This window comes from Methanosarcina acetivorans C2A, from assembly GCF_000007345.1.
In the GTDB taxonomy this organism is placed as follows: Archaea; Halobacteriota; Methanosarcinia; order Methanosarcinales; family Methanosarcinaceae; genus Methanosarcina; species Methanosarcina acetivorans.
The window spans coordinates 3,229,604-3,344,946 of record NC_003552.1 but is presented as its reverse complement, the minus strand read 5'-3'; the positions used below and the strand labels follow the sequence as shown (position 1 = coordinate 3,344,946).

Annotated in this window: 115 protein-coding genes and 3 pseudogenes (1 of these 118 cut by a window edge); 60 read left to right on the top strand and 58 right to left on the bottom strand. The window is 42.0% G+C overall.

Annotation, left to right across the window (positions count from 1 at the left end):
- Positions 1-1,257 carry the 5' portion of a phosphoenolpyruvate carboxylase gene (gene ppcA, locus MA_RS14060; RefSeq protein ID WP_011022649.1) on the bottom strand. The gene continues 324 nt to the left of window position 1, outside the view, so the window shows 1,257 of its 1,581 coding nt (coding positions 1-1,257); the start codon lies at positions 1,255-1,257; its stop codon lies off the left edge, out of view.
- A gap of 323 nt (positions 1,258-1,580) precedes the next feature.
- Between ppcA and MA_RS27140 the strand changes: the two genes are divergently transcribed.
- The 15 genes from MA_RS27140 (at position 1,581) to MA_RS13985 (ending at position 14,820) form a co-directional block, all read left to right on the top strand.
- On the top strand, positions 1,581-1,754 hold the full coding sequence (locus MA_RS27140) for a hypothetical protein (RefSeq protein WP_157860249.1): 174 nt from the start codon (positions 1,581-1,583) through the stop codon (positions 1,752-1,754).
- 638 nt (positions 1,755-2,392) lie between these two features.
- A complete protein-coding gene (locus MA_RS14050) occupies positions 2,393-3,379 on the top strand; it encodes an ATP-binding cassette domain-containing protein (protein ID WP_085984847.1) in 987 nt (328 codons plus the stop codon).
- A gap of 3 nt (positions 3,380-3,382) precedes the next feature.
- Complete coding sequence (locus tag MA_RS14045; protein WP_011022647.1) at positions 3,383-4,219, top strand: ABC transporter permease; 837 nt, start codon at positions 3,383-3,385, stop codon at positions 4,217-4,219.
- Between the two features lie 199 nt (positions 4,220-4,418).
- Entirely contained in the window at positions 4,419-5,249 is an 831-nt protein-coding gene (locus MA_RS14040; RefSeq protein WP_052279173.1) for a DUF1670 domain-containing protein, read from the top strand.
- Positions 5,237-5,986, top strand: a complete 750-nt coding sequence (locus MA_RS14035; RefSeq protein ID WP_011020881.1) for a DUF1670 domain-containing protein — start codon at positions 5,237-5,239, stop codon at positions 5,984-5,986. The genes MA_RS14040 and MA_RS14035 overlap by 13 nt, the downstream gene beginning before the upstream one ends.
- A gap of 3 nt (positions 5,987-5,989) precedes the next feature.
- Positions 5,990-6,163, top strand: a complete 174-nt coding sequence (locus MA_RS27135) for a hypothetical protein (RefSeq protein WP_157860248.1) — start codon at positions 5,990-5,992, stop codon at positions 6,161-6,163.
- The gene (locus tag MA_RS14030; RefSeq protein ID WP_011022645.1) at positions 6,136-6,396 is read left to right on the top strand and encodes a UBP-type zinc finger domain-containing protein; all 261 of its coding nucleotides are present in this window, start codon (positions 6,136-6,138) and stop codon (positions 6,394-6,396) included. The genes MA_RS27135 and MA_RS14030 overlap by 28 nt, the downstream gene beginning before the upstream one ends.
- A gap of 255 nt (positions 6,397-6,651) precedes the next feature.
- On the top strand, positions 6,652-7,362 hold the full coding sequence (locus MA_RS14025) for an SDR family oxidoreductase (protein WP_048065490.1): 711 nt from the start codon (positions 6,652-6,654) through the stop codon (positions 7,360-7,362).
- Between the two features lie 444 nt (positions 7,363-7,806).
- Positions 7,807-8,517, top strand: coding sequence for an SDR family NAD(P)-dependent oxidoreductase (locus tag MA_RS14020; protein ID WP_048065489.1), 711 nt, complete (start codon positions 7,807-7,809; stop codon positions 8,515-8,517).
- Positions 8,518-8,648: 131 nt separating this feature from the next.
- Positions 8,649-9,323, top strand: coding sequence for a phosphoribosyltransferase (locus MA_RS14015; RefSeq protein WP_011022642.1), 675 nt, complete (start codon positions 8,649-8,651; stop codon positions 9,321-9,323).
- A gap of 773 nt (positions 9,324-10,096) precedes the next feature.
- Complete coding sequence (locus MA_RS14010; protein WP_157860247.1) at positions 10,097-10,453, top strand: hypothetical protein; 357 nt, start codon at positions 10,097-10,099, stop codon at positions 10,451-10,453.
- Between the two features lie 8 nt (positions 10,454-10,461).
- Positions 10,462-10,902: a UbiA family prenyltransferase gene (locus tag MA_RS24635; protein ID WP_011022641.1), complete on the top strand. Its 441-nt coding sequence runs from the start codon at positions 10,462-10,464 to the stop codon at positions 10,900-10,902.
- Positions 10,903-11,701: 799 nt separating this feature from the next.
- A complete protein-coding gene (locus tag MA_RS14000) occupies positions 11,702-12,223 on the top strand; it encodes a hypothetical protein (RefSeq protein WP_048065487.1) in 522 nt (173 codons plus the stop codon).
- Positions 12,147-12,920: a tyrosine-type recombinase/integrase gene (locus MA_RS13995; protein WP_083755938.1), complete on the top strand. Its 774-nt coding sequence runs from the start codon at positions 12,147-12,149 to the stop codon at positions 12,918-12,920. Before MA_RS14000 ends, MA_RS13995 begins: the two co-directional genes overlap by 77 nt.
- A 1,465-nt stretch (positions 12,921-14,385) precedes the next feature.
- Positions 14,386-14,820 carry a hypothetical protein gene (locus MA_RS13985; protein ID WP_011022640.1) on the top strand — a complete coding sequence of 145 codons (435 nt, stop codon included), beginning with the start codon at positions 14,386-14,388 and terminating at the stop codon, positions 14,818-14,820.
- A gap of 382 nt (positions 14,821-15,202) precedes the next feature.
- Here the strand turns inward: MA_RS13985 and MA_RS25620 are convergent.
- Both MA_RS25620 and MA_RS13975 read right to left on the bottom strand, forming a co-directional pair.
- Positions 15,203-15,990, bottom strand: a pseudogene (locus MA_RS25620) (ISH3 family transposase); the annotation flags it as partial.
- A 135-nt stretch (positions 15,991-16,125) separates the two neighbouring features.
- A complete protein-coding gene (locus MA_RS13975) occupies positions 16,126-16,926 on the bottom strand; it encodes a group II intron maturase-specific domain-containing protein (RefSeq protein ID WP_011022639.1) in 801 nt (266 codons plus the stop codon).
- A gap of 286 nt (positions 16,927-17,212) precedes the next feature.
- On the opposite strand from MA_RS13975, the gene MA_RS13970 reads away from it, so the two are divergent.
- A complete protein-coding gene (locus MA_RS13970) occupies positions 17,213-18,697 on the top strand; it encodes an IS1182-like element ISMac1 family transposase (protein ID WP_048066386.1) in 1,485 nt (494 codons plus the stop codon).
- Positions 18,698-18,802: 105 nt separating this feature from the next.
- Positions 18,803-19,978: pseudogene (locus tag MA_RS13965) on the top strand (IS4 family transposase); the annotation flags it as partial.
- Positions 19,979-20,338: 360 nt separating this feature from the next.
- Here the strand turns inward: MA_RS13965 and MA_RS13960 are convergent.
- The 3 genes from MA_RS13960 to MA_RS13950 form a co-directional block, all read right to left on the bottom strand.
- On the bottom strand, positions 20,339-20,635 hold the full coding sequence (locus tag MA_RS13960) for a hypothetical protein (protein ID WP_011022636.1): 297 nt from the start codon (positions 20,633-20,635) through the stop codon (positions 20,339-20,341).
- A gap of 1,345 nt (positions 20,636-21,980) precedes the next feature.
- Positions 21,981-23,378, bottom strand: a complete 1,398-nt coding sequence (locus tag MA_RS13955; protein ID WP_048066384.1) for an NAD(P)/FAD-dependent oxidoreductase — start codon at positions 23,376-23,378, stop codon at positions 21,981-21,983.
- A gap of 1,230 nt (positions 23,379-24,608) precedes the next feature.
- Complete coding sequence (locus MA_RS13950; RefSeq protein WP_011022634.1) at positions 24,609-25,106, bottom strand: inorganic diphosphatase; 498 nt, start codon at positions 25,104-25,106, stop codon at positions 24,609-24,611.
- Positions 25,107-25,911: 805 nt separating this feature from the next.
- On the opposite strand from MA_RS13950, the gene MA_RS28740 reads away from it, so the two are divergent.
- From MA_RS28740 to MA_RS28730, 3 genes are all read left to right on the top strand, one after another.
- Entirely contained in the window at positions 25,912-26,550 is a 639-nt protein-coding gene (locus tag MA_RS28740) for a NosD domain-containing protein (RefSeq protein WP_052279171.1), read from the top strand.
- Positions 26,442-27,392, top strand: a complete 951-nt coding sequence (locus tag MA_RS28735) for a NosD domain-containing protein (RefSeq protein ID WP_226990600.1) — start codon at positions 26,442-26,444, stop codon at positions 27,390-27,392. Before MA_RS28740 ends, MA_RS28735 begins: the two co-directional genes overlap by 109 nt.
- Before the next feature lie 120 nt (positions 27,393-27,512).
- The gene (locus MA_RS28730; RefSeq protein WP_052279169.1) at positions 27,513-27,971 is read left to right on the top strand and encodes a PKD domain-containing protein; all 459 of its coding nucleotides are present in this window, start codon (positions 27,513-27,515) and stop codon (positions 27,969-27,971) included.
- 197 nt (positions 27,972-28,168) lie between these two features.
- Here MA_RS28730 and MA_RS13940 read toward each other — a convergent pair whose 3' ends face one another.
- Both MA_RS13940 and MA_RS27125 read right to left on the bottom strand, forming a co-directional pair.
- Positions 28,169-30,907, bottom strand: coding sequence for a DEAD/DEAH box helicase (locus tag MA_RS13940; RefSeq protein ID WP_011022632.1), 2,739 nt, complete (start codon positions 30,905-30,907; stop codon positions 28,169-28,171).
- Positions 30,904-31,074: a hypothetical protein gene (locus MA_RS27125; RefSeq protein WP_157860246.1), complete on the bottom strand. Its 171-nt coding sequence runs from the start codon at positions 31,072-31,074 to the stop codon at positions 30,904-30,906. The genes MA_RS13940 and MA_RS27125 overlap by 4 nt, the downstream gene beginning before the upstream one ends.
- Positions 31,075-31,252: 178 nt before the next feature.
- Here MA_RS27125 and MA_RS13935 point away from each other — a divergent pair, with 178 nt between their 5' ends.
- Positions 31,253-31,639 carry a hypothetical protein gene (locus tag MA_RS13935; RefSeq protein WP_048065484.1) on the top strand — a complete coding sequence of 129 codons (387 nt, stop codon included), beginning with the start codon at positions 31,253-31,255 and terminating at the stop codon, positions 31,637-31,639.
- Positions 31,640-31,956: 317 nt separating this feature from the next.
- On the opposite strand, the gene gpmI is transcribed toward MA_RS13935, so the two are convergent.
- On the bottom strand, positions 31,957-33,504 hold the full coding sequence (gene gpmI / locus MA_RS13930) for a 2,3-bisphosphoglycerate-independent phosphoglycerate mutase (protein ID WP_011022631.1): 1,548 nt from the start codon (positions 33,502-33,504) through the stop codon (positions 31,957-31,959).
- Positions 33,505-34,647: 1,143 nt separating this feature from the next.
- Between gpmI and MA_RS13925 the strand changes: the two genes are divergently transcribed.
- The gene (locus tag MA_RS13925; RefSeq protein WP_048065483.1) at positions 34,648-36,255 is read left to right on the top strand and encodes an IS1634 family transposase; all 1,608 of its coding nucleotides are present in this window, start codon (positions 34,648-34,650) and stop codon (positions 36,253-36,255) included.
- A 140-nt stretch (positions 36,256-36,395) separates the two neighbouring features.
- Here the strand turns inward: MA_RS13925 and MA_RS13920 are convergent, their stop codons facing one another.
- From MA_RS13920 to ppsA, 4 genes are all read right to left on the bottom strand, one after another.
- Positions 36,396-37,634: a phosphoglycerate kinase gene (locus MA_RS13920; RefSeq protein WP_011022629.1), complete on the bottom strand. Its 1,239-nt coding sequence runs from the start codon at positions 37,632-37,634 to the stop codon at positions 36,396-36,398.
- Between the two features lie 670 nt (positions 37,635-38,304).
- Complete coding sequence (locus tag MA_RS27120; RefSeq protein ID WP_157860245.1) at positions 38,305-38,463, bottom strand: hypothetical protein; 159 nt, start codon at positions 38,461-38,463, stop codon at positions 38,305-38,307.
- Positions 38,464-39,302: 839 nt separating this feature from the next.
- A complete protein-coding gene (locus MA_RS28725; RefSeq protein WP_156157341.1) occupies positions 39,303-39,485 on the bottom strand; it encodes a hypothetical protein in 183 nt (60 codons plus the stop codon).
- Positions 39,486-40,024: 539 nt separating this feature from the next.
- Positions 40,025-42,439 (bottom strand): phosphoenolpyruvate synthase, encoded by a 2,415-nt coding sequence (gene ppsA, locus MA_RS13905; RefSeq protein ID WP_011022627.1) that lies wholly within the window; start codon positions 42,437-42,439, stop codon positions 40,025-40,027.
- Positions 42,440-42,780: 341 nt separating this feature from the next.
- Here ppsA and MA_RS13900 point away from each other — a divergent pair, with 341 nt between their 5' ends.
- Positions 42,781-43,698: an aldolase gene (locus MA_RS13900; protein ID WP_048065481.1), complete on the top strand. Its 918-nt coding sequence runs from the start codon at positions 42,781-42,783 to the stop codon at positions 43,696-43,698.
- Positions 43,699-43,771: 73 nt separating this feature from the next.
- Here MA_RS13900 and glmM read toward each other — a convergent pair whose 3' ends face one another.
- From glmM to MA_RS28715, 5 genes are all read right to left on the bottom strand, one after another.
- Positions 43,772-45,130: a phosphoglucosamine mutase gene (gene glmM, locus MA_RS13895; protein WP_048065480.1), complete on the bottom strand. Its 1,359-nt coding sequence runs from the start codon at positions 45,128-45,130 to the stop codon at positions 43,772-43,774.
- 559 nt (positions 45,131-45,689) lie between these two features.
- Entirely contained in the window at positions 45,690-46,238 is a 549-nt protein-coding gene (locus MA_RS13890; protein ID WP_011022624.1) for a LemA family protein, read from the bottom strand.
- Positions 46,239-46,290: 52 nt separating this feature from the next.
- A complete protein-coding gene (locus MA_RS13885; RefSeq protein WP_011022623.1) occupies positions 46,291-48,090 on the bottom strand; it encodes a DUF2207 domain-containing protein in 1,800 nt (599 codons plus the stop codon).
- A 231-nt stretch (positions 48,091-48,321) separates the two neighbouring features.
- Complete coding sequence (locus MA_RS28720) at positions 48,322-48,708, bottom strand: hypothetical protein (RefSeq protein ID WP_011022622.1); 387 nt, start codon at positions 48,706-48,708, stop codon at positions 48,322-48,324.
- Between the two features lie 67 nt (positions 48,709-48,775).
- Positions 48,776-49,483 (bottom strand): acyltransferase family protein, encoded by a 708-nt coding sequence (locus MA_RS28715; protein WP_011022621.1) that lies wholly within the window; start codon positions 49,481-49,483, stop codon positions 48,776-48,778.
- Between the two features lie 395 nt (positions 49,484-49,878).
- Here MA_RS28715 and MA_RS13875 point away from each other — a divergent pair, with 395 nt between their 5' ends.
- On the top strand, positions 49,879-50,295 hold the full coding sequence (locus MA_RS13875) for an MEDS domain-containing protein (RefSeq protein WP_011022620.1): 417 nt from the start codon (positions 49,879-49,881) through the stop codon (positions 50,293-50,295).
- Here MA_RS13875 and MA_RS25610 read toward each other — a convergent pair.
- The 4 genes and pseudogenes from MA_RS25610 to MA_RS13850 all read right to left on the bottom strand — a co-directional run bounded on the left by MA_RS25610 (position 50,276) and on the right by MA_RS13850 (position 52,113).
- Positions 50,276-51,370, bottom strand: a pseudogene (locus MA_RS25610) (IS1 family transposase). The gene MA_RS13875 and the pseudogene MA_RS25610 sit on opposite strands and share 20 nt — an antisense overlap.
- A gap of 18 nt (positions 51,371-51,388) precedes the next feature.
- Entirely contained in the window at positions 51,389-51,583 is a 195-nt protein-coding gene (locus MA_RS13860; RefSeq protein ID WP_048065477.1) for a type II toxin-antitoxin system RelE family toxin, read from the bottom strand.
- A 21-nt stretch (positions 51,584-51,604) separates the two neighbouring features.
- Entirely contained in the window at positions 51,605-51,787 is a 183-nt protein-coding gene (locus MA_RS13855; protein ID WP_048065476.1) for a hypothetical protein, read from the bottom strand.
- A 65-nt stretch (positions 51,788-51,852) separates the two neighbouring features.
- On the bottom strand, positions 51,853-52,113 hold the full coding sequence (locus tag MA_RS13850; RefSeq protein WP_011022618.1) for a hypothetical protein: 261 nt from the start codon (positions 52,111-52,113) through the stop codon (positions 51,853-51,855).
- Positions 52,114-52,243: 130 nt separating this feature from the next.
- On the opposite strand from MA_RS13850, the gene MA_RS13845 reads away from it, so the two are divergent.
- Positions 52,244-52,435: a hypothetical protein gene (locus MA_RS13845; RefSeq protein ID WP_048065475.1), complete on the top strand. Its 192-nt coding sequence runs from the start codon at positions 52,244-52,246 to the stop codon at positions 52,433-52,435.
- A 76-nt stretch (positions 52,436-52,511) separates the two neighbouring features.
- Here the strand turns inward: MA_RS13845 and MA_RS13840 are convergent, their stop codons facing one another.
- Positions 52,512-53,636, bottom strand: a complete 1,125-nt coding sequence (locus MA_RS13840) for a hypothetical protein (RefSeq protein ID WP_048065474.1) — start codon at positions 53,634-53,636, stop codon at positions 52,512-52,514.
- A gap of 1,237 nt (positions 53,637-54,873) precedes the next feature.
- Here MA_RS13840 and MA_RS25605 point away from each other — a divergent pair.
- From MA_RS25605 to MA_RS13815, 4 genes are all read left to right on the top strand, one after another.
- Positions 54,874-55,902, top strand: coding sequence for a UPF0228 family protein (locus MA_RS25605; protein WP_083755937.1), 1,029 nt, complete (start codon positions 54,874-54,876; stop codon positions 55,900-55,902).
- A 341-nt stretch (positions 55,903-56,243) separates the two neighbouring features.
- Positions 56,244-56,630, top strand: a complete 387-nt coding sequence (locus MA_RS13825; protein WP_011022615.1) for an NUDIX domain-containing protein — start codon at positions 56,244-56,246, stop codon at positions 56,628-56,630.
- 120 nt (positions 56,631-56,750) lie between these two features.
- On the top strand, positions 56,751-57,134 hold the full coding sequence (locus MA_RS13820; RefSeq protein WP_011022614.1) for a hypothetical protein: 384 nt from the start codon (positions 56,751-56,753) through the stop codon (positions 57,132-57,134).
- Between the two features lie 275 nt (positions 57,135-57,409).
- Complete coding sequence (locus tag MA_RS13815; protein ID WP_011022613.1) at positions 57,410-58,930, top strand: aminoacyl-histidine dipeptidase; 1,521 nt, start codon at positions 57,410-57,412, stop codon at positions 58,928-58,930.
- A 7-nt stretch (positions 58,931-58,937) separates the two neighbouring features.
- On the opposite strand, the gene MA_RS13810 is transcribed toward MA_RS13815, so the two are convergent.
- The 18 genes from MA_RS13810 to MA_RS13730 form a co-directional block, all read right to left on the bottom strand.
- Positions 58,938-59,684, bottom strand: coding sequence for a CPBP family intramembrane glutamic endopeptidase (locus MA_RS13810; protein WP_011022612.1), 747 nt, complete (start codon positions 59,682-59,684; stop codon positions 58,938-58,940).
- A gap of 122 nt (positions 59,685-59,806) precedes the next feature.
- A complete protein-coding gene (locus MA_RS13805; protein ID WP_011022611.1) occupies positions 59,807-60,361 on the bottom strand; it encodes a YqhA family protein in 555 nt (184 codons plus the stop codon).
- 129 nt (positions 60,362-60,490) lie between these two features.
- Positions 60,491-62,848, bottom strand: a complete 2,358-nt coding sequence (locus tag MA_RS13800) for an arylsulfatase (RefSeq protein WP_011022610.1) — start codon at positions 62,846-62,848, stop codon at positions 60,491-60,493.
- 212 nt (positions 62,849-63,060) lie between these two features.
- A complete protein-coding gene (locus MA_RS13795) occupies positions 63,061-63,978 on the bottom strand; it encodes an HAD family hydrolase (RefSeq protein WP_048065472.1) in 918 nt (305 codons plus the stop codon).
- Between the two features lie 331 nt (positions 63,979-64,309).
- Positions 64,310-64,438 carry a hypothetical protein gene (locus MA_RS29445; RefSeq protein WP_281085456.1) on the bottom strand — a complete coding sequence of 43 codons (129 nt, stop codon included), beginning with the start codon at positions 64,436-64,438 and terminating at the stop codon, positions 64,310-64,312.
- A 51-nt stretch (positions 64,439-64,489) separates the two neighbouring features.
- The gene (locus MA_RS13785; protein ID WP_048065470.1) at positions 64,490-65,980 is read right to left on the bottom strand and encodes an arylsulfatase; all 1,491 of its coding nucleotides are present in this window, start codon (positions 65,978-65,980) and stop codon (positions 64,490-64,492) included.
- Positions 65,981-66,102: 122 nt separating this feature from the next.
- A complete protein-coding gene (locus MA_RS13780) occupies positions 66,103-67,443 on the bottom strand; it encodes an anaerobic sulfatase maturase (RefSeq protein WP_011022607.1) in 1,341 nt (446 codons plus the stop codon).
- 152 nt (positions 67,444-67,595) lie between these two features.
- Positions 67,596-68,576, bottom strand: coding sequence for an AI-2E family transporter (locus MA_RS13775; protein ID WP_157860244.1), 981 nt, complete (start codon positions 68,574-68,576; stop codon positions 67,596-67,598).
- Between the two features lie 204 nt (positions 68,577-68,780).
- Positions 68,781-71,135 carry an arylsulfatase gene (locus MA_RS13770; RefSeq protein WP_011022605.1) on the bottom strand — a complete coding sequence of 785 codons (2,355 nt, stop codon included), beginning with the start codon at positions 71,133-71,135 and terminating at the stop codon, positions 68,781-68,783.
- Positions 71,136-71,345: 210 nt separating this feature from the next.
- Positions 71,346-71,861 carry a DUF1269 domain-containing protein gene (locus tag MA_RS13765; protein WP_011022604.1) on the bottom strand — a complete coding sequence of 172 codons (516 nt, stop codon included), beginning with the start codon at positions 71,859-71,861 and terminating at the stop codon, positions 71,346-71,348.
- Between the two features lie 1,112 nt (positions 71,862-72,973).
- On the bottom strand, positions 72,974-73,396 hold the full coding sequence (locus tag MA_RS13755; protein ID WP_011022602.1) for a mechanosensitive ion channel family protein: 423 nt from the start codon (positions 73,394-73,396) through the stop codon (positions 72,974-72,976).
- Positions 73,397-73,546: 150 nt separating this feature from the next.
- A complete protein-coding gene (locus tag MA_RS13750; RefSeq protein WP_157860243.1) occupies positions 73,547-73,789 on the bottom strand; it encodes a hypothetical protein in 243 nt (80 codons plus the stop codon).
- 275 nt (positions 73,790-74,064) lie between these two features.
- On the bottom strand, positions 74,065-74,625 hold the full coding sequence (locus MA_RS13745) for a DUF1269 domain-containing protein (RefSeq protein ID WP_048065467.1): 561 nt from the start codon (positions 74,623-74,625) through the stop codon (positions 74,065-74,067).
- 607 nt (positions 74,626-75,232) lie between these two features.
- On the bottom strand, positions 75,233-75,793 hold the full coding sequence (locus MA_RS13740; protein WP_226990599.1) for a DUF1269 domain-containing protein: 561 nt from the start codon (positions 75,791-75,793) through the stop codon (positions 75,233-75,235).
- Positions 75,794-76,135: 342 nt separating this feature from the next.
- A complete protein-coding gene (locus MA_RS28705) occupies positions 76,136-76,528 on the bottom strand; it encodes a hypothetical protein (protein ID WP_011022598.1) in 393 nt (130 codons plus the stop codon).
- 130 nt (positions 76,529-76,658) lie between these two features.
- Entirely contained in the window at positions 76,659-76,817 is a 159-nt protein-coding gene (locus MA_RS28700) for a hypothetical protein (protein ID WP_226990598.1), read from the bottom strand.
- A 160-nt stretch (positions 76,818-76,977) separates the two neighbouring features.
- Positions 76,978-77,133, bottom strand: coding sequence for a hypothetical protein (locus MA_RS27110; RefSeq protein WP_157860242.1), 156 nt, complete (start codon positions 77,131-77,133; stop codon positions 76,978-76,980).
- A 78-nt stretch (positions 77,134-77,211) separates the two neighbouring features.
- On the bottom strand, positions 77,212-77,745 hold the full coding sequence (locus MA_RS13730) for a DUF1269 domain-containing protein (protein WP_048065466.1): 534 nt from the start codon (positions 77,743-77,745) through the stop codon (positions 77,212-77,214).
- 108 nt (positions 77,746-77,853) lie between these two features.
- Here MA_RS13730 and MA_RS27105 point away from each other — a divergent pair, with 108 nt between their 5' ends.
- Complete coding sequence (locus MA_RS27105; protein WP_157860241.1) at positions 77,854-77,997, top strand: hypothetical protein; 144 nt, start codon at positions 77,854-77,856, stop codon at positions 77,995-77,997.
- Positions 77,998-78,042: 45 nt separating this feature from the next.
- Here MA_RS27105 and MA_RS13725 read toward each other — a convergent pair whose 3' ends face one another.
- From MA_RS13725 to MA_RS27100, 3 genes are all read right to left on the bottom strand, one after another.
- A complete protein-coding gene (locus tag MA_RS13725) occupies positions 78,043-79,026 on the bottom strand; it encodes an AI-2E family transporter (RefSeq protein ID WP_248698106.1) in 984 nt (327 codons plus the stop codon).
- A gap of 77 nt (positions 79,027-79,103) precedes the next feature.
- Positions 79,104-79,253: a hypothetical protein gene (locus tag MA_RS25595; RefSeq protein WP_083755934.1), complete on the bottom strand. Its 150-nt coding sequence runs from the start codon at positions 79,251-79,253 to the stop codon at positions 79,104-79,106.
- Positions 79,254-79,612: 359 nt separating this feature from the next.
- Positions 79,613-79,792 carry a hypothetical protein gene (locus MA_RS27100; RefSeq protein WP_157860240.1) on the bottom strand — a complete coding sequence of 60 codons (180 nt, stop codon included), beginning with the start codon at positions 79,790-79,792 and terminating at the stop codon, positions 79,613-79,615.
- A gap of 95 nt (positions 79,793-79,887) precedes the next feature.
- On the opposite strand from MA_RS27100, the gene MA_RS13720 reads away from it, so the two are divergent.
- Positions 79,888-81,174 carry a transposase gene (locus MA_RS13720; protein ID WP_011020086.1) on the top strand — a complete coding sequence of 429 codons (1,287 nt, stop codon included), beginning with the start codon at positions 79,888-79,890 and terminating at the stop codon, positions 81,172-81,174.
- 151 nt (positions 81,175-81,325) lie between these two features.
- Here the strand turns inward: MA_RS13720 and MA_RS13715 are convergent, their stop codons facing one another.
- From MA_RS13715 to MA_RS13700, 5 genes are all read right to left on the bottom strand, one after another.
- Positions 81,326-82,267, bottom strand: a complete 942-nt coding sequence (locus MA_RS13715; RefSeq protein ID WP_011022594.1) for a cation:proton antiporter — start codon at positions 82,265-82,267, stop codon at positions 81,326-81,328.
- Between the two features lie 201 nt (positions 82,268-82,468).
- Positions 82,469-83,335 carry a bile acid:sodium symporter family protein gene (locus tag MA_RS13710; RefSeq protein ID WP_011022593.1) on the bottom strand — a complete coding sequence of 289 codons (867 nt, stop codon included), beginning with the start codon at positions 83,333-83,335 and terminating at the stop codon, positions 82,469-82,471.
- Positions 83,336-83,383: 48 nt separating this feature from the next.
- Complete coding sequence (locus MA_RS13705; RefSeq protein ID WP_011022592.1) at positions 83,384-83,938, bottom strand: LURP-one-related/scramblase family protein; 555 nt, start codon at positions 83,936-83,938, stop codon at positions 83,384-83,386.
- Between the two features lie 6 nt (positions 83,939-83,944).
- Positions 83,945-84,079, bottom strand: coding sequence for a hypothetical protein (locus MA_RS29440; RefSeq protein ID WP_281085466.1), 135 nt, complete (start codon positions 84,077-84,079; stop codon positions 83,945-83,947).
- Positions 84,080-84,224: 145 nt separating this feature from the next.
- Positions 84,225-85,373 carry an iron-containing alcohol dehydrogenase gene (locus MA_RS13700; RefSeq protein WP_048065465.1) on the bottom strand — a complete coding sequence of 383 codons (1,149 nt, stop codon included), beginning with the start codon at positions 85,371-85,373 and terminating at the stop codon, positions 84,225-84,227.
- Positions 85,374-85,937: 564 nt separating this feature from the next.
- Here MA_RS13700 and MA_RS13695 point away from each other — a divergent pair.
- Positions 85,938-86,903, top strand: coding sequence for an alpha/beta hydrolase (locus MA_RS13695; protein WP_011022590.1), 966 nt, complete (start codon positions 85,938-85,940; stop codon positions 86,901-86,903).
- 184 nt (positions 86,904-87,087) lie between these two features.
- Positions 87,088-89,067 (top strand): amylo-alpha-1,6-glucosidase, encoded by a 1,980-nt coding sequence (locus tag MA_RS13690; protein WP_011022589.1) that lies wholly within the window; start codon positions 87,088-87,090, stop codon positions 89,065-89,067.
- Between the two features lie 306 nt (positions 89,068-89,373).
- Here the strand turns inward: MA_RS13690 and MA_RS13685 are convergent, their stop codons facing one another.
- Entirely contained in the window at positions 89,374-89,862 is a 489-nt protein-coding gene (locus MA_RS13685) for a DUF1269 domain-containing protein (RefSeq protein WP_048065464.1), read from the bottom strand.
- Positions 89,863-90,315: 453 nt separating this feature from the next.
- Positions 90,316-90,876, bottom strand: a complete 561-nt coding sequence (locus tag MA_RS13680; RefSeq protein ID WP_226990597.1) for a ferredoxin--NADP reductase — start codon at positions 90,874-90,876, stop codon at positions 90,316-90,318.
- Positions 90,877-91,180: 304 nt separating this feature from the next.
- On the opposite strand from MA_RS13680, the gene MA_RS13675 reads away from it, so the two are divergent.
- From MA_RS13675 to MA_RS13665, 4 genes are all read left to right on the top strand, one after another.
- Positions 91,181-92,485, top strand: a complete 1,305-nt coding sequence (locus MA_RS13675) for an ISNCY-like element ISMac19 family transposase (RefSeq protein ID WP_011022587.1) — start codon at positions 91,181-91,183, stop codon at positions 92,483-92,485.
- Positions 92,486-92,897: 412 nt separating this feature from the next.
- Entirely contained in the window at positions 92,898-93,488 is a 591-nt protein-coding gene (locus MA_RS28210) for a hypothetical protein (RefSeq protein ID WP_193589504.1), read from the top strand.
- Between the two features lie 117 nt (positions 93,489-93,605).
- Positions 93,606-94,064: a hypothetical protein gene (locus tag MA_RS28205; protein WP_193589503.1), complete on the top strand. Its 459-nt coding sequence runs from the start codon at positions 93,606-93,608 to the stop codon at positions 94,062-94,064.
- A 12-nt stretch (positions 94,065-94,076) separates the two neighbouring features.
- Positions 94,077-94,334, top strand: coding sequence for a hypothetical protein (locus MA_RS13665; RefSeq protein WP_048065463.1), 258 nt, complete (start codon positions 94,077-94,079; stop codon positions 94,332-94,334).
- 46 nt (positions 94,335-94,380) lie between these two features.
- Here MA_RS13665 and MA_RS13660 read toward each other — a convergent pair whose 3' ends face one another.
- A complete protein-coding gene (locus tag MA_RS13660; protein ID WP_048065462.1) occupies positions 94,381-94,707 on the bottom strand; it encodes a phasin family protein in 327 nt (108 codons plus the stop codon).
- 293 nt (positions 94,708-95,000) lie between these two features.
- On the bottom strand, positions 95,001-95,516 hold the full coding sequence (locus tag MA_RS13655; protein ID WP_011022585.1) for an insecticidal delta-endotoxin Cry8Ea1 family protein: 516 nt from the start codon (positions 95,514-95,516) through the stop codon (positions 95,001-95,003).
- Positions 95,517-95,522: 6 nt separating this feature from the next.
- Here MA_RS13655 and MA_RS27095 point away from each other — a divergent pair, with 6 nt between their 5' ends.
- Positions 95,523-95,666, top strand: coding sequence for a hypothetical protein (locus MA_RS27095; RefSeq protein WP_157860238.1), 144 nt, complete (start codon positions 95,523-95,525; stop codon positions 95,664-95,666).
- 65 nt (positions 95,667-95,731) lie between these two features.
- Here the strand turns inward: MA_RS27095 and MA_RS13650 are convergent, their stop codons facing one another.
- Entirely contained in the window at positions 95,732-95,980 is a 249-nt protein-coding gene (locus tag MA_RS13650; protein WP_011022584.1) for a hypothetical protein, read from the bottom strand.
- Positions 95,981-96,487: 507 nt separating this feature from the next.
- Between MA_RS13650 and MA_RS13645 the strand changes: the two genes are divergently transcribed.
- The 7 genes from MA_RS13645 (at position 96,488) to MA_RS29435 (ending at position 101,802) form a co-directional block, all read left to right on the top strand.
- Positions 96,488-97,156, top strand: coding sequence for a hypothetical protein (locus tag MA_RS13645; RefSeq protein ID WP_048065461.1), 669 nt, complete (start codon positions 96,488-96,490; stop codon positions 97,154-97,156).
- Between the two features lie 529 nt (positions 97,157-97,685).
- Positions 97,686-98,231 carry a nucleotidyltransferase domain-containing protein gene (locus MA_RS13640; RefSeq protein WP_011022582.1) on the top strand — a complete coding sequence of 182 codons (546 nt, stop codon included), beginning with the start codon at positions 97,686-97,688 and terminating at the stop codon, positions 98,229-98,231.
- Positions 98,228-98,653, top strand: coding sequence for a HEPN domain-containing protein (locus tag MA_RS13635; RefSeq protein ID WP_011022581.1), 426 nt, complete (start codon positions 98,228-98,230; stop codon positions 98,651-98,653). Before MA_RS13640 ends, MA_RS13635 begins: the two co-directional genes overlap by 4 nt.
- Before the next feature lie 21 nt (positions 98,654-98,674).
- Positions 98,675-98,935: a hypothetical protein gene (locus tag MA_RS13630; RefSeq protein ID WP_011022580.1), complete on the top strand. Its 261-nt coding sequence runs from the start codon at positions 98,675-98,677 to the stop codon at positions 98,933-98,935.
- A 422-nt stretch (positions 98,936-99,357) separates the two neighbouring features.
- Positions 99,358-100,188, top strand: coding sequence for an AIM24 family protein (locus tag MA_RS13625; protein ID WP_011022579.1), 831 nt, complete (start codon positions 99,358-99,360; stop codon positions 100,186-100,188).
- Positions 100,189-100,528: 340 nt separating this feature from the next.
- Entirely contained in the window at positions 100,529-101,554 is a 1,026-nt protein-coding gene (locus MA_RS13615) for a serpin family protein (RefSeq protein WP_011022577.1), read from the top strand.
- A gap of 8 nt (positions 101,555-101,562) precedes the next feature.
- Positions 101,563-101,802, top strand: a complete 240-nt coding sequence (locus MA_RS29435; protein ID WP_011022576.1) for a serpin family protein — start codon at positions 101,563-101,565, stop codon at positions 101,800-101,802.
- Positions 101,803-102,058: 256 nt separating this feature from the next.
- On the opposite strand, the gene MA_RS27090 is transcribed toward MA_RS29435, so the two are convergent.
- Positions 102,059-102,262 (bottom strand): hypothetical protein, encoded by a 204-nt coding sequence (locus tag MA_RS27090; protein ID WP_157860237.1) that lies wholly within the window; start codon positions 102,260-102,262, stop codon positions 102,059-102,061.
- Positions 102,263-102,620: 358 nt separating this feature from the next.
- A complete protein-coding gene (locus tag MA_RS13605) occupies positions 102,621-102,956 on the bottom strand; it encodes a hypothetical protein (RefSeq protein WP_048065460.1) in 336 nt (111 codons plus the stop codon).
- A 250-nt stretch (positions 102,957-103,206) separates the two neighbouring features.
- Here MA_RS13605 and MA_RS13600 point away from each other — a divergent pair, with 250 nt between their 5' ends.
- Positions 103,207-103,713, top strand: a complete 507-nt coding sequence (locus MA_RS13600) for a hypothetical protein (protein WP_048065459.1) — start codon at positions 103,207-103,209, stop codon at positions 103,711-103,713.
- Positions 103,714-103,803: 90 nt separating this feature from the next.
- Here the strand turns inward: MA_RS13600 and MA_RS13595 are convergent, their stop codons facing one another.
- Entirely contained in the window at positions 103,804-104,217 is a 414-nt protein-coding gene (locus MA_RS13595) for a tetratricopeptide repeat protein (RefSeq protein ID WP_011022573.1), read from the bottom strand.
- Positions 104,218-104,334: 117 nt separating this feature from the next.
- Here MA_RS13595 and MA_RS13590 point away from each other — a divergent pair, with 117 nt between their 5' ends.
- The 14 genes from MA_RS13590 (at position 104,335) to MA_RS13545 (ending at position 113,114) form a co-directional block, all read left to right on the top strand.
- On the top strand, positions 104,335-104,535 hold the full coding sequence (locus MA_RS13590) for a ribbon-helix-helix domain-containing protein (RefSeq protein ID WP_048065458.1): 201 nt from the start codon (positions 104,335-104,337) through the stop codon (positions 104,533-104,535).
- A gap of 156 nt (positions 104,536-104,691) precedes the next feature.
- Positions 104,692-104,829, top strand: a complete 138-nt coding sequence (locus MA_RS27085) for a hypothetical protein (RefSeq protein WP_157860236.1) — start codon at positions 104,692-104,694, stop codon at positions 104,827-104,829.
- Positions 104,826-104,978 carry a hypothetical protein gene (locus MA_RS27080; RefSeq protein ID WP_157860235.1) on the top strand — a complete coding sequence of 51 codons (153 nt, stop codon included), beginning with the start codon at positions 104,826-104,828 and terminating at the stop codon, positions 104,976-104,978. Before MA_RS27085 ends, MA_RS27080 begins: the two co-directional genes overlap by 4 nt.
- A complete protein-coding gene (locus tag MA_RS27075; protein ID WP_157860234.1) occupies positions 104,975-105,115 on the top strand; it encodes a hypothetical protein in 141 nt (46 codons plus the stop codon). Before MA_RS27080 ends, MA_RS27075 begins: the two co-directional genes overlap by 4 nt.
- Positions 105,112-105,303: a hypothetical protein gene (locus MA_RS13585; protein ID WP_048065457.1), complete on the top strand. Its 192-nt coding sequence runs from the start codon at positions 105,112-105,114 to the stop codon at positions 105,301-105,303. The genes MA_RS27075 and MA_RS13585 overlap by 4 nt, the downstream gene beginning before the upstream one ends.
- Positions 105,300-105,476, top strand: coding sequence for a hypothetical protein (locus MA_RS27070; protein ID WP_157860233.1), 177 nt, complete (start codon positions 105,300-105,302; stop codon positions 105,474-105,476). Before MA_RS13585 ends, MA_RS27070 begins: the two co-directional genes overlap by 4 nt.
- Positions 105,477-105,581: 105 nt before the next feature.
- On the top strand, positions 105,582-105,974 hold the full coding sequence (locus tag MA_RS13580; RefSeq protein ID WP_048065456.1) for a hypothetical protein: 393 nt from the start codon (positions 105,582-105,584) through the stop codon (positions 105,972-105,974).
- On the top strand, positions 105,975-106,160 hold the full coding sequence (locus MA_RS13575; protein ID WP_048065455.1) for a hypothetical protein: 186 nt from the start codon (positions 105,975-105,977) through the stop codon (positions 106,158-106,160).
- A gap of 235 nt (positions 106,161-106,395) precedes the next feature.
- Positions 106,396-106,881: a hypothetical protein gene (locus tag MA_RS13570; protein WP_011022570.1), complete on the top strand. Its 486-nt coding sequence runs from the start codon at positions 106,396-106,398 to the stop codon at positions 106,879-106,881.
- The gene (locus MA_RS13565; RefSeq protein ID WP_011022569.1) at positions 106,878-107,327 is read left to right on the top strand and encodes a DUF6011 domain-containing protein; all 450 of its coding nucleotides are present in this window, start codon (positions 106,878-106,880) and stop codon (positions 107,325-107,327) included. The genes MA_RS13570 and MA_RS13565 overlap by 4 nt, the downstream gene beginning before the upstream one ends.
- A 538-nt stretch (positions 107,328-107,865) precedes the next feature.
- A complete protein-coding gene (locus MA_RS13560) occupies positions 107,866-108,999 on the top strand; it encodes a rolling circle replication-associated protein (protein ID WP_157860231.1) in 1,134 nt (377 codons plus the stop codon).
- Between the two features lie 203 nt (positions 109,000-109,202).
- A complete protein-coding gene (locus MA_RS13555; RefSeq protein WP_011022567.1) occupies positions 109,203-109,742 on the top strand; it encodes a hypothetical protein in 540 nt (179 codons plus the stop codon).
- Between the two features lie 496 nt (positions 109,743-110,238).
- The gene (locus MA_RS13550; protein ID WP_048065453.1) at positions 110,239-112,260 is read left to right on the top strand and encodes a hypothetical protein; all 2,022 of its coding nucleotides are present in this window, start codon (positions 110,239-110,241) and stop codon (positions 112,258-112,260) included.
- A gap of 368 nt (positions 112,261-112,628) precedes the next feature.
- On the top strand, positions 112,629-113,114 hold the full coding sequence (locus MA_RS13545; protein WP_048065452.1) for a hypothetical protein: 486 nt from the start codon (positions 112,629-112,631) through the stop codon (positions 113,112-113,114).
- Positions 113,115-113,821: 707 nt separating this feature from the next.
- On the opposite strand, the gene MA_RS13540 is transcribed toward MA_RS13545, so the two are convergent.
- The gene (locus MA_RS13540) at positions 113,822-115,318 is read right to left on the bottom strand and encodes a hypothetical protein (RefSeq protein ID WP_011022565.1); all 1,497 of its coding nucleotides are present in this window, start codon (positions 115,316-115,318) and stop codon (positions 113,822-113,824) included.
- Positions 115,319-115,343: the final 25 nt, after the last annotated feature.

Below are 115,343 nucleotides of genomic sequence, written 5' to 3'. Positions count from 1 at the left end.
ATCGCCAAGCTTTTCCCGGGCTTCGTTGAGAGCTGCCCCGGTACCTATGAATTCGGGAGGAAGACCTATGGAGTAGAGAGCCCCGGTAAATTTGATGGCCCTAGGGAGGTGCAGGTCTTCTGCAGGCATGCTTGCCAATAGTTCTTTTCCGATGTCGGTACGGCAGAGGCTTACTATGCCTGAAATATCGGGAGCGCTCCGTGAATAACCGCCGCTTCCCCTGTGCATCAGGCGGTCCCGCTGCTGGGGGAGGAGGTCGGAAAGCCGGTTTATGGTAGAGGCCAGTTCCCGGATGATGAGGCTGTATCTTGTCCCGAAAATCCCTATAAGGTTTACGAGTTCTTCTTTTTCTTCAGCGGAAAAGAGCTCGGGGATTTCGGGAAGTTTCTCCTTTGCAAGGTCTACCAGGGCTTCAGCATCCCCTTTTTCATGGCTGTACCTGAGAGCGGACTGCAGGGTGATTGTTCCTATGCCCCTGTATTCCCTGAAGAAATTTTCCGCATTTTTCAGGTCCAGGTGCCCTCTGAAAGGCAGGGTCCCGGCTCCGAAGACGATGCCTGTTTCGGTTTCGAGTTCGAAGTTAAGTTCGGAAAGTCCGTTTATGGCGTATTTGCAAGAAAGGGTGCTTGCCACATGCCCGAAAGAAAGAGCGGAGTCGGACTTGCCCAGGAAGACCCTGAATTTTTCGGGGACTGTCCCGAAACGCTCTTTCCAGGCAAGAAGCGTGTTTTCGGTAAGTTCCTTTGCGTGCAGAAGGGCGGGAGCGTCTTCTATAAGAGGAATTATACGCGGGACCTCCATTGCAAACCCGAATTCTTTTTTTGCAAGCTCACTAACGTCTACCATATGCTGCTGGGCATCAAGGATTTCCCTTACCGTGCCTGTCATGGGATGCACGAATTCATTGATTGCCTGGACGTCCGAGTATTCAAGGGCTCCGTGGTTGGCTTCGGCGATAGACATCATGACCATAAGCTGTCTGAACCTGTTTTCCTGGACTGCACTCGGAGCCCTCGGCGTGATAAAAACATCTTTTCCGGGCACCAGGTCTGTTTCTTCTATTAATCTGGATACGATCTGGACATTCTGATGATAGGGAGTTGCCTTTCCCTCATAATCCGGCATATACTCGTCACAGCCGAATACCACCGCAGCCTCAATGGCTTCCCCGGGCTCTTCCTGCGTGGAAATATACCTTGACGCAGAGTCCGGGTGCTGCGTGCACATAACTTTCGGATAAGTTGATTTCCTGCTCATGAAATTGAATCCTCACTGTTTGATAGGGTAAATTTTTAGATTTTATTTTTTCTCGCCGGACAGTGTCTCAATTGGCTTGCCGACTTTATTGTCAACCACAATATTAATTCAAAATGGTAGCGGAAAAGAATGTTTACTTAGAGATAAATGTTTTCGTTGACAAAAAGTTAACATCAAGGTATCGGCTTTGAAACTATCTGCTATAAATGCACTAAAGCACAGCATAGACACAGTATCTAAAAGATATCAATATTAAAAGGATACTCAACTTTCATTGAAACTTAATCCAAAAAAATCTGAGATAATAAGTTAGAGGTAACAAAATGTATTGCGACCAGCGCCCTGAAGTTTTGAGTGGAAAAGGCTGTACAAAAAACGAACCCTGCAAAAGGCAGAGAGTCGAACTCCCAAAAACCGAAAGTCGTGGCAGGGAATACGACTTGAGCCTGGCAGCCCTATTAAAAGGCATGGTTGGCGCTTTTATGAAAAACCATTAATAAAGCATTGAAGAACAAATAAATCATCAAATAATCTTCAGCTGCTCTTTTGTGGACCAACTTTTTCATTTCAGAATATCTCAAGCCCTCTCAGGATTTTTCAGGCTCTTTTCGGACCCTTTAAAACGCTGTTCTACCTCTACTGAGACTCTGTGAGATATCGGCTTTTTTTCGGTTTCGGCTTCTTCGAATTCTTACTTCCTGTTTTTTTCTTTTTTGCAGGAATACCGCTCTCTTACGTTAAGTAACTGATAACCTTTAGATTATTCTTTTTGAACGCAGCTCACTACTATAACCCAAAATTAGTCCGCTTGAGCTCAGATCACTTCTTAACCCATAGATAGTACGCTGCTCAGATCACTTCTTAGCCCATAGATAGTCTGCTTGAGCGAAGCTCCCGATTTTCATCTGCAAATTAGTCTGCTTGAGCAAAGGAAAACAGACTGCAGCTTACGACTCGCAACTAGAGAATTCAGGATTTTGAGCCAGAAATTGTTTTTTCAAAAAAGTCAACCATGTAAAGATGAATAATCCAATTTTTGGATTCTCATTATTCTGTTTTTCGGCCTGTGGCAAAATACCTATTTATCATTGAAAGTTCAATCCTTTTAAGGTAAAGAGGAAGCGAGGTACCTGTTCTGGAAGACAATATTATAGAGGTAAATGACCTTGAGTATTTTTTCGGCGAGGTAAAGGCAGTCGATAAGATCAGTTTTACGGTCAAAGAAGGGGAGATCTTTTCATTTCTCGGACCAAACGGAGCGGGAAAAAGTACCGTAATTAATGTCCTTACCACTCTCCTGCCTGTTCAGAAAGGAAGAGCAAGGGTTGCAGGCTTTGATTTGAAAACAGAGCCTGAAAAGGTAAGGGAATCCATAGGAATTGTTTTTCAGGAACTTACCCTTGACCGGGATATGACGGTGAGGGAGATTCTGGAGTATCACGGAAGGCTCTATTCCATGCCGAAAGTTGCAAGGCAGGAAAGGATTGAGGAGTTGATCAAACTGGTCGAGCTCGAAGGAAAGCGAGACACTCTCACAAGGCACTTCAGCGGGGGGATGAAACGCAGGCTTGAGATTGCGAGAGGGCTTATGACCCGTCCGAAAGTGCTTTTCATGGACGAGCCAACCATCGGGCTTGACCCTCAGACGAGGATAAGGATCTGGGAATATGTGAAGGATATAAACCGAGAGGGCACAACCATTTTCCTGACAACCCATTATATGGACGAAGCCGATCAGCTCAGCGACAGGATAAGCATCATAGACCACGGGAAAATTATCGTCACAGGCAAATCCTGGGAATTAAAAAATGCTCTTGGGGAAGACCTTATTTACCTGGAAACCAGCGACAATATGGGAGCTACAGAGTCTCTCAGGCAATTCGACAGTGTGAAAGGAATCAGGGAAAAAGCAAAAGGAATAGTTGTCATGATCAATACGGACGGGACATACTTGCTGCCCGAGATCATGGACAGGCTTCGAAGCGGGGGGATAAGGATAAGGGCAGTAAACCTCAAAAAGCCTTCAATGGATGATGTTTTTGTCCACTATACAGGAAGAGAATTAAGGGACAGCGGAGCAGAAAAGGGTTCGGTGGTAGTCCTGAGGGCAGGGGGGCGCTAAGAGATGCGCACAGGGTTTCTTACCATCTACTGGCGGGACATGCTGAGGTTTGTCCGGTTCAGGACCCTCCTCTTTGCCTCTCTTGTCCAGCCCGCTCTCTGGCTTGCCTTTTTCGGGATTGCAATGTCAAACAACTTTGAAAGGCTGACCTCAACCCTGCCGGTTGACCCCAATGTCAGGACTGTAGGTTACCTGACCTTCATAGGTGCAGGCGTTATCGCAATGACCACACTTTTTACGAGCCTGTTCGGAGGGACCGTGCTTCTCTTTGACAAGAACTGGGGGCTCATGCGCGAAACCCTTTCAAGTCCTATTCCGAGAATCCATGTGATCATAGGGATAGGGCTTTCCGGTATGACAAAATCCTTTATCCAGGCAGCCGTGATCATGGGGTTCGGGCTTTTGCTCGGAGTCCAGTTTTTTGAAGGATATACTCCGATGCAGATAGCTTACTCCCTTATTGGGATTATGGTTTTTGTGGGCACGTTTTCTCTCGGATTTCTTTTCCTTTCGGCTGCAATCGCAATAACAATGGAAAGCCCCGAAGGGATGCAGGCAGTAATAACCCTGCTTACCATGCCTTTCTTTTTCACAAGCAATGCCCTGTATCCCGTGAACTCTTTCCCGCCTTTGCTACGTGCCCTGTCTATAATCAACCCGCTCACGCATCTTGTCAGCGGGATCAGGTATTTTGCAATTGGGAGCGACTTTTCCGCAATCGGAATCCGTTATACCTACACGCCGGAACAGATTTTTATTTCCTATCTTGCCCTGCTGGCTTTTGCAGGAATTATGTTTTTGATTGCAAGGTGGAGATTTAGCAAGGTCACAGTTACGTAACTGCTACGTGGTCCGCGTATCAGAACAGAAAAGGTATTCGAAAAAGAGAAAGTATTCAGAACAGAGGAATTGTTCAAAATAGAGAGAGTATTCGGAAGAAAGTATTCAGGAAAAAGAAAAATTATCGGAAAAAAGAAAATACCCCCTTCTGACCGATTGTTTATCTACTCTTGTCACCAAAACATTGTTGGTGGCACTAATGGTCTTGAAAATCCCAAAAGAATATCTCTCAACTTTTAATCGCCAATTACAGACTCAACTTTACAATGAACTGATGCAGGATTATTCCTTTCCTCGTGCTGTTTGCAGATCTCTGTCTGAGCTCTTCATTTCTTACATTGACCTATATTTCAGCAGTCAGCGCAAAGAAGGCCAGATTATCTTCCATGGAGTTTCCAAAGACGTTCCTCCTGGCGTACCAGTTAATGAGATGAATCTGGTTTCTGTCATTATCACTATCTACGACCCTGAAGACTGCAAAGTTAAGAACCAGCGAGAGCTGCTGGATAAACGGATCATGCGCATAAGTAATGAAGCACACACTCAGGGCGCTTTGCTCACCCAGGCTGACATCGCAATTCTTCTGGGAGAGAGTACAAAGACAATTTCACGACATATAGAAGCGCTGGAAGAGAATGGAGAACTGGTTCCAACCAGAGGAAAATGGAAGGATATAGGTCCCGGAGTAAGCCACAAAAAACGGATTCTGGAGCTATATCTTAAAGGGTACGAATATACTGAGATCGAGAGAAAGACCCAACATAGTGGCGAAGCCATAATGCGTTATGTAAAGGATTTTGCAAGAATACTGGTGCTGACTGAAGAGGGATTCGAAGATGAAGAACTCAGGATCATAACAGGGCTTTCTGAAAAAACAATTCAGGAATACAAAGAGCTGATTGAGACTTATTCTACCGAGGAATATCAGGAACGTTTAGACCAGCTTCATAGCATTTTTGGAAAAAAAGAGATCAGCAGAATGAACACGGAAACAGGTCCAAAAAACAGTTCGGGGAGATGGAGAAGATGAAAGTACCTTCAATGATTGAAACAAAGGTAACAAGCTCCCTGAAAGGTTCAGTTCTGGATCTGATACAAAATGATTACCAGTTTATTGCAGGTGACAAAATTCAGGAAATGTTTGCCAATGATCTCGTGGAAGTGGTGAGGAAATCTTATAGAGAGCCATGGAAACTAGAAGTTGGACAGATTTTGTGGTATGGAGCAAAGGCTTCAGAGAAGCCGAATTATGGTAAAAACAGTAAGAAAACACCATTAACACCAATTGTTTTGACCTTGATTTCCAAAGATGACCTGGAGATGAAGAAGGAAGGGTATTCAGATAGAGAAATAATGGAAACAAAAGTGGTTAGGATATTTAAAGAGGCATATGAACAGGAAGCACTGCTAACACATTCTGATATGGCATATCTGCTAAATGTTTCCACGGGTACGGTAAGCAAACAGGCAAAGGAGTATATGCAAAGAACAGGCGAGATATTGCCAACAAGAGGAATCATACATGATATTGGTAGAGCAGTCACTCACAAGAGGATTATACTAAACTTGTACATAAAAGGATATCAAACACCGGATATTGCAAGAATGACAAATCACACGCAGGAAGCGTGTGATAGGTACATTAAAGCATACAAGAAGGTAGAAAAGCTTAGCAAAACGATGAAAAGTGAGGAAATTGCACAAATTCTGGGAATGGGAAAATCCCTAGTAGAAGAATACATAAGAATTTTAAATGAGGAGGAATGAGTGATGGGCGAAACAAACTACGGCAAGTGTGAGTGCCTATCGGTCAAATGGGGGTTTAGAAAAATTATCGGAAAAAAGAAAAATTATCGGAAAAAAGAAAAATTATCGGAAAAAAGAAAGAAATACTCAGAGGGAGAAGGAGAAATTCTATGGTATGCACACACAGAGACACAATAAAAGTAGAGAATTTTGAACCCGGTGAAAAGGGCTGTGAAGAATGCCTGAAAAGTGGGGATAGCTGGGTGCACCTCAGGATATGCTTGACCTGCGGGCATGTAGGTTGCTGTAACCAGTCAAAAAACAAACATGCAACAAAGCATTTTGAAGAAACCGGACATCCTGTAATTCAATCTTACCAGCCTGGTGAGAACTGGAAGTATTGTTATATCGACCGGGAGTACCTAAAATGAAGGAGTCGAAATAAGAAATATCTCTCCGATGCCCGCAAGTACCGTCCTGTGAATTCCTAGAATGATAGGGATAAAATAAAAAGTGCCTGCAGTAAGAATTTGAGAACCAAAAACGAAAAAAACAGCTCAAAAGCCTGGTTCTCACAAAAAACGAATCTTTTTTCAGAAACTTAGTTTCCAAAAATATATCCCTCTTTTTAGCATTGTTTTAATAAAAAAGAAATAGATAAAAATAACTTGATAAAAGGGATAGTAATGAGTCTAGTAGGTCAAACAGCCCTTGTAACAGGAGGGAACAAAGGGATAGGAAGAGCCATTTGTTTCGCTCTGGCAAAAGAGGGTGTGAATATCATAATTGCTGCAAGGAATGAGAGTGAATCCAAGGAAACTCAGGATCAATTAAAAGACATGGGAAGTAAAGCATTTGAGATTCCTGTTGACGTGCGCAATGAAGAAGATGTAAGACGCCTTATCTCAAGAACTATTGACAAATGCGGCAGGCTTGATATTCTTATTAATAATGCAGGGGTGGCGTTAAAAAAGCGGCTGGAAGAAACCACCGTGGAAGAGTACGATAAAATTATAGATACGAATCTGAAAGGAGTCTTCCTCTGCACAAAGTATGCGATTCCATATCTGAGAAGAAGCAAGAACGGGAAGATCATCAATATCTCCTCAATAGGAGGGCTTCACGGGATTCCTGAATTTTCCGTGTATTGCGCCTCAAAATTCGGGGTAAACGGCGTAACCGAGGCAATCGCTGCCGAACTGGAAGGGCAGATAAAGGTTTATTCAATCTGCCCGGGTGCTGTGGACACGGATATGTACCGGTCAATCTATAAAAGCAGACCTGAACTTAAACCTGAGAATGTTGCACAAAAAGTTCTGGAGATAGCCTCACCTGAATCAAGAGTTGCGTCCGGAAAAATAATAGAAATAAGTGCTCTACCTATCCCTCAAATTTGAAAATTAAATAAGTAAAAGACAAAAACCCGGAGTTCTGCAGAACTTACCGGACTCTGTAATGACTCTGTACTCTGTAATGACTCTGTGAATACCTTATCTACCGGAAAATTCCCTTTTCTTTTTTAGGGATATTGAAGAGAGTTATTTCAAGTTTTTTCAATCCTCTACTTTATCGATTATAGAAGAAATTAAGAAAAAGCAATTAGATACTGGATTTGATTCATCTATGGGACCGATTCGATTTCAAATATTTGATTCGAATGTCTGACTCCAATACCTATTCAAAGATATGATTCGAATGCCTGACCCCAATACCTATTCAAAAATATGATTCGAACGCCTGATTCATATCTCTGATTCGAATGATTAATTAGAACTTGATTTTAGAAATACTGCTTCCAAAAACATATCCTTTATTCTGATAACTTAAATAAAGTGATTTTTATGAAATTGAGAGGTCGGATAGCTGTTATAACCGGTGGGGGAAGAGGGATTGGAAGGGCGATATGCCTGGCACTCGCAAGAGAGGGAGCAGATATTGTAATTGCTGCAAGGACAGAAAAAGAGATTCGAAAAACTGCCCGGATGGTAGAAAGGGTGGGTGGAAAAGCGCTTGCGGTAGGGACAGATATCCGAAAAGAAGAAGAAGTCAGAAAAATGATTTCAGAGGCAGTAAAAACCTTTGGGAAGATTGATATCCTCATAAACAACGCAGGGGTAGCATACGGAAAGTATCTTGTGGACACTTCAACAGAAGAATATGAAACTATTATGGACACGAATGTAAAAGGTATGTTTTTTTGCACAAAGTACGCCCTTCCCCATTTGCTTAAGAGGGGAGAAGGAAGGATCATAAATATATCCTCAGGTGCAGGAAAGCATGGGATACCCAAACTCTCGATATACTGTGCCTCAAAATTTGCAGTAATAGGTTTTACCGAGTCTGTCGCTTATGAAATCGCAGGAGGTCTTCAGGTATATGCTGTCTGCCCTGCCAGCGTGGATACGGATATGTATCACTCACTTCACTCGGATAAACCCGTCCTGAAACCCGAAGACGTGGCAAGGAAAGTTCTTGAGCTCTGTTTGCCGGAAACGACTCTTCCTTCCGGCTCTTCAATTGAGATTTACAGGCCTCCTATAAGGGTGGTTTAATTCAGGTTTTGCTCTGTTTGAAAGAGCGATAAAGAAAGACAAAGAGAGATAACTGCGACAAAAAAAGACAAAGGAGAGACAAAAAAGAGACAATCTCTGAAAGATGACAAATTCTGAAACAGGGTGGAAGCATGTTCAAAAACCGTAAAGATGCTGGAGAGAAACTGGCCCAGGTACTTGAAAAGTACAGGGATAAAAACCCTATTGTCCTTGCTATTCCACGCGGAGGAGTGGAAGTGGGATTGCAGGTTTCAAGGAAGCTGGGTACTGAATTCTCCCTTATAATTGTAAGGAAACTGCCTTTTCCTGACAACCCGGAAGCCGGATTCGGAGCAGTAGCCGAGGACGGGAGCACCTTTATTTTTGAAAATGCCAGTTATTGGCTTGCCAGGGAAACCATTGAAAGGATCAAACAGGATCAGATTGCTGAGGTCGAAAGACGCATAAATGCTTTAAGAAGGGGAAATCCTCTGCCTGAGCTTTCAGGAAGAACTGTGATCCTTGTCGATGACGGGATTGCCATGGGCTCTACCATGCGGGCAGCCATCGAACTCTGCAGAGCCCGGAAAGCAGGAAAAATTGTAGTTGCTGTGCCTGTAACAGGAAGAATGGCAGCAAAAGTGATTGAAAAAGAAGCCGACGAACTTGTTGTACTCGATATACCTATCAATTTCAGGGCCGTTGCTCAGGCTTACGAAAACTGGTATGACGTTTCGGATGAAGAAGTGCTTGACCTGCTCAGGGAGAGGATAAATGAAAAAGAAATTAAAGCCCATGAGTTTGACCAATCTGCACTATCAACTTGAACGAAATTCAGGTCAGAAACTTTTCAAGCATCTTTTCCGAGACTGTTTTTATATATTTTCCTGTGTGGTTTCCACATATTCTTCCAGTATTACTTTCATATATTTTCCTGTGTGATTTCCATATCATTTGTCTAACTTTTGTTACAATTTTTTCTCTTTAAAACCCCCTACATATCAACATATCATTATTCTTCAACACATCATTATTCTTCAACACATCATTATTCTTCAACATATCATTATTCGGTCGTGGGGGTGAGTTACTGAAAAACAGAAGCCTCCAAGTCTCTCCATATTTATTTTAAACATGGAGTATGTGCTCGTTTTTCAGATTTGATCAATGACTCGCCCCCACTACCCATTATTCTTTGAGCTTTTTTGACGCCTTCAAAGAGCTCTGACCCTGAGAATGATGGGTATTGATGTTGTCTTTCCATAGGACGATAGTTACGAATTTTTGATTCTCTGGTTTTGATTTACTTTTCTTATAATTATAAAATTGATCCTAAAACCAACTTTGTTCTCAATTCAATGAAGTTTCAGAAATAATTTCTGCGATAAGCAACCCGGTTGATGTTCTGAATCTGAGATTCTGAGAATTAATTTTGAGTTGTAGTATCGGCTCGCAAAGGAGCGCACAGTAAAAAAGAACCGAAGTTTCATCCGAATTTTTTCAGGATGTGCAGAATACAGGAACAAAATTTTGAAAGGTGAAAAAGATGAATAGATTTTTGGCTTTAGTCTTTTCTTCAGGAACAATTGTCGGCCTTTCCATGGCTGGCCTAGCACTGATTACGAATATTTTGCTGTCAGAACCGGTTTCGCTAAATCCGATACTGGTCTGGTTTTCAATTACAACAGGACTGTATACAGCGAACAGGTTAATCGAAGGCAATAAAGATGCAGCAGTTGACAATATCATTTCTTCTACAGTAACTGCCTGCAAACCGTTTTTGCTGGCCTTTTCCGTTAGCATGACCTTACTCGGGATATTTCTTGCTTTTCACGAAAAATTTGAACTGGGGCTCTTAATTGTTTTAACAATCTTTTATTTTGCCCTTTATACAACCGACATCAAGAAAACCTTATTCAAAAAAAGGGGAGACGTGCAAAGGATTACCTCGGTGTAAAAAGCCTGATGGTCGGAATCGGGTTGAGTTTTGTTGTCCTTTATACAGGAATATATTTCCAGACAGGCAACTTTATAGCTCTGCCCCTTCTCTGTTTCCGTACCGTTCTCAATGAAGCGATGAATTCGATTATCTATGATATGAAGGATATTGAAGCCGACCGCATCAATGGTGTTAATACCTTCCCTATTGTTCTGGGCATCCGGAAAACGAAATATTTCCTCCATTTCATAAACGGGGTAGTAGCAATTCTCACACTTGCCGGGTTTTTCCTTGGGGCTTTTCCTCCCGCCTGTCTGGGATTGCTTGTTTCATTGCCTTATTTTGCATTTCTCATCGAATACCTCGTTCATGAACCTTACAGGAGAGGTCATTTGCTTTTACAGTATACCCTTCTGGACGGCACTTATGTGGTGATGGCTCCTATCATAATGCTTCTTGCAAATTAAGTTCAATTTTTAAATTTTTAAATTGTTTATTTTTAAATTGTTTATTTTTAAATTATTTATATTTAAATTGTTTATTTTTTTAATAAGGTTTTCCAAAATTTTTTCGCCACCTCCACATTCCGTACTAAATATTATCTGAAAATCATCATACAGATCTACGAGCTGATTTGTTTTTCAACCACGTTTCTCTCTAAATTTAATTTTGAAAAATGCAAGTTGGATAAAATTAAGAGAAAAATTAAGAGAACAGTAAGAGAACAGTAAGAGAACAGTAAGAGAAAAATTAAGAGAACAGTAAGAGAAAAATTAAGAGAGAATAAAAATTTAGATGGAATTCTCCAATAAGGATTCAAAACGGTTGGAGAACAAACTGAAAAGAAACGTTTTTTCAATTATTCTAAGATTTTTTGGCTCTTCGCTGTTTCGAGTGGGTAACTTAAATCCACCTCCTAAATATTGAAAGAACATCTATAAAATTTAGATACATTTGCCGTTGAAAATCATATTCAAGCTCAATATTTCTCTTTTTGGTTTGGCTACTTTATAACTATGCAAATATTTCTAACCCACAGGAAATAGCGAAGAGCCGATTTTTTTGTTTTCATATATGTTTAAAGTGTCATTACTTAAGAGCATTGATTGTCCAAATTCTCAGATATATTTTGCTTTTCCGTCATTATAGGCATTATAGTAATCGCTCATTTACAGTAATAGGTAAATATTAGTAAAATAGACTATAATGCATTGGAGGCAACAAACGTTGAAAAGGGCAGACTTGCAGGAAGATCCCAAGGTCTAATTGTGGCTAGCGGGTCATAGGGATCAGAGGAACACCATAAGCGCGTACCTGTCAGCATTACAGGATTACACCGAGTTTACCGGGAAAACACCAACAGAATTAATAGAGGAAGCGAAGGCAGACATTAAAGCCGGAAAACTCATGGATGAGCGCAGGATTTTCGAGGATTATAATCTGTTTTACCGTCATCTGGTGGATGCCGGACTTGCGCCTAAAACGATTTCAATAAGACTGACCGGTGTGAAGAGTTTTTTCACGAAGTTTTACATTGAATTACCTAAGGTTGGGACAAAAACAAAGATCAAGCCACTAAAGAGACACGAGGATATACCAGAAAAAGAAGATATCCAGGAAGCCCTGAAAGTGTGTAATCCCCTGCAGGCCGCAATCATGTTAACCGGCATTTCGAGTGGATTAGCTGCAGAAGACATTACAGAAATAACGATTGAAGGTTTTAACAAAGGATACGATAAAGAAACTGAAATATGCACGCTCAAAGCGGAGACAAAAAAGCGAAACTGATTTTGTAACGTTCCTGTCACCGGAATGCACGCGGGCCATAAAACTTTATCTTGAATATAGAGCCAGGACGCCGAAAGCAAGAGACCCTAAACGGGAAAGGCAACTGGAAAAGCAAAGAGTGACGCCGGGTTCTTATCTTTTTATAACTGAAAAGGTCCCGGAAAAATACCATGAAAGCCATGACGAAGAACTTAGGAAACTCACCACAAACGCCATTTTTAAGATGTATCGTGAAATCTCTTCAAAAACCCATAAGAGCACCCCAAAGGGGCACTGGAATTTAGTTAGAAGTCATAACATGAGAAAATATTTAAACAGTGCTTTACTAAATATGGGAGCAGATAGCTTTTTTGTTGACTTTCTAATGGGACATGAAATTGGAGAGGCCCAAGCAGCATATTTCCGAGCCCAACCAGAAAAGCTAAGGAATATCTACCAAAAATTCATCCCGTATCTCACAATTGAAAAAGAGCTGGACCCTACACAACATCCAGACTTCATTCGGATGAAAACCAAATCAGAGGCGTTTGCCAGGGCCGCAGCTACGGCAGCCGTGGAGCGAACCGAATTCATCCGAATGCAGGAAGAGCTGGAAGAACTCAAAAAATTAGAACAAAATATTCCGGCATTGATTCAGGTTCTCATGCACAATCCGGAAGCCATGGAAATTATGAAGAATTTAAAGACGAAACAATGATTTCTTATAGATATTCAGTTATGTTTTAACTCATTTTCAAGACGGATTTCTTTATATATTTTAATGATTTTATCAGATTTCGGAGTTCCTCCTCTTTTTTTGAATTCGAGTAAATTATGACATTCCTTGCAAAAAGTTAATGTATCGTCTTCATAAGTCAATTGACATCTATTACAGTATTTTACCATTTAAACACCTCTTACCACTCAATCCAGCCAAACCACTGGAATTTTTACCGATTACTTTGGAAGTTAAATAAACTCACTATGCCTATTGCTAGAAATGCGGTTAGTGTGTAATTTGTTGCATCCGACGAGGAAATTGTTTTAGGATTAGTAATTGTATAGTTAAGGATGTTCTGGAAAGCTAATGGCCCTGCCAATGCTGCAAATAAAACAACGATAGGCGAAAATAAAACATACGAAATTATATCACAGTTTCTTTTGTAATTAGGATAACGTTCTCCTGCTTTATCCAGTAGCATGATGGGAATGGATAGTATGAGAATGAATATCAAAAAATTTAAAACAGAACTTTGAATCATCGTCTTAACCTCTTATCCGTAAAAGCGCCAAAATGCCTACCTTTTCTTGATAATCATTACTTCCTTGAGGGATCGTATAAAAAAGAGACTTTTACCAAAACATCTTTTAGCACTTTGAAACTCAGATAAGCCTAATTCTTAATCATTTATAAAGATTTCACAAATGAAATATATAGAAAACATAAAAATTATGTATATCTATCAAACTAAGTTGATTTTTCCTGTTTATTATTAAATCAGGTCAAATGAAAGAAGTAAATGCGGTTAAGGTAGAAGAGATATGTAAAATATATGCTCACTTTTCTGAAATTAAAAAACCCAGTACCAGCTAATGTTTGTTTAAAATAAATTAGAGAAAGGGTAGGATTGAAAGGAAGGGAGTTTTCCACTAAATTTAAGGTATTGTAGTTGTGAATGTAAGGTGGGTTTTTGGAGAAATTGTGTTTTTTTAGAAAAACTTTCCTATATAAAAAGATATAAGTACTTAAAAAATTAATACTGTATTTGGAGAGAACTGGAAAATGCAACTGAAATCCCGAGCCTTTGTTTCTCCTGTACGAAGCCGAGAATACTTAGAATTCAGTTCTCTCTTAACTCCCCAAAAAAACCCATCATTGTAATTTAATACAAAAATCATTCTATTTGATGGAATTCTATACTTTTTTATTGTTACTCGTTTTATTTATAGAAAAACTTGAATAAGCGGTTACCTGATAGCAGGCGCTTTAAGGCGCCTTCTTAATTGTGGCTCTTGTTATTGTTTATGGTTTTTTATAAATGTGAAGGCACCTTAAGGCGTCTGATATTAAAAGAAGAAGCTTAGATAAATGCATATAAAGTTTCCATATAGTCCTATAGAAATCCTTTGCAAAAGGTTAAAGAACTTTTGACAAACCTATTAGATTAGATAGAGGAACTCATATGGAAGAAACTTCTATAAATTATTATCTAAAAAAAAGACGAAAAACTGAACGAATTCTACTTTTCGCTTATACAATTTTACTAATAGGTTTATATTTACTCAATGAAAACTATAATCAAAGCTATTACATTTACATATTGGATGTTATAGTTTATTTCTGCTCTTTATTTTATATCCTATATTCGGCAGGTCGACATTATATATTATATGTTGTTTTTATTGAAAAAAATGTGGCAAAATACGATTCATTATTGATGTTTGTATTTATGCAGTTGTTCATTACATCGCTTATATTCAAATATTTCAATCAATATCCTTTAAGCGATTTAATAGGTTACATAACAGCAACTATAATTATTTGCGGATGTATTATTGTTGCCATGCTTTATATTAAATATATATTTGAATCGTTGGTTCAAAATGAAAAAACATAACTATTTCTTGTTTTCCTTTTTGTGACTTTTTCTTCGAAGGCCAGCTTGTCACCCTTTCCTTTTCGTACCAACTTCCCTGAAGTGACAGCTCAATTTTGAGCCGTCCTCTTACACGAACGAAGTGCTTCGAGCTTCAATTTTGAGTTGTCCTCTTATATGAATAAGAATTAGCAGAAAAAGATACATTTGTTATCGAAAGATCGGAACTAAATGAACTAAGAAAAGATTTTGAAGAACTTAAAAAATTAGAACAAAATATTCCGGCATTGGTTCAGGTTCTTATGCAGAATCCGGAAGCCATGGAAATTATGAAGAACTTGAAGACGAAACAATGATTTTTTTCTAACTTCAGTACTTCGCTAAAAATCTCTCCTCGACTTTTTTACCTTAGACACTCCACCATTATCCTAACCCTTAACTTCCGTCTAAGCCATTCTTCGATGAGTAATATAAACATTTCAAATCTGAACTTATCCTCATCTATAACTTGCGGCCCTCTTTTTAAGATTGTAAAATATTTTTTCTGAAGGTATAACCATACATTTTTTAGCAGAAAAGATATCAGTGTATATATCAGTGTATAGAAGTACCTAATATTAGCATTTTTAGTTGATGTCTTTGGCTTAACTATATTCCTCATTCTGTATGACGATTCAATTGCAAATCTTCTTCTGTAAACAGTACTAATCTTTCTTGGAGTCCAATTAACGCCAAAAACCACAAAGTCAAGATTTTCACATCCTTTTTTCTCTCTTACCTTTTAAATACTTGACATCAACAACAATATCCAAATGAATTCTTTTCTTTGCGTTTTTCATAACATATTGTTCACACCTTGCTTTGTTTCCCTTTAGGATCTGTTTTTCTTCTTTCATTTCTTAACAACTGGAACTTGTGTGGAATATTGTTTTTTTGAAGGAATTCAAACACGTCTGTGCAATAAAACTCTCTATCCAAGCAAAGAACCTTAATTTTGAAGTTCAGCCCTTTGATAAGGTTGATAAAATAGAGGTATTCAACCTTTGTTTTTTTCTTTTCTACGGGAAGAACAGATAAAGTAAATCTTTCGTTCTTATTAGTGATGTAGAGGGAGATGTATGAGTAAAAAGAGTTTGTTGACTTTTTAGCTTGGCCACGTATCACGTATTTCTCATTAGACGAATCTATTTGTCGAATAGGAAGGAAGGATTACTCCTGTCCTCCCCTTCCAGGAACAAACCGTGCGACTTTCACCGCAGTTCGCTCGCGCATTTCACAACCCCTTCGGGCGGCTTTCTCCAAAAAAAAATGGGTCTTGGTTAGAATTTAAGGTGTCTGCTTTTGGATACGTTCCTTTCTTTTCAGGAAATATTTCCTGTCCTTATAAGGGTTGGTATCAAGTTTAGGCATTGTGTGTCGACGGATTTGGATATCCGAGAACTTTATTAGCTTTGTATTCATTGTCTGAAATATCCAATTTCTGTTTCTTTCTGAATGCCAATATTTGCTTGCAACCCATTTGTGCCCTTTATTAGGATGTCTCCTTTTTCCCCACTGCCAAGTAACTCTCCACAGGTAGTGGTCGAGTTTTTTAAACGCATTCTTAGCTACTATGTGACGATGATAATTTGCCCATCCTCTAATTATCGGATTAAGAGTTTTGATGAGTTCTTCTTGTGTCCACGCTTTAGCTTTACTGACAATATTCTTGATTTTCTGAGTGATGGATTCAATTGACTTTTGGGATGGCTTAATCAGAAGTGTTCCCTTATATTTGCGGAAGTTCCATCCAAGAAAGTCAAACCCTTCATCAATGTGAGTAACTATAGTTTTCTCAACAGAAAGTTCAAGGCCTCTGATTGCCAGAAAATCACGGATGACTTTGCGTACTTCATCTGCTATTTCCTTTGATGGAACGGTGACCAGGAAGTCGTCGCAATAACGGATGAAATGTACTTTCATTTTACGGAAATGCTCATTGAGGAGTTTTTCGATCCCATCCAAAGTCATATTGGCTAGGATCGGAGAGATTATCCCTCCCTGAGGCGTACCTTTATCCGTATTGAAGAATGTGCCATCAAAAATGAAACCCGCTTTCAGGAATTGGGACAGAATTGACTTGTCCATTGGAATGTTGTTTTTAGAGACTTTTTATTATTTTATTGTTTTGCACGATATAGAGGGAAAACGAAAAACCAGAAAATAATAAAAAGTCTCACGAAGAGTCTTGAAATGCTAAAGTACTCTGTTCTTCTATTGATGAAACACAGAAATAAAGAGTTATCTATATTTAGTTAACAATACCAAATAAAAATACATTGTACAGGTTGTCTCAAAACTATACTCTATCATACATTTGGGTCAGAAACCCGTAATCTTTATCTTTTTTACAAAACAAATTCCAGTGTTTCCCATGTTTCGAAAGTACGATCAAAAGCAGCAGTTTTTACTTCCGTTAGCCCTGGAAGATTTTGTTCCTGAAAACCATATCGCCAGAGTACTAAACGACATCGTAGATGTCGTTGATATCACTGCTATTGAATCCACTTACTCTAAGGAAGGCTGCCCAGCCTATCATCCAAAACCTCTTTTAAAAATATTACTTTATGGTTACCTTATAGGCATTAGAAGTTCACGTAAACTGCAACAAATGACTCAAACTGATACTGCATTTATGTATCTGGCAGCCATGCAAAAACCTGATTTTCATACGATTTGTCGATTCCGTTCAACTCATCTTGGCCCTATAAAAGAAATCTTTTCCCATGTTGTTACATTTTGTAAAGAAATGGATATGATTGGTTCCAGTATCTCAATTGACGGAACAAAGGTTAAGGCAAATGCTTCATCAAGACAGAGCAAGAGTTCGGATGCTCTCGAAAAAGAAATAGATAAGATACTCAAAGAGAGTATTGAGACAGATAAACATGAAGATGAAATTTATGGTGACTCGACACCATATCAGATTCCAGAAGAGCTTGTTGACAAGAAGAAAAGACTGGAAAAAATAAAAGCTGCTAAGAAGAAGCTTGATGAAGAAAAGCTGAAAAAAATAAACATCACAGATAACGATGCTCGAATTATGAAGCATAAAGATGGAAGCAAGAAACCTTCCTACAATTGTCAGGTTGCTGTTGATGAAAAAGAGCAAATAATCGTTGCAGCAGACGTTGTCAACGAAGAAAACGACCTTCATCAAATAGAACCAATGATACAGAATGTAAAAAACACACTGGGATATAAACCAACAATAGTGCTTGCAGATGCAGGTTATTTCTCATATGGGAATCTGGAATTTTTACAGGAAGAAGGCATTGATGCTTATATTCCTGACAATTTCTATAAAGCTGAAAAAGAAGGAAAAACCAGGAGGTTCAGGAAGTCTCTTTTTACATACGATGAACAAAAAGACTGCTATTATTGTCCTGCTGCATTTGAAATCCCCTTTACAAGAATACAAAAGAGGAAAGGTGAACCTGATTTAAGGTATTATGTATGTAGCTATTGTTCTCAGTGTGTGCTGAAAAATGCATGTACTAAGAGCGGAAAAAGGACAATAACAAGAGATCCTAGGGAACATTTGATGGAGGATATGAGGGATAAACTGAACACAGAGAAGGGGACGGAAAAGTATCAGAAAAGAATGTCTACCGTAGAACCTGTGTTTGGTCAGATGAAACAGGATAGAGGGTTCAGAGAATTCTTATTGAGAGGAAAAAGGAAGACAGGAATTGAATTTGTTATGATGTGTACTGTACATAATATAAAGAAAATAGCAGACTTTATAAAAAGAGAAGGGAAAAACCTGAAAAGTATGCTGAAAATGATAGTTGGAGGAGGAAGTAAAGGATGGAATAAAGGGGGAATTCGAGCGAGAATAACAAATACTCTATGTTGACCCATGAAAATTATCTCTCATTGTTGAAATGAAATAAAAATGAAATGGGTATTACCCAATTGTACAATTTAAAATGGTTATGAGACAGCCTGCTGTTATCATCTTTGGGTTTTAACTCTCAGTTTTGGTGTACGGTTGCAGCGTACACTTGCCAGTTTGAAACGAGAATATGAAAAAGAATCCGGCAAAAACATAAGCGATAGCAGCTGGTACTATCGATTCACTCCAGAACTTGTCGAGTTTCTTCATCAATGTGTAATTCACGGTATAGAAGAACTTGCAAAAGAACCTGGTAGAAAACTTGGCAAAAAACTCGAAAACTTCCAGGATGTTCTCATTCAAGACAGCACAATTGTTCGTCTTCACTCCTCTTTAGCAGACAAGTTTCCGGCAGCAAGATCAAGAACAGTAGCCTCAGGCATAAAAGTGGGAGTTATGGTAAGTGCAGTTGCTAACGGACCTAAAACCGTTGCTTTATACTCTGAGAAAACAGCTGAGATAAAAACATTGAAAATAGGTCCCTGGATAAAAGACCGTATTCTTCTTGTTGATCTTGGTTTTTACAAAACTCAAATGTTTGCAAGGGTTGAGGAAAATGGAGGATATTTTGTTTCAAGAATAAGGAAGAATATGGATCCTATTCTTGTTTCTGTTGAAGAGGGACTTTCTAAGACAAAAAGTAAAGAGTTCGTGGAAAAACCTGTTAGTGAGTGTATTAAGCAACTTTCTGGAAAAGATATTGATGCAGTTGTAAAAATATCATTCAAAAGGAGAGCATATAAAGGCAAACAAAAGCAGGATGAGATGCTTGTACGTCTTGTTGCAGTATATAATAATGAGGATGAAAAGCATCACATACGTATTACAAATATTCAGAAAGATGTTTTGAATGCAAAAGACATTGCAAAATTATATGGAGCAAGATGGGACATAGAACTGCTGTTTAAGGAGTTAAAAAGCAAATACTCTCTTGACGTTCTTGAAACAAAGAATGTGCAGGTAATTGAGGCTTTAATTTGGACAGCAATGTTGACACTAATCGTTAGCAGAAGAATTTATTATCTTGTAAGAAACTCAACAGCTCATCCTGAAAAAATGGCTCAATATACGCAGTTACGTTGGAGCACAATATTTGCAGAAAATGCATCAGATTTGTTGACAGTAATTCTGAATAGATGTGGAATTCAAAGAACTTTTGAAACGATAATGAGCGTATATGAAAGTCAAGCATTGGATCCGCATGTAAACAGAGAAAGATTCAGAGAAGAATGGTTTGAATGAAAAGGTGAAATGAAAAACACTATTGGTAGATGGAAGGAAGTTCTTAACCGATGACCAATGAAGCTATATCTGCATAAACTAAATTGGATGTTTAAGACATTCAATTTTAGTTCCTAATGAGTTTATGCTTATTTATCTGAAATATTAAATTGCCATGTATCTGTCTCAGAATTAGGATCTTATGACAGGTAATACCCATTTTACTAAAATTGTGAGAATAGCAAATATAATAACAAGCCAAATTACCCAACCGGGTAAATTTTCGGGTGTGTCAACCATAATAACAGATATTTCAGAATCATATAAAAAGACGTATAGATGGATGCCCCCAACTCACCTTTTTCGAATCAAAAGAGCTAGCTATTCAATTAGTTTATAGATTACCCTACACTCGGTGAAATTCTCGGACTGTTCAGCAACTCCACTCAGGGTAAAACCTTTAGGTTTTGCCTCAATAACTCCTACAGCTCGTCTTTCAACAAAAAGAGTGGGATCGGAAAATCCAGATTTCATATGTACTTCGCGGACTGCAACTCCCTGACGTGTGCCAAAGTTCATTTCATTAAAATCCTGAACTTCCCAGCCTGAAAGGTCAAGCATCCTGTCTATATCTTCACGGGCAATTTCTTCCGGCTTTTTACCACTTTGCAGAATCATAAACTTTCTTCCGATTTTTCATCGATACAGGCAATATATATTCATATTGTAAACTTTTTTGAGGCTTAAAACCTTCACTAATTTTATCTGCAGCAGTCCCTTAAATTGCCATTTAAGTGAAAATTTGTGAAAAATAGTTATCTCGCATCTGAATAATACTATCAGTACAACATTAGTCTATTAAACCAAAGGTTACAATAATTCACTAACGATTATATCTCCGCACTGCGATTATTCGTTAAAAATAATATATACTCCGAGTGCATAGTATAACTTGCGTTCTCACTGAATGAACACCCACTAGCAAACAAACACCTACTCCAAAAAAAAATCTACCCCACACTAAAGATTAAAAAACGGAAAAATTCACAACCCACAAGTCAAATAACTCAAACCTCTTCCCAAAATAGAAATTTAAAAGTTAAAACTTTTAGAACTCATTTCGGAACTTCCAGGTTTTTGAGGTGGGAACGCAAACTCTTTTAAAAACAAATAAAAATAAAAAAGTTTTCTGAAATAATTCTTAATAGTTTTTAAGTCTCCTGTCAGCATGAAAATATTCAGTATTGTAAATTTTAGTAGAATTTACGACTTTAACCATAATTTCCCCTACTATTTAAAGTATTAAAGAGGTTATTTCATTTAAACCTGATTCAGCATATTTTTTGCATTTTTTGATATATTATTTGTGTTTTTTATAAATTTTAGTTTTAACTATATGACTGATATAACATTAAATCGATAAACAAAAAATTATCGCAATACTCTAAAGATTATATCTCTGCATTGCGATTATTCGTTAAAAATAATATATACAGCGAATACATAGTATGAATAGCGTTCTCATCAAATGAACACACCACAAGCAAACAAACACCCACTCTAAAAAGATCTACACCACACTAAAAGGATTAAAAAACGAAAAACTCTCACCCCAAAAGTCAAATACCTCAAACCTCTTCCCAAGCTAAAAAATCACAAAGTTAAAACTTTTAAACGCCTTTCGGAACTTCCAGATTTTTGAGATGGGAACGCATCATTTTTAAAGCAAAATTAAAATCCAAAATTCAATTCTTTTATATTCATTTTTTATGTTCTCTTTGATCTTTTCAATATGTTTCAAACTTTCAACCATTTTTTAACTATTTATTATTATATTTTAATTATTTTTATCATATTTTAATTATATTTATTATATTTTGATTATATTTATTATATTTTGATTATATTTATTATATTTTGATTATATTTATTATATTTTGATTATATATATCACACTTTAATTATATATATTACATTTTAATAATGTTTATTATCTTTTAATTATTTATAAAACATCTTTTAATCATTTTTTATCTTCTTCGACCTTTCTCAGAATCCCTTCTGCAGCCATGATCCCGGTTGCAGCGGCATTGACTATGTCTCTTGAGAGTCCTGCCCCATCTCCTGCTGCAAAGAGATTTTTGATGCTGGTCTCCATCTGGCGGTCGACTTTCAGGTGCATGGCGTAAAACTTGACTTCAGGAGCGTAAAGCAGGGTCGAGTCCGAGGCAACGCCTGGAATTATCTCATTTAAAGTCTCAAGACCTTCGATTATGTCCATAACAATCCTGTGTGGGAGAGCCATCGAGATATCGCCTGGGGTGACGTCTTTTAAGGTGTTTATAACCAGGTTTTTGGCAAGACGCTCTTTTGTAGAACGGCGTCCGCGCCTGAGATCGCCCATGCGCTGGAGGACAGGTTTTCCTCCGCCGATTGTTGTTGCAAGTTTTGCTATTGAACGGGCGTATTTGGTTGTGTTTTCCATGGGTTCGGTCAATTCAATATGGACGAGAAAAGCGAAATTGGTGTTTTCGGACTCTTTATTCGTCATTGAATGCCCGTTAGTTGCAACAAAGTCCTCATATTCTTCTTTTACGACAAAACCACGTCGATTGGTACAGAAAGTCCTGACAAAGTCATCATATTGGCGGCTCTGGATATGGAACTTGGGATCGCGGTTGATTTTCGTTACAGGGTCCATGATGATTGCAGGGACTTCCACCCTGACTCCTATGTCAATTCCCCCGTAACGGGCTCCTAAGCCGTGCTTTTCAATCATTTCCGAGACCCAGTTACAGCCCCTTCTTCCCGGAGACAGGACTACGTAACGTGCACGGATAACCTTGCCTCCCGAAAGTATGACACCTTTGCATGTCTCCTCCTCGATAAGCAGATCATGGACCTCGGTCTCTATCTGAAAGTCCACACCGTTATCAACAAGATCCTGTTTGAAGCGTCCTATGACTTCAGGAGCATTGTCCGAACCTATATGCCTCTGCTTGATTTCAATAAACCTGGCTCCGACCGAAGCTGCCCTGCGTTTTAGCTCCTCTATTTCCGGACCTTCTGTCAGAAGAGCAACCTGAGGTGCCCCGAATTTAAGGAAAACTTTATCAACCCTATCAACCAGTTCCCAGGCTTCAGTCTGGTCTCCGGTTAGGGCTGCAAGATCCCCTCCGATGTCAGGCCGAAGGTTAAGGGTCCCATCCGAAAAAGTCCCGCAGCCCCCAACCCCGCACATGATCTCGCAAGGGGCGCAGTGCATGCAGTAGCTCTGGTTTTTCATAGGGCAGAGGCGTTCGTCAATGTCTTTACCCATATCAATAACTAGAATTTTCAGCTCCCCGGCTGCAAGCTCGTAAGCTGCAAACATCCCCGCAGGTCCTGCCCCTATAATTATCACATCATATGCAGAACCCATCTTTTCTTCTCCATCAGCCTGGTTTTCTTTACCTATGAGCAACTCCCCCGGAATTTTCAACGTTAGGAACCGAAATAACCTGTGAATTTCTTTAGCCATTGATATGAACTTATTGATACCTTTCGAGAAATTCCCGCAGCCCCTAACATATTATTATATTCCCTGATTGTATTTACACCCAACTCTATGCTACTCCTGCCTTAATAATGGAACCGGTCTCCTGGGAAAAAGCCTAATTTACTACACTCAGGATGTGAATATCGTGATTCAAATATCCATATGTAGATATTTGTGATGAAGATAGATATTATGCAGATGACCGCGATGTAGAAAATCGCACCTGTGAGCTCGTAAGTTCCCAAAAGTTATTTCTTCAAGCAATTCTCTCGATTCAGGATAGCATCTGCATTGAGACCTCTACACCGGCAGGCTTCATGTTCGTATACAGCTTTCAGTTGTCCTTGCATAGCCAAGCATAGCCTAATCACTGGATAATCACTGGACAAAAGGAATTGCAGCATGAAGGTCATAAACATGCAGGTGCAAGCCAAGAGCAAAAACAGCTTTTGTAAATAATTCTCCTCTTTTCCCACTATTAAAATAATCTTTCCCACTACCTTACAGTATCTTACTCACGGTATAAAAAACATTCATCCATGAAGAGAAATATATAAAAAGTAACTAAAGATAAAAAGTAACTAAAGATAAAAAGTAACTAAAGATAAAAAGTAACTAAAGATAAAAAGTAACTAAAGATAAAAAGTAACTAAAGATAAAAAGTAACTAAAGATAAAAAGTAACTAAAGATAAAAAGTAACTAAAGATAAAAAGTAACTAAGAGGCGGTCTTAAAATTCAAACCATTTCTACATTTGGATAGTGGAGATTTTTGATTTTAAATTCAGATCGTAAATTTATTACATCGGACTATCTCGCTCTAAGTATGAAATCAAACGTATTAGGCATCATAGTTAAAATTTACACTTTAAACATTTAACTGTTTAATTCTACTGTTTTTTCAGTTCAAATGCGTAAGTTCTATCCCCCATTGTAGAATCAAATTTAATTTTAAGACACGCTCTAAAGATAAAAAGTAACTAAAGATAAAAAGTAACTAAAGATAAAAAGTAACTATATCTTCTAAAATTTCCTTGTTAGGTGCCCCCCATATTCTTTGAAATTTCAGAAGACGTCCCAATCCCCAAAATCAAAACCAAATTCAATGCTTACATCATTTATTTTTTTCAAGATATCGGGATTTGGCTTCCCTGAGCATATCGACTGCTGCATCGAGCCCTTCCCACCCGATAACTATCACGTGTTTGCCCTCTAAATTTTTATACGTTTCAAAGAAGTGAACGATTTCCTTTAACAGGTGAGGTGGAACCTGTTCAAGTGTCTCGATATAATTCCACAATGGGTCGGTCTCCGGAACACAGAGTATCTTTTCATCTCTTCCCTTATCGTCTTTCATGTCAAGCAATGCAACAGGATGTACATCTATTACACAGCCCGGAAATGTAGGCTCCCAGGTTAAAACCAGGGCATCCAGAGGGTCCCCGTCAAGGGCTAAAGTATCGGGGAAAAAACCATAATCACAGGGATACACCATTGAAGAGAAAAGCATTCTATCGAATTTGATAACTTTCTTTTCCTTATCGTATTCGTATTTGTTTCGACTTCCCTTCGGAATTTCGATAAGCACACTTTCAACCTGTCTTTCAGTCATATCCAGCACTTCCTGTTTATTGAACTCATTCCAAAACTTGATTTAGCATGATTAGTCAGAATTTCCTTGCAGGCACCTGTTAATGCCTACAGGAACGGAATCTGCGAACTGCTGGCCCGGAGCCATAGTGAGGGGAACATCTTTTCAGTTACAACCTCGTAGGTTACGACCTGTAACAATCCGGAAGTCCCGGAATCTTGAATTCTGACCTTTCCGAGTTTCGCTTAGAGATCGCGGGAAACAGAAGATTTACCGGGAGAGTAGTTTGTTTCGCTTGCGACAATGTCCGCCTTGCAAGGCTGTCACCCCCCACTCCTGCGACCCTCCTCAATTTAACATGTTACAGATATGTTCGGGACAGACCCCTGCGATTTTCACGAGCCTGCCGGCCGTTGAGAGCAGAGGGATATTTGGTTTCCTGCCTATAAAGGTATTGGGGGAGGAGATTCTCCACAAATAGTTCTTCTCCTGCATTTGAATTAAGTATGAAATAATACAAAAAATAAGGAGCCAGATGCGTTAAAAATCAAATATAAATAATTTTGTACCTTTAAATTACAGAAAAATTGCTAACATGCTATATTTTTCCTGAAAAATAGATTAGGATTATATAAAATCTCTGAAATAAGGTTTATTAACTCTAAAATAGCTAAATTTGGGGCTTCATAATTTGATATCCCTAATTTAACGGGGGAAAGTACAGGTGTTGGTGAAGTTGTAGGCAAATAAATTAACCATTTATCTATCGGTTTCTATTTTTCTTTTGATTGCGATTTATAGCCCTGCATCTGCCAGGGAGATTACGGTGGATGACAGTAATTCAGATGCAGCTTTTATCTCGATTCAGGAAGCAGTAAACAGTTCGTCTTCTGGAGATGTAATTCTTGTTTCTCCGGGTTTCTATAACGAAAGTGTGGATATAGGGATACAGAACGTAAGCGTCCTTTCCAAGTCCGAAAATCCTGAGGATACTACTGTTCGGGCTTTTAATGTAAGTGCGAATGGCATTACTGTAAGTGGATTCAGTATACATGAAAGTTTAAACTTGCGTGGTTATATGTCCCCTGCTGGCTATAATTCTTGCTGTCCGATTGAAAACTGTACTGTCAAGAATAACATTTTGAGACTGGGTATTTATGCTGATGAGTGTTACAATTCCACTCTTGGGAAAAACGTAGTTTTAAACTCTGGTATCGGTATACATAGTTTTGCTGTGGCTAATTTTACAATTTCTGACAATCTGATTGTTAAAGGAGATATTGATGTTTATCAAGGACCAGATCATTGTGTTTTGCTTAATAATACTCTTTTAAATGGGAGCATAGGGTTGACTGAATGCGGTTACCACAAAAGTCTCGTAATTATATTTCAAACAATCAAGAAGGTCCTGGAATTGGCCTCTGGGAATCTTATTCCAATGAGATTAAAAATAATACGGTTGTGAATTGCAGTAACGGCGTTTCTATGGAATGGCATTCGTCGCAGAACATAGTTAACAATAACATCCTGCTTTATAATGATAAAGGAATTTGGATCAAAGGCTCGGGAGGAGGAGGAAATTCACTCTTAAATAATACAATTTCGAACAACGACATTGGTATACGGTTGGGAGGCGATTCTTCGAATAATTTAGTAGCAAATAATAAGGTGGAGCTAAACAAGAAATACGGAGTATATTTAAATGGAATTGCTCATACGGCACCGTTTAATAGAACGAACCGGTTCTACAACAATATATTCAACAATACAGTTAACTTCTTAAACGACACAGGTAACTATTACACTACAGAAGCAATAAACAATAGAGCAGAAATATTTCCTGTTGCCTTGAATACCACAAAAGCCCCAGGCACTAACATTCTAGGTGGACCTTACCTTGGTGGCAATTACTGGGCAAAACCTGACGGAACCGGTTTTTCTCAAATGTGTAACGACTGGAATAGAGATGGGATTGGGGACTCGATCTACACGGTCAGCGCGTATGATGTTGATCATCTTCCCCTCGTCTCTATATCCAAACAGGATCACCCAGTATTTCCTGTTGCAGACTTCAGTGCCAACTTAACCGGTGGCTATGTACCTCTTTCTGTCCTGTTTACAGACTTTTCGCAAAATGAAACATCCAGGGTATGGGATTTCGATAATGACGGAATTGCAGACTCTACAGATAAAACAGCAGTTTATGTATACCCGGTAGCCGGTACCTATATTGTCAATCTGACAGTAAACAATGCAAACGGTACTTCCTCGAGATTATATTCAATAGTAGCATCCGATAAGCCTTGATACACTTTCAAGGAGGTTCAGATCACAACAAATAAATCAAATCAGAAGATACCTGTCATTTACGGGGATAAGATAATATTTTTAGATGATCTAAGTGGACGGGACCGTTACAATATCTACATGTACGATCTCTCCACTTCCACTGAAACCCAGATTACAACCAATACTTCAAACTATAACCCTAATACAAGGCCTGCAATCTATGGTAACAGGATAGTTTGGACGGATTGGCGTAATGAATATAGTGTTGATGTTTTTCCCGACATAAAAAATGCGGATATTTATATGTGTACTCTCTCTGAAGCGGATCCATCGCTAAAAACACCTGTTGCTGACTTTTTTGCGAATATAACATCAGGAAATGCACCTTTAAAAGTATTATTTACTGACAGCAGTACGAGTGCACCGATTTACTGGTTCTGGGATTTCGGAGACGGTATTAATTCAAAACACGCTCTAAACTCGACTCATACATTTACCGAACCCGGAAAATACGATGTGAGTCTTACGGTAACGAATGAGAACGGCAGCAATACCAGGATCAGGCCTGGGTATATCACAGTCTCCAAAAGTAAATAAATATCTTAAATTGGAAAATTAGTGAGAAAACGGAAAAGCAATGAAAAATCAAAAACCAGTGAAAAACCGGTGAAAAAGTCAGGGTTAAGGGAGAAATTGGAGGCAATTGATGATCTGACAAAGTAAAACCTTCTGATTAAGCCAACCCCTTAGCCTTGCTTGTCAGATTTGAGAACCATTATCAAGCCTGCTATTTTTCAGTTGACTTTTCTGATAATCAGTCTCTTCAAAATCTTTTTCCCTTCCTTTTCGTTATCGGCTTCATTTCCTTTGATTTCAGAGATTTCAATCCAGACCCTGAAGTAGTAGTCGCTGCCTGCTCCGAGGTCCCGGATCCGGATCTCAACGGGATTTTCTCTTGTAGCTTCCTTTTTTCCTGTTAATTTCTGGTGAAAGGTTTTTGCTGCAGCTTTTTCCGGGGAAGGGGCCGAGACGACTCCGATCATTCCTCCGTTTTCGTCCGTGGCAATGAAGGTTTTTTCTTTTTTCTCCTCCCCTGCCGGAACTTCCTGTTTTATGGTCTCCCGCCTGAGCTGCCTCCTGACCCTGTCAAGGGCATCTCCGGAATTCTGTTTTTGCGGGCTCTGCTTCAGGGCTCCGGCTTCGGAGAGGTGCTTTTCTTTTTTCTCGGGCGGGATATAGGGAGCTTTTCCCAGAAGCTCGTGCAGGAGCATGATTGCCGCGTGTTTGTCGAGGGGTTCGTTGTTGTTCCCGCACTTGGGGGACTGGATACAGCCAGGGCAGCCGCTTTCACAGGGGCAACTCTCGATGGCTTTTAAGGTTCCGTCAAGGACCTCTTCGATCAGGTCATAGCCTTTTTCGGCATACCCGACTCCTCCCCTGTGTCCGTCATAGATGAAAATTCCGCTTTTACCGCCGAGGTCGGAATGGGAGGGAGTTGAAACCCCACCCACATCACTCCGGTCCACAAGCAGGTGAAGAGGATACATGGAAATTATCGCATGTTCAACAGCATGGATCCCCCCAGCAAAGTCAAGCTTATGTTCTTCGATCAGTTCCTGCAGTCTGTTTGGGAGTTTAAGCCAGAGGGCAACTGTCTGAAGGGTTATCGGAGGCATCTCAAGGTCATGGGCACTCATAGTCTCGTCGCTGTGGGTCCGTATTTTCCTGTACCCTATGATCGTGTCCGTTACCTCCACGTCCCCAAGGCCTACTTCCACCTCGGGAGCATGCCGGAGAGGCTTTACAGCGTATGTTTCCCGCACCAGGACCGAGGAATCAATCATGGGTTTTGTGTAGTAACTGTCGTGTGTCTTTACGGCATGGATTTCCTTTTTCTTATGGTCGATCCTGTTTATGTAAAAGGGCTCTCCCCTGTGCATATAAACAGCACCCGGATGGCATTCCCGGAAAGCCAGGGTCTCCTCAATATCTTTTTCGAGAGGAAAGCTCTTTTCCCCTTCAAAGGCGAGCAGAGAGTAGGTATTATTATCTATTCCCCGGAGGGAGACGTGTTTGTAAGGGAAAGAGTCAGGGGAATACTTCAGATCGCTCCCTGCAAGCAGCCCTTCGGCTTCCAGAAGTTCAACGACTCTTGAATACCCTTTACCAAAGTACTTTTCATCGGATGCCCTGAGCGGAATTTCCTTTGCTGCACAGAGCAGGTGCCCTGCCAGGATATAGGGGTTTTTGGGGTTGAGCACGGCACTTTCACTGCTTCGTGCAAAAAAGTCGTCCGGGTTTCGCATATAATACTGGTCAAGGGCATTTGTGCCGGCTACCATAAGGACAAGGCTTTCGTTCCCGCTTCTGCCTGCTCTCCCAGCCTGCTGCCTGGCGCTCATGACCGTGCCGGGATAGCCGTCAAGAATACAGGCATCAAGCCCACCTATATCGATCCCGAGTTCGAGGGCATTTGTGGAAATGACACCCCTGAGTTCTCCGGAATTCATTTTCTTTTCGATCTCTTCCCTTTCCCGGTCAAAATAGCCGCTCCTGTAAGAGCAGATTGCAGAAGAAAGCCCTCGTTCCCTCAAAAGTTCCCTGCAGCTCTTGTACATGCGCTCCACTCCCTGCCTGGACCGCGTAAAGGCAAGGGTCTGAAGCCCTGCCTGGACTGCCCGGGTAAAAAGGGTTGAGGTTTCGGAAAAGCTGCTTCTTCGGATTGTGAACCCCTTTCCGTTCAGGTAAAGAGGAGGGTTCCAGAACACAAATTTCTGGGAGCCATGTGAAGATCCGTTATTTTCAACCACCTCGACTTTCCTCCCCAGAAGGGTTTCGGTATGCTCTTTCGGGTTCCCTATAGTTGCCGAACAGCAGATAAACTGAGGCGATGCCCCATAATACTCCGCCACGCGCAGGAGCCTTCTGAGCACGTTTGCCATATTGCTCCCTATAACTCCCCGGTAGTAATGGCTCTCGTCAACAACAATGAATTTGAGGTTTGAAAAAAAGCGTCTCCAGAGGTGATGCCATGCCAGGAAACTCATGTGCACCATCTCAGGATTCGTTAAAACAACATTTGTCTGCCCTTCCCTGATTTCCCTCTTCTGAGCTGCGTTCAGGGCGCCGGTATAACGGGCTATGCCTGCTCCGGACCCCAGTGCCCCTTCAAACTCCAGGAACGCCTTGAGCTGGTCGTTTACAAGGGCATTCAGAGGAGAAATATAAAGGGCTGTAGCTTCAGGGTCCTTCAGGATAGCTTCAAAAATAGGGATCATGTAAGTAAGGGACTTCCCGCTTGCCGTGCTTGTGCAGAGCACGAGGTCTTTTCCTTCCCTGATCTTTTCGACTGCTTCCGCCTGATGGGAATATAAGGATTCGATTCCGACGCCTGCAAGAGCAGTTTTTACCTTTGCTTCCAGCTCAAGAGGGGTATAAATGGCATCCTTTTCCGGTATTTCCTCTACGTGTACGATCTGGTTTTCATAGCGGCTGGAAGCTTTTATTTCATTCAACAGGCGAGATACGTTCATTTGTTATCCCCGTTTTTATTCATACCTTTCTGTTTTAAAAAATCTACTTCTTTGTCTTGTTTCCTTGCCTTGCTTCTTTGTCTTGTTTCCTTGCCTTGCTTCTTTATCTTTGGGATTTCAAAGTTCTTTCCAGTTCTCTCGGTATAAAAAAGCTTTCCAGGGGTCAACTTCTTTGCCCAGAATTATAATTCTTTCCGGTCAGAGTTATTATCCAATGGACGTTTTCAACCAGTTGTAGGTTGACAATTAATTTTGAAAACTATTTGCGCTCTTAATTTTGAAAACTATTTGCGCTCTTAATTTTGGAATCGATGCAGTAGTTGTCTGAAACCGGAATAATGGCACATGCAAGAAGTCGTGAGAGTTTCCACATTTCTGGGAATCATAGGTGTGATCGCTTCGTTTGCAATATACTATATCAGAGCCAGGGTCCTTCACCTCAGTCCAGAGGTACTGCAGTCTTTTATCTTCCTGAAACTTGCCGTAGCCTGGAACCTGACCATATTTGTTACCCTCAACAGGGGACATTTCTGGTCTTCTCCTCCGAGAAAGCTCCTTTTCTGGTCTGCAGTGGTTACAAAAGTGATGGCAACCCTCGTTGCAGTGTACGGGATCTATATCTCCTATCGGAGGGAAACTGGCAGGTTTTATCTGAATCTACGCACTTACATCTTTTTTATAACCGATTTTATGAAAGTGAAATATTATGAAATTATGGACCGCAGAACGTGATTTTTAAAAGATGGAAAAAATATAAAACCGAATATTTGGCGGGTGTAACAAAATCAACAGAAAACTATGCTGCAACTTCAATATGCATGGAGTTCTGGGTGGAACCAGAATTTTCTCAATTTCGGGACAGCGGTCCGGATTTCCGGAGCTGCTTACACATTTTTCTATTATTATTGCAGGGCTATCTTTAAACGCATTCATATATAAAATGGGGATTTGTTATCCTTCTTCGGATGGATCGGTAAAACGGTACATGAGCTAAAACCCACATGATCAGGAATTAGTTATAGGAATTAGTTATTCTACATTGATTTTGATCACTCTTTTACAAGAAGTGATTTTCCTGTCATTTCCTGCGGTTTCGGTATTCCGATGAGTTCGAGAAGAGTTGGCGCAAGGTCACAAAGTTTTCCTTTCTTAAGGGCTTTTACCTCCCCGTTCCCAAAGTAAATGCACCTTACAGGATTTGAAGTATGTGCGGTATGCGGCTCTCCTGTTTTCGAGTCTATCATCTGCTCGGCATTTCCGTGATCTGCAGTTATAAGTGCCACACCTCCTATTTCCTTCAGAGCCTCAACAATCCTGCCAATACATTTATCCACGGCTTCTACCGCCTTTACTGCAGCCTCAAAAATCCCGGTGTGACCGACCATATCCATATTTGCAAAGTTAAGGACAATTACATCATACTTCCCCGACTGAATTCTCCTGACAACTTCGTCCGTTATCTTATATGCGCTCATTTCGGGTTTGAGGTCGTAGGTAGCGATCTTAGGCGAGGGAATCAGGCAGCGGTCTTCACCCTCATAACGCTTTTCCTCTCCGCCGTTCAGGAAAAAGGTTACATGGGCATATTTCTCGGTTTCGGCAATGCGGAGCTGGGTAAGTCCCTGCTTGCTCAGTACTTCTCCAAGCACATTTTTCAGTTCTTCATGCGGGAAAGCAACAGGCAAATCCAGGTCTTCGTCGTACCGGGCCATACAGACAAAGTAAATTTTCGGACGTTTTTCCCTCACGAAGCCGTCAAAGTCGTCCTTTACAAAAGCCCAGGTCAGCTGCCGTGCTCTATCTGCCCGGAAATTGAAGAAAATAACAGAATCTTTATCCCGGATCGTTGCAACGGGTTTTTCTTCGTGATCAGTAATTACGGTGGGTTTCACAAACTCGTCAGTTTCTCCCCTTCCGTAGGCTTCGGAAACCGCAGTCTCGGCATTTGGTGCCTTATACTGGGAAGCCCCCAGGGTAAGGACATCATAGGCAAGTTTTGTCCTGTCCCAGCGTTTATCTCTGTCCATTGCATAGTAACGCCCTGAAACAGTTGCTATTTTAGCACCCCCATGTTCTTTACAAAACTCATTGAGTTTCTTTATGTCTCCGAGAGCAGTTTTCGGGGGCACGTCCCTCCCATCCAGAAAAGCGTGTATGTACACTTTTTTTAGCCCCTTCTCCTTCGCAAGTTTGATAAGGGCATGTAGATGAGGCGTATAACTGTGAACGCCTCCGCAGGAAACGAGACCTATTAGGTGCAGGCTTGAATCGTTAGCTTTGACTTTTGAAATCGCATTCAGAAAAACCGGGTTTTTGAAGAAATCTCCATTTCTTATAGAGATGTTTATTCGGGTAAGGTTCTGATACACAATTCGCCCTGCCCCTATGTTCAGATGCCCGTCTTCGGAATTCCCCATCATACCTTCCGGAAGACCTACAGCCCCCCCGGAAGCTTCCAGGAGACACCATGGGTAATCCTTTACCAGTCGGTCAAGATTTGGAGTTCCGGCTGATAGGACAGCGTTTCCTTCTTCGACTTCTCTGTAACCCCAGCCGTCAAGAATAATGAGCATAAGAGGTCTTCTTGCCTGAGCCATAAAAGAAAGTCCACCCATGTTCATAAATAGCTTGTGTGGAACTCCAGAATAGCAGCTAAGGTCTAGTATATCACACCTTTAGTATATCACACCTTTAGTATATCACACCTTTAGTATTTATTGAAAATTTATTCGCTGTTTTTGATTACGGGTATTAACAATTACATATTTCTCCCGGAGGAGAAAAGGGATATTGATAACGGCAGATGGTCTTCGTGTGATTTTAATTAGCATTATCAGGCCACTGTTGTAGAAATTCATAGCCGATTCCGAAAGTGTCGGGATAGATGCTGACCGGTGGAAAAAGCTCCTTAAACACATTCGGAAAAACATTAAAATAACGAGAGGCCTGTTAGCTCTCAGCCCCCTCACAGATCGCCAGGGTGGCAGTAGAAAATCGGATGAATCAGGGCATTCCTGTAGGGTATGTCCATGTGAGGGAGAACCAAATTTTTGACCTCAAATATCTTTTTCAGGCAATCATCGAAGCTCGGTAGGATCTCATATCAATTTTTTAATCGGATCCGTGTCTTTAATTACTTTCGGACTTATGAAGCCTCCTAATAAAAGGTTCATGTAGTATGTTAGGGTTCTCCACGTGAGAATCATAATTCCGATAACGGGGACACATTTATGAAAAAAGAAAATACGGAAGCTGCTCCCAGTTCAACAACTCCGCTTGCTCCTGGAGAGTTGCGGGTACTACCATGACTATTGCCAGGAACACCTGAGCTGCAAAGCCGATTAATAACGAAGGTGTTTGTGAAAGGCCAGCTATAATCAGGATAAGCAGGAAATCTTCACTTTTGCTTTTATTTTATCTTGTGTTTTGAAACATATGAGCCACAAGCTTTCATAAGTGGTTTCATAATCGGAAATAACTAAGATCTCATTCGAAAAGTCAATAATGGCATGCTGTAAAGGTTACAACAGGTCTATAATATCCGGGTATCCGTTCCGGTTATGCATTAATTACCTATTGTAAAAGTAACAGCAGTAGCAACATTTTCCGGATAGGCTCTTAGAATAGAATCTAAAAATAAGCCAAACGTGCTTAAACGCACTTTCCGCAGTAAAATTTCAGGATTTTATATTTTTTAATCTTCCAATTATTTTTTATAAAATCTTTTCTCATTTACCTTGATGACTCTTTCCCCTAGCTCTGAATCTACAACTCATCTTGGTCATTATGGTCTTATTGCTGGCGTATTTGACGAGCTTGATATTTCAGATTTGATTGACACTCTCCTTCCCAAGAAAAGTGGCCATAACATTCCTCATTCTACTGTTATCAAGGCAATGTGCATTAACGGTTTAGGATTCACTGAGCGCCGTCTTTACCTGTTTCCAAACTTTTTTGAAAATTTACCCACTGAGAGGTTACTGGGAGAAGGTGTTCTCCCAGAACACCTTAATGACGATGTTTTTGGCAGAACTTTGGATAAAATCTATGAACACGGAGCAACCGAACTCTTCAACTATATAATTCTGCAAGCTATGAAACATGTTCCCATTAATCCCCGTTTCTGTCATACAGATACTACTAATTTCAGTGTTTATGGTGACTATGAAAACGATGATGGCAAAACTATCAACATTACTTATGGTCATCCAAAAGACAAGAGAGTCGACTTACTTCGTTTTTCCATTTCCATGGTTACTGACCAGAAAGGAATTCCTCTTTTCGTAAGAGCATTAGATGGCAACAGTTCCGACAAGAAAGCTCTCATCAAAACCATAAAGGAACTAACACAGAACCTGAATCTTGATGAAAGAGTCTACCATGTTGCAGACAGTGCATTTTATACTGAAGATAATGTGAAAGAAATAGGAACTAACGCTTTTTTTATATCGAGAGCTCCTGCAACCATCAATGAAGCAAAGGAACTCTTAATAGCCGACTTAATTCTGAAAACATGCTCTGATGAACGTTATTCTTGCTATTCTACAAAGTCCTGTTATGGCGGAGTTGAACAGTTATGGGTTGTATTCTGTTCAGAGGAAATGAAAAAGAAGGAAGAGAAGACTTTTGAAGAAAAGATTATTAAGGAGCTTGAAGCAGCAGAAAAATCCCTTAAAAAGCTTTCTAATCGTGAATTTGCCTGTGAAGCTGACGCAAGAATGGCTGCTGAACAATGGTTGAAAGAGAATGAATCGTATGAATTCACAAAACTTGATATAAAAACTAAGTCTCACAGGCTTGAAAACAAGAAAGGAAGACCAAGAAAAGATGAAGAGGTACAGACTTTCTACATGATAGAAGCAGAGATTAAACATGATCGGGAGAAAGTACAGGAAAGACGAGCAAAGTTAGGAAGGTTCATTCTTGCAACCAATGATCTGGAGTTGACTCCAGATCAACTCCTGGAATACTACAAGGAACAGGGAACAGTTGAAAGAGGGTTCAGGTTCCTTAAAGATAAGAGTTTCAGAGTGTCTGAGGTATACCTGAAAAAAGAGTCCAGAATAGAAGCACTTGCAATGGTGATGGTTCTGTGCTTATTGTTGTATTCAATAGCTGAGTGGAAACTGAGAACAAGATTGGAAGAAGCAAAAGAAGCTATTAGAAACCAGGTTAAGAAGAAAACACAGACTCCAACAATGAAATGGGTATTCTTCCTGTTCAGAAGAATAACAGAATTAGTGATCGAAATTGATGGAAAAAGGATAAAGAAGGTATTGAATCTAGATGAGGAAACCATTAAGGTGCTGAAACTGATGGGAGAAAAGTACGAAAAATATTATATGTGAAAAAATAGTGCGGAAAGTAGGTTAAACAGTCTGGAAAATTATTTTTTGGAAAAGAGGAGGTAAGTTTGGAAGATTACTCACTATCCAAGCTTTTTCCACGGGAAAGTGAACTTAGTTTTGAGGTAGCTTGTTGAGACTTCTTAATCTTTACAGCACCTGGATGCATAATTTTTTAGAGCCTCAATTCCTGGCATGTGCTCGCCAGAGAGATAGGTTATGCTCGCACCTCCACCCATGCTTAAGTGGGAATATTTTGATTCCAGGCCAAGTTGATCAATGGCGGCTAGGGTATGCCCTCCTCCTGCAATAGAGTAATTTGATTGAGCTGCAGCTTTAAGAAGTTCTTCGGTGCCTAGCCTGAAACTCTCTAACTCGAAAATACCAGCCGGGCCGTGAAAAACGCTTAACTTTGCTTCTTTAAGAAACTTAGAATAATCTGATATTGTCTCCGGGCCAATATCAGCTATTGGAAGATCTCCCTTTATCTTGTCCACTTTGACTTCCTCACGTTTTCCGTCATTGTTTAGCGCTATATCCTTAGGCACTATGATCTTGCCTGAATATTCCTTGAGCAGCCTGGAAGCGATAGAAACCTGGTCCAGATATTTATGGTCCTCAATGAATTTCCTGTTGACCTCGCCTACCTCGATGCCTATAGCCATCATGAATACTGTAGCTACAACCCCGGTAGTAAGGATTCTGTCAGCGCCACCCCGCTTGAGAATATCAGAAATGACCTTAACGATATCTTTGGCTTTTGTTCCTCCCAGCGCGAAGACTGCCGGATGTTCATGACATTTCAAGCCTTTGTCCAGGCCTGTAATTTCCCTATCCATGAGGATACCGGCAACACTGGGCAAAACCTCTGTAAACCCTACCACAGAACATTGAGACCTGTGAGAAACTGAAAAGGCATCATTTATAAATACATCAAATAAAGGATACAGCTTCCGTACCATCTGGGTTCTGGCCTGTTCTTCAGGAGCACGATTCATGTTCTCTTCGGCATAGAAACGTGTGTTCTCAAGGAGCAAGATATCTCCTTTCTCAAGGGATTTTATGGCATTCCTTGCGCAAGCGCTGAATATGTCATCCTCATAGGTTACTTTCCTGCCCAGAAGTTCTGTCGCCAGCTTTGCATGAGCTTCCAGAGTTGTATAGTCCTTATCTCCGGGTCTACCCTGATGAGACATCATAACTACTCTTGAGTTCTCCAAGGACCGCAATGTATACAAATGGCTCTTAATTTTTCTATCATCCAGGATGTTTCCATTAGCATCCATAGGTGAATTAAAGTCCACTCTTAAAAGTATTCTTTTGTTATCCAGTTCAACATCATCCATAGTTAAATAATCCTTTCCAGCAGTTTTCTGAGACATATTTTACCCCCGTCAAGTCTCGTTAGAATATAAGCTGCTGCAACTTCTCCTTGAAGAGCTGCATATCGTAATTCATTACCACAATCTTCCTTCCTGTTATTCGCTTGTTTCCTGAAAGGATAATCGTAAAAAAAGCTATGGTTTATATACTTATCCTACTTTCGGCAGGTAACTTGATTTTTTCCAAGTATTTTTACTGATAGCGTTTTTGTGGGAAAACACGTTTTCTTCCACATTAAACATTACTGCAAAAATGGTTCGTTACTTATATAGGGAGTAAGATTTGAGTCATATGTTAACCAGCTTCAAGTATATTACAAATTTGCAGAATGTTTAAAAAACAATATCAGCAAAAATATTTAATTCATAATGTCGACCTGCCGAATATAAGCTTATTATTCAATCCATTCTATTATATGGATAAATAAATAACCTGAACTATTTTTCTGAAATAATTTACTTGCACAATAGCAGTAGTTCCTATTAGCTATGGTTCCGAATAACTGCTTTCAATTATTGAGCTTGAACCAAGAGCAGTTTCATCCTTTCATTGAACTCGTTAGGACTAACGATGCCGATGTCAAGAGTCTTAAAACCGTCCAGAGACATTTAAGACCTATTCCATTTAAGATGGATGAAGATAAAGTACTCATTAACAGCGATCGGAGCTTTATTTTTCCAAGCCCTTTATCAGTTCTACGATATCGTCGACGAATTCCATGCCGGTATTTCTTCCAGTTTCCGAGTAGATAAGTTTCTTACCGGGATCATTTTTCCCTAATAGAGTCGCATCAATTGGAGCGTAGCGGCTCATTGACTTAGCTGTCATCTCTCTCAGTTCTGGTGCCAGGATCTCGACGCCTTCTGACCTATCTGCATCGGTGTCTATCCGATAGACCTTACTTACAGCCGGATCCGTATGTTGTCGTCTGTCACATCGAGCTTAGCGACCTTTGACCCCTGAGTACGGTGTAAATTTGTATAATTTTTTGTCATACAAGGAACAAAAGATGTAACCCGTGAAATAATTGCCGAGCGAGGGAATCTTCGTGATCGAGCCTGATAGTGATATATCTTCCCGATTGAAGTGGTTAGTCTGCACCCATATCCAGGAGGAACATTGAAACGCTCCAATCCGCTTATATATAACCCCTCCCACAGCTGGAGGTCTGTCCTATGCCATCAGCTTCAATGAACCTCTCGATGGCATTATCTGTGCTCAATATTCCACGATAGCATTCCACGCTCGGAACTTGATATAGGAGCAGACAGAGTCTATCTGAGAATACCAAACTGTCAGTCCCAGATTACTTTTAGACCAGAAAAGAAAGCTGTAAAGAGAATGCCCATAATAACAACTCCTGAGACAAAGAAATCGGTGTAATTTGCTCTTCCACTACCCTTGGAATACATTGAGCCAAATCCAAGTCCAATCTACCGGGTTTAATAAACTCAGGATATACTTTATTAAGAATAAGAGCCCGAGTCTTTTTTATTCCATCATATCTTCGTGATTTTTGATTATCCGAAGCTATTAATAGAAACCCGGTAAAGGAACCAATTATAATAGTAGAGAGACATCTTTAAAAGATTTATAACATATGTGGTCAAAGGCATTTAGTTGAACAGGATGAAGGAAGAAGAATACTTAAAGCAAGTACCAAAAATTCAAGAACTTATTATTGCAGCGGTCACCAAAAATCCTATAAAAAGTCCAGTAAAAAGTGTACCGAAAACCGTACCTGTTGTTAAATTGTTTGCTGTATTAAATGCTCTGAGCACTACCACTAAAAATACAACGAATACTATAATACCAATCCCAATTGCAGCTGAATTTTTATTTTCCCCCATGAAATATAATTAATTCAATATAATAATAAATATTGCTATTATATTTCGGTACAAAACCTTAGAGCCTATTTTCGGCAGGTAACTTGATTTTTTCCAAGTATTTTTATTGATAGCGTTTTTGTGGGAAAACACATTTTCTTCCACATTAAACATTACTGCAAAAATGGTTCGTTACTTATATAGGGCGTAAGATTTGAGTCATATGTTAACCAGCTTCAAGTATATTACAAATTTGCAGAATGTTTTAAAAACAATATCAACAAAAATATTTAATTCATAATGTCGACCTGCCGAATATAGGTTAGAGTCTATCCGAAAAGTTGATAGTGGCATGTTGCAAAGGCTACAACAGGTCTATAATGTCCAATATCTTATGTTCGAGATCCTATGTCCGATATCCTCGTACATTGCCTGTTATAAAGTTACAGCAGGCCACGGTACTTGTCGGTAAGCCAACCCTCTTCGGATAGGCTCAGGAGAAAAAGGGAAAAGTAATCTCCTGATTTCTCCTGCATGAATTTCAGTGCTTTTCAGCTTCTTTATTGCCTCCCAAGTTCCTTTTCCGTGTCCGAGACTTTAAGGGTGATTTTCATAACAGAGTCCGGATTAAGCGAAATAGAGTCTATTTTCTCTTTTACAAGGAACTCTGCAATTTCCGGAAAATCACTTGGGGCCTGCCCGCAGATTCCGCTGTGCCTCCCATTTCTTTTTGCCCCCTGTACAGCCATTGCCATTATTTCCATAACCCCTGGGTCCCGTTCATCGAATTCCGCGGCAAGCAGTTCGGAATCTCTATCAACGCCCAGGGTCAGTTGAGTCAGATCGTTTGAACCTATGGAAAATCCATCGAAATATTCACTAAACTCGTCGATTTGAAGAACATTATTGGGAATCTCACACATTACATAAACCTGTAAATCGTTTTCCCCTCTCTTTAACCCGTTTTTCTCCATCTCGGCAATAACTTTCTTCGCTTCCTCAACGGTCCTGCAGAAGGGGATCATAAGAATAAGGTTTGTAAGCCCCATTTCATCCCTGACCTTTTTCATAGCCCTGCACTCAAGGGCAAAACCCTCCCTGTAACGCTCATTAAAATACCGAGAAGCTCCCCTGAAGCCCAGCATGGGATTATTTTCCGTCACTTCAAAATAGCTGCCCCCAAGGAGACTTGCATACTCGTTGGTCTTGAAATCGCTCATCCTGACAACAACAGGCTTCGGGTAAAAAGCCGCAGCGATAGTCCCAACCCCCTGAGAGAGTTTATCTACGAAGTATTCTTCTCTATCGGAATTTCCGGTAAGTTTTTCGATTTCCTGAAGGACTTCGGGATCTTTGACCTTTTCGGGATGTACGAGGGCCATCGGATGGATCTTGATATAGCTTGAAATGATGAACTCCAGCCTCGCAAGCCCGATTCCGTCGTTAGGGATCATGGAAAAGCCAAAAGCTTCCTCAGGGTTTCCAAGGTTCATCATAATCTCGGTTTTCGGGCGTTTTAGATCCTTAAGGTCCTGGGCGTCTTTATGGAAAGGAAGAATCCCTTCGTACACAAGTCCGTCCTCTCCTTCCGCACAGCTCACAGTAATTTCCCTACCTGTCTCAAGCACCTCGGTTGCATTTCCAGCCCCGACTACCGCAGGAATTCCCAGTTCCCGGCTGACAATAGCGGCATGGCAGGTCCTCCCCCCTTTGTTCGTGACAATTGCGGCCGCTGTTTTCATGACAGGTTCCCAGTCAGGGGTAGTAGTATCCGCAATAAGGATCTCTCCCGGTTTAAATGAGGGAAGGTCCGAGATATCGGGGATTACATGCGCTTTTCCGGAAGCGATTTTCTCTCCCACGCTCTTGCCTCTTGCAAGGGCATTCGATTTCTTTTCGAGAACATAGGTTTCCAGAATGTCTCTTTTTCTCTGGGACTGGACTGTTTCGGGCCTTGCCTGCACTATGAAGAGTTCACCTGTTACGCCGTCCTTTGCCCATTCGATATCCATGGGCCTGGGTTCCTTATACTTGTTTGAATAATGGTCTTCAATAGTAATCGCATATTCCGCAAGCTTGAGCACTTCTTCGTCATTAATACAGAAACGGACCCTATCAACCTCAGGAACCTCCACATTCCGCGTAAGTACTTTTGAGTCACCGCGACCGTATATCATCTTGATTTGCTTGTCCCCCAAATTTTTCTGGATAATCGGTTTATACCCTTCCCTGAAAGTCGGCTTGAAAACATAGAACTCATCAGGATTAACCTGTCCCTGCACGATATTTTCTCCAAGCCCGTATGACCCGGTAATGAAAACCACATCTCTGAAACCTGTTTCCGTATCCAGAGTAAACATAACACCGCTTGAAGCCATATCAGACCTGACCATTTTCATTATCCCTATCGAAAGCGCAACTTTGAAGTGATCGAAATTGTTTGTTACCCTGTAGGAAATAGCCCTGTCAGTAAAAAGCGATGCAAGGCAACGCGAGCAAGCATCCCTGAGCGCGGGATAACCCCTGATGTTAAGGTAAGTCTCCTGCTGGCCTGCAAAAGAAGCAGTGGGAAGGTCTTCAGCAGTTGCCGAACTCCGTACGGCTACATCCGTATTTTCACCATACTGCTTACATAAGCCGTCATATCCGGTTTTAATTTCCTCCCATAGATCATCCGGAATTCCTGCCCCAAGAATCAGGTCTCTTGCAGCCTTTCCCCTTTTTGCAAGTTCTGACACATCCGAGGTATCAAGCCCCTCCATTGTTTGCTTAAGCTTCTCGAGAATCCCTCCGGCTTTGAGGACGTACCAGTAAGCTTCGGCAGTAACTGAAAAACCGTTCGGGATCTTTACTCCCTTTGAAGTCAGTTCCCTGTACATTTCTCCAAGGGAAGCATTTTTTCCGCCTACAAGCGGAACATCCTCAATCTTAGTCTCTTCAAACCAGCGAGTGTACTTGCTTTTGTTCTCAGACATTTCCCCTAAATCCCCCTCAAATTATTAATTCTTAACAAAGAATTACGGTATACATCAAAGGTTTCATACATTCGTGGAAACTTCTCCCAAATAAATGCAGGATATCCTTGAATCAGGAAGCTCCGCTTGCAGGTTATGCATCGATGACAGAAATCAATTTCCCCATCAAGATTTCCCGGCTTCCAATGATGACTTTATAAATGAACCCCATGTCCTATAATCCGGATAGGGTTTACGCAGTTGGTTATTATTCTGTAAATTACATTAAAATTCCATTATTTATATATCAGAACTTACGCGGTTGACGGAAATTATGAGTACAAAATTTGGAGTTTTTGCATATGGATATAGAGAAAGTACCGCTAGATGTCCCGAAAACACAGAGAGAAACATACCTGAAAAATTACATGGAGATTATCCGGGAATCCGGGAAACTGATGCTATTTGCCGGAGATCAGAAAGTAGAACATTTAAATGACGATTTTTACGGGGAAGGGGTGCCCGAAGATGATGCTGATCCCGAACATCTTTTCAGAACAGCATCCGAAGCAAAGATAGGGGTTTTCGCAACCCAGTTAGGGCTAATTGCACGCTATGGTATGGACTATCGAAGCGTGCCCTATCTCGTGAAACTGAATTCGAAGACCAATCTTGTAAAAACTTCTCAGGCTGATCCTTTTAGCAATCTCTGGTACGATGTAGATAAGGTAGTCCGATTTAAGGAAAACAGCGGGCTCAATATCCTTGGCGTAGGTTATACTATCTACCTTGGCAGTGAGTCCGAAGCCGAGATGCTCTTGCAGGCTGCTCAGGTAGTTTATGATGCCCACCAGCATGGGATGGTCTCTGTACTCTGGATCTATCCGCGCGGTACTGCTGTAAAAGATGAAAAAGATCCCCATTTAATCGCGGGGGCAACGGGAGCTGGAGCCTGCCTCGGCACTGATTTTGTACAGGTTAACTACCCCGAAAAGGAAGGAGCAAACTCTGCTGAAATTTTCAAGGAAGCCATCAAAGCAGCCGGGCGTACTAAAGTCGTTTGCGCAGGCGGTGCCAGTGACGAAGTTGATGATTTCCTGAGAAAGCTTCATGACCAGCTCCATATCTCCGGAGCCATGGGAAGTGCAACCAGAAGAAATATTCACCAGAAACCCCTTGATGAAGCTATCCGTATGTGTAATGCCATATATGCTATGACCATTGAGGATGCAACCATTGAAAAGTCTCTGAAAATCTACAATGGGGAACAGGAAGGATAATAAAGGCCCGGGATTCAAAAAAAAGGAGCAAGAAGGATAATAAAGACCTGTAATTTAAAAAAGATGGGCAAATTCATTTGAGAGTAGAGCTCTTCTCTGCTTTCAGGACCATATTCAGTCCTTCCTGCATAAGTTCCTTTGCTCTGTCTTGCTTTTTTGCTTCGGCATAGATCCGGAAAATTGGTTCCGTGCCAGATGGACGGATAAGAACCCAGCCGTCTTCGTACCATATTTTAACTCCGTCGGTAGTATCCAGCTTGTGTCCAAGCTCTGAAGCTTCCTTTTTTACTATTTCCATAGTGACCTGCTTATTTTTAGAAGGAGTCTTGGTTTTTTCGTTGAAGTAATGAGGTACACTTTTAGCAAGCTCGGATAGCTTTTTCCCGCCAGCCAGGATCTCAAGGACCTTTGCACAGCCCATTGCTCCGTCTCTGCAGTATTGATGCTTTGGGAAAATAAGCCCTCCGTTGCCCTCGCCTCCAAAAACTGCATTTACTTCCATCATCTTTCGGGCAACGTTGATGGAGCCGACAGCAGTCCAGTACAATTCGACTCCTGCATCCTTTGCGACATCGGCAATGCGCTGAGAAGAGCTGACAGGGGTCACTACAGGACCTTTTTCGTGTTCAAGCATATATTTTGCCACCATGGCGAGCAGAACGTCGTCGTTAATGAATTGTCCGTTTTCGTCAACAAAGACTATTCTATCCGCGTCCCCATCGTGAGCCGCTCCCAGATCGGCGCCTGTCATTTTGACGAGGTTAGTAAGTTCGGTAAGCGCTTCAGGCAGGGGTTCGGGGTTTCTCCAGGGGAAAGTCCCGTCAGGCTGGGCTTCAAGGGTCAATACCTGGCAGCCCAGAGCCCTGAGTAGAAATGGAAGAGTAAGGGAACCTGCTCCGCAACCCGTATCAATAACTACCTTGAAACTGTGGCCGCGGATGGTTTCAGCATTTACCGAATTGATAATGTTTCTTATGTAGTATGCATTAACGTCAGGATCAGTTCTGAAGCTGCCGGTTTTTTCCCAGGATACAATGGAATATTTGCCCGAATAATAAATTTTTTCTATGTCTTTTTCCCCATCCCTGGGAAATTCCGTGCCGTCCCCTGCAATAAATTTGATTCCGTTATACTGTCTGGGGTTGTGAGAGGCAGTAATAACGATTCCGGCATCTGCATGGTCGCGTACGTAATACTGGATAGAAGGAGTAGGAGCGGATCCCACATCAATAACATTCAGGCCTGTTGAAAGAGCCCCGGCAATTGCGGCAGATTTCAGCATCTGGCCCGAAATCCGGGTATCACATCCTATAGCAACCGTGCCTTTCGAACTCATATATGTACCAAGACTTCTGGCTAAATTGACTGACAGTTCCGGAGTTATGTATTCATTGGCTATACCGCGTACACCGTTTGTTCCGAATAATGCCATAGAAAGTCCCCCCATTGTAATCAAAGTAAAAAATGTGCCAAGCTGGCGAATTTGCTCTTCTACTTGAATTTGCTCTTCTACTTTATTCTTTATCAGACGAATTTTGTGATATTCCACAACACTTATTCTTCTTTTGATAGAGGCTAAAAAATCTTATTTTCTCAAGATTTTACTCAATTTGACATTTAATTGGATTTTGTGACATATTTAGTGGATAATACTAAATTAGGATTATTATCAAGTTCGTAATCAGAAAACAAACCGCAAAGAGGTACAATCCGTAATAGGGATTGTTGGTAAAAGATATAAATATTGACCCCCTCCCGAAGACATTTTATCTCTTACTCTTACAATTCCAGGATTATTTTCAAGATCTCAGGCTGTTGAATTTACGGTACAACTCCAAGAAAATTTTAGATTTCCTGCGACCTCGAAGCGAAACTCAGGGAGAAAAACGCGGAAAGATGGTGCCATGGTTAACTACTTTCCGTTTTATCCGCGTTTTATTTGATCAGTATTCCGGGTCAGTAAGCAGAAGACAGGACTGATCAGTATCGGATCAGAACTCAACCTTCGGGACTTCCCTTTCGGCCTGTGCAGTCTCAAACAACTCTTTTTTCTGGAAACCCAGCAGGGACGCGACAATATTTTTCGGAATTGTCTGGATGCTGATGTTGTATTTCATTACGGTATCGTTATAAAACTGCCTTGAGTAAGCGATTTTATTTTCGGTCTCCATGAGGTCTTTCTGAAGCTGCATAAAGTTCTGGTTGGCTTTGAGATCGGGATAGTTTTCTGCAACTGCGAAAAGGGATTTCAGGGTCGAAGAAAGGTAGTTGGATGCCTCTGCCGTTTCATTGACACTGCTTGCAGACATTACCGCTGCCCTGGCCTTCGTAATGTTTTCGAAAAGGGTTTTTTCGTGAGTTGCATACCCTTTCACGGTTTCTACCAAGTTGGGGATAAGGTCATAGCGCCTTTTTAGCTGGACTTCGACCTGAGCCCAAGCATTTTCCACCCTGTTTCGCTGCTTTATAAGGTCATTATAAATTATAACGAAGAGCAAACCCAGAACTATTAGCAATATTATCAGAATTTCGACTACCAAGATAGATCACCGCCAATTATATCAAAATACCGGGCCTGCCATTTCCCCGGCATTACCTGGCGCCTCCTCCGCCTCCGCCTAAACCTCCGCCTACGCCCCCTATACCCCCTCCTCCGACACCGCCACTAGATGAAGGTGCAGATGCCGCATAGGCTCTTCCGAAACCGGCACCGAACCGGGAGTAGCTGTGGTGCACATAGTAGAAGTGGCTGGATTTCAGCTGTTCGTCGGGAACCACTAAAGCCATGTTCTTGAGGACTTCTTCTGCTACCCCAAGAGCGGTTGCATACACAAGGTACGAGTCCCAGACCTTTATTGATTCCGGGGGGTGCTCTTTGAGTGCAGAAAAGTCTGTTAGATATTTTTTGAAGTTGTTCCAGCGTTTATAGTAGACTCTTCCCTCGGGAGTCCAGCGGCCCAGGACCTTTTCGAACGTACCTGAAAATATGAGCATGATTATCCCGAAGGCTACGAAAAAAATCGCAAGCCAGCTAACTTTCGATGACAGGGGAAATGCATCGGAAGGGAAAGATATGAATACTCCATATAAAAAAACAACTGCCGCAATTATAGTTGCCACACTGAACATAACTACATATTTGTTCCCTGTGGAGCGAAAAAGTTTCTCAACTACAATATTGCGTTCAACCTTTTTATTCCAGTCAAGCACAAAATGATAGAACTCGGTCCCTTTTCCAAGTTCTTTTTTGAGCTGCTCCCAGGAGATCTTATCATCAGTTGAATGCTTTTTTAATAAATCAAAGACGTCTTTTTCGAAATCTGCAAGCTCCGGGAGCATTCCATACTTTGCCTCGTGTGGATCTGTGAATTTAATAAAAATATCTTCAGACTCGTTTTTGAAGAGGCCGAATACCCTGCTCTCTTCTTCTTTTATGGCGTGAAGAGAGATATAACCAAGGTTAGCAAGGTTCATAACCGTGGCCGTAAACCCGTCCATTGTAGGGGTCCCAATCCGCCCCTGAATAATGGCATTAACCACAGCCGGTTTTGAATCGGTAGGCGGCTCTCTTTCGTAGATTGCCTCATAATCTATTTTTGGCTCTCTCCCGTACCTGAGATAAATGATGAAGGGGAATGCAAGGAGAAAAAACGCAAATACAATTTCCAGATTATAAAGACCCTTTAAGATCCAGCCTTTCATTTCATATTCGTTTTCAATTGACTTTATTTGTTCCAGCCCCTCCTCGCTGTCTATCTGGACAATGCTGGAATTGCGAGATTCGATTCTCGGGAAAACAACCCTGACTTCATACCACTGATTAGCGGGTATTTCGGTTGTTTTTAAATTGAGTACGTTCTGTTCTACACTTGATGTCTCCGTGTACCCGGTCGGATGAATCCAGTACTGGATTCCACTTTCGTTTTCCACAGGGAGCGTGATGCTTCCTTTCAGGCTTCCAAGGGGTTTTTCCCATTCTCCTCCCCAGAGTTTATAATGAAATTCGGAAACGTCACTGTGGACCTTGACCGCACCATAATGGTCATATGAAATAAAAAAAGTCACTTTTTCAGGGGTAGGGGTCGGAAGTCCGCCCACCAACTCATACCCTCTACCAATAGGGTTTACACTGAAGGTACAGGCTTCGTCAGAACAATACCCCTGGATATTTTGTATGGATTCTCCTGAACCCACTTCGAGGTCCCTGAAAACCTCAAAGTAAGTGCCTTCGAATTTATAGGATATCGATTCTTCAACATGGGCCAGGCCGTTGGGGTTGATAGTTATATTCGTTGTAGCCTCTTCCAGCATGTAGTCTCGAGCACTGGCTAAAGGCACCAGGAGGAAAAAGACCAGCAGAATAACAGTTATTATAGCTGTTTTTAGGAGCACAGAATTAGTACCTGCTTTTCTTGCTGGTTCAGCAAAACTCTCCGAAAATCTCAGCCAGGTTCCTCCAGCTCTGTTCCCTTCATATCCACTATCCTCCTAACTCTACATTAAATTAAAAATATTAATATTTTCCGAAGGTCACTATGCGAAGGTTCTGCAAAGCTTTCGGAATCCAGCAACTTGCGGGATTCAACGGAATTCGCCGGAAATTTACCTTTTTTCCGAACTGACTCAGGAAGCCTGTAAAGCCCTAACTTTCAAAGCCTTCGAAGATTTGGTTTTCCCCAAGATAAAGGGAAAATAGTTGTTAATGATGAAGATCACAGGCACCAGGCAAATAAGATTCAACACGGTTAAGCTCAACGCAAAAGCCAGGTTGTAATAGAAATATTCGAGTTCTACCCCTAAACTTAAAACTGTCAGTTTTGTCAGGACATCCTTCAGAGGAAAATGGAGCGCCAGCACAATCAGGCTGTTTCTTCCGTAATATTCCAGGATTTTTGAACTTCCGACTTTTTTGAAAAGATAAACAAAGGTAAAAATCCCTGAAAAAGCCAGGAAGTAAAGCGAAAAAAAGCTCCCGTATTTCAGCACGTTCATGTTGAGCTTTTCAGTCATGGGGAACGCTAGCAGGTATCCGAGATATAGCAGGTTCAGCAGGATAAAGACTCCAGGAAAAAATCTCTCAGCCCGGGGGACCTTTTTCCCTGAACCTTGAACCCGAATTAGTACTCAAACCTGTACTCAGACCCGAATCTGAATTAAAGCTCAAGCCGGACCCGGGCTCAGCCCCCTGTTCGGTGAATTTTCGAAACAGATTTCCGGCGCCGTAAAAGACAACTGCTGCGAGAGCCACATCCGCGTTCCAGGGAAGCCTGAAAAGCACATAAACCGAATAAAGGTACCCTGCAACCCCGGCTGCGGTAAGCCAGAGTACGAGTTTTCCCGGTTCCCCGTAATACTTCTTCGCAAAACCGTAAAAGAGAAGTTCGGTTACGAACAGGCAGCTCAGGAACCAGAGCGGCGGATTGTGAGAGACAAGGGGGCCAAGGGCATACAGGATGGAATAGATGCCGTACAGCGCACTGTTCTCGAAAAACTCAATATTTGTGACTCCTGGCTGGAAGCCCGTATCCAGCAAAAAGTAAAACAAGCAGGTAAGCAGTACAAAAATGAAATAAGGCACTATAAGAGACCTGAATCTCTCTTTCACAAAACCTGCGGCCGATCCTGCATATTTCTCGAAGTCAAACAGAAATCCGGAAATGAAAAAGAAGAATGGCATGTGAAAAGAAAATATGTAAGTATCGAGAGCTATCGGTAAGCTGTGGTGAGCCAACACGACAAGTGTAATCCCAATCCCTTTTAAAGCGTCAATCCAGCGGAGTCTCATAGTAACCCGGAATGTAAACAGTGTTTACAATGCAATAATATTTTGTTGCTTTATGCATAGGAATTTTTTGTCAAGAAATAATGAAAGTAACCAGTAACTCACCTTAACGAAAAAGTATGTGAAAAGCATGATTTGTACAATTTTTTTTGAGCAACTTATTATAAATAATTATATACATAAAATAATTATATATAAAATAATTATTCTCATGAATCCTTTTATAATATAAATTGAGATTTATAAAATGCTCATATTTGAACCGAACCCGCAATTCCATCTCATTTAAATAAAGAATGGGCCAGGTCGGGATTGAAATAATAAGGAATCATGACACCAGACTGGCTGCCCAGGATCAACACATTTTTGACTTTATTTTTAAAATCGGAGAGAAATAGATGAAAAATAATATTCGAAATTCTGGAATTGATATAATTGGAAATGTGCCCTGGGGAACACATTTCTGTCAATTTTACCAGACAACAGAAGATTCGATGGATATATCTATTCCCTTCATAAAAGCAGGGCTGGAAAATGACGAGCTTTGCTTATGGCTCATATCGGAGCCTCTAAACATCGAGGAAGTAAAAGAAGCTCTTGGAAAGACCATTTCCGACTTTGATGTTTGTCCGGGAAGAGGGCAAATTGAGCTTGCTGCCTGCAATGACTGGTATATAAAAGAGGGAATTTTCGATCAGGAGAAAGCTTTAAACGCCCTGGTTGAAAAAACAAATAAGGCATTGGCCAGGGGTTATAATGGTTTGCGGGTGATTCAAAACCTTCGATGGTCCATCTTTATCCGATTGATGTTTTAAAACACCTGAATTTCATCAGCTCCTTTAAAGTCCATTTTGAATCCGCAATTCCTGCTTCTCTTGCAGGTGTATTTTTGCATTCAACCCCTCTTTGATCTTTGTACCCTAATCCTCCATGCCCTCTACAGAAGTTAAAATGCGTGCAATAGAGCTCATTTGGTATTCTAACCATTCTTTCACCTTTGAAAACCCTATTGTTTTCCTTGACACTCTGTTGTTATCCTGCCTGAAGGTTAGGTTTTGTCTTTCCAGTAAAGTTGTTGAGATTTCGCTTTGTTCAATGTCTTCTCCAAAAATGATCTTCTTCTCTACTTTCTCAAGCACTCCATTTACTCTTGTTTTGACTACCTGAGCATACCTCAAATCCTCAGAGGGAACGAGTTTTGGTTTCTTTGGTCTTCCTCTTTTCCCAGTTCTTGGAAACTCTTTTAAAACTCCAAATTGTTTCAAAAGCGCTTCTCTATAAAAGTTCAACCCATCTGTGACAAAAAGAGGGATTTTATCTGAAAGATGTTTATCGATTAACTCGACCAGTTTGTCTGCAACATACTGTTTTCTTGGACCTATTATAAAATCAAGTATTAGCCTACAACCTGGTACAAAAGCTACCCACATCCAGGGCCCATCATCTTCATAATTTTTCATCCTTGGAACTATTTTTTTGGATTATAACCCATAGTTCGTCCATTTCTACCTTTGACACATCCACGTTCTTCATCATAGTATCATTTACTTTATCGCATTGTTCAGCTGCACGGGCTAGCCAGCGCTTTACACTGGCAGGTTGTATCTCTAAAACATCGGCAATGGCTTGAATGCTCATTCCTTTCATAGACATTTTTAAAGCTAAATCGATTGTTTTATCATCTTTGCGAAGATCATGATAGAAAGTGCCTGTATGGTCGCAAAATGCTATGCCACATTCATTGCAACGATATCTCCTTGTTTTTTCTCCACGGCTGATGTAAGTTCCATTTCCAGTAACATTGCCTTGACCAGTAAGGCCGTAGAGCTTGCAGCCTTTATTCGGGCAGGCAACGTCAGTAAATTGTGGTTTAGGACCTCTTTTCCCCATAATATAAACATATAATTCTTAATATATAATACCAATCAAATACAAATTGACCATCAAACCTTCCATATCATGCATTAAGGGCTTGAAACGGTGAGGGTTATCAAGGATTTCACTCATTTTGTCCAGCAGGATTTCAAAACGCTCTCTGTCTTTTTTTTGAATTTTTTCCAGATCTCTTTCAAGGTGCCTGCTGATTTCATACGAATATCTCAAAGCTTTACCCCGAATTTCTTTTCAAATTCGCTTCCTGAAATAGTTCCCTCTTTGCTTTTTGATCTCGTCCAGTCTCTTGTATTCTTCTCTTATAGGGTGCAGCTCGCTGTCAATCAGCTCAAGGCTTTCCTCGATTTCGAGAATTTTTGTTTTCAGGAAATCTAGGTCGTCCGATATTTTCTTTAGCAACTCCGTTTCGGTCATGTTTTCACATGGTTATTTTGCGTCTGGATAATGTTTATACGTGGCTGTGAAGGCTTCGTGAGGGATTATTCAAAGAAATCTTCAACATCCTCAATAAGTAATTCTACGTCGTCTTCAAATCCCCAGCCTATCCCTTCTGACTTTTTTCGAATTTCAAAAAGCCTTTTCTTAAACCGGGGATAAAGGTTTTTTCCTTCAGGTGTTTTTAAGAGGGTGCAGAATTTTTCAAGCATGTCAATGATTTTGTTATAGAATTTCTCGTCTATATCCCCGTATTCGTTGGTAAAACACACCCAGCTTTCAGCGTAGAAAAGCATCAGCTCCATTTTTCCTTCTAGATCCCTCGATGCTTTCCAGTAGCTGTCAATTGCCTTTTCTTACGCGAATATCCAGATCAGAAACATCTATTTCTCCTGAAATGAGTTTAGGAAGAAGATTGCGGGCTTCTTTAATAATGTGTGGGTTAGAAGGATTGCATCCAGAGTAAAGATTATTGATGATCCAGAAGAAAGCGATGAAATCGTAAGAATGAAAACTGTTGATGCCTGCTCAAGTTCAGGGGTTTCGGCAATTAAATTTAATCAAGGAGCCTGGTACCTGGGACATAATTCTTTTGATGTACTTATTGATAACTTGGAAAGAGTATAAATATTGAAATATGTTTTTTCAAATCTGTTTCCTTTTTTCCCTTGACTTCAAATCTAAACCCCAACTCTTTTCCATCTCAAGAACTTTTTTCTCCTTCTCCCCCGGAATTCCCACTGCCGGAATTCCCGCTGTTGACATGGTTTCTTGTATGGAGCTGCCAGTAGCGGTCGTAGAGAGTGATGATCAGGGTCAGGAGCAGGATGAAGAAGAGTGTGTTTCCTAGGTTTATTGAGCCGTCGTATGTGGGGAGGAAGAAGTCAAATAGGAGGACGAGACCCAGGTTTACTATCGACATCACGATAAACTCCTGCATGATAGACTTCCAGTGTCTTCCGCGTCTGGACAGCCAGTGGCTCAGGGCTGTGTTTATCACGACAAAAATAGCTACACTAATAGCTAGCTGGAGGTTCGTTGCCCTCACGCCTGGAAGTATCTGGGCAAAGATTATGCCAAGGAGGGATATCAGCGCTATTTTCTCAAGCACCTGTTTGTTAATGAGGCGCTCCCGCTCCTTTTTCACTTCCTCTGGTAAGGGGGCGAGAACCGGAGCTGCTGCCACGGGTAAGGCTTCGATTTGCAGGCCAGGGAGGGTGGGAGGCAGATCCCGGATTAGCCACCAGGCCAGGCAGATAATGAATATTGCATAAGCGATCAGGATGAAGGCATTTGAGGGATTGGCTTTGATCCAATCGGTGGTGTCCATCTGGGCGACGTGGATCCAGTATTCCTGAGGGAGCTTTATGAAAACCCAGATCAGGGCGGCGGCAGTTATCAGTTTCTTTTTTGTAAGCACCTTCGGATCCCATTTCAGGCGGATGGCCTCGTAGAAGATGAAGAAGTACTCGAAGGTGTTGGGGAAAATAAGAAGCAGAGGACGCAGATGTACGAGTTCGAAGATCGAAACTCCTACCAGCCGGTAGTAGAAGAGGAAACGGTCCAGTTTGAAGGCATAGAGGTTCGACCAGTTACGCAGGGTCGAAAGGTAGGTGATGCTCAGGTAATAGATGTCAAGAGCTTTATCATATCCCTGGTAGCCTTCAAGGGGCAGGCTCGTAAACAGCTGAAAGATAGTCTGGTCCACCGCGTCAAGGATCAGGGAGGCAAGCACACCCGGGAGAGGATATCGCGGAATGAAAAGCGGTATTAAAAAGCGGGCTATAACCACAGCCCAGAAGATCACCAAATCCGAAGTTTCTACCATGACTTCCGACCCCCCAATCAATTTCAGCAATTAAGTCAGATCTGCTAAAGTAGACCCGTTAAAACGGATCTGCTAAAGTGGACCTATTAATGTACCTATAAAAATAGATCTGTTGAAGTAGATCCGCTAATTCAGACCCGCCATACCCCGAAAACAGGCCTGTTTAACACCCTTTTTCTTTAATTTCTTCTCCCGTTTCCTTCCGGCTAATTGAGGCCAGAAAATGCAATGGGAATTGTAAAATTTTGTAGTGCAGTTGCGTATATTCCTGTTTTAATAAAATATGGGTATATTTCTATAAAAGTATTTCATATCAAAATACTTGCTTTAAATGCACAGATGGCTGGTCTGAAACAGCTCCTTTCTCGAATGAGTCTTTTATATCCTCTTTTCCCGTTGAAAAGTCGGTTTAAAAGGGTCGCTTAAGAATTAATGGGATTTGAGTGCAGAACAAATGTTCCTTGAAAGTCTTCAGATCCTAAAAATTAAGGGTAAGAACATGGGGGTTCCACCCTAGTTGCGCTAGCAGAGTTGTGTCTCTACATCCCGAGTTTCGCTTCGGGCCAAAATCATCAAACAATTTTGTGAAGAGCAAACTAAGAGAGTTTGTGTAGTTGGAATGAATCTCTATGACAAATCTGAATCCAGCACACTGGAAATTTAAGGAATGAATCAAATATAATGTCAAGGAATTTTGTTGCCGAGAATGGTTATCGGGGAAAGTGTAACGATCGATCAATTCCCAAGCTGAAATTTATAAGTTATATTTTCGTCATTCCTAAGTTAGTAAGCTGATTGAAGTTTCTGTTTTATCTTTTTTCAGTTGTCGTTGCTGCAGTGGCAGAGGAAAAAGCAAAGTTGTCAAACATAAGCAAAAATATCTTTCTTGATATTGTTAGACTCTTCTTTTAACATGTATCAAAAGAGTTTACTTAAATTTTATGTCCAGATCATCAAACTATCAATCCAATAGTCCTATATATCTTAAAACGGCTCGAATTTGGATTTGGATCTACTTTCAGTTTGATGAGTTGGCCATAAAGTACTTACGAAAGTAAGTTAATGGAAAGAATGAACATATAAAAGATATTCGGTGGAGTTCATTTAAGTAATTACCCAGAATATTTATTGGCAATCGACGATCCATTGGGTTATTCTTACATGGAAACATTCGGTTCAGAATATAGGCGTGTATATGTGAGGAGTTAAAACTCCTCATTTTTTTACGGTGACTGGTATGAGCAAATTTAATAAAGAAATTACTGTTTTTATTTTTTTTCTAGCTCTTGTAATACTGTGGGGATTGTTTGCAAACGCATCAGCTGATATGAAAACACCAGTTGACACAAAGGTACCGGTTGATACGAAAACGCCATTCCAGGGAAAAAAAGTAGCTGGCTTTTTTATCGAATTTGAAGAGGGGACTACTGAGCCTGAAGTTAAAGACATTCTTGAAAACTACAACATGACTGTAAACACCATAGATTACAATTCTGATATTATTCCAGGCAGATACTACATGATATTAGATAGAGATAGAATAATGGATATAGAGGAATTGGTAGATGAAGTAAATTTGACTATCCCTATAAAAAAAGGAAGTAATTATTTAGTGACGGTAACGGAACAAGCTATTGAGGATAAAAATTTCCTTGCAATACTGGAAAAAAACAATCTTCCGGTAAAAAAATCCGTCTATTGTTATATTCGTTTAGAAGATGAATCTGAGAATGGTAGTATTCCGCAGAAAGACGCATACCAAATTGCAAATGAACTTGAAAAGAATGAAAAGGTGCTGGCCGCATCTCCAGATACGAGAATAAATCATTTATTAATTGAATTTGAAGATGGAACTACTGAACAGGAAGTTAAATCCATTCTTGAAAAATATAATACGACTATGAACACCATAGAATATGACTCCAACCTTCAGCCAGAAAGGTACTACCTGGTGGTAGATGCGGATAAAAGAATGGATGTAAGAAATGAATTGGGAAAAGATGAGAATTGGACTGATCCTATATACCATGATATCAAAAAAGGAAATCATTATATAATTACAGTAACGGAACAAGCTATTGAGGATAAAAATTTCCTTGCGATGCTTGAAAAAAATGATCTTCAGGTGAAAAATTCCGTTCTGTGTTGTATTACTCTCGGAAATGAATCTAAGAATTGGATTTGGGAGAGCGATGAAAGAAGAATAGAGAACGAGCTTAAAATGAATGAAAAGGTATTGACTTTATTGCGTTGCGGTAGTACCTAATGAGAGGCTTTATCTGGCTGTGCTTACCACCCGGCGAATTTGTCCCGGCAGAGTTGAGACTCTGCAGTACGCTGTCTTTGGGGTTATAAAATATCCTCTCAACCCAGGGTTCATTTCTTCTGGATATAACTTCTCTTAATTGTGATGCTGGTTTGCAAATTATTTTTTTCTTGCCTTGCGGGCCGGCTCAGGTCCCTTGCAGCGGAGAGAAAGAAAACTGAAAGCTTCCATTCCTGGCGCCGGAACAGACCAATCATTAATCCGAGCTTACCAATGCTTTAAATAATTTCCAGAAAAACCCTGTTAAGGAAATATCCGGGGAATATGATCCATTCAAGGGGGTGATACGTATTCCCAGCGCATATGATAATCGAAGAGGTTCGGTAATAGTTGACACTGATGAAGGAGTTTTACTTGTAAGCAGTTCGGGAGGCTACTATCGGCTTCCCGGAGGAAAACCGAAACGAGGGGAAGCAAGTATCCAGGCGGCGATCAGGGAGCTCAGGGAGGAGACCGGGCTGCGGGCGTATGAAGTGAAATATTTGTTTAAATTCCATGCGTCCAAGATTTTCCGGATCAAGGGGAAGGGAACGCCGACACCGTCAAACGAGATACACCATTTCGCGTTTTTCAAGCCGGGTAAGAATATGAAAGTAAGGGTTTCCGAAAATACAATAAAAATATTGAAGAAATATTATGAGTTGAATTCCGATTCGGATTCCTGTTAGATTTTGATTTGAATTCCTGATTGAATTTTGATTTGAATTCCTGATTGAACTCTGATCTGAATTCTGACTGGTGGATGAAGAGATTTCAAAATAAATTAATGCCTTTATCATGGGATAATCATGAGCAATTCAAAAAAGGACAGAAGTCTTGAGTTTGCAGCCTACCATATGCATGCACTTGGCTACCCGATTGAGAAAGCCGAAATCATCAGGTTCGGGCTTCTTAAGGAATGGAAGGAAGCTAAAAAGAATAAGAACTTGAAGGCTCTTGACAGAGTTTTGCAGGAGTATGATGTCCTTCTGGATGATATGATTCGCAATATACAGGAGCACCAGAAAAAGGCTCTGGGGTATCTCTCTGAAGAGGATGTCGAAAAAGCCAGGATTCGCAAGGAGGCCGAAAACGCTTCATGTCTCCGGAACCATGTGATAGATGATCATGCTCTTGTTGAAGCACCCGGTTTTGAGAAAGCACTCGGTTTTAAGAAGGCAAAAGATCTCTAATATTCATGAAGCCGATTTGACCAAGAAACTTAACCAAGAAGTTTAATTCCTCAATTTTCAGGTAAACATTAAGGAGAAATTTAATTACTTAATTTTCAGGGGAATATTTAAGAAGAGAACAACTTTTTAACCTTCTTTTGTGTTTTTATTTGTGTAAATCTCTATTATTATCTCTATTGAATGACATATTTGCGGCTGTTTTAGTGTTGCTAACCCCGCTGTCGATCTTCACAAGATCCTCATAAGATCCGCACAAACAGTCTGAGCTGATTACCATGCACCCGAAAACCCGGAAAATCCTTGAAATTTTCGAGGAGATAAACAAAATCCCGCGCTGTTCGAAACACGAAGAAAGGCTTTCCCTCTGGCTGCAGGAATGGGGAAGATCCAGAGGCTTCGAGGTAAAAACCGATGCAGTAAAGAATGTACTCATTAAAGTCCCGGCTACTCCGGGGTATGAAAATTCTCCCGGAATTGTGCTGCAGGGGCACATGGACATGGTCTGTGAGAAAAGCAAGGACTCCAAACATGACTTTTACAGGGACCCTATCAGGTGTGTGTATGATGGGGACTGGTTGAAGGGAGATGAAACCTCTATAGGGGCGGACAACGGGATTGCCCTTGCTATAGGGATGGCCCTCTCAGAGGCAGGGAAGAATAGGGAGATCGAACACCCGCCTCTGGAACTGCTCTTTACGGTGGATGAGGAGACCGGATTGACCGGAGCCATGGGGCTTGAAAAGGGATTTGTTGAGGGCAGGACTCTGCTGAATATGGACTCGGAAGATGAAGGGCTCTTTCTGGTCGGGTGTGCCGGAGGGAAAAATTCCCGGATCACGCTGCCGCTTGAGTGGGAAAGCTTTGAATATGGAAAGGAGTGCAGGTTCGGGCTCTTCAAGCTCATGGTAGAGGGGCTGGAAGGAGGGCACTCAGGAGTTGAGATTCACAGGCAGCGGGCTAATGCTATCCAGCTATTTGCCAGGGTCTATTCCGGGCTCCGGGAAAAGGTGGGTAAACAATGCGTAAGCCTGGTTCTCCTGAGCGGAGGGACAACCCACAATGCTATCCCTTATTTTACAGATGCTTTTTTGGCTCTGGACAGGGCTAAATTCGAACAGGCGGAGAAGCTTGTTTCGGAATTCGGGACTACTTTCAGGTCCGAATATGCGAAGACAGACCCTGAACTTGTTTTGAGTTTCAGGGAAGTTGAAAACGGAGTCGTGTTTGAAAATTCAGGAGGTAAGGTCACCAGAAAAGAAGTGACTCCAAACCTGGTATTCTCTACCGGGACCGAAGAAAAGCTACTCAAGCTGCTTCTTGCCCTGCCCCACGGGGTCTACAGGCTTTCGGACAGGATTCCGGGCCTTGTGGAGACTTCGAACAACCTTGCAACCGTGCGGACAGGGGAAAATGAAATAACAATCATCACAAACCAGCGCAGTTCAGTCATGTCCAGGCTGGCTGAAATTACCGGGAAGGTGGAAGCTGCGGCAAAGCTTGCCGGAGCTGCTGTTGTACAGGAAGCCGACTACCCTGCGTGGGAGCCAAATCTTGAATCCGTGCTGCTTTCGAAATGCAGGCAGGTCTACCTTCAGACCTTTGAAAAAGAGCCCGGGATCGAGGTCGTACATGCGGGGCTTGAGTGCGGGGTAATCGGCTCGAAATACGAAGGCATGGAGATAATCTCTCTTGGGCCGACTATCAGAGATCCCCATTCTCCGGCAGAAAGGATCTTTATTCCCTCTATTGAAAGAGTCTGGATTTTCCTGGTAAATTTGCTGAAGAGCTACCGCTGATTAAATATTACCGTAAACTGACCTCTTCCGCAAGTCTGACATTGCTGTGCAGGTATTTTCGTAATAACCAGAGGCCGTAAACGAATAGTAAAAGAGAAAGGGGAAGCACCACCCCTCCCGGGGAACCTGCCAGGAATACCAGGCAATTCCACAGCCAGTGGATAATGATTACGGGGATTATTGTGTCGAGTCGGACTCGCAAAACTGCCGTCCAGACCCCGAACATACCTGCAAAAAGAGCCTGAACTTCGCTCGCCCTGAAGTCTCCGGTGATTAAGCCGTTTAATATGTGGACAGAACCGAAAAGAATCGCTGTGATCCACACTGCACGCCAGGTTCCGAATGAGGATGAAGCCCCGTGAAACAATATGCCCCGAAACATCAATTCTTCACTAATGCCTACCATCAGGGTATTGATAACCACGATCACAAGTTCCCTGGCTGGTGGCAGGCCTGTAAATAGAATAATAAGCAGCAGGATTAGAAGCGACAGGGCCGGTGGCAACAACAAACGCAAATCCCGTAAATTATCCGGGCCTTTCCACCCGACCTGAGCCCACCATTTCAAATAGGTAATAGTCACGGGCAAAAAGATCGCTGCAACCAGCACTCCAAAAGCTATCTGGTTTTCTATCAATTCATCAAGCTGCATGGGCTGCCCCCCGACCTGCAGCAGGCCTATTCCCACTACGACAACCAGCCAGACTGAAAGTATTACCAGTGAAACAGGCCATGGTTTTCGTGATGTATGCATCTTTGTCTTCTCCGATCCGACAATAAAAGATCCCGGTTCCCGGGCAAAGTTATGATGATTTACCCGGTAGTATGCGAAAAACAAACCATAAAGAGAGGAGGGGATAATTGATAATTCCGGGTTTAATCTTTCTTTTCGTGTGATAACAGGCTTGATTTGTTGTTTGTGGAATCCGCTTCGCTCCTGTCTTTCAGACTTCCTTCCTGACCGTCCTTTACGTATGAACGCACCTTAATGAAGTAAGCAAGGGCTGCGATAGGTAAGGCATATCCTATTCCATAGACAGCCAGGTTTGTTTCCGGGGGTTTAAAAATAACGCCCAGGAAGTTAACCCCCAGCACGACAACGGTAAGCCCCACCAGGTTCAGTTCCAGTTCCTCAATGTCATTTATCTCCAGCCAGCCTGGTAAAGGGAGCGGCTGGATAAACAGCTGGTAGAGCCCGATAGAGGTCACGAAGAGTACCGTACCGACCAGGAAGAGATGTACTGTCTCCACAATTTCAACAATTATGTTCACCTCCGGATTTGCATCTGTCATTCCGGTAACCAGTTCACCCATAAAGAGAACCAGATCTACGCCGCCTTTAATAAACAAAACACAGGCGGTAATTGCCAGCCCGATAACGGGAATCAGTACAAAGTATCTCATTCTGGCAATAAATTTCACGACTTTCATAGTAGATTCCCCTATCCCGTGAAGAGAAATGCTTCGGCCTTTCTTTACCGTTTCGAAACTTTGATATCGGCTGCTCTAAAGCTACTCCAATTCCAGGTGGAACCAGTATTCTGGAATGATATCACAAATTTACTGTTCCGTCATCATCCGTTTCAGGTCAGCTTCCTCGTCTTTGATCAGTTCGCCTGAGACGTCAAGTTCAACCTGCCTGATCCTGCCTGTGAAAGTGAACGGGGCCCTGTATTCTTCGGGGTGGACACTGTCGGCTGCGTCGTAGCCGCAGCTCAGCCCGATGATACCAAAGAGGTTGGGAACGGTGTAAGGCAGGTTCCTGCTGGCTACAAGCTCGCCGTTAATGTAGAGCTGGCTCCGCCCCGCAGAACCTTTTCCTTTACTGAAATCGGGTTCGTCTGTCTTTTCAAACTCGTAGCGCAGGGTGACTTCCCCCTTCGGGATAGGGTCGGGCGAGCTTATCCTGAACTTTTCAAGCCCCGAATAGTTGTGGACGTGATGCAGGTGCCCGTCCTTGACGTAGAAGCTGTATCCTCCGTGGCGGTTTCCGTGAGCGAGCAGGACACCTTCTGCTCCTTCCTCGGGGATGACCACGCGGGCTGTGATGCTCCAGGGCCTGTTGTAGACTCTCGGAGCAGCAGAGAACTGGACCGGGGTCCCACCTGCATAATATATGTATTTCGTGCGCGGGCGTGCAATGGTCGGCCTTTGCACATTCATGCGTTCCAGGGCTGCTGTTGCTAGGGGCAGCACCCCGTACTTTCCGGCTTCGGTGTACCAGCGCTGGATCATTTCCTGCAGTTTCTCAGGCTTTTCTTTTGCCAGGTTTCTGATCTCAGCCGGATCTTCTGCCAGTTCATAGAGTTCCCAGCCCTTGGAATCAAGCACCTTGAGCACCCTGGAACTCAAAGGCATCCCGAAGAACCAGCCCTCTCTTAGGGGTTCTGCAAAGCTTGAGCCCGGGAAAGGGCAGACCGCCCTCCAGCCGTCATTGTAGATGGAACGGTGCCCGAACATCTCGAAGTACTGAGTAATGTGCTTTGTAGGAGCACCGGGGTCATCAAAGGTATGGGCGAAACTGACACCCTGTATGGGAGACTGGGATACCCCACGGATGTTTTTCGGGGCTTCCATGCCCAGGGCTTCGAGCACAGTGGGTACCAGGTCAATAGCATGGGCGTACTGGCTGCGGTTCTCCCCCCTAGCTTTGACGCCCTCCGGCCAGGAGACGATGCAGGCATCGCTTATTCCCCCGCGGTAGGTCTCGCGTTTCCAGCGACGGAAGGGAGTATCTCCTGCCCAGGTCCAGCCCCAGGAATAGTGGTTGAAGGTTTCGGGGTTTCCCCATTTCTCGATGCGCTCCAGGTTGTCCTCCAGAGTTTCTTCCACGTTGTTGAAAAAGAGCATCTCGTTGAAAGTCCCGTGTATCCCTCCCTCGGCACTGGCACCGTTATCCGAGAGCACGATTACCAGGGTATTGTCCAGTTCCCCGATCTCTTCAAGGAAGTCAAGGATGCGGCCGAAATGGTAGTCTGTCTGCTCAATGAAGGCTGCAAAGACTTCCATCTGGCGGGCATAGACTTTCTTTTCGGTATCCGTTAGGGAGTCCCAGGCAGGCACGTCGGGGTCGCGCTCCGAGAGCAATGCATCGGGGGGTACGATCCCCAGCCCCTTCTGGTGTTTGAAGACCGTCTTCCGGTATTTATCCCAGCCCATATCGAACCTGCCTTTGTATTTCTCTATCCACTTTTTTTCGACATGGCGCGGGGCGTGCCCTGCTCCGGTGGCATAGTATAAGAAGAAGGGTTTGTCCGGAGCATTGTGATGGGCGTCCTTGATAAACTCGATAGCTTTGTCGGCAAGGTCGATGTTCAGGTGGTAGCCCTCTTCAGGGGTCGCGGGAACCGGAACCGGGTGGTTGTCATAGGTCAGGTCGGGATGCCACTGGTCGGTGTTTCCTCCCAAAAAGCCGTAGTAGCGCTCAAAGCCCCGGCCCAGGGGCCAGCGGTGGAACGGGCCTGCCGTAGTGGTCTCTTCAGGAGGGGTCAGGTGCCATTTGCCCACGGCAAAGGTGTTGTAACCCTGTTCCAGCAGGATTTCCGAGAGAAAACCGTGCTCAAAGCCCATATATCCGTTATGTGCAGGGTAGCCCATGGAAAGTTCGGTGATGGCGGAGAGCCCCAGAGTATGGTGGTTCCTGCCTGTCAGTGCACAGCCCCTCGTGGGAGAACAGAGCGCTGTGGTCTGCATGTTGGTATAACGCAGGCCCCGGTTTGCCAGCCGTTCCAGATTGGGTGTTTCACAGAGCCCTCCGAAGACTGACATCTGCCCGTAACCCACGTCGTCCAGGATAAAAAATATCACATTTGCTGCACTCTCTCCGGCCCTTGTCGGCCTGGGCCAGGCAGGTGAGGATTCGTCAAGTGTCCTTCCGATAACGCCAGGAAAAGGTTTTCCGGGCTCGTATTCTATCAATTCAGGTATTATTGTCCCCCCATTCTTTCGGAACCGTAGTATTACTCCTCGAGTCCCAGATTTTATACAGGCTCAATCTTCTGACTGTACCTGATCCCCCTTTGAGACTCCCCATTTTTCTGCTTTCAGTCCACTCTCGGCGTCGGGAAAGCTGAAAAGTTGTATGATCTTTGCCACTAGTCCTGTCCTCCAAATTTGGCTAACGAAACGTCTCAGAACACTTTTTTCCAATCATCCTTCATGCTGATCACGATCCAGCCCCGTTCCTTTGCCATCTGCAGCGTCTTCTCGCTTCCCTCGTCGTAGGCGTACTCGTGCTTTGCATCGTCATGGCGGAGCAGCAACGATAGAGAGCGTTGACCGCTTTTCCGTGCCAGCCACAGCATATGCAGATCTCCGTCCGAATTGCCGGCAGCCAGAATGGGCTTGCGGCCAATGTGAAGCTCGATATTGACCGGCTTTCCTGGTCCGTCGTCGAGGGGATCGACCAGGCCTTTCTTGCGGAAAATTACCGGTCCCTCATCAGTCATCCGGGTCTCAAATGAGATGTTGCTGCCGATAACCCGCTCTTTTGGGATGTTGTAGATCTCCTCCGAGACTGTACGCAAGAAACTCATACCGCCACCGGATGCCAGGAAGACCTTAAAGCCGTTATCGTCCAGGTAGTGCGCGAGCTCAACCATCGGCTTGTATGTCAGATCTTTGTACAGCATGCCAAAACGGGGATGTTTGGCAGTCTCCAGGAACTCTTTAGCCATAAGCATGAAATCGTCCTGAGACATGCCGGCGTGAGAATCAAAGACAGTCTTCATCAGCTCTTTAAAATCGCCGCCAGCATGGGGATCAAGCCCGAAAAAGTAGGTCAAGTCGCCCTTTGTCGCTGCCTTAAAGTGTGGCTGGTCCAGGAGCGCAGGGTCTGCCTCAGCCATCTGTTTCAGCCGGTCCATGACAAAGAAAAGCTGAACATACATGGGCTTTTCAACCCACATGGTCCCATCGTTGTCCAGGATGGCAATTCGCTCGGTCTCTGGCACAAAATCAGCGCTTTCGGGATTTATGATTGTGTTTACGTAATCAATGATTGCTTTCTTCGATGGTGTTTCATTCCACAACGAGAGAATTTCGGACATTGTCAATTCCTCTTACTTTATTTCAAACGAAGTCATAAAATCCACCTCCTTCTGCGGTGGTGGGTGGAGGTAAAGTGCTGGAGTGTGCACTCGCTGGTAAAGGCTGAGACTTACCCTGTCGATTTGATATTCCCCTTATGGGATACCTGCGACGCGATTGCCCACCCGAAGTCCTGTACGAGCGTTTCACTCCCCTTTCCAGCCGCCGTTAGATCGGAAATCGGTTCGTTTTGGAAGCTGGCGGAAGAGTGACACCCGCGAGCAATTAATTGCAGCAGGTTTTGCCTCCACACCTAATTCCCCTTCAAAAAAACGATACATAGAGAACAACCTATTGCATCAGCTCCAGGATTCCACATCCTATTATCGGGCCATCGGTTGAGTACTTGAGAAGCAGCGCCTCTTCAACCGATAGCCTGCCATCCATGCAGAAACCGGAGCCATAGAACAGTCTACTCATAACTGAACATTACCTTGAAGGAGTAGAAGGTTCCAGATAGAGGCTCAACCTTCAGGTGCTCACGATCCCCTGCAAGAGCTTTTCCATTACCTGGTCCACGGTAAAGCTTGCCGCTTTCTGGCGTGGAGGGAATTCTTTAAACGTTGCTAAAAAGTCCCCTACTACACCCTGAGCAGGAACGACCAGGAAGGCATGGTCGAGCAGCCAGTCGTAGTAAGTATTGGATGTCCGATCTGCTCTTTCATACGGGTCGGTACGCAGGTTGAATATTTTCGGTACTCGCAGCGGGACAAAAGGTTCTGCCCAGACCAGGAGCGTGCCGGTGGCGCGCTGCTCCAAAAAGACCAGTTTCCAGTTGTCGTACCTTATAGCCATCAGGTCTCCGCCATCAGAGAAGTAAAAGAACTCAGTCCTGGGTGATTTCTTCTCCTTTCCGGTCAGGTAAGGAAGCAGGTTATAACCGTCAAGGTGCACCTTGAAAGTTTTGTCTCCTGCTTTGTGGCCTTTTTTAAGCTTCTCTTTAATATCCGGTTCCTCTGCTGCTGCAAGCAAAGTGGGTAACCAGTCCAGGTGGCTCACAAACTCGTTAGAAACTTTGCCTGCAGGGATCTTACCAGGCCAGCGTATTAACTCAGGAACACGGAAAGCTCCTTCCCAGCAGGAGTCTTTCTCGTTGCGGAACGGTGTCATAGCCGCATCGGGCCAGGAGTTCATATGTGGTCCGTTGTCCGTGCTGTAGAGGACAATGGTATCGTCAGCAATGCCTATTTCGTCCAGCAGGTCGAGAAGCACGCCTATCTGCCGATCGTGCTCGATCATGGCATCGTGGTACGCGGATTGCCAGCGCCCCGACTGTCCCCGTATCCTGTCCGGGATGTGCGTCCTGAAATGCATTCTTGTGGTATTGAACCAGACAAAGAAAGGCTTTTCCGCTTCATGCTGACGCTTGATAAAATCAATGGTTGCATCCAGAAATTCCTGGTCCGCTTCTTCCATCCGTTTTTTTGTCAGCGGGCCCGTATCCTCGATGCGACCATCGGCATAGCTACGGATTACTCCTCTGGGACCATAGTTCTTCCGGAAATTTGGAAAGTCTTTCTCAGGTGGATAATCGCGTTTTTCAGGTTCTTCTTCAGCATTCAGGTGGTAGAGGTTGCCAAAAAACTCGTCAAAACCATGGTTGGTGGGCAGAAACTCGTCAAGGTCCCCGAAATGGTTTTTTCCAAACTGACCTGTGGCATAACCCAGGGGTTTCAGCAGTTCGGCAATTGTAGGGTCCTCAGGCTGAAGTCCTATTTTGGCTCCGGGCATGCCCACCTTGCTCAACCCTGTACGGAAGACACTCTGTCCTGTGATAAAAGCTGCCCTGCCGGCAGTACAGCTCTGCTCTCCGTAAGAGTCCGTAAACCTCATGCCTTCGTTAGCTATACGGTCAATGTTTGGTGTTCTGTAGCCCATCAGGCCGTCACTATAGCAACTGAGGTTGCTAATGCCAATGTCATCTCCCCAGATGACCAGAATATTCGGTTTCTTTTCTGTCATTCTTAACCCCCAAATAGATTGGTTGAGAGCCTGGATTAGCGCTTTTAAGCGGTATCCGAGCTTGAATTCATTTATCCGGATTTGTCCTTTTCTTAACGTTGTTTCGTCGGGAAACACATAGATCAGGGCCGTGGTTGTGCCCCGAACGTCCTTAAATTCTTACTCTTTTTTTTCAGTCTATCTTTCTGCTGACCGTGACAGCGTTTGAACTTGAGCCCACTGCCGCAGGGACAGGGGTCGTTTCGGCCTGCCTTTGCAAAAGCCTCTTCCAGAGCCAGGACCCGCATCACCTCTTCTGCCGGATAGCCCCTGCGTATCAGGCCTGCCAGGATCTGCATCGGAAAGTCTATGTGCCGGAAGAAAGCTTTCCAGCCCTCACAGAGGTAGTTCAGGCCGGGTTCCCCGGAAGGGGTGGTAAGGAAGCGGTTTTTAGGACATTCCCCCCGGCAGGCAAAGAGTACCTCACATTCCCGGCATACTCGCGGGAGAGTATCGCGTTTTTCCTGCCCGAACCTGTACTGCTTTTCCGAAAAGGCAAGTTCTGCAATTTCCTTTTCCATGATATTGCCCAGCAGGTAGTCCGGCTCCACAAAATGGTCGCAGGCGTAGAGGTCTCCGTTGTGTTCCAGGGCAAGCCCCATCCCGCATGTTTCCTCAAAAACGCACATGCCTGAAGGCAGCCCTAACCACCGGCGGGCAGAAGCCTCAAAGGTCTGGACGAAGACCCTGCCCACATCATTTCGCACCCATTCATCGAAAATGCGGCTAAGGAAACTGCCAAACTGCCCGGGTTGTACCGAACGGTCCGAAACCCTGTTCCCCTTCTGATAAAGGGTACGCCCCTCCTCATTGATCCTCTCCACAACCGGAATAAACTGAATCCAGTCTGTTTTTGCTTCATCCCGGAGGAAGCGGTAGACTTCCAGAGGATACCCGGCATTGGCCCTGTTTACTGTGGTCAGGACGTTATATTCCACTCCGTGTTTTTGCAGGAAATGCAGCCCCTTCATGACCATATCGAAGCTCCCCTCCCCTTTTTTGTCCACCCGGTAGGAGTCATGGAGTTCCCGGGGGCCGTCGATGCTGATTCCGATTAGAAAATTGTTTTCCTTAAAGAAGCGGCACCATTCGTCGTCCAGCAGCGTGCCGTTGGTCTGCATCGTATTTTCGAACGTCATGCCTGGTTTTTTGTACTTTTCCTGCAGTTCGATGGCACGCCGGTAAAAGTCGATTCCCATCAGGGTGGGTTCACCCCCCTGCCAGGCAATGGTCACCTGCGGGCTGCTGTGGGCTGCAATCAGCTGCCGGATGTAGTTTTCCAGCACTTCATCTGACATACGGAACCTGCTGCCCGGATAGAACAGCTCTTTGTCCAGGAAGAAGCAGTAGGAGCAGGCAAGGTTGCAGATAGCCCCTGTAGGCTTTGCCAGCACATGGATTCGGGGGGGCAGAGAGTTTGTCATTTAGCAGTGCCTCCCTGAGCCAGCCAGAATTTCCGGGTTGAATTTGAGCTCCATGATCCGGACAATTATTAGGGGCGTTATTCGGATTTCGTAAGGTCTGCCTGTATTTTCGGTCATTTGAAATACTCCTTCTGTCCTATGCCCTCGGTTTTTTACTCCTCCGCGAAAACTCCTTCCTCGCGTAAGCGGTGCACCGTCTGCACCACGACCGCAGTCAGCGGCACTGCCAGTATCATGGCCAGGAATCCGCCGACAACACCGGATGCGATCGTAACCAGGAACACAACCAGCGGGTGAATTTTGAGGGTTGTTCCCAGAGCCCAGGTATTTATGGCGTTCTGAAGCGCTCCGTTGGATATGGTCACAGCCACTGCAATAATCAGTGCGGTTTCCGGCCCCCCGGAACCAAAGGCGATAATCACGGCAAAAGCCCCGCCAATGAAGGCGCCTATGTAGGGGATGAATGAAGTAAAAAAGTACAGGATGAGAATCGAGCCTATAAGAGGTACCTTGAGGATAATCAGGGGAATGACCACCACGATAGCCGTGATCGCTGCAGTGATCGCAGTTCCCCGGAAATAGAGGCGTATGGAACGGCTGATGTCGGCAACGATGGCCGCACCGGTCCCGGGTTTTAAGTTGAACTGCCGTGCCAGCCAGACCTCTATTTCGGGCCCGTCCCGCAGGATGAAAAAGAGGATGAAAACGCTGAAATAGATCCCTATCAGGAGCGCTATAGCACTCGAAAATGTGCTGCTGAAGAGCCCGATAATGCCCTGGCCCAGTGCAGGCAGGGAATTCGAGACTGCGGCGCTGATGGAATTAAGAGTTTCCTCTTTGACCTGGAACTGCAGCAACCAGGCCTGCAGGCTTGCCCATCCGGCTTCGAGCTGGAGGACAATTTCGGCTCCCTGGTCAATGAAACCTTTTATCAGGATAACGAACAGGGCGGCAACACCCAGAAATATAAACAGCATGGTCAGTACCGTGCCGATATTACGGGGAACACGCCGCTGCTCCAGTATGTCCACTAGCGGCCGAAAGACGATGCCGATAACCACGGCAACGAGCAGCGGGACGGTGATACTGCTCACTGTCGCAATGACGCTGAGGACGGTACTGGCGGCGAGCATGACGCCCAGGAAGAGCCAGCTAGCCACACCTACGCGGCGCAGCCAGTACGGAGCGCTTCTGGAAAATTCGCTTTGAAAACCTTTGTCCGTGATGATTTCTCCCCCATGATAGATCTGGCAGTCTTCGGATCACCAGGCCCTTATCCTATCTTCACTGTCTCGCCAGAGCCGCACAGATATCGGTTTAGTGGATAGTTAAGCTGCTTATTGCCGGGCCATGACCATCCGCATCCCAACTTCCTTATCCTCGATCAGTTTGCCGCTCACATCCACGGTCACGCTGTAGATTTTGCCTGTAAACTCAAAGGGAGGCCGGTAGTCGGGTGTGACCGGAGCCCCGGGAGCCGAGCCGCAGGTAACCCCGCTCGTTAGTCCAAGCATAAGCGGAGTCGTTACCGGAACCTCAGCCTGCCCTACCAGGTTCCCGTCTATATAGAGTTGAGCCCTTCCAGGTGCGCCTTTTCCGCTGGCAACGTCCGGCTCCCCGGTCACCTCGAACTCGAAACGGAGTTGATGCCGACCCTCAGGCACCTTTTCACCGGATTCGACATGATAAAGAGCCCTTGCTACGTAGTTGTGTACCCAGTGCAGCTTTCCGCCTTTCATATAGAACGAATAGCCGGCGTCAATACCCCCATGGGCAAGCAGAACCCCTTCAACGCCTCCGGCAGGGATCTCCACATCGGCTGTGATGCTATGCGGGCGGTTGAGCACATTAACTGCCGCATTTGCTGGAATCGCCTGGGTTCCGGGATAATAAGTGTAACGCGTTCGATCCACTGCTATCTGCGGCCGCTCATCAGCAAGGCGCAACACTCCCCGGGCATCGATAGGCAACACATTATATTTCCCTGCCTCTGCATACCAGGTAGCAATCATCTCTATCAACTTCGGCCGGTTTTCTGCAGCCACATTCTCGTTCTCTGTCCAATCCTTCTGAACATTGTAGAGTTCCCAGCCTGTTGCATCCAGCTCGGTTAACTTCTCTGCCGAAATAGGTTCTCCGAAGGGCTTTCCTGCTTCAGCGAACGAGGGGCCCGGCCAGGGACACACTGCACGCCAGCCGTCGTGATAGAGGGAACGGTGCCCCATCATCTCGAAATACTGGGTGTGGTGTCTGGAAGGGGCATTTGCATTTCCCAGGGTGTGTGCAAAACTTACACCCTCAATGGGCGACTGTGTTACACCTTTAATAACCGTCGGAGGCTCGATTCCCAGGCATTCCAGAACCGTAGGGACCATATCGATAGCATGGGCGTACTGGGTGCGGACCTCGCCTCTGGCCCTGATCCCCCCGGGCCATTGAACAATAAAGGGATCACTGACGCCTCCACGGTACGTTTCTCGTTTCCAGCGGCGGAAGGGAGTGTCTCCTGCCCAGGTCCAGCCCCAGGCATAATGGTTGAAGGTCTCCGGGCCTCCAAGTTTATCAAGCAGGGGAAGGTTCTCTTCGAGTGATTCGGGCACGTTGTTGAAAAATAAATTTTCGTTGACCGAGCCTGTGGGCCCGCCTTCGGAACTTGCACCGTTGTCGGAAATCACCATGATCAGGGTGTTTTCAAATTCTCCCATGTCTTTCAGGAACTGCAGGAGTCTTCCAATATGGTAATCGGTATGCTCAAGGAAACCGGCAAAAACTTCCATCATGCGGGCATAGAGCTTCTGCTCTTCAGGCAAACATTCTCCCCAGGGCTTGACATCCGGGTCGTGGCGGGAGATTTTTGCGTCTTTAGGGACGATCCCCAGCTCTTTTTGCCGGGCAAATGTTTTTTCCTGGTAAGCCTCCCAGCCTTCGTCGAACTTTCCTTTGTACTTGTCCGCCCATTCTTTTGGCACGTGGTGAGGAGCATGCATGGCTCCGGGGCAGAAGTACATGAAAAAAGGCTTGTTGGGAGCTACCTGTTTGGCGTCGGCAATGAACTGGATAGCCCTGTCTGCCAGGTCTTCGTTCAGGGTGTAGCCTTCCTCGGGAGTTTTGGGAGGGCTTACGGGATGGTTGTCGTAAACCAGCTCAGGATAATACTGGTGGGTTTCGCCTCCTAAAAAGCCGTAATAGCGCTCAAACCCTCTTCCTAAAGGCCAGCGGTCATAGGGCCCTGCTGATGAGATCTGGTCTGCCGGCGTCAGATGCCACTTGCCGACAGCATAGGTATTGTAACCATGTTCCAGAAGCATCTCCGCCAGAAAACCGTTTTCAAAAGGTATGTACCCGTTGTAGCCGGGATAGCCTGTTGAACCCTCGGTGATGCAGGCCATGTTGTTCGAATGATGGTTTCGCCCTGTCAGGATACAGGTACGGGTGGGAGAACACAGAGCCGTTGTGTGCATATTGTTGTAAACAAGCCCTCCTTCTGCCAGGCTGTCCAGATTGGGCGTATTAATGGGTGAACCGTAACAGCCGAGTTGCCCGAAGCCGGTGTCGTCCAGCACGATAAACAGGACATTTGGGGCGCCTTCTTTAGCCCGGCGAGGTTCCGGCCAGGCTGATTCGGACTGGTCTGCCGTCCTACCTATGACCCCGGGGAAGGCGGTTCCGGGTTTGTATTCCTTTAATGGCATTTCTCCTCCTCTCAGACTTGGATTTCCCGAAAATGCAAAAAAATAAAACTGAAAAAATGCTCAAAAATAAAAACGGGGGACGGAACAGATGTTTTCTCCTTTCCCCACATTCATTTTTTCAAGAATCTCTTGCAAGAATCGCTTTTTTTCGCTTTTCCAGCAATTTCCGGACAGTGTACATTCCCGGAGAGATGTTTTTCCAGTTAAATTTCATTGTGATGGAACAGCTGCTTCTTCTTCGGCGAATACTTCGCGCAGTTTGTCTTCTTCTTCCTTTGACAGGTTGGAAGCAATGAGTTCGAACTTCATTCCCCTGGCAGCTTCGAATACCTTATCCTGCACGGCATCGCTGGTAAGTAGAAAGAGAGCAGAGGTGCCTTCGGTCACTTTACTGCGGACAGACTTGATGAAATCATCACTGATCCCCACGTCGGCAAAGGAAGCGGAAAGAGCACCGATAGCTGCCCCGACGACCATTCCGAAGATCGGAACCAGGAAGATCAGGCCGAACAGCATGCCCCAGAATGCGCCGCTAAGTGCGCCTACTCCGGTCATGCTGGTTAACTGCTTCGTTTTTGGCTTCTTTTTGCCCATAGGCCAGGAAACGATTGCTGCGTCCTGCAGGGTGATCAGTTCCTGTTTGCTCAAATTCTCTACTACTTCAAGTGCATGTTCTGCACCGCCAGGGGTGTCAAATTTTAAAACGGTTAGAGTTGCTATATTCATGACCTCCTTTTATATCGGATAGTTTGCTGATTCTTGTTTTTTGATGTAAACCTGTGTTTTGATGTCAGCCCGCCGGAGAGGGGAAACTGTCATCTCCACTATCGTTTTTCAAATCTTGAAACAGCTGGGGTAACATGTCTTCTTTCACGGCTTACACACTTTCTGCTGTCCTGGCAGCATAGTAGCCGGAAAGTCTACTCAAAGTCCACAAACCGTTTTGTGCCAGGGTCAAGGTAATATAGCTTCTGACTAGCTTCTAACAGGGAAATCTGCAGTATATTTTTTTACTGTTTGTTTCTATGTAAGTTTGCACAGTCAACAGGTATCGATATCCTGCATAGCCAGAGCTATTCAGAGCGAGATGAATTCCATTTAAATTTTGGTTGTTATCGGCTTGAACCTGAAGGCTTGAAATTCGTCAGGTGTCTTTCATTTTTCCAGAAACCTTCCTGTCAGGTACCTACCGGTAAATTTTGATGTTGTTAACCCCAACGGAACCTTCGAGACCACTTCCCCCAAGCTCGATGTTCAATTATTCGCTTTATATAATTCTTCTTTTATACATATTATCCTATGCATGTTGATTTATTTTGTTAGGTCTGCTGAAATGGATTGTTCCTTTATTTTGAAAAAAATGATTAAGTTATGATGTTTTCTGGTTCATCAGAATTGCATTTTGGCACCCGAGTTTCGCTTCGGGAGCACGAGGTCCTTTTCGCTCCACTTCGTTTCGCTCAAGAGGACTAACTTATGGATAAGTAACGTAGCTTTTCTCTTCGTTCGGGTTGTTTAAATTACAGTTCCTCTTGACCCGTTAAACGTTATTCGCTATATCATGTCGTTTTTGTCCCGCTCGACGCAGGAGAGCGGTCTTTCCCACAAAAAAGAAAAAGGAGAAGAAGAAAGAAGAGAAAAAAGTCCTAAAGCAAAAAAGACTGACGTTACCGGAAGAAACCGCCATCTGGAAGTGATCTTAGGGATCGATAAATCCTATATCTTTTTCTTTTTCTGCTCTCTGAAACCCTGGTTTCCACGTAGTTTTCTGTCCGGCACCTGGCTTTGAACCTCACTCCTGATCCGGTAAACTCGAGTAAGAGAGCCTGTATCGGTTGTTAGTGCATGATCCAGCTTTCCTGCTTCATAGCCTCAATAATCAGGTTTCGTACATACTCGATATCCGGGCCATAGGATACTGCTACATCGATCTCAACACGGAACATCCTGCAGGGTATGGAATAATTCGTGACAAGATCCACCCCGATAATGGAGTTTGGGATTACTACCAGCCGGTTATCCCTGGTAAGGATGTGAGTCGACCGCCATCCGATTTCTATAACATCTCCCCGGGTATCGAGTTTTTCTATACGAATACGGTCTCCGATCCTGAAGGGACGGTCGATTAGTAGCACGATCCCCGTAATTATATCCGCAAGCGCCGCCTGGGCTGCAAAACCAATTACAATTCCTCCGATATCCGGGACAGTAAGAGACGCAGTTAATGCGGTTCCTGTGATTCCGAAATGTTCAAAAAGCACAATTACGGCCAGAAAACCAAAAATCAGAAAAAATATGTATTGTAGGGTGTGGACAATTCACTGGTCGATCTCTTCCCCCATCTTTCAGGGGCAACGATGTCTAATAGGTTCGCTATTTGGTAAGGGTAAAGTCGATTTCTTCCCTATCTTTCAGGGGCAACCTGGAGAGGTATCAGTTTGAAGCGATGGATTGAGGCGAAAAATAAAATAGATTCCTATACACCAGTAAAGAAAGAAGAAGAGGTCATCCACAAGTCCTGTATAGAGCCCTATAGATTCACCGAACAATTTTACTATAGCCTTCAGGCCCCACAGCACGATGAAAAGCAGCAGAAGGCTTTCCAGAAGGAGGAGAGTCCGGTCATCAGTTTTTGTTTCTGTCTTTTTGACCACCGGCCAGAGCAGGTGCTTCAGAATTAATCGGCTATGAAAATAAAGGAAAAAATTAGTAACTTTGGAAAAAATAAGCAATTTTCACCTTGTTTTTCCTTGGATTTAAAGCTGGAAAATGGAAATTCCATCTTCTCCACTTTTTATTATGGTTCGGGTTTTAATTATGACTTCAGATGGTGCAAAGGCCTGTAAACTGCAGGCGAGCAATCTCCTTTTTATAGAGTTTATTTCTCTACATATCATTTCTCGAGTTTCTTCTGCTCCCTGGCAGCTTTTCAGACTGCAGCAGCTGCTTCGTGAGATTTTTGTTCTTCTTCAGCGAAAGTAACGGCTTCTGCCAGTTCCTGTCCTACCAAAGCCAGCAGCTCGGGAGTGAGCATGCCCTGGGAAACAAGTACTCCACCCGCATCTTTGATCGCCTGTTTTAGCTGTTTTGCCCAGAGGTGTTCAATTATAAGGACAGCAGCGGCGGTGCCTTCCGGGATTGCATCGGTTACTTCCAGAATATCTTCTTCGGTAATTCCGTAGTTTTCCTGGGCTGCTGCCAGAGCTCCTTCTTCCATGCCTATCTTTGCTCCCTCCACACCTCCGGCCCCAAAGCCCAGGAGTCCGCCTACTACGGCTCCGAAACGCATTCTCTCTTTTTCGTCCAGCTGAGAAGCTTCCATATACCTGATGCTTCCATTTTCGTCTTTCCATACGAACAGCAGGTCAATAAGCCTGATAATTCCTTTTTCCATGATTGACCCAAGTTCCCGCCGGATCTGGCCGTGGAAGTCCGGATTATCGAACACGATAACTAAGAGCTGCATAGGTCCATACATTACTTCTGCCATTTGTTTTCCCCCTTTGAAGTTCTTCTCCCTCTTTTTTTTCTTTTTTCCTCTTTTTCTTGTTTCTCTGCTGTCCGCCTTCCGTTAACCTTTTCTCTGTTTCCAATTCCTTATTAAAGAGGCAAAGGTTGTTCTATAAGCCGCGAAATTTCCCACATTTCTGCGGCTATCTTTTCCTTTTCCCCTTCTCCGGAATTCTGTATCCGAAAAACAGTTTCAACAGCTTCAGCAATGCTACATATAAAATCCAGTTTATATAAAATCGAGCACATATAAAAATACACATAAGATAAAAAATGCCGGAAACAGGAACAAGAAAACAGGAATAAAAATAGCAGGCTAAATAAAAAGAATTTGAAAGAGAAAAGGATGAGGAAAATCCTTCATTCGGAATTTATTTGTTTCTTCTGTAGAGGTAGATACGTAATTGATATGGGATATTAATAAAAATGGGACATAAATAAAATATAGCATTGAGCCTTTAAAAAAATGTATAAAATAAGAATGAAGGGACTGTTCCCACTTCCCTCCCTACACTTTACTTTATTCAGGAATCGTTGTTTTTGCCATGCAACCAATTCCCGGAAACTTTCCGTTTCTTCGCGGGCTTTCAGACTGCAGCAGCTGCTTCGTGAGATTTTTGTTCTTCTTCAGCGAAGGTAACGGCTTCTGCCAGCTCATCTCCAACTAACATCAGCAGTTCTGGGGTGAGCATTCCCTGAGAGACAAGTACCCCTCTTGAATCCTGAAGCGACTGTTTTAGTTGTTTTGCCCAGAGGTGTTCGATGATGAGGATAGCAGCGGCGGTGCCTTCCGGGATTGCATCGGTTACTTCCAGAATATCTTCTTCGGTAATTCCGTAGTTTTCCTGGGCTGCTGCCAGAGCTCCTTCTTCCATGCCTATCTTTGCTCCCTCCACACCTCCGGCCCCAAAGCCCAGGAGTCCGCCTACTACGGCTCCGAAACGCATTCTCTCTTTTTCGTCCAGCTGTGTTGCCTCCAACGAGGTAACATTTCCGTCATTGTCTTTCCATACGAACAGCAGGTCAATGAGCCGGATAATCCCTTTTTCCATGACTGACTCAAGTTCGCGGCGTATCTGGCCGTGAAATTTCGGGTCTTCGAATGCAATAACTAACATCTGCATAGGTCCATACATTACTTCAACCACTTGTTTTCCCCCTTTGAAGTTATTTTCTCCCCTTCTTTTTCTTCCTCTGCTGCCCACATTCTGTTTACCTTTTCCGTGTTTCCCCATTCTTCATTGAAGGGGCAAGACTATCCTCCGGATAAACCACGAAATCTTCCAAATTTCCGGCAGCTATCTTCCCCTTTTACCCTTCTCCGGAATTCAGTACTCGAAAAACGGTCTCAGCAGCATTAGCAATCTACATATAAAACCCTGTTTATATAAAATTGAGCAGATACAAAAATGCAAGTTTGTTACCCTGCACCCAACACAGGATGGAGTCGATGGTCAGAGTCAACAGAAAAAAGGTGCAGACGGCGAACATCATGGCAATGCTGATCCATCACCCGCGGCTTTTTTGTGCAGATTCGTAATCATGATGTGGAGGCTGATTACCGGCACCCATTCAGGAAAGAGATGCGGCACCCAGTAACTGAAGCTGATAGTCATCAGTAAGATGAACGCTACCGAATAGGTTAAAAAGGTCAGCCAGCGCGGCATGATGCGGGTGCGAAACGCGATGGTGCCCAACAAGATTATGAATACGCCTGCCATGCGAATGGAATAGACATTGGTGACGGTAAACACCAGCTCTCTACTAAAGGTGTATACGCCACCGGTAATCACCAAGTCCGGTTCAAGAGCATAGCTGGTCAGGAGCCCGCCCGCCAGCCGCCGCAACAAAAAGCATAGCCAGGTACAGCAAGCCGCTGCCAATTAACACGCTCGAAAAGAAACGGCCCTCTAACTGTCCTATGTGGCCGCGCATCACACCGATGAACCACAGGAAGGCGATCCCGGCGAATGGCACTATGCCCAGGCCCAGGGCTACGGTCTTTGTTTGCTCCTACAGCCAGAAGCCGCCGCCGGCCGGATAGGAGGGAATAGAGAACCGGATGAGCACATTGGAGGTGATATGCAGCACGGCAAAGAGGATACCGGCGACGGCTGCAACACGCGGCGTCTTGAGTCGCAGGTCATTCAAGGGACGTATTTCTTCGTTCATTATTTTCTCCTAAAAACTGGTAGTGTCTCGTTAACGGTGATCTGATAGGGAACAGGTCCGGGCATTCACAACTCAACAGAACAGTCATCTGGTGAATCTTCCCGGCGAATCTTTCCGGATGTAAAGAGCAAGCTAGCCATCAAGGTTCTTTTCAGGCCCGTTAGAATGGGTAAGTTGACCGTGTAGTGGCATTGCCCTGGATTGCCGTTGCAAGATTGCGATTTTTGGAAAGGCATGTGTTGCTTGCAAAAGGGCAACCTGTGGAACTGCTGCCCTTTACCCCGTAACCAAAGAGCAGGGCAGCTCCGAAAGTCACCTTCAGCTCATGCTCTTTTCCAGAATGAATATGGCTAGTGTGCCTTCAAGGACAGTTATGTCTAAAGTAACGGTTGTTTCACTGTGCAGGAGGCTTTTCAACTTCTCCGGCAGCAAAGGCTTCAATCTCCCCTGAAAGCTCGTCTCCCACAGTTAGCGTCACCACATTGGCATTGTAACTGCTCATGCTATTGATGACCTCTTCGCTGTAGATATTTTCGAGCAAGAGCAGGAGAGCCGAGCTGTCGGGTTTCAGGGCATTCCCGAGTTCTTCCAAGTTACCTTTCTTGATTGGGCGTCCGAGGTATTTCCCGGCAACGCCACCTATCACAGCTCCGCCTACAACCCAGGCCAGCACGCCTGCGGGACCCCCTATGAGAGCCAGAATTCCGCCGCCAACCGCTCCTATTGCCGCACCGAAAACTCCCCTTCCCGGTTCATGGATGTGTACTTTTCCCTTTTCGTCATGTTCGACTACTGCCTGGGCAACAATTTCATAGTTGTCCAGTATGCCTTCAGATTTTGCTTCCTTGAGGATTTCCTCTGCTTTTTTCTGTCCTTCAAAGCAAAGCGCCACAATGTTATAGACTTTTGATTTTTCTTCTTTTCCCATGATATTATTCCCCACTGATTTAGGTTTCTTGATATGTGGTCCGGACGGACTATTTATAGTAGATTTCTTTAATAAATAGTATTTTATAATATATATATCTCTTCGCACATGTTTGCTTTCGCAGAACTTGTTTTTGTTTTGAAGGTTCTGTCTCTTTCGAATAAAAAAGAGGTTTTCATAGGGGAATGTACGGTGGAAATCAATAACTCTACAAAAGAGATGAAATCCGGCAGGCGCTTGTTTCCGGGCTAGGGGTTAGAAACAGCACCAATGAATACAGTGCAGGGGCTTGAGACCTCAGGCTCCATTTTTGCCTTCGTCTTCCTCTACCTGATCTCTTGTTCCTCTTGATTCCATCAGTTTAGCCATCAAGCGTGTATCCTCGGAACTTTCCAGAACGATCTTTACAACTATTGTAAGGGGGACTGCAATCAGTGCACCTGCTGCCCCAAGCACATAAGACCAGTAGATCAGAGAAAGAAACACAATTGTTGTAGATAATTTAAGGCCTCTTCCTGCAATAGATGGGAAAAGGACATTTTCTATGAGTGCGTTGATAATCGTGACACCAACCAGGACTCCAAGCGCTCCTACAGGCCCATATTTGAACAGACCAAGTAGCATGGGCGGAATAGTTGCCAGATAAAAACCCAGGTAGGGAATATAGCCGAAAAGGAAGAACAGGAGACCCCATAGAACAGCAAAATCTATGCCTCCTATAAGGAAAAGTATGGCAACTCCAATACCCCCAATCAAATTGGTTTCAGTCCTCAGAAGCATGAAATTTATGACGGTTTTGCTTAATTCGGTAAACCTCGAAAGATAGACTGGTTGATCTTCAACTTCTTTTTGCACCTTTACCGGCGCACCAGCAGAATCAAGAAGTAAAAACGTTGTCACGATAAAAATGAGCACAACTGTTGATCCGGCATTTAAGGCTCCAGTAACAATATTCCCACTTACACGGAAAGCAAATGTTGCGATGCTGCGCAGGACTGATGTCAATGTATCTCCAGATACAGGAAAATGTGTTGAAACAGTGCCCAGAATACTCTGCAACTGAGTATCATAGCTTGGAATCATGTTGCTTAACTGGATTAAAGAGTTTGCAAATAGAACTGCGGTTCCAAAGAAAACAAAAATAAAAAGAAGGATCACCAGAAAAACGCTAACCTTTCCCGGAACCCCTTTCTTCATGAGCCAGCGAACAAGGGGAGAAAAGATTAGAAAAGCAAAAAAAGAGAAAAAAATAGGTATCAGTATACTTGAAATTGCCTTCATACCAAGTGTAAGGAGAACTACAGCAGTGCTGTAAAGTAGGATTTTTGCTGGCATTGAACTAGTATTTGTGTTTATGTTTACATCCCCCAATTTTTCTTACCCCAATCGTTCTTACCCCAATTTTTCTTACCCCAATTTTTCTTACCCCAATCGTTCTTACCCCAATTTTTCTTACCCCAATTTTTCTTACCCCAATTTTTCTTACTCCCAATTTTTCTTACTCCCAATTTTTCTTTTACTTCTGACTTCCGTTTTCCAAATTTTTACAGGTCAACTTCCATGTCCTATTCCTAACTTCCAAGCACATCGGTTGAGGAAAATTAAAAATCAGTAACTTCACATCCTGACTTTTCAGCCGCATTTAATAACGAAAGAAGGTAAAGACCTATCCCTTTCATTTTTTAATTAATGTGTTAAGTCCTCCCAATTTGACACATACAAGTATAAAGTCCAGTATATATATAAATTAACATATATGGTATCTGGATCAAGATTTAACTGTCAGGAAGGAAGGAGCGGGATTTAATCGGGAATTATCAGCCCGGTGATTCCGGAATTTCTTTTTACTGCATTTTCTCTCTTGGGCTTATTTGCATATTTGCATACTTTCGGCAATAGCAAAGCCTTTACGTACAGGCAGTTCCTTCACTTCCCTCCGTTCCGGTGCTTCGTCTGGCAGTGCAGCTACTAGTCGTGAATGCCAGTTACCTGCAGGGCCTGCGGAAATCCCGTGAGCAAAAATACTTATGAGGACTGTGGTAATCACAGCAGAGACTTTTTATTATTTTCTGGTTTTTCGTTTTCCCTCTATATCGTGCAAAACAATAAAATTTTAATTATATTGATATATTTTTTCTATTTATGGGAAAAGGAAACATTGCAATAGATAAATCAATGATAAAAACGATAGTTGACGGCAAAATAATAATTCCTTTGCCAAAAGTTTTGGTTGAAAATCGATACTATCCTATGTTCTCTATATTCTCCCCTACTCAGTGTGATAGTTGTGGAAGTAAATTACATGTTAACTCTCATCACACTCGTTTTATTATATCACGTTACGGCACTATATCTCTCAATGTTACATACTGGCTTTGTCCCACTTGTAAGAAACATTATCATGATCGGGTTATTGGTGTTCAGGGTTCTGCAAATTACAGTTCTGAATATTATGATACACAAATAAATGTCAGATACGATGGACGATGCAGTCTGCACAATTCTCGGCGAATTGGGGAAACATATACAGAAGGAGTAATAAATGTCTGTGGAAGAGCTCCTTGTCCCACTTCATTGTGGTTATATGAACAGAAACTAGCAAAACTTTCAAAGCAAGAACTTTTGAACCAAGGAGTTAGCTTTGAAGAAACATTGTATGTTGATGGGAATTGGATCAAGAATGGATGGAAAAAAAAGCTTGAAGAATTTATTGGAACGAAACTCACAAAGAAAGAATGGAAAAAAATGCGATATAAATCTGTTTACGTTGTTGCTACCAAAGAGAAGGTCATTTTAGATTTTGAAGTAACTGAGAGGTTACCAACAATTGAGGCTCTGATGCCTCTTTTTATACGAATAAAGAACCGATTTCCTGAAGATAAAATCAAAAAGATTGTTTCTGATGAGGATAAAGCGATCATTGGAGCCGTAAAAATGGTCTTTCCTGAAGTGACTCATTCTTTTTGTGTGTTTCATCAATTAAAAAACGTTAGTAAGAGGTATTATGAGGAATTCAGTTCTGTTGAAGAGATTCCAGATAACGATAAGATTACCTACAATGAGATATCTCAATTGATACTTTCTGATACGGTTATCAGTGCTGTTGCGCATATTCAGAAGATACGAGAATTTAACTCTGATCTTGAACTTTCTGAAGCGTCTCATAAAGCGATTTCTTATGCCGAAGAGATTTTCAGCAAGAATGTGAGCTTCTTGAAAAAAGGTTTTACACCTGAGACAGATAATACAATGGAACAAATATTTTCTTTGATATGTGATATAGTAGACAAAGTAAGGTCATTCAAAACCGATAATGGACTAACTAATTTTTGTTACAATCTATTTACTTTTTTCAACAAACGGTGTTTCAGCACTGGAAAATGGAAAGGTTTCTCACCTTTAATGAGAGCAAGATTCCAATATGGATAATGCTAGAATTGGAGAATAATTAGTTCTTAAACTTGATGGCTTATAGCTGTAGCTGTCGGAAATTCCCACAAAAATAGTTCCACAATTTGGAAAATTTTGGTGGATGCTTGTGTGAATGAATCAACATTTTTAAATGAGTGAATTGATTTGCTCAAATTGGGATAAAATTTTGTGGTTGTCTTGAGATTGAAGAAAAACCAGAAAAAATTAAAAAGACTCTCACAGCAAGGTTTATCGTTTCAAGTCCAGGAATTCCTTTTGCCTCTTCCATAGCGATGAGTAAAAGGACGACTGATGCGAGCCCTCTCGGCCCGAACCAGCCCAGGAAGAGGACAGTTTCACGGTGCAGTTTCGTGCCTATCAGGTAGATTGCCACAGGGACAATTAGGATGACGGTAAGGCTCAGCACTGCATAAACTACTTCGGGAAAGCCGATATCCGGAAGCCTTGTGGCTGCTGCGACTCCGAAAATGAAGAAAACCGCAAGACTCAGGATGTTCCCTTCGGCTTCCGTAAAAATTATCTCTTCTTTCTCGACCTTTCTGCCCATAGCTTCACTTACCATGCCCGCTAAAAAAGCCGCCACGAATCCGCTTCCTCCCACCGTATCAGCCACAAGCCAGGAGATGACGGCAAGGGTCAGAAATCCTATTCTGTGGTAAAGTCCGGACGTCCAGCTGGCCTTTACGGCTCTTCTTGAAAGCCATTCCCCTAACAGGCCCAGGAAGATTCCCACCAGGGCTCCAAACCCTATATGTTCGATTGCCAGGGAGAAAATGGTACCTATCGGCTTGTTAAGTTCCTCTCCGTTAGCCAGCACAAGGAAGAAGATGAAGAACGGGATTGCACCTCCGTCATTGAGCCCGCTTTCGATGTTCAGGCCCTGCCGGATCCGGACAGGCACTTTGGGGTTGTTTACTATCAGCTGGCCCAGCCCGGCATCGGTCGGGGCAAGGATGGCGCCGAGAAGCGCAGCTTCGGCAAGGATCAGATCCGGGAAAAGAAATGCAGCAGTGGCAGCCCCTGCACCGATGGTAAGCGGCAGTCCAATGAGGAGGAGGCAGTTTTGCAGTCCTTCCCTCTGGCGCAGCACCCCAAGTTAGATCCTGGAAGCATCGGCAAACAGTGTGAGTACCAGTGCCACCTCAGCTACCTTGAGAACTGAAGGCAAAGAGCAATACTGAAAAGGCTATGACAAAGTTTGTGATTTCTGCTTCCATGGATGTCCTTCTGCTTTCGGGTTTTTCCGCGTATTCACTCTACAGGTACCCTGTTTTTCCCGCTCCCGGACGATTTATGCCAGCTTTTCAGCCCTCTTTCCCAGCTCTCCCCCTATAAACATAAGCAGGATGAGACCTGCCAGTGCCACTACCATGATCATGACCATCACGTCAGGGTCTGTGAAATTAAGTGCGGAAATTGCCAGAGCTGCCGAAAGGTTGCGCTGGGCAGTCCCTAAAGCAAGCACTCTTTTTACAGGTCCGGCAGACCCTCCGAGGAAATAGCCGATAATAAATGAAATAAGCAGGAAAACTGCTGCCGCAAGGACCGCGGTACTGCCTATAACGCTTATGAGGTCAGAGAGGTAGACTACAAAGAAAGCCACAAAAAGGACAAGCAGGGAAAGGTTAGTAGCCTGGGTCATCAGGGGCAGAAGCCCGCTGGCAATTTCCTCGTGCCTTGCCCGGATGAACAGGGCAAGAACAAGGGGAAGGAGCATCAGCAGAATGAGGGACTTTGCTATGTCCCAGGGGCTTATTGTAACCCCCGAGAGAAAAAGCGGAAGGACTATCGGGACGTAAAAAATGGTTACCACCATCAGGAGTACCATAAGCCCTACTGCAAAAGCAGTGTCCCCTTTTGCCACCTGTGCGAGCTTCGGCAGGAACGGGGCCCCTGCGGAAGTACCGAGCAGGAATAAGCCGATTGAAAGCCCTTCGGAAAGAGGAAAGATTAGCAATACCCCGAGAGCTAGCAAGGGGACCAGTATGAAATTGGCTGCCAGTGAAAGGATTACCAGCTTCCTGTTGCTCAGAGGAGCCAGAATCTGCTGCACTGTCAGGGAAAAACCCATCCCAAGCATACTGGTAAGCACGAAGATCAGTGTGCCAAGGACGCCTACAGTCTCAAGGAAATTCAAAAAAGAGGTGGTTTCAACCATTCTTTCCCCCTTCTCCCCCCTTCTTTCTTTTTCTTACAAAATCCCACGTCAGTCGTGGGCCATCTGGTCAAGTGCTACCGTAATTGTCAGGATCAGGGCGGCATCCTGTCCTGGAGAAACCTCTACCCCATAGGTATCTCTTATCCGAAACCACTTTTTGGAGACTTCTGCAACCTTTTCTCCCCCGGACTCGACCTTATATTCGTGGTCCAGGATATTGCCATGAGCCTCCATTTCAGACCCGTCCTCAAGATCCACTTTCCAGCGGTCGCGGAGAGGTGTGACCAGGGCTTTTTTGATCGTCGCAACGGTTCTGCCCTGTCCGTCCTCGATGTTCAGCGTATCCTTTATCCTTAGCAGCTTTTCTTTGAGCTTGTACAGATCGTGTCCCTGCACATCCTTGATGATCAGAGTGTCACGAATACGGAGGGCTTTGCCGTCAACATAAAATGCCCTTTCCCCAGCCTCATTTTCAATCCAGTAATCGTCCCCTATGGAAACGAGTTTTTCATGCATTTTGTAACGTTGTTTGCTTTCTGCTTTGTGGCTAACGGGACCGCCTGTGCTTTCACGATCCTTGAGTCTATCCCTTAATCGTCCCATTAAAAATCACTCCCTCTGTTTATTGTATTCCAGATATCTTCCCTTGCGGGTATTCTGTTTGTCCTGATACGGGATAGGGGGATAATCCCGGTTTGCCTCCCAGCCCGGGAAACTGTAGTAGCACTCGAACCTTCTCCCCATTATGGTCTAAACTGATGAGTCTTCGAATTTATCCAGGCCCGTTCCCCCTTCTGTATGTATACAATATGTAGAATATATATTTAAGTGGATTTATAATTTAAGATCAATTCATGAGCTTTTCCGATCACATATTCACTTTTTTCACTCACATTGCTTTCCTGTAAATTTCAATCACCTCTTCTTTTGAGAGCTCTCTTGGATTTGTAAGGTGGCAGACGTCCTGCATGGCATTTTCCGCCAGCAGTTCGAGGTCTTCCTCCCTGGCTCCGAGCTCTTTCAGACCCGAGGGAATTCCAATGTCAGCTGCAAGCTTTTTAATGGCAGCTATGGCTTTGTCTGCAGCTTCTTCCGGGCTCAGACCCTCAACTTTTTCTCCCATTGCCTTTGCAATATCGGCAAACCGTTCGGGACAGACTTCCTTGTTGTACATTTCCACATAGGGAAGGAGAATTGCATTGCAGATGCCGTGCGGGAGGTCATATAATCCGCCGAGCTGGTGGGCCATGGAGTGCACATAGCCAAGGCTAGCGTTATTGAAAGCAATGCCTGCAAGATATTCGGCATGAGCCATCATGTCTCTTGTCCTCACATCTCCCCCGTGGGCAACAGCTTCGGGCAGATATTTTGAGATTAGCTCGATTGCCTTGATAGCCGCCGCATCGGTGGTCGGAGTAGCAATAGTGGAAACATAAGCTTCAACTGCATGGGTAAGAGCATCCATTCCGGTTGCAGCCGTAAGCGCCGGTGGCATACTTACCATCAGTTCGGGGTCGTTAACTGCTACGTCGGGTGTGATGCGGGGATCAACGATTGCCATTTTGATGTGTCTTTTCGTGTCCGTAATAATTGTAAAACTCGTCATCTCACTTGCGGTGCCGGCGGTTGTATTTACCGTGATAAGCGGAGGGACACCCTTCGTGACCTTTCCGATGCCTTCGTAGTCGTTAATCTCCCCTCCGTTTTTAGCTACGATGCCGATGGCTTTTGCACAATCCATCGGGCTTCCACCTCCGACAGCAACGATCAGGTCACAGTTCTCTTTTTCGTATATTATTGCCCCTTCCATAACCGAACTGTCTGTCGGGTTCGGATCCGCTCCTGGAAAGATTGCTATTTTCAGCCCGGCGGTTTCAAGGATTTTCCGGATATCTCCTGCAAGTTCTTCTCCATGCCTGCTCCTTCCTGAAACGATCAGGGCTTTAGTACCCCCAAGCTCTTTTGCATGCTTGCCGATTTCTTTTACACAACCAGCCCCCATAAGAGCTACTTTCGGGTTCAGATAGGTATATGTCATGCTTCTCAACTCCTTTTGGCAACAGCTTTGTTTAACAACAGCTTCGTTTAACAACAGCTTTGTTTAACAACAGCTTCGTTTAACAACAGCTTCGTTTAACAACAGCTTCGTTTAACAACAGTTTTCAAATCCCCCTAAATTTATTAAAACTAAATTATTAATGGGAAAGGTTTCTTTTCCGGCAGCTAATAAAGTTTTGCACCGGAACAGGGTTTCTGAAAGCAACACTAGAAGTGCAGAGGCAAAAGGAAAAAAGCTTTTTCAACTCATACTATCAGTACTTTCTTGAATTATTAATCATAAGGAATATTTATTCTTCAGATTTTATATAACCCCTGTATATATTGGCCGGCAATGGAATTCAAATATAATAATCAAAACTAAGGATGGGAATCTGAACCCTGCAAAATCGTGTTATGGATGATAGAACCAACAATATGGTAGAACCAAAAATATGTAGAACCAACATTTTTGAAACTGACAGGTGTGTTCAAAATGTGTTCAGTTTATTTTTAAAAGCTTATTAATTCTAAATTTACCGCATTATCTTGGAGGGCAATATCCATGAATCAGACAAAAGATTCACTCGAACCAGCTACCAGAATATTTGTAGAAAAAATAAACAGAGAGAGTGACACTCCAGTCTACAAACTCTCCCCTAAAGACGCTTGTAAGGTTCTTTACGATTTGCAGGCTGCTGAAGTGGCAAAATTACCTGCGGACATTGAGAATCTAACCATTCCGGTAGGATCTGAGGGACAGGTTTCTATCAGGATAATAAGATCGGCAGGAAATAAGGAAATCTTACCTGTTGTAATGTACTTTCATGGCGCAGGCTGGATACTGGGGGATAAAGATACGCATGACCGGCTGGTTAGGGAAATCGCCAAAGGAGCAAATGCCGCGGTTGTATTTGTCAATTTAACGCTGTCTCCTGAGGCAAAATATTCTGTACAGATCGAAGAGGCATATGCTGCGACAAAATACATTGCAGAGAATGGGAAAGAATTCAACCTGGATACTTCAAGGCTTGCGGTTGCCGGCGACAGCGTAGGAGGAAATGTGGCGGCGGCCGTTTCACTCCTGGCAAAGGAGCGGGGCGGCCCAAAAATTGTTTATCAGGTGCTCTTTTATCCTGTTACCGATACAAATTTCGGCGCCCCATCGTATAGGAAGTATTCGACCGACATCTGGCTTACCCGTGAAGCGATGAAGTGTTTCTGGGACAATTATTTTTCCGAGAAGGAAGCGCGCAGGCAGCCGACAGCATTTCCATTAAAGGCTTCGGACGACCAGCTGAAGGGACAGCCTCCGGCTTTGCTCATCATCGATGAAAATGATGTGAGCCGTAACGCAGTCGAGGCATATACCCACAAGCTGATGCAAGCCGGGGTCGACGTCGTAACTGTTCGATACCTGGGAACAATACACGATTTCGTGATGCTGAACCTCCTTGGGGGCACACCCGCAGCCTGCAGTGCAATCGGCCTGGCGAATGAAAATCTCAGGAACATATTTTCCAGATCGTAATTCCGTAAAACCATAAAAGGGAAAGGAAGTTATTAAGAAGAAAACTCCAGGTAAGAAGAACCAGGTTACATCGGACATGCAAAAATTTGACTTTGAATTTACGGCAAATTGCGATACTGTCGAAGACCAGGCCAGTATTTTCCAAACGTACAGCTATTTAATAAATCAACCCCAATAAATATACATGAGTGGGGTCAGACTTGGAGCAGATTTTCTTTCAACATACGAAGAAGGAACAAAAAGAGAATGGGTTATAGGCAACGGGCTTGGAGGATATGCTTCTTCTACGGTCATAGGGGCAGGGACCAGGACTTACCACGGCCTGCTGGTAGCGGCTCCGGAGAATTTTCCGGGAAGACTTTTGCTGCTTTCTTCCCTTGATGAGGAGATCTCAATCGACAAAGAAGTATATAAACTTGCGACCCACAAATATCCGGACAATATCTCTCCTGAGGGCTTCAATTACCTTTCCGAATTCATTCGTAGCCCATTTCCCCTCTGGGTTTACCAGGCCGGGGATTTTACCTTAAAGAAAAAAGTCTTCATGGTTCATGGCAGTAACACAACTTATGTCCTCTATGATATAATTTCCAGAAAAGAGGGAGCTTTGCTAAAAATTTTCCCTCTGGTCAGCTCAAGAGATTTCAATCTCACTGCTCGTTCCGGATATCTTTCCTTTTATCAGAAAGCCGGTCCTGCGGGAGTGGAACTGGCAAGCTCTAATGGTTTTACTTTCTCACTTTCATCCAATCTCCAGTATCATCCTGATCCCATATGGTACTTTAACCTGGAATATGATACTGAGAAGAAACGGGGACTTAACTTTCAGGAAGATATCTTCAATCCGGGTTATTTTGAAAGCAAACTCGAACCGGGAGCTTCACGCTTTTTTGTCGCTGCTTCAACAAAAGATATTTCTTCTCTTACTCTCGAGCAAGTTGACAAACTCTATGTAAGGGAAGCAAATAGGCAGAATCTTCTTATTCTCGATTCGAAGCTTATCGAGTCCTTTGCTCTTAAGCTTCTCAGGGCGACCGACTCTTTTGTGGTTAAAAACCACGCCACAGGTGAAAATACGGTTATTGCAGGATATCACTGGTACTCTGACTGGGGAAGGGATTCCATGATTTCTCTGCCCGGCTTGCTTTTAATTCCTTATCGTTTCGAGGAGGCAAGGTCCGCTCTCAACAATTTCGCCCGGTACTGTCGAAGAGGACTGATCCCCAATACTTTCCCGGCTTTCGGAGGAGATCCGATTTATAATACAGTGGATGCTTCTCTCTGGTTTATTCATGCTCTGGATCGCTATTTCGCATATACGCAAGACTTCCTTTTCCTCTCGGATGTCTGGGATACCGTGAGCAGCATTATAGACAACTATTGTGCAGGCACGGATTTTGCAATCGGCATGGATTCTGATTATCTTATCTGGCAGGGGCCTCAGCTAACCTGGATGGATGCCAAAGTCGGGGAATGGGCAGTAACTCCAAGAGCAGGTAAAGCCTGTGAGGTAAATGCTCTCTGGTATAACGCTCTGAAAACCGCTTCTTACATGGGTACTCTTCTTGGCGAAGATATCTCCTCATATGAGACTCTTGCAGCAGGCGTTGCTTCGAATTTTGAAAACACTTTCTGGAACCCGGAATCTAACTGTCTCTTTGACCTCATACATCAGGATGAGGCGGGAAACCAGGTTAAAGACCCTGCAATCCGTCCCAATCAAATCTTTGCTGTTTCGCTTCCCTATACCATGCTTTCTCCTGAGAAAGAAAAAGCAATTGTAGACAGAGTTGAAAAAGATCTTCTGACACCCTTCGGGCTCAAAACTCTCTCGAGTGATCATCCTCTGTATAAAGGACAGTATCGTGGAGACGCTCTCACCAGAGATACGGCTTATCACAACGGGACAGTCTGGCCCTGGCTCCTCGGAGCCTATGTAAAAGCTTACCTGAAAGTCAATAATTCTTCGAAAAGCAGTCTTGAGGAAATGCGTGTTCTTCTTGAAGGCTTTGATGCGCACCTTGAGGTTGCAGGTATTGGCACAATTTCCGAAGTGTTCGATGGGGACTACCCCCACGCTCCAGGTGGTTCTATCGCCCAGGCCTGGAGCGTTGCAGAGATTCTCAGGGCATATGTGGAGGATGTACTCGGGATCAAACCTTGAAAAAGGTGAGTGTACTATTTCTGATAGAAACTCAATTGATGAAATCGCAATTGACAAAACTTCAACTCATAAATCTGCAAATGGTTAAAAATAATTGATAAAACTCCAAGTAGTAAATTAACCAAAAATTGAGACTGGCTTTTAAGTACTGAAAATACGTGCACTGAAAATTTAGAAAAAAAGAAAAAAGAAAGATTATGTAAAATTTTTTGGTCAAATCTGAAAAAACCTCTCAATGTTTGAAACATAGAGAGTTTTTGTGTTTGAGTTTTTCAGTACATGCTCTCGATAATTATAGACCTCTGTTCATTCTCCGGCTCCGAAGGCGGCTTTTAGTTTGCTTTCTTCGTCTTTTGAAAGGGAGGTGCGTACCACTTTTGGATTGTATTTGCTTAATTCCTCGAGAACCTTATCCTCAGTCCACTTTGAGATCAGCAGGAAGAGGGCAGATCCGCCCGGTTCAATAGTTTCGGCAACTTCATGAATGAAATCGTCATCGATTCCATAATCACTTAATTTGCCTGAAATGGCACCTGTTATTGCACCGATTGCCATTCCCAACCAGGGCATCCAGAAAAGCAAACCAATCAACATCCCCCAGAATGCTCCTCCCACCGTACCTGCGCCTACAAGGTTTACGGCCTGCTTTACCTTAACCTTACCATCGTGGTTGCGAACAACGACTGCAGCATCATCAAGGGTTATTAACTGTTCTTTTTGAAGCTTCTTGATCGCTTCATCCATTTCAGATGCACCTTTATCATCCGAAAAAGCAAAAACTATCAACTCACTCATTTTCAAGACCTCCTTTCTCATTTTATATTTATAAAAAATCTGATTTGTATGGTCTTAATTTACGAGAAATAGCTTACCATCTGAAATTTAATCGAAAGCAGCCTCCCGGAGAGAAACAGAAGGTTTGAAACGCACAGGTCGTTAAGTAACAGGCCGTTAAGTAATATTACATAAGCCTGTGAAGGATCCTTTTAGCTGGTCATTCCATTGGCGATCCCGGTTCCGAAAATCTCGTTTCCCCCTTGTCTATCACAGAAGCTACTCAGTATTAAAAATTATGCAATATTATATAGAGCTTTCGCACTTAAATATCAAAGTCAAGCGCCGGCTAGTCTGTAAAAGAAAACAAAGTGAAAATGCTTTTGGATAACTGTTAGTAGCTAACGATCCAGTTACGGCTGAAACAAGTCCAATCCCTTATCTAATGGATCTTACCTGTGAATTTGTACCGGATCAATTCGCACCTGGAAAAATTTCCCGCTTTATCTGTTTTTCCGGTATCTCCAGCTCCTGTAAAAGAGAAACCATCGAATCTACCATTTTCATCGGGCCGCATGTAAAGAACGTACGTTCCCGGTAATCCGGAATAAATTTTTTGACCATTTCGGCATTGATCCTTCCTGTGATTCCCTTCCAGTCCGGTCCGGGTCTTGTGATCGTGTCAATTATTTTTATGTTGGGGTTTTGCTTCTGCGCATTCTCAAGCTCTTCTTTGAAGGCTATATCATTCTCACTGCGGTTAGAGTAAAGCAGGATTATGCTGGTATTTAGCTTCTTATCGACCAGATATTTGATTATGCTCCGCAGCGGGGTTATACCTATACCGCCAGAGAGCATGCCTATATTCCTGTACTCCTCCCGGAAGGTGAACTCCCCAAAAGGTCCATTTATGGAAACCTGATCCCCCGGTTTCAGGGCTGCCAGAGCATTTGAGAAGGGATGGTCTGTCAGCTTCTTGGTAATTTCAAGAAACTCTTCAGTAGGGCTGCTAGAGAGCGTAAAAGGTTTCTTCATAGAGTCAGAACTGCCGCCCAAAATCAGGACTACGTACTAACCTGCAAGGTAGCTGAATCCCTGAGGTTTTTCGAATCGTACACTTTTTACATCAGGCGTCCTCTGGATGACTTCAATTACTCTGGTTTCAAAACGCATTTTTTCCTCAACACCAATAGTTATTTGAAGATTATATCTTCTACAAAAGAATAATAAAATAATATAAATCTGGACTCAGTCCCAAAATCTAGTGATAAAAGTAAGTGTAACATCACTACACAAAATTATAATCCTATAATTATGTAATGATGTTACGGCAGAAGCAATGGTGACTATAAATCTTACACTTAATAACTTTTCTGAGCTCCATGCTCTCTTAGACGTTTTTGGTTGTTTTGGAAACGATTATGAATATACTACACGAGGAATTTTTCGTAGAAAAATTCCTCCCGTCTGTTCAATTTGTAATACTCCAATGGTTCATAATGGCTATAATCCCCATACCAAAGACGGTCTTGGGGAAATCAACATTGGTCGGTATAAATGCTCAAACTGTGGTAGTACACACGAAGAAGATTATAGTTTTTGGGAAGATATGAAGACTTTACTTTTTGATACATTCAATGATTTTTTCCAGTTACTCAGATACCATAACGTTTCATATGATGGAATTTCTGATCTAATGGATTTCATATATCCAAGATCAAGAAGCACGATTTTTAGAGCATTCTACAAAGAAATGGAACAGGAAACTATTCCATATTCAGAAAATATACATATGGTGCATTATGACGAACAACATCCAAAAGAAGGAAGATGTCAGAAATACCGTTTAACTTTACTGGATGCAAAAGCTCAAAGAACGATAGCAGATGAACTTTTCAAAGATAAGAGTCCAGAAACCATCAAGAAATTTCTAAAGAAAAATCTTGATGCATCAGAGCCAGTGTTTATCGTTACGGATTTTGATAAGAGATACCCTGATATATTAAAGGAAATTTTTAGGGATAAGTTAGTCCATCAATATTGTTTGATGCATTTAAATAAGCTTATTGTTAATGATTTTCCAAAGAACACAACGATAGAACAGGAACTTTTGAAGTACAGGTTATTAAGTATATTTTATAATAGAGAGAATGAGATTAAATTTCTGCAAAAACTTCAATCTGAAGAACTCAACGTAATTAATAACAAAGAAAAGCATCAAGAATGGATTAAAAAAGCAAAAAAGGAATTTTGCCAGTATAGACATAAATTAAAGCTTGAAATCAGAAGAAAAAAGGAAAATCTTCCACGTAATAGTCTTGAAAAAGCAAAATATAACTTTGATAAATTAATGGAAAATATAAGAATATATGATGAAAAGGTTCAAAAACGATTGTGGATGATCAATAAACACTGGTTAAATCTTACTTTGTTCCATTATCTTCCAGGAGCGCCAGCGACAAATAACCCTATCGAAAGCTATTATTCAAAAAGTCTAAAAACGGATAACAAGAAGAAGTTTAGAACTGACAAAGGAATTGAAAATCGGATTAAACTTACTCAGATGAGAAGATTAAATTTACTTAAGAAACCACAAAAGTCATTTATGGAATTGTTCAGATTATTTTCTCCATTTAAGCTTTAGTAATATCTATTTTTGAGAGAGTAGTTCAGAATGACATAGCGGAGCGTGTCGATTTTAGTCAATAGGTTCAGTGAAAAATTACAGAAGTAAAAGAATTCTTTGGCAGAAACGCCAAAAAAATTGTTTCTCAAGGGTTATATTACAGTTTATTTAGGAAGTTAGCAGAGAAATTGAAGTTTAAAGGATGGAAAAAAATGAGAAATCACTAAATTATGGAATTGTGTCTTTTTGCTCTTAATTTTATTAATTTATATGAATTGAAGGGTTTTAAAGCCTTATATTGCGAATAAAATCTGTATCAAGCTTTAAATCCTTAATTTATCTCTTTATTTCCCTTTTTGCAAAAAGTATGCTTATATATTCTCCAATCTTAATAAAGTAACAATTGAATAATTTAAATGGAGGGTTTCATATGGGAAAATTTAATAAAGTAATTCTCTACGGATCATACATAACTATCATACTTATTATATTTAGTACTCTGTCGCCAGTAGCTCTTGCCAGGAGCGGAAATGGGGCAAGTAAAAATGCTGATGTACAGTCACCGGGGACCATTCAAGCCAGGGTCAAGGACAAAATCCAGGAAAGAAATCTAACCGAGCAAATAAATCAAACCGAGAATGGAACTCTTGTACGAGAACAGCTGCGTGAAATAACTCTGGAAAGGGTACAGATAAAAGAACAGCTCAAGATCCAGAAAAGTAGTTATCAAAGCTCAAAACAAAATTTCCTCCAGATCAGAACCAAGCTAAGGTCCGGAAATTACAATGACGAAGATCTGGACACTGCAAGGACGTATCTCAACTCAAGCATTGATTATATGATAACCAATCTTGAAAAAGTGCGGTATAACCTTGAGCAGTCAAACGGCAGTGGTACTGAAGCCAGAATTGCCGCCATTGATGAAAGGATACACCAGCTTGAGGAAGAAAAAGAAGCTATTGGAAGTGCATCAGACGTTGAAGAACTCTCAATTGCAGCAAATTCCGTACGTGGCACCTGAAATAATGCAAAAAACAGCACAATTACCGAAACCGGAAAAACTGTCAGTGAGAGGATAGACCAGTTCCTTGACAAATCCGAAGATATCGCCGGAAGGCTCGAAAGTGAAATAACTGCAGTGAACGAAACCGGTGTTGAGACTGCAGAACTTGAGGCAAAACTTGCTGATTACAACGAACTGATGGACTCTGCCAGAGAAAAGAAGGAAGCGGCCGAAGAAATCTTTGATAAAGAGGATGCTACTCAGGAAGAACTGGACGAAGCAAATGAATACCTGCAAGATGCTCTCGAAGATATACGTGACGCAAACGAAATTTTGAAAGAAATCTTCAGTGAACTGGAACCCTACAGGGAACAGTACAGGCTCGAAGAACAAAACCAGGAAAATGCTCAAATCAATGGCGAGGAAGTAGACGACAGCGCAGATGATGAAGCAGAAGACGAAAAGGATACTGAAGAAGAAAATGCAGAAGACGAAGAGGATACTGAAGAAGAAAATGCAGAAGACAAAGAATATGCTGAAGAAGATACAGAAAGTGCTATGACTCCGAATTCCACTGAGGAAATTAACCGTTAAGGGGGCAAAAAAATGGTAAAATTCAGATATTTGTTTGTCCTGTCAATTTTATTTTTCTGGCTTGCAGGGTCAGGTTGCGTTGGAAATGACACTTCCGATACGGAGGGGGCAGGTATAGTCCCGGGTATTTCAGAAGCAGAAGAAAACACCTCCGCAGAACAGGTCATTACTGAAGAAGAAATTCAGGAATTAGAAGAAAATATTTCAGAACTTGAAGACCTGCTCTCGAATTCAACCATTGAAGAAGAAATAATTGTTGAAGACCTGTAAGAATGGAAAAAATATTCTCTGAAAACTGCTCTAAAAAAAGACGTTCTTATTTGAAGAACATCTTTTCCTTATTTTTAATTTTCTGGAGTTCTTCTTCAAGAATCTCTAACCTTGATTCGAGCTCATGCATATCTTTTCTGGTGAAGACATCGGCCTTTGAGATAGCTTCTTGCATCTTGTCAGATATTTTCTTCTCGAGGTCAACCCTCTGCTTCCTGCTCTCTTCAAGCACGTCCTGAACAACTTTTTTTCCTTCTTCCTTGCTGATATCCCCTTTGTCGACCAGGTCTTTTACGAGCTCATTTACTCTTTCTTCGGTCATTGCCCACAGGCCGGCCCCTATGAGCCCAAGTTTTCGAACGGATTCTTTCATTATAAGCACTCACCCTAAATCATTAAACTGAAAATATCTGGGTTTGAATGATGATACTTTACTAAAAACTGATAATATATTAAAGGCGATGATGTATTAAAAATACTATTGGTTAAAAATACCTTTGTTAAAATCTGTTTACAATGCTTTTGGCAACCTCCCGGCTCGCTTGAAAAATGCAAAATGAGCCAAATGATTCCTTTTTTACTATCCTATAATTCAAATTAAGGGTCCATGGAAAAAATTAAAAAAAGATTTTTTAGCCAGCTTGAATGCCAACCAGATGTGAGCCTTCAATCCACACCCGGCATCAGGTTCTTCTTGCCATAATGCTTTCGCAAATATTGGCCCTCCGTCGTTCGGGTAAGTAACCTGACAGGCATCAATCCGGTCCCAGGCCCAGACTTCCACTTTTGAGATCGGCTCTTTGGGTGCTGAGGGAAGTTTAATGCCCCGCTGTTGTCAGCTGTTCCCACTGCATCCGAATAAATCTCTCGAGAGAGATATACTTCGGCAGGCGTGGGATATTTCACAGGATCGAAATACTGCCACATGTCCTTGAAATCCAGAACATCGAGAGTCATTTCCCGGACATATCTGTTTACCGTATTAAAGGGCTCAGTGTAATGTTTATTGCTGGGAGCATTTTTCTGAGTATCCTGTAAGCCATCACTGTAAGTCTTTTCGGTGTATTCTATGTAAGAACCGATCGTGTCTACTATTTGCTCCCGGGTATGCTGCTGTATTTCCTCGTTCCACCCCCAGCTGAAGCCGTATAAAGCCCCATCTCGAAGAAGGGTCAGGTGCATGTTCGCTTGCGTAAAGAGCGGCAGCAAGAGCAGTTCGTAACCCTGGGACTGAAAGTGTGGGAGCTGCTGGAGAAAGTCCCCGAGTGCAACATTGTATTTTCAGATATGTACGTCTGGCTCTGGGAGCTCTGTACGGCCCACAGGTATTAGTCCAGATTATTTTTCAAGCCTTCCAGGTCTTCCTGAACTTGCTGGTAAACCAGATCGTTGATTTTCTAGTCTACGAGTGCTTCCACCTGATCCTTGATTTCCGACCACACATTCTCCTGCGAATCCGGCCAAAAAATCTCTACAAGAACACTGAGCGCAAAAACCACTCCCGGAATTTCTCCGAGAGCTGTGGATATAACCATTCTTGCAGCGTTATTGTAATCGAAATCATAGTCTGCCTGGGCAGAATAAAGCGTGTATTCAGGAGCATCCTTTCTGACTAAGGTTTCTAGCACAATCTGGTTTTCAGTCACGATATTTTCTCCTTTAATTTCTTTTATTTCAAGGCATTTTTCCAGGACTTCTTCTGGAGACTTTTTCTTCTGGAGACCGGTTTATCGGTACTTTGAGAGTTGCAGTTTTGCAGAAACATAGTTGTAATTCTCATTCTGTTTCTTCTACAATGTTGCACATGCTAACAAAACAAAAAGCAATGGTTATAGCACCTGCAATCCATCATACTAAATAAATTTTAGTGTACTACATGTGCAACTATCTAATTTTTTAAACTGTGTTTTTTACAACAGAAGTTTTTCCAATCTTGGAAGGCACTCCTTCAAAGTATTAGTCTCTTTCATGAAGCAGAAACTATTTGCAGTTCAATTTTGGATTCAGTAATTCATGCATTGAGATCCGTGAAAGGCTGTTTTCAGGGAGTAAAATATTTAAAACAGTAAGACATTTTTCAATATTAATGATCTATCTTTTTCCAGGATAATTCTTATTTATTTTTAAATGTTCGGATGACGAGGTAAATGTTTTTGATTGGAAAATTTATCAATTCAATTATTAATATTGTTTTAATGATTGCCATTTTCAATTTTGCACTTTTGGTACTTTCTGTCTTTGTAGCAGGATCTATTACCGGAGAAGAAGTTTTAAGCGCTTCAATAGGAAGGTACAATGACATTGATGAAAGTGTTATGTTCACGGAAAACGAAGAGGTAACTTTTATTCTTTCAACAACGGCAATTGCCCAAACAGAACTGTTGGACATCACTATTGTTGACCCACAAAACAAAGAATACTTCTGGAAAAAAGGTTTTGGAGGATATGAAAAACCCGGAGAACATTCACAATTCTTTATGGTGTTTACCCTAAAATCGTCAGGAATGTATCAGGTAAGAATAAGCAATGCAGATTTTGATACGAAAGTCAAGCTGGTTTCAGGAATGACACGCCCACCAGACCAGCCTTTCTTTTTAACAACACTGATCCTTTCAATTGTACTTCTGTTCATTGGAGCCATATTATTTGGAAATTCGAAAAGAAAGGTCCCTCTTATCCCTGGGCTTCCCGTATACAGGACAGTGACAACCGGCAAGAACAGAATGAGAAGATTTACAGGTTTTCAAGCTCTTATCGCACTTTCGGCGAGCCTTTGTATAGTATATAATGTAGCCTTTTCAGGATTCCCGTTAAATTTCTGAGTAATCAAAAGCAGGCCCGTTTTGAAGGGTAAAAGGCTTAAGGCTCTTCAGGCCGGGTTGAATTTGCTGAATTGCATCCTGAAATTCGGAGCATTTTTTCTCGGGCAGGTTAAAAGCCTGTATGAATAGTAAGAGTTTGTACTGGCGCGTAGCTGGCTATTTTTTGTGCATCGGTTGACACCACTTTACCAATCCCACTTTCCCTCACCGAACAGCAAGAAATAGTCCGGCGTGTTGATGCCCTTTTTGCCTTTGCAGACCCAATAGAAGCAAAAGTTACAGTGGCAAGAGAAAAAAACAGAAAAACTAAGGCAGTCCATTCTTGCAAAGGCATTTTCAGGCGAACTTGTTGAAACAGAGACTGAGATTGCAAGAAAGGAAGGCAGGGATTATGAGACGGCGGAGGTTTTGCTTGAGAGGATAAAGGAGGAGAGGGGGGAAGGGGGGGAAAAAAAGATAATAATAGATCTAGCCGGGGATTTCATGTCCATAATCATTTAATACATTGAATAATCATTCATTATATTGAATGATCAACGAATTCAGTAAATTTGTTGGAAACAAAATCCTGGGATGGTTTCTTTCTCATCCTACCGCTTCGGTGAACATAAATGAGCTTGCCCGTGAACTTGAGGTCTCACCTGGCAGCGTTAAGAGGTTCGCCGATATGTTTTATAGAGAACATATAGTGGATATGGAAAAGGTTGGTACAGCGCATATGTTTACTCTTAACAATTCCAGCCATGTAGTGAAGGAACTAAAAAAGACTTTTATAGTGCTGAAACTGTGGGAAGAAAAGCTGGAAAAACTGGCTCCAAATGCGGTTTCTCTTGCAGTATATGGGAGTATGGCATCGGGAAACTTTGATGAAAAAAGTGATATAGACGTTCTGGTAATTGGAACAGAGCAGGACGTTGATTACACTCTTGTCCCGGAAATTGAAACAAAAGTTGGGCACGAGCTTCAAGTGACTGTTATCCCTTACTATGAATGGGAGAATCGAAAGGGAAAGGGTGATATTTTTGTCCTTAGCGTACTTGCCAAACATATTCTCTTTGCGGGTGCAGAACTATGAACTGGAAGGATTGTGAAGCCGAAAAACTGATCAAGCAGGCTTCCCGAGCCAGGGAAAGGGTACCCGTATCATTATCGATAGCAGAGCGTTTTCTGCATTCAGCACAAAAGAATCTGGAAATTGAAGAGTATGAGATGGTGCAACTGGCTGCATACAACAGCGCATTCCATAGTGCTAGAGCTTTACTATTTTCAAAAGGCTACACAGAACGGAGCCATTCCTGTCTCGGCATCGCACTTAATCATTTATATAAAGAAGAGTTTGACCTTCTAAAACTCATCAACATCTTCGATAAGATGCGTGTCTCTAGTCACAATGTCCAGTATGGTGGAACCTTCGTTACTTTTGAAGAAGCCTCATTTTCCATAAGCTTTGCAGAAGAAATGCATCATACTGCCTCTGAAATCCTGCAGTCGTATTAATGGATTTTTTGAAGCGTTTACATGCACTTTGCCGACTATTCTATTGAAGCAAAAGTTGCAGCGGCAAGAGAAAAAACGGAAAAACTGAGGCAGTCCATTCTTGCAAAAGCATTTTCACGCGAACTTGTTGAGACAGAGGCTGAGATTGCAAGAAGAGAAGGCCGGGATTATGAGACGGCGGAGGTTCTGCTTGAGAGGATAAAGGAGGAGAGAAGGAAGGGTGGGAAGAAACGACAATTCAGTTGGCTGTTTTTGAATCCAATCTCTTTTTTACTATTCTGAAAAAGCCGTCCGCCTCGCTCTGCTCTGCGGCCGGTGAAAGCCCCGGTACCTAGAAAGCAATCCAAATAAAAACACCAATTTCTCCAATTCACCAGTTACACAACCGCTGCAGCCCCTCATCCTCTCCGGTCACTCCTGTGGTGTATCCTTTTCCTCTCGTGTCCTCAAACTGCACAATGCGCCGGGAACTGAAGAATAAATCCATTGTAAAAGAGCTGAAACAAAAAATTAATCTTCTTCAAGTAACCAGTACCATAAAGGCATATACCTTATCCTCTTCCCGTCAACAACCTCCTCGTCAAAGATATCAGATGTGATGATCCCTTCTTTTATCCACTATACAACCTACCATAATTTTATAAGTAGAATTAATATGTATATTAAATCGATTAATATGGTGAAATTCTTAAAGAGGTTTACTAATGGATGAAAAATTCTACTCAAATGTGAATATTCTCGATTCCATTGAAAAAGACGGCTTCAAAGTTGAAATTCTTGAATGTAATCACCTTAAAGGAAGCAAAGACGCAGCCCTCGCAGAAGATTTATTTTATATAAAAAATGCGGGGATGTCCCTGAAGATGGTCAAGGTAACCCTTGAAAATAGTGGCCTTATTACCGAATCAGGGGCTCTCTATTTCCATAAAGGGAATATTGAATGCACCTCAGGTATGGGAGGGGTTGGCGGACTTGCTAAAAAGCTTATCAAAAGCAAGCTCACCAATGAATCTACTTTTAAACCCGTATACAAAGGGACAGGAGAAATCTTTCTTGAGCCTTCTTTTAGCCACTACGTTCTAATGCATCTGGAAAACGAGTCAATAGTCGTGGACAAAGGGATTTTTTACTGCTGTGAAGAGGGAATGGAAATCGGGGTAGCATCGCAGAAAAATCTGTCATCCGGATTACTGGGAGGAGAAGGCTGGTTCCAGACACAAATTAGCGGTACGGGCGCCGTGGTTCTTGAAATCCCCATTCCGATGGAAGAAGTGCTTAAGTACAAACTTGATAACGAAAGAATCCAGGTTGATGGGAATTTTGCCCTTCTCCGTTCGGGTTCGGTAGCCTACAGTGTTCAACGGTCAAGCAAACAGTTATTCGGTTCCATGACAAGTGGAGAAGGCCTGCTCCAGACATTTGAAGGCACCGGACAGGTATGGCTCGCTCCAACCCAGCCCGTCTACAACCGCCTTAAACACAATGGAATTCCCCAGCTGGCAACTGCGGGAAAGAATATAGATAACTCTATATAAAATATAAACATTTAATGAAATTAAAGTGCTCAATTTTCAGAATTTCCTTTTATTTATTATTATTTTTTTCCATTTTGTTCAATTGTTTCCTTCCTCGGGATTAATCATCCTTATCACTTCTCTCTGCCGATTCGCAGCATCTGATAACATTTCTGAATCCTTTCCGGATAGGCAGCAGGCTCTGGGGGACATGCTCAGGCTCTGTTCCGATGAAGATAAAAATCTCAGGGTAAAGAAATAAATGCTCTTTGCACGGTTTTCCCGGAACTTTCTAATGTTTTCCCAATAATATATATAAACTTTTGTGTACACTTTCCCAATATTCTAATACACGGGCAAAATGAAAACTCTTCTTATATTTACTCTTACTTTGCTATGTTCAGGTTGCCTTGAGGATACGGCTGTAACTCCTATAAATACGATTAATCCGGATTCGGTTGAATACTACGGCGTCGCAGCTGCAAACAATGCTTTTGCCTTTGACATGTATTCAAAGCTGGTGCAGCTTGAAAGCAGAGAGAAAAATAACATTTTGTTTTCGCCATATAGCGTATCTGCTGCCATGGCGATCTGTTATGAGGGAACTGAGGGCACTGCAAAAGAACAGATCTCAAACGTGTTTTATTTCCCTGCAAATAACACGGTTTTTAAAGTCCGTTTGAAAGAAACGAATGACAAAGTATATTCCGGAAGTGACGGTTACGAGCTTGAAAATGCAAACGCAATCTGGGTGCAGGAAGAGTATCCTGTAAAGGAAGAGTATATTTTCAATGTCAAAAACTACTACCGCAGTGAAGTAACAAATCTCGATTTTGTGGAAAAACCGGACGAATCAAGAGATGCTATCAATGAATGGGTCGAAGACAAAACCGATCGCAAAATAAAAGATATTGTCCCGAAAGGTTCAATAACGGACGATACGCGGCTGATTCTTACAAATGCAATCTATTTCAATGGAAAATGGGAACATGAATTTGATAAGAAGATGACCAGCAAAAAAACGTTTTATCCGACAAAACGGGAAGAAGTCTCTGTTGACATGATGTACATATCCAGCAACTTCAATTATAGTGAAAATTTAAAGGCAAAAATTATAGAATTGCCTTACAAAGGCAATGATTTATCCATGTACATTGTGCTTCCGAAAGGCAATAATATTACGGAATTTGAAAACAATTTTACAGTTAACGAGTATACCGAACTTAAATACAATATGGAATCCTTGGGGGATGTGGAGACCTCGATTCCGAAATTTAAGTTTGAAACTAAAACCGAACTTTCCGATTCCCTCATTGAAATGGGCGTTGCGGATGCCTTTGATCTGAAACTGGCAAATTTTTCAGGAATTAGTGAGATCCGTTACTGATCTCCAGAATGATTCATCAGGATTTCATAGATGTGCAGGAAGAAGTTACTGAAGCCGCTGCATCAACAACAGTATTCATTGGTTCTGTCAGTTCCTCAAAATCCAAATCAAGGGAGTTCAAAGCCGACCTTCCGTTCATTTTCTTCATAGAGGACAGAAGGACAGACTGCATCCTTTTCATGGGAAAAGTTGAATATCCGGAGTATGAGGGAACTGGAAGATTCTGGAGCCTGCCGTGGAATAAGTAACTGAAACAGGACTTACGCAATTGAACTTAAAAACGCAGTTAAACTGAATATCAGAAATATAAACGATAGATGTTGAGGTTGCAAGAAGAGAAAGTCGGGATTATGAGAAGGCGAAGGGTTTGCTTGAAAAATTAAGACAGTGAAAGGAAAGAAAGGGATAAGAGAATGAACTTGATACTTTTTTGATCCCGATCTCCTTTTTTCTTAATTATTCGGAAAAATCAGGGAAATTTCTACTTCCCTTCAAGTTTTTCCCTCACTTTCCCTTACATTCGTCTACGAATAGTATCACTCTCTCATCTGCGGTCTCACAGCTGACCCAGAAGGGTTTTTCCTTAATTGTGATGGTAAGAACGGACTTTCCATCCCATTCGAAACTCCCGATAACCCCTTTTTCAGACATTTCCCCTTCATTTCCCGGTGGGACCTCGATGCCGTAGTCCTGAAGCTTTTTCTTCATGCACTCAAAAGCATCGGGTGTAACATTAATAAATTTTAGAGGTTTACAATCGTTCTCTTCATTCTGTGCTTGAGCTAATCCGAGAGAAAAGACCAGGTATATCGCTAGCAGAGAAACTATCAATTTTACTTTTATTCTTTGACCCCCATGTGCAATTTGTCATTCCAGTTGATAGAATATACAGAAGCAATCTAACAAAAAATAATAAGTAAAGAAGTTATGATTAACATATAAAACTAAATATATGTTAATTTAATATTATTCAAATAATATTACTATTTGATTATTAATAGTTAATCTCTATTTCCTATTTTCTAAAGAATAGTTAATATTTTCTTTGAATGAAAAAAAATGACAATCACACAAAATAAAGCTTCTTCATATCTGGGCAGTACATGTTAAGTTCAATCTTGATTCTCTCAATAAGGTCTCTACAGCAATCCCCCGTCACTCCGTAGTTTTCTTTTAAGATCCCATCCAGAATCTCTATTTCAATCCCGTTATAAACCAAATTACTTAAATTTTGTAAAATGTTATACTTTAATTCATCTTCTGACTGAGAATCTTGTATTTTTATTTTGGTAACCCGGTATTTATGCGACTGTGAGCCAAAGCGACGATACTTCTGAACATGTACAAATATATCATGATATACATCTGTGCCGCAAACAGGACAACGCGCTTTTACATACATTTTTGTGACCCCAATTTTTAATGGAAAAATAAAAAAGTCGTTAAAATATATAAGAAAGAATCAAGCTGGCTGAAAGTAATCAAAAAAGACTTAATTATGTTGAAAACTTATACAAGCATTTATGCAACAGTGTCCGAATTGTTTGACATTAGTAGGAAAACTTCATATGCGATGTATTTGGTGTGGGCTATATTTCTGTGAAGATTGTGTAAATCCCCATAATCACTACTGTCCGGCATATAAAGAAGGTATGGAATATTCAGTAGATATTTCACGAGTTTATTCTATTGAGTGCTATGAGAGATTTGCTACTTCTGAAGATCTAGAAGAAGAAAATGTATCTGAGCTATCTGCAGAGGAAAAGGAAGTATATAGTCAGGAACATATAATAAAATCAAATCTTATTTTTCAAGAAAGATTAAGATTAGGGGTTGGAGAGCCACCAGATAGGTGCCCTAATTGTGAGAGCACGCTGAATAAAGTTGATGAGAAATGTGATCTGTGTGGAATTAAATTTTGTGCGTCTTGTGTAGCGCCTAATAAGCATAACTGTGTAATAGCTCAATATGAATTAGAAAAAAATCCAACTCCTGTTAAGCCTGAAGTAATTGTTGAATCTTCAATGGAAGCTGAAATTATTGCTGAATCTATTGTTGACTCTGAAGTTTCCGAACCGATAAAAATTGATGTACCTAAAGAGAGAACTGAGATAAGAAAAGTCTCGTTCCTGCGTAGGCTTCTTCATAAATTTTTTTGAAGGAACTGCTTAGAGAACAATGTTCAGCAGTAAGACTAATTGGAAAATGTATCAAGGTGGTGTATTTCTAACTATTTTCTCATCAAAAAATCATTCTAAAACAAATTCTTCTAATATTTCCACATCACCTTCTTCTTTAACGGTCTTTGTTTTCTTTGTAGTTTTTTCATTATCTTCTGTAGAATCAATGCCAAGCGCTTTATCATAACATTTTATAGCTTCTTCTAATTTCCCCATTTTTTGGTAAATCATGCCTTTTTGTTTCCAGATATCGCGCTCGAACTGTTCGTTTTCTTTATTGTTGTGGTTTGTTTCACAACTACGAGTTTTAGATAATTGATCTTTCCTAGCGTTTTCATCAAGTAATTTGTTTAAAGCCTGGGTCACGACATCCGACATACTACTATATTTCCCACTCTTAACTAGTTCTACCACTCTTCTTTTTATTGAAGGGCTCACTGTCGCATTAATCGAGTCTTTTTTCCTCTCTAATGTTGGTGTCATAATTACCTATCTTACAATAATGCAAAACTTATAAGTAATTTCGTGAAGTTATTGTGAAGATAAATTAACATAAAGTATTTATTTGATAACGTCTATTTTCATTATAATGAAGCAATAATGAAATATTATGAATCTATTGTGAAATTACAGGGAGGTGGCGACATAAATACATTAATAGGAATAAGATTTCCTGACGCAATTGTGAAGAAAATTGACGCATTAGTAGAATCTAATGAATACTCAAGCAGGCCAGATGTTGTAAGAGATCTTGTTCGTGAAGGATTCGAAAACAGAGTAAAAAAAGAGGTATCAGCATGATACTCGAAGTTAGAAAACCCCGGTCCTCATCCGCCAAGATTCCGGACCGGAGCACAGCACCAGCCAAAGAGATATTCAAAAGGAGGCACTGTAAATGACTAATTCTAACTCTTGTGATTTCAATGTTTCGAACCTGGATGTTGGGGGAATGTCAGCATGATGTGCACCTGCGGAACCCAACTAAAAATTATGGTAGGTCAATGGGGCATATACCGTTATTGTCCTGACTGTAACAACCGCTACCCTGTACCCCAAATAACCTCTTCTTCTAACGGCCAGGGGGTAAAGGCATGAGTGGGAAAAATCTCACACTCGAAGATCTGAAACATGATCCTCTTGTTCAGAAATTCGCAGCACTTGACCCAGAAACAGCCGCACTCGTACCAGAAGGCGAAAAGTTCCGCGCTCTATGTCAGCAGATATGCCAGGGGGTGCAGGCATGAGCAACCAATGCAAATACAAAAACAAATGCGCACACTACAGAACTGACTCCTTCACCTGCACAAAAGAACTCTCAAAAACCCATTGCGGAATATTCCTTCAGTTCTGCCGGGGCGTCCATCAGGAAGTGGCAGCATGAACAGAAAAATAGTCTGCCCCCACAAACACGAACTTTGCGAAGAATGCAGACAGGTATTTGTCCCGGCAACCTGGCCAAAAATAAACGGGCAAAGGCTCTGCTCTAAATGTGCCTCAAAGATGCTCTCAAGGGGGCTCATCCACCACGGCGCAGGCCAGGACATAACAACTAAGGGGCTGGTCATATGAGCGGTACAGTCCCACCCAGGGTCCCGGTCCACAAAACAAGAAAAGAAACGCTCCCCTCTCATCTCGATGAACTCGTATTCCAGGTCCTGGGAAAAATCAAACCAACTTTCAAGGAAACCGTAAGGTCAATGTTTCAGAATCCTAACCCCGATTCATTCTATAATAGGGGGTGAACGCTTGAACATAATAAAATCAGTCTTCTCAGCCGTAGGATTCGTTTGTTTCCTCTGTGTGGGGTCCATATTTGCACTTTGCGCAATGGTCGCGGGGGTGAGGGCATGAATCCAGAATCAAATGCTCTCGCCTCTAACAACGGCATTGAAATGGAAAACATAATCAAAGCCCTCTATCCGGAGGCTGAATTCCATTACAAAGGTATCATAGACTTTTCAATCGACGGGGTCCAGGTTGAGGTAAAAAGCTGCCAGGAAAAAATAAATGATACCTTCTCCGACAAAAAACACAGGGGTAAACCCAGATCCGGGCGCTTCAACTTTTCTGACCTGCAGCACCAAACCCTAATAGAAAACTCAGGGGAATATATCTTCCTGGTCCACCGGGGAGGAATCCCTATAATCTATCTTCGGGTCCCTGCAGTTAAGCTCAACCTCGGGGAGTTCACCGGAGTAAAAGCCGTCTGCTGGCGGACTATACTTAAGGAGGCGGTCTAAATGCCTCGCTCAAAATCAAACCGTACTTTTCCGGGTCCGCGCCCCTACTCCTCACTATCCAAATTCGAGCAGGCAGCCGTAAAAGTGGCAATGGTAGGGTACAATCAACAATACTTAGACCGCCCATACTTCGAAGTTGAAGAATTTTATACTGAAGTATATTCAAAAAGCGGGTGGTTCGCATGAACAGCCCTGCGGGTAGATTCTTACGGAGCCGATACAGGCCGTATAAACTTAGCTGGAAAACAGTTCGTACCACTATACCTAACTACTGCACTCATATTCACGACTCGCGACAACGCGCAAAAAGCGAAAGAGCAGGGCGTCTATACTTCTCTCGAAAAACATATTCATCCGGGTCCGAAACTCTCCGTAACGGTCCGCGCCACCACTTCAACAGCTTGGTAGGGAGGAGGGTATAATGTTGCCTTGTCTCATTGTCTGGTCTGAATATGCGGACTCAATCCGAAAGAAATACAAGTGTTTCGAGATCCGCAATTATCGCGCCCCTAAAAAATATATAGGTAAAAAAATAGGAATCTACGCAAGCAAGAGAGCGCCAAAGCAGGAAGACATAGACCGTATTAACTCTATTCTGGAAAACTTGCGGGCTGGTCCAGAGGCTGCATTTTATCAGGGGCCTGATGTATCAGGGGATATCCGGGGGGCTCTGGTAGCTACTGCAGCCCTGGTAAGTTGTCATAAGGTATCAGCATATCAGGTCTTTGATTACTGCAAAAAATACCATTTTGCTCCAGATTCATTCTTTGAATCTGGGCCATGCTTCTTCTGGCAGCTGGGAAACATCCAACAATTAAAAACCCCTCTAAAGCTGGATCTAAAAGGGCCAGTTATCTGGTTCTCTATTTCTGCGGAAACCCTCCGGGCTCAGGGGGTGGAGCTTTGAACACTCCCCTTTATACTCGCTGCCTGCGCTGCGGGCGGGCTCTCCGGGATCACAAGAGCAAAAGCCGGGGATACGGTCCTGAATGTTGGGAAAAAGTCAGGCATGCCCTCCCACCTTACAGGGCTCCACTTTCAGAAACTAAGAGCCTTATAAACCCATTTGACGCTTCAGCAAGCTACCTGTCTATTTTACGCAAATTCTCCTCACATTCCTGCCCTTCATGTGGGGCTTCTCTTCACTCTGCAGAAGTCCACAGCTACGACCACGACAACGGGATTAACCTGTCGGGTTTCCTGCTGCCTCAATGGGTTTATATCACCTGCCCATGCTGCGGGGTGGATATCTCTCTGCATAAGCTTACGCGGGATAGCTGCGGGGATCTCTGCAAAAACTACAGACAGGTATCAATCTCTGAAATATTGGGGTTCTACGGGGAGGCGGTCTAATTGGTCTCCCTAAGATATCCCTACAATGGAAACAGGGTGTACTCTTCTCGAAGACTATTTCATTATCAAAAAAGAGGGCTCGGATACAAACCTCTGAATTATTATTTTAGGGGTTCTTCCCTTCACCATCTCTTTCTGGAAGGTAATAAGAACTTCTGCGTTTTTGTTCCTGAGTTCTTGCACACGATGATCCCTCACAACCCATGGACGGGAAAGGGGATGGACACTATAAACGCGATAGCGGTAAGCACGCTCATCCACGGCAATGAGCAGTTTTTACCTGCCTAATTATTTTTTTTCAATTTTTTCGGAAACCGAACTATACCAGTCTACTACGGGAATATACGGGGGCAATCTTATGTCTGGCTTATCTCAATCTCATATCTCAGATTTTTACAAAATCACTAGCGAAAAACCTTATTCTGTTTCCCAAATTGCAGATTATTTGAAAGAAACACACTTTCATAATGAAAATATACAAAAAGTTTACAAAAAAGTTTATGACTTTTTAAAAACGCAAAAGGGAAAGCTTCTTTTCATGCTAAGAAAGGAAGATTCTATCCTCTGGGTCCGGGCAAATCCCCAAAACCCACTTACCTTGATCTTTGATAAGCAAATTACTTCACAGACCGAAAACAAAAACAGCCGAACCAATGATCCTGACAGCCTTGACGGGCTAAAAAACGCCAGCCCTGAACGTTGGAAGGCAGCCCATAAGTGTTCTCGGTGTAACGGTTTCGGCTATGTCGACAAAGAAACAGGGGATTTTATTTACACGAATAATATTTATTTCGAATGTATAAAAGAATTCCAAAACTATATCTCAAGGATTCGGACAGAAAACATCGAAATGTATCATAGCCTTGACGGTGATCCCGTCTTTGCCCGTCAGGTGGCTCTTCCATACAAAACTCGTTTTACCTCTCAGGAACGCCAGGAAGAAATCAAGCGGTCCTATCGGGAAACCTGGGAGACGGCCAGCAGGAAACATATGAAAGCCGTTTTTCTCACTCTTACAGCTCCCCCTCGGGCCGGGTCCTTATGGGATACCAACCTTAACATGCTCACAGCCTGGGGCAAGCTCCGGACCTTCTTAGACCGGCTCCTGCCTCGGGGCTTAACATACATTTGCGTCCGGGAATTCCAGCAAAACGGCCGGCTCCACTTTCACATAATAATTTTCGGGATAAACTGGCTCCTTCCTATCCATGCCCTTAAAAAAATCTGGGTTAGCTATGGGGGAGGTCCTGTAATGGATATTTGCGCAATCCGTCAGACTCCGGAGGGCTGGACCTGGGCCCGCAGATCCCCGAGGGATGCAGCCGGGAAAGCTCCTGCAGGGTACCTTTCAGACTATCTCGAAAAGAGCATGAGTCCTAAATCCGGGCTAAACTACTGGATTTATAATGTTCAGTTCTGGACCGCTTCACAGGACATAAGGCAGGCTCCGGAGCGGTACGAGTCTCGCGGGATCTGGGTCAAAGTAGGAATCATAGGAAAGAAAGGAAAAAGACTCTTCCAGAAGGGCAATGACAAGGCAAAAGCCTTCTTTGCCGGTGCTCTCCTACGTCGCAAGGCCAAACAAGAACCAAAGCCAGAAGATAAACCAAAGGAAAAAGAACAGCCCTCTCTGAGCTTTAGGCGGGCTACAGAGCTATTCATGCAGGGGTGATTTTCTGAAAGGTCTTGACCTCTGTTGTAAAGCCGGGGGCTGCTCCATGGGATATTCTCAGGCAGGTTTTCAGTTACATGCAGCATAATATCATGAATTGTATTCTTTGTCCACATTATTTTATAAAATAAGTAAAAAAATTAGATGAGCCATATAATACAATTTCGAAATACTAAAATAGTTTTTTTCCGATACAGTAAAACATGACTGACGTGTTAGGTTTAATAATAAGTTTAATAATAATAGCTGTTGCGGCAGGACTATTATATATAGCGCTTAAAATCTTAGTAGTATTAGTACGTGAAGGCATTGGCACATTACTGGAAATCTTGTCTGCTAGTAAGGAATGGCTCATTGGAATAGCGTTTACTTTGGTTGTGCTATTTTGTAGCTTTCATATTGTTATAGGAGCTTCATGGTTTTTGTTCCCAAGCAGTTTAGATATAAACTTATATCCTACAGAACATAATGCAGAAATTGATTTGCCTATTTCTGCAATAGAAGGAACTTACATTGAGACTGGCACTGGCTATGTAATAAAACCAACTATGCCTGTTCCACTTCCTGTTGTTCCTAAAATTTACATTAAAAAAACGGATGAGAACCATGTAAGTATAAGTGGTTTAAATTTTATAAAGACACAAGATATACAGAAAATACCTGTGGAAGATCATAGTATTAAAGAGCATGTTAATATATCCCGGGTTATCAAAGTTTCCAAATATATTCCTGACAAAGAGTGAGTTATCGTTAATTCGATTTCTCATCTATTTTGTTTTTGATCCTATCCCAAAATTTAAAATTTACTTCTTTAGGTCTCATACTTTAAGCGACCAATCGAACTTTTAATTATGAAAGTAATTCTGAATAATTTTGGTATTGGGATTAAAACTAATACCATGAAAACTTAATTATGGATCATCAATTTAGATAAAAACAATATCCACTGATGGTAGTCATTAAAATATATGTTCAACATTTGGGTTTTCATGGTATTAGGTTTTGGGATGAGCTCAAATTATAAGTAAACAGTATTTTACAACCAAGTAAGACAATAAAAGTTAAAATTCTATACACATGTTTTATTGTAAAATCTGTGTTAGCACACTACCCTTAATCCCTTCTTAGAGTACATCCGCGTCAAAATCAGGATGAAACTCTAATTAGGTTTTATTTAAACCTGTACTTTAAAAGTTAAGTAGTAATAAGTCATTAGATGTAGATATGACACGGTATGCAATGGAAACCGATCTTATAGGAAGAATTAAAAATTTTGGAGATATTAAAAGAAACCCATACTTACCGGTTTTTGAGGCATTTATTAACTCAATTCAAGCTATTGAAGATCATAAGGATTTTTTAAAAGATTCAACTTACAACGGGGCAATAAGAATTATAGTAAAAAGAGGAGCAGGTCAAGCGAATGTCACTGATGGAAAGGTAGATAGGAAAAATAAAGAAATAGTTTCTTTTGAGATCGAAGACAATGGAATTGGATTTAATGAAGATAATTTCCACTCTTTCTGCACTTCAGAAAGTATTTATAAGCTTCATAGGGGAGGAAAGGGGATAGGCAGATTTTCTTGGTTAATAGCATTTGAGAAAGCAGAGATTAAAAGCGTTTATATCGACAAGAATGGAGTTAAAAAACAGCGAGAATTTACTTTTTCGATATCATATGGAATAGATGTAATTTCTGATATAGAAATAGATCCCAATACCCAAAATAAAACGGTTGTAAAATTAATTAATTTTAAGCCAGAATATCGAGAATTAGATCTTGCATGGAAGAAATCAAAAACTATTGCATTGAGAACCCTGAGCCATTGTTTTTTTTATTATATAAATAAAACTGCACCAAAAATAATTTTAATCGATGAGAAAAGTTATCCTCTTGATGGATTACTTAGTGAAATAATTTTAGATCAAAAAAGCGAATCCATTCAAATTGAAGGGCATGAGTTTAATATTGTCCATATAAAAACTCGTTTTACATATAATAATAAAAATAATATTGTTTTGTGCGCAACAAATAGAGAAGTAGAACTTTATCCCCTTGATGATCATATAGGTACAGATTTGATAGACAAAGATAACGATCAATTCTACTACTCTGTATATGTGTCTAGTCAATATTTAGATGATTACGTTAATACGGCTAGAACCGAGTTTAATCTCCCAGATAAAAGGGACCTTTCTTCACATTTTGAAAATAAAATTCCCAAAAGTGACATAATAGACAAAGTTCTTGAAAAGACGGATTCATATTTAAAAGAATATATTGAAAAAGTTAAAAGGGAGAAACATAACAAAGTTGACGATTTTGTATCTCGAAATCCACCATTTAGATACTTACTATATTATTATAAAGAAATTTACGATAAAGTCAACATCAATGATACAGATGATGAATTATATCAGCTTTTTTATAAATACAAAGGGTTATTAGAATATGAAACTAAAAAACGTGCTGAAGAATTTATAAACATAAATACAAAAACTCAAAAAATTACCTATAAAGATATAACAGAAAAATATGAACGTGTTACTGAAGATTTGTCATATGTAAACTCTGCAGACTTAGCAAAATATATGATTTGGCGGAAACTGATAATAGATACATTAGAAAAAAAAATACAATTTAATAAAAATAGTGGCAAGAAAGGCAAGTATGAAACTGAGTATATAGTACATGATCTTATCTTTCCTAGGAAATTCACCTCAGATCAATTGCCTTATGAAAATGTTAATCTTTGGATAATAAATGAAAATTTAGAATACCATAAGATTGCAGTGTCCGATTTAGAGAATAAGAAATTCTCCACATCTAAGGATGATTCTAGAGCGGATATTTTGATATGTTTTGATGGCGATGAAAATAAATCCGCAACATCAATTGAAATAATAGAATTCAAAAGACCAATGAGAGATAATTACTACGATCGAGATCCAATTGATCAAATGTATGATATAATTAAAGAAATCAAAGGCAAGAGTTTACTAAACGATAATAAAAGAATAATCAAAACAAGTAACTCAACAAGATTCTATTGTTATTTAATATGCGACATCACTCCAGAAATTGAGGATATCGCATTCAAAAAAGATTTTAAAAAATTAAATGATGACTCTGGATTTTACGGTTACAGTAGTAATTTTAATGCATATGTAGAGATTCTGTCATTTGACGAAGTTTTAAGTAACGTTAAAAAGCGTCATCAAAGGTTTTTCGAAAAATTGGGTATTCTACAAAATATTTAGGTAGCGTATAAAATCTTCTTTAAACTCGCTGCATATTTATACACAGGTTTTACGTTAAAAGCTGTGCATTAATGGAAAAGAAAAAGAAGATGTTTTGTTTGCATAATAGTAACTTTTCATGCTTGTGGATAACTAATAAATGAATAGTTGAGTTTAGAAAAAAACTAAGTACTTATATAACTAATATATATTCAAATAATCCCATTGATAATCGATGTGAAAGGTATGTAAAAGAGTTAGCGGTTTAAAAAGTAAAGAAAAATATATGACAATAAACTATTGCCTTTGAGTCACATCCATCATTCAAAAAGTGATGTTTACGTTTATTTATATATTTCGTGATTGGTTAATAAAAGAACGGTGTAAACATGGGTTTTTTTGGAGAATTATTTGAAGATGTAACTGGAAAAAGTAAAAGGCCTGAAATTAAAGGCAGTAGATTTGAAAATTTTGTATCCAATGAGATATTTACCGACATGTTATTTGATCTTGTAGAAATGACAAGAGATTTTGATTCGAACAAAGAAAGGTTCGAAGAAAGAAGCCTGAATCCAGATTTTCTTTTTAGAGATAAAAGAACCAGAGAAGAATTTTGGGTTGAGGCTAAATATCGAAATGGTCTTTTCAAGAACAATAAAGGGCAACTCGTTTGTGAAATATGCAAACAATGGCAATTAGATAGATATAGAGATGTAGAGAAAACTACTGGAAAAAAAGTGTACATATGTTTGGGTATTGGTGAAGACCCTAGATATCCAGAAACAATTCATTTAATACCTGTTTCTGATGCTTATCCCCAATTGTTCCAAAGCAAGCTCAAAGAAACACTGTTATGGAAAAGCCCTGAGCTTTAAGACTTCAAATGGAGTAATTGTTGAAGTAACATCTAATCTTCAACAACTCTAATAAATTTAGTGCAAGGATGGGATTTTAACCCACGAAATCCTTAGATGACAGTTCTAGGGAATTCGTATTCCTACCATAATTTTTAATTTTTTCAAAAAGCTTACCCCTGCATAAATAGCTCAAACAAATAGGTTTTAATGTAAAAGCTGTGCACTTTTGTAGATTTGCTCTTAAAATAAAAGAAATCCTTGATATTCACACCATCCGGCGCAGAGGCTCATGTAACCTATATTCGGCAGGTCGACATTATGAATTAAATATTTTTGCTGATATTGTTTTTAAAACATTCTGCAAATTTGTAATATACTTGAAGCTGGTTAACATATGACTCAAATCTTACGTCCTATATAAGTAACGAACCATTTTTGCAGTAATGTTTAATGTGGAAGAAAATGTGTTTTCCCACAAAAACGCTATCAATAAAAATACTTGGAAAAAATCAAGTTACCTGCCGAAAATAGGATGTAAAAACCTACAGGTTTTTCTATAAAACCTATGTAAGTTTTCAAGTTTTGACATTTCTAAATCTACCAGATGCTCAAATCTCAATCCTCTGTTAGCATATTTAAAAAAGGTTCAAGATATAGATCAGAAACCTGACTACTTCTTATTAAAGTTATAAAAAATATGGGTCAGCTAACGGAAGAAAGTTACGTTATTTGACTCTTCTTCCTCCCAAAGGTACATCGATTTTTTTTGGGGAACTATTGTGAGTAGACCAATCTATGTAATATTCTTCATAGTCTAATAGTTTTAATATCACTCTATTTAAGAGAGTTTTATAAGCTTGTGCATTTATATTCATTTTTTCAAAAGACTCATCATTCCATTTAGCGCTTCCATGTGCTGAAGGATTGCGAGCTTTGATAGCCTTATTTTCTATATCTCCTACTTTAAGGTCTATTTCTTTAAAAAAATATGTAAACCGGTCGCTAACTGACATCTGATTTGAGTTTTTCATTTTATTTGCGATTGCTACTCCAAACTCCTTACTCATAAGTATTTCTTCAATTTTTGATAGCTCTTCACTCAATAACCTTTCAAACTCCTGTTTTTCCATGTACAATCCTTTAATTTTAGATTTAGTACTTTTGAACCAGCTATTCACAATTAATTCGAGTGCACTAGAATAAATAGGTAAATCAATTCCTATTGGAGTGTTTAGAGCAGTCCAATAAAGAAGAAGAGCTTTTTCAAGGTTTAATTCGTCGCGCAGTATCAAGTAATTAGGAATAAGTTTATTGAGTATATTTTCAATATTGAATGCTGTATTCAATTTTAAATATATTGGACTTTCATTTGGTTTTTGACATAAATAGATCAAGTTATCAATGTGAGGTGAAGCTGAGTATTGCTCAAGTATTTCTCCATTAGCCCCATACACGGTATATCCTACATGAATAAGTTGTTTTCCAAAAATAAAACTTATGATTTCACTAATTACTTTTCTTTGTTCTAAATCTGGAATTATCCCATATTCTGTTCTAAATTCAATTCCAATATTTTTCGACCAACTAGGACCAAAATCTGTGTTAACCTTTGATATTAGGAATTTAACATTTCCAGTGTTAATGTACGCAAAATCAAGTGAGCCTTGAGACAATGGCTCATTAAACTTAAAACAGATATCAGATCCATTTGTTGACTTTCTTATCCTTTCATAATTAAGCGTTATCTCTCTATTAGTAAATCTGGGAAATACATGCTGTTCGGGTCCATTTAAATACCAGTCAATTAAGAAAATCGGTTCTGTATTGGATTTCTTTTTAATTTTAACTTCGCCAATTGGGATTATTAAGTTTACTTCTTCTACAAATGAGTTCTTCGTAGATATGCGTTTAACACTTGATATGTAACAGTTTTTTAACTCAATTTCTTGCGATCCTCGGAATCTACTTATATTGGTTGTAAATATCTTTCCCATCTTGTCGGCTACTAATGTTCTCTTATCACTTTTAGAGTCCTCAGTTGCAGTTAATAGAACATTTAGATTATACAAATCATCTCTATATATTTCTACATTTTTTATATTCTCCGGAATGTAACTGCTTGGACAAGTTCCATCTATTTTCAAGTCATCTATTTTCAAGTCATCTATTTTCAGGTTGTCTTGTAAAAGTTCCCATTCATAATTCTTTATATATTTTTTCATAAATTAAGAATAACTTTTACGTATT

Coding starts and splice junctions, on each gene's coding strand:
- MA_RS14045 (WP_011022647.1), top strand. CDS start 3,383: ATGCGCACAGGGTTTCTTACCATCTACTGGCGGGACATGCTGAGGTTT.
- MA_RS13765 (WP_011022604.1), bottom strand. CDS start 71,861: ATGAATATAGCAACTCTAACCGTTTTAAAATTTGACACCCCTGGCGGT.
- MA_RS27090 (WP_157860237.1), bottom strand. CDS start 102,262: ATGAAGAAAAAGCTTCAGGACTACGGCATCGAGGTCCCACCGGGAAAT.
- MA_RS13665 (WP_048065463.1), top strand. CDS start 94,077: ATGGTAAAATTCAGATATTTGTTTGTCCTGTCAATTTTATTTTTCTGG.
- MA_RS13685 (WP_048065464.1), bottom strand. CDS start 89,862: ATGAGTGAGTTGATAGTTTTTGCTTTTTCGGATGATAAAGGTGCATCT.
- MA_RS13600 (WP_048065459.1), top strand. CDS start 103,207: ATGGAATATTCAGTAGATATTTCACGAGTTTATTCTATTGAGTGCTAT.
- MA_RS13590 (WP_048065458.1), top strand. CDS start 104,335: ATGAAATATTATGAATCTATTGTGAAATTACAGGGAGGTGGCGACATA.
- MA_RS29445 (WP_281085456.1), bottom strand. CDS start 64,438: ATGAGTAGACTGTTCTATGGCTCCGGTTTCTGCATGGATGGCAGGCTA.
- MA_RS13925 (WP_048065483.1), top strand. CDS start 34,648: ATGACTCTTTCCCCTAGCTCTGAATCTACAACTCATCTTGGTCATTAT.
- MA_RS14025 (WP_048065490.1), top strand. CDS start 6,652: ATGAGTCTAGTAGGTCAAACAGCCCTTGTAACAGGAGGGAACAAAGGG.
- MA_RS13635 (WP_011022581.1), top strand. CDS start 98,228: ATGAACTGGAAGGATTGTGAAGCCGAAAAACTGATCAAGCAGGCTTCC.
- MA_RS28700 (WP_226990598.1), bottom strand. CDS start 76,817: ATGAACGAAGAAATACGTCCCTTGAATGACCTGCGACTCAAGACGCCG.
- MA_RS13705 (WP_011022592.1), bottom strand. CDS start 83,938: ATGGGACGATTAAGGGATAGACTCAAGGATCGTGAAAGCACAGGCGGT.
- MA_RS13795 (WP_048065472.1), bottom strand. CDS start 63,978: ATGTCCGAAATTCTCTCGTTGTGGAATGAAACACCATCGAAGAAAGCA.
- MA_RS13540 (WP_011022565.1), bottom strand. CDS start 115,318: ATGAAAAAATATATAAAGAATTATGAATGGGAACTTTTACAAGACAAC.
- glmM (WP_048065480.1), bottom strand. CDS start 45,130: ATGGCATTATTCGGAACAAACGGTGTACGCGGTATAGCCAATGAATAC.
- MA_RS13850 (WP_011022618.1), bottom strand. CDS start 52,113: ATGGAGCTGATGCTTTTCTACGCTGAAAGCTGGGTGTGTTTTACCAAC.
- MA_RS13700 (WP_048065465.1), bottom strand. CDS start 85,373: ATGACATATACCTATCTGAACCCGAAAGTAGCTCTTATGGGGGCTGGT.
- MA_RS27080 (WP_157860235.1), top strand. CDS start 104,826: ATGAGTGGGAAAAATCTCACACTCGAAGATCTGAAACATGATCCTCTT.
- MA_RS13855 (WP_048065476.1), bottom strand. CDS start 51,787: ATGACCGAAACGGAGTTGCTAAAGAAAATATCGGACGACCTAGATTTC.
- MA_RS13695 (WP_011022590.1), top strand. CDS start 85,938: ATGAATCAGACAAAAGATTCACTCGAACCAGCTACCAGAATATTTGTA.
- MA_RS28735 (WP_226990600.1), top strand. CDS start 26,442: ATGCGGTTACCACAAAAGTCTCGTAATTATATTTCAAACAATCAAGAA.
- MA_RS28730 (WP_052279169.1), top strand. CDS start 27,513: ATGTACGATCTCTCCACTTCCACTGAAACCCAGATTACAACCAATACT.
- MA_RS28725 (WP_156157341.1), bottom strand. CDS start 39,485: ATGGGGGAAAATAAAAATTCAGCTGCAATTGGGATTGGTATTATAGTA.
- MA_RS27135 (WP_157860248.1), top strand. CDS start 5,990: ATGGGCGAAACAAACTACGGCAAGTGTGAGTGCCTATCGGTCAAATGG.
- MA_RS13975 (WP_011022639.1), bottom strand. CDS start 16,926: ATGGACAAGTCAATTCTGTCCCAATTCCTGAAAGCGGGTTTCATTTTT.
- MA_RS13655 (WP_011022585.1), bottom strand. CDS start 95,516: ATGCACCTGACCCTTCTTCGAGATGGGGCTTTATACGGCTTCAGCTGG.
- MA_RS27070 (WP_157860233.1), top strand. CDS start 105,300: ATGAGCGGTACAGTCCCACCCAGGGTCCCGGTCCACAAAACAAGAAAA.
- MA_RS13675 (WP_011022587.1), top strand. CDS start 91,181: ATGGTGACTATAAATCTTACACTTAATAACTTTTCTGAGCTCCATGCT.
- MA_RS14010 (WP_157860247.1), top strand. CDS start 10,097: ATGGCTGGCCTAGCACTGATTACGAATATTTTGCTGTCAGAACCGGTT.
- MA_RS27105 (WP_157860241.1), top strand. CDS start 77,854: ATGTTTGCTTTCGCAGAACTTGTTTTTGTTTTGAAGGTTCTGTCTCTT.
- MA_RS13605 (WP_048065460.1), bottom strand. CDS start 102,956: ATGTATGTAAAAGCGCGTTGTCCTGTTTGCGGCACAGATGTATATCAT.
- MA_RS13785 (WP_048065470.1), bottom strand. CDS start 65,980: ATGACAGAAAAGAAACCGAATATTCTGGTCATCTGGGGAGATGACATT.
- MA_RS13815 (WP_011022613.1), top strand. CDS start 57,410: ATGCACCCGAAAACCCGGAAAATCCTTGAAATTTTCGAGGAGATAAAC.
- MA_RS13770 (WP_011022605.1), bottom strand. CDS start 71,135: ATGCCATTAAAGGAATACAAACCCGGAACCGCCTTCCCCGGGGTCATA.
- MA_RS13730 (WP_048065466.1), bottom strand. CDS start 77,745: ATGGGAAAAGAAGAAAAATCAAAAGTCTATAACATTGTGGCGCTTTGC.
- MA_RS13745 (WP_048065467.1), bottom strand. CDS start 74,625: ATGGCAGAAGTAATGTATGGACCTATGCAGCTCTTAGTTATCGTGTTC.
- MA_RS13615 (WP_011022577.1), top strand. CDS start 100,529: ATGAAAACTCTTCTTATATTTACTCTTACTTTGCTATGTTCAGGTTGC.
- MA_RS13940 (WP_011022632.1), bottom strand. CDS start 30,907: ATGAACGTATCTCGCCTGTTGAATGAAATAAAAGCTTCCAGCCGCTAT.
- MA_RS13660 (WP_048065462.1), bottom strand. CDS start 94,707: ATGAAAGAATCCGTTCGAAAACTTGGGCTCATAGGGGCCGGCCTGTGG.
- MA_RS13775 (WP_157860244.1), bottom strand. CDS start 68,576: ATGCTCGCCGCCAGTACCGTCCTCAGCGTCATTGCGACAGTGAGCAGT.
- MA_RS27120 (WP_157860245.1), bottom strand. CDS start 38,463: ATGACAGCTAAGTCAATGAGCCGCTACGCTCCAATTGATGCGACTCTA.
- MA_RS14040 (WP_052279173.1), top strand. CDS start 4,419: ATGGTCTTGAAAATCCCAAAAGAATATCTCTCAACTTTTAATCGCCAA.
- MA_RS13950 (WP_011022634.1), bottom strand. CDS start 25,106: ATGACTGAAAGACAGGTTGAAAGTGTGCTTATCGAAATTCCGAAGGGA.
- MA_RS13780 (WP_011022607.1), bottom strand. CDS start 67,443: ATGACAAACTCTCTGCCCCCCCGAATCCATGTGCTGGCAAAGCCTACA.
- MA_RS13960 (WP_011022636.1), bottom strand. CDS start 20,635: ATGATTCTGCAAAGTGGTAAAAAGCCGGAAGAAATTGCCCGTGAAGAT.
- MA_RS13935 (WP_048065484.1), top strand. CDS start 31,253: ATGCAAGAAGTCGTGAGAGTTTCCACATTTCTGGGAATCATAGGTGTG.
- MA_RS28715 (WP_011022621.1), bottom strand. CDS start 49,483: ATGAGACTCCGCTGGATTGACGCTTTAAAAGGGATTGGGATTACACTT.
- MA_RS13680 (WP_226990597.1), bottom strand. CDS start 90,876: ATGAAGAAACCTTTTACGCTCTCTAGCAGCCCTACTGAAGAGTTTCTT.
- MA_RS13985 (WP_011022640.1), top strand. CDS start 14,386: ATGGAAGAAACTTCTATAAATTATTATCTAAAAAAAAGACGAAAAACT.
- MA_RS13560 (WP_157860231.1), top strand. CDS start 107,866: ATGCTAAGAAAGGAAGATTCTATCCTCTGGGTCCGGGCAAATCCCCAA.
- MA_RS13805 (WP_011022611.1), bottom strand. CDS start 60,361: ATGAAAGTCGTGAAATTTATTGCCAGAATGAGATACTTTGTACTGATT.
- MA_RS13955 (WP_048066384.1), bottom strand. CDS start 23,378: ATGGGTTCTGCATATGATGTGATAATTATAGGGGCAGGACCTGCGGGG.
- MA_RS13970 (WP_048066386.1), top strand. CDS start 17,213: ATGTTTCGAAAGTACGATCAAAAGCAGCAGTTTTTACTTCCGTTAGCC.
- MA_RS27075 (WP_157860234.1), top strand. CDS start 104,975: ATGAGCAACCAATGCAAATACAAAAACAAATGCGCACACTACAGAACT.
- MA_RS13720 (WP_011020086.1), top strand. CDS start 79,888: ATGGGAAAAGGAAACATTGCAATAGATAAATCAATGATAAAAACGATA.
- MA_RS28720 (WP_011022622.1), bottom strand. CDS start 48,708: ATGACTGAAAAGCTCAACATGAACGTGCTGAAATACGGGAGCTTTTTT.
- ppsA (WP_011022627.1), bottom strand. CDS start 42,439: ATGTCTGAGAACAAAAGCAAGTACACTCGCTGGTTTGAAGAGACTAAG.
- MA_RS13595 (WP_011022573.1), bottom strand. CDS start 104,217: ATGACACCAACATTAGAGAGGAAAAAAGACTCGATTAATGCGACAGTG.
- MA_RS25605 (WP_083755937.1), top strand. CDS start 54,874: ATGAGCAAATTTAATAAAGAAATTACTGTTTTTATTTTTTTTCTAGCT.
- MA_RS13555 (WP_011022567.1), top strand. CDS start 109,203: ATGACTGACGTGTTAGGTTTAATAATAAGTTTAATAATAATAGCTGTT.
- MA_RS13585 (WP_048065457.1), top strand. CDS start 105,112: ATGAACAGAAAAATAGTCTGCCCCCACAAACACGAACTTTGCGAAGAA.
- MA_RS13710 (WP_011022593.1), bottom strand. CDS start 83,335: ATGGTTGAAACCACCTCTTTTTTGAATTTCCTTGAGACTGTAGGCGTC.
- MA_RS29440 (WP_281085466.1), bottom strand. CDS start 84,079: ATGGGGAGAAGGTTCGAGTGCTACTACAGTTTCCCGGGCTGGGAGGCA.
- gpmI (WP_011022631.1), bottom strand. CDS start 33,504: ATGGCTCAGGCAAGAAGACCTCTTATGCTCATTATTCTTGACGGCTGG.
- MA_RS13810 (WP_011022612.1), bottom strand. CDS start 59,684: ATGCATACATCACGAAAACCATGGCCTGTTTCACTGGTAATACTTTCA.
- MA_RS13690 (WP_011022589.1), top strand. CDS start 87,088: ATGAGTGGGGTCAGACTTGGAGCAGATTTTCTTTCAACATACGAAGAA.
- MA_RS13900 (WP_048065481.1), top strand. CDS start 42,781: ATGGATATAGAGAAAGTACCGCTAGATGTCCCGAAAACACAGAGAGAA.
- MA_RS14015 (WP_011022642.1), top strand. CDS start 8,649: ATGTTCAAAAACCGTAAAGATGCTGGAGAGAAACTGGCCCAGGTACTT.
- MA_RS27085 (WP_157860236.1), top strand. CDS start 104,692: ATGATGTGCACCTGCGGAACCCAACTAAAAATTATGGTAGGTCAATGG.
- MA_RS24635 (WP_011022641.1), top strand. CDS start 10,462: ATGGTCGGAATCGGGTTGAGTTTTGTTGTCCTTTATACAGGAATATAT.
- MA_RS27140 (WP_157860249.1), top strand. CDS start 1,581: ATGTATTGCGACCAGCGCCCTGAAGTTTTGAGTGGAAAAGGCTGTACA.
- MA_RS13580 (WP_048065456.1), top strand. CDS start 105,582: ATGAATCCAGAATCAAATGCTCTCGCCTCTAACAACGGCATTGAAATG.
- MA_RS29435 (WP_011022576.1), top strand. CDS start 101,563: ATGATTCATCAGGATTTCATAGATGTGCAGGAAGAAGTTACTGAAGCC.
- MA_RS13550 (WP_048065453.1), top strand. CDS start 110,239: ATGGAAACCGATCTTATAGGAAGAATTAAAAATTTTGGAGATATTAAA.
- MA_RS13630 (WP_011022580.1), top strand. CDS start 98,675: ATGCACTTTGCCGACTATTCTATTGAAGCAAAAGTTGCAGCGGCAAGA.
- MA_RS13640 (WP_011022582.1), top strand. CDS start 97,686: ATGATCAACGAATTCAGTAAATTTGTTGGAAACAAAATCCTGGGATGG.
- MA_RS13625 (WP_011022579.1), top strand. CDS start 99,358: ATGGATGAAAAATTCTACTCAAATGTGAATATTCTCGATTCCATTGAA.
- MA_RS14035 (WP_011020881.1), top strand. CDS start 5,237: ATGGAGAAGATGAAAGTACCTTCAATGATTGAAACAAAGGTAACAAGC.
- MA_RS13545 (WP_048065452.1), top strand. CDS start 112,629: ATGGGTTTTTTTGGAGAATTATTTGAAGATGTAACTGGAAAAAGTAAA.
- MA_RS14030 (WP_011022645.1), top strand. CDS start 6,136: ATGGTATGCACACACAGAGACACAATAAAAGTAGAGAATTTTGAACCC.
- MA_RS13725 (WP_248698106.1), bottom strand. CDS start 79,026: ATGAAGGCAATTTCAAGTATACTGATACCTATTTTTTTCTCTTTTTTT.
- MA_RS13840 (WP_048065474.1), bottom strand. CDS start 53,636: ATGGTAGAAACTTCGGATTTGGTGATCTTCTGGGCTGTGGTTATAGCC.
- MA_RS13820 (WP_011022614.1), top strand. CDS start 56,751: ATGAGCAATTCAAAAAAGGACAGAAGTCTTGAGTTTGCAGCCTACCAT.
- MA_RS13875 (WP_011022620.1), top strand. CDS start 49,879: ATGAAAAATAATATTCGAAATTCTGGAATTGATATAATTGGAAATGTG.
- MA_RS14020 (WP_048065489.1), top strand. CDS start 7,807: ATGAAATTGAGAGGTCGGATAGCTGTTATAACCGGTGGGGGAAGAGGG.
- MA_RS13570 (WP_011022570.1), top strand. CDS start 106,396: ATGTTGCCTTGTCTCATTGTCTGGTCTGAATATGCGGACTCAATCCGA.
- MA_RS13920 (WP_011022629.1), bottom strand. CDS start 37,634: ATGTCTCAGAAAACTGCTGGAAAGGATTATTTAACTATGGATGATGTT.
- MA_RS28210 (WP_193589504.1), top strand. CDS start 92,898: ATGGGAAAATTTAATAAAGTAATTCTCTACGGATCATACATAACTATC.
- MA_RS13575 (WP_048065455.1), top strand. CDS start 105,975: ATGCCTCGCTCAAAATCAAACCGTACTTTTCCGGGTCCGCGCCCCTAC.